106 protein-coding genes and 1 riboswitch are annotated in these 112085 nt (G+C 48.8%); of the genes, 16 read left to right on the top strand and 90 right to left on the bottom strand.

What is annotated here, in order from left to right; genetic code table 11:
* Positions 1-154: 154 nt before the first annotated feature.
* The 9 genes from ASG81_RS07020 to ASG81_RS06980 all read right to left on the bottom strand — a co-directional run bounded on the left by ASG81_RS07020 (position 155) and on the right by ASG81_RS06980 (position 15816).
* Entirely contained in the window at positions 155-2659 is a 2505-nt protein-coding gene (locus ASG81_RS07020) for an S-layer homology domain-containing protein (RefSeq protein WP_056631035.1), read from the bottom strand.
* A gap of 499 nt (positions 2660-3158) precedes the next feature.
* Positions 3159-7316 carry an S-layer homology domain-containing protein gene (locus ASG81_RS07015; RefSeq protein WP_056631032.1) on the bottom strand — a complete coding sequence of 1386 codons (4158 nt, stop codon included), beginning with the start codon at positions 7314-7316 and terminating at the stop codon, positions 3159-3161.
* A gap of 261 nt (positions 7317-7577) precedes the next feature.
* Positions 7578-8720, bottom strand: coding sequence for a glycosyltransferase family 4 protein (locus ASG81_RS07010; protein WP_056631029.1), 1143 nt, complete (start codon positions 8718-8720; stop codon positions 7578-7580).
* A 102-nt stretch (positions 8721-8822) separates the two neighbouring features.
* On the bottom strand, positions 8823-9527 hold the full coding sequence (locus ASG81_RS07005; RefSeq protein WP_155971292.1) for a WecB/TagA/CpsF family glycosyltransferase: 705 nt from the start codon (positions 9525-9527) through the stop codon (positions 8823-8825).
* 64 nt (positions 9528-9591) lie between these two features.
* Positions 9592-10770 (bottom strand): polysaccharide pyruvyl transferase CsaB, encoded by a 1179-nt coding sequence (csaB, locus tag ASG81_RS07000; RefSeq protein WP_056631027.1) that lies wholly within the window; start codon positions 10768-10770, stop codon positions 9592-9594.
* On the bottom strand, positions 10734-12878 hold the full coding sequence (locus ASG81_RS06995; RefSeq protein ID WP_056631024.1) for a DUF5693 family protein: 2145 nt from the start codon (positions 12876-12878) through the stop codon (positions 10734-10736). The genes csaB and ASG81_RS06995 overlap by 37 nt, the downstream gene beginning before the upstream one ends.
* A gap of 34 nt (positions 12879-12912) precedes the next feature.
* Positions 12913-14640: a phospho-sugar mutase gene (locus tag ASG81_RS06990; RefSeq protein WP_056631021.1), complete on the bottom strand. Its 1728-nt coding sequence runs from the start codon at positions 14638-14640 to the stop codon at positions 12913-12915.
* Between the two features lie 35 nt (positions 14641-14675).
* Positions 14676-15107 (bottom strand): 3-hydroxyacyl-ACP dehydratase FabZ, encoded by a 432-nt coding sequence (gene fabZ, locus ASG81_RS06985; protein ID WP_056631018.1) that lies wholly within the window; start codon positions 15105-15107, stop codon positions 14676-14678.
* A gap of 175 nt (positions 15108-15282) precedes the next feature.
* Positions 15283-15816 carry a CDP-alcohol phosphatidyltransferase family protein gene (locus ASG81_RS06980; RefSeq protein WP_056631015.1) on the bottom strand — a complete coding sequence of 178 codons (534 nt, stop codon included), beginning with the start codon at positions 15814-15816 and terminating at the stop codon, positions 15283-15285.
* A 209-nt stretch (positions 15817-16025) separates the two neighbouring features.
* Between ASG81_RS06980 and ASG81_RS30640 the strand changes: the two genes are divergently transcribed.
* On the top strand, positions 16026-16172 hold the full coding sequence (locus ASG81_RS30640) for a hypothetical protein (protein ID WP_155971283.1): 147 nt from the start codon (positions 16026-16028) through the stop codon (positions 16170-16172).
* 122 nt (positions 16173-16294) lie between these two features.
* Here the strand turns inward: ASG81_RS30640 and ASG81_RS06975 are convergent, their stop codons facing one another.
* From ASG81_RS06975 to spoIIR, 49 genes are all read right to left on the bottom strand, one after another.
* Complete coding sequence (locus ASG81_RS06975) at positions 16295-16609, bottom strand: DNA-directed RNA polymerase subunit beta (RefSeq protein WP_235548763.1); 315 nt, start codon at positions 16607-16609, stop codon at positions 16295-16297.
* A 16-nt stretch (positions 16610-16625) separates the two neighbouring features.
* Positions 16626-17468, bottom strand: coding sequence for a flagellar hook-basal body protein (locus ASG81_RS06970; protein WP_056631009.1), 843 nt, complete (start codon positions 17466-17468; stop codon positions 16626-16628).
* Positions 17469-17500: 32 nt separating this feature from the next.
* Positions 17501-18364 (bottom strand): flagellar hook-basal body protein, encoded by an 864-nt coding sequence (locus ASG81_RS06965; protein ID WP_056631007.1) that lies wholly within the window; start codon positions 18362-18364, stop codon positions 17501-17503.
* A gap of 173 nt (positions 18365-18537) precedes the next feature.
* On the bottom strand, positions 18538-19530 hold the full coding sequence (gene mreB, locus ASG81_RS06960; RefSeq protein ID WP_056631004.1) for a rod shape-determining protein MreB: 993 nt from the start codon (positions 19528-19530) through the stop codon (positions 18538-18540).
* A gap of 124 nt (positions 19531-19654) precedes the next feature.
* Positions 19655-19942, bottom strand: coding sequence for a sporulation transcriptional regulator SpoIIID (spoIIID, locus tag ASG81_RS06955; RefSeq protein ID WP_056631001.1), 288 nt, complete (start codon positions 19940-19942; stop codon positions 19655-19657).
* A 189-nt stretch (positions 19943-20131) separates the two neighbouring features.
* On the bottom strand, positions 20132-20872 hold the full coding sequence (locus tag ASG81_RS06950) for a M23 family metallopeptidase (protein ID WP_056630998.1): 741 nt from the start codon (positions 20870-20872) through the stop codon (positions 20132-20134).
* Between the two features lie 82 nt (positions 20873-20954).
* Positions 20955-22154 carry a stage II sporulation protein D gene (gene spoIID, locus ASG81_RS06945; RefSeq protein ID WP_056630995.1) on the bottom strand — a complete coding sequence of 400 codons (1200 nt, stop codon included), beginning with the start codon at positions 22152-22154 and terminating at the stop codon, positions 20955-20957.
* Between the two features lie 304 nt (positions 22155-22458).
* The gene (locus ASG81_RS06940) at positions 22459-23409 is read right to left on the bottom strand and encodes a carbohydrate kinase family protein (RefSeq protein ID WP_056630992.1); all 951 of its coding nucleotides are present in this window, start codon (positions 23407-23409) and stop codon (positions 22459-22461) included.
* 10 nt (positions 23410-23419) lie between these two features.
* Complete coding sequence (locus ASG81_RS06935; RefSeq protein ID WP_081417179.1) at positions 23420-24874, bottom strand: glycoside hydrolase family 32 protein; 1455 nt, start codon at positions 24872-24874, stop codon at positions 23420-23422.
* 24 nt (positions 24875-24898) lie between these two features.
* On the bottom strand, positions 24899-25726 hold the full coding sequence (locus ASG81_RS06930; RefSeq protein ID WP_056630990.1) for a carbohydrate ABC transporter permease: 828 nt from the start codon (positions 25724-25726) through the stop codon (positions 24899-24901).
* The gene (locus ASG81_RS06925) at positions 25726-26610 is read right to left on the bottom strand and encodes a carbohydrate ABC transporter permease (protein WP_056630986.1); all 885 of its coding nucleotides are present in this window, start codon (positions 26608-26610) and stop codon (positions 25726-25728) included. The genes ASG81_RS06930 and ASG81_RS06925 overlap by 1 nt, the downstream gene beginning before the upstream one ends.
* Positions 26611-26716: 106 nt before the next feature.
* Positions 26717-28033 carry an ABC transporter substrate-binding protein gene (locus tag ASG81_RS06920; RefSeq protein ID WP_056630982.1) on the bottom strand — a complete coding sequence of 439 codons (1317 nt, stop codon included), beginning with the start codon at positions 28031-28033 and terminating at the stop codon, positions 26717-26719.
* Positions 28034-28309: 276 nt separating this feature from the next.
* Positions 28310-29287 carry a LacI family DNA-binding transcriptional regulator gene (locus ASG81_RS06915; protein ID WP_056630979.1) on the bottom strand — a complete coding sequence of 326 codons (978 nt, stop codon included), beginning with the start codon at positions 29285-29287 and terminating at the stop codon, positions 28310-28312.
* A gap of 179 nt (positions 29288-29466) precedes the next feature.
* Positions 29467-30912 carry a UDP-N-acetylglucosamine 1-carboxyvinyltransferase gene (gene murA, locus ASG81_RS06910; RefSeq protein ID WP_056630976.1) on the bottom strand — a complete coding sequence of 482 codons (1446 nt, stop codon included), beginning with the start codon at positions 30910-30912 and terminating at the stop codon, positions 29467-29469.
* Between the two features lie 386 nt (positions 30913-31298).
* Complete coding sequence (locus tag ASG81_RS06905) at positions 31299-31565, bottom strand: DUF1146 family protein (RefSeq protein ID WP_056630974.1); 267 nt, start codon at positions 31563-31565, stop codon at positions 31299-31301.
* A 17-nt stretch (positions 31566-31582) separates the two neighbouring features.
* Positions 31583-34663, bottom strand: coding sequence for a S8 family serine peptidase (locus ASG81_RS06900; RefSeq protein ID WP_235548762.1), 3081 nt, complete (start codon positions 34661-34663; stop codon positions 31583-31585).
* Between the two features lie 915 nt (positions 34664-35578).
* Entirely contained in the window at positions 35579-37132 is a 1554-nt protein-coding gene (locus ASG81_RS06895; protein WP_056630971.1) for an NADH-quinone oxidoreductase subunit N, read from the bottom strand.
* 3 nt (positions 37133-37135) lie between these two features.
* Positions 37136-38761 (bottom strand): complex I subunit 4 family protein, encoded by a 1626-nt coding sequence (locus ASG81_RS06890; RefSeq protein WP_056631049.1) that lies wholly within the window; start codon positions 38759-38761, stop codon positions 37136-37138.
* 2 nt (positions 38762-38763) lie between these two features.
* A complete protein-coding gene (gene nuoL / locus ASG81_RS06885) occupies positions 38764-40635 on the bottom strand; it encodes an NADH-quinone oxidoreductase subunit L (protein WP_056630968.1) in 1872 nt (623 codons plus the stop codon).
* Between the two features lie 8 nt (positions 40636-40643).
* Positions 40644-40955 carry an NADH-quinone oxidoreductase subunit NuoK gene (gene nuoK, locus ASG81_RS06880; protein ID WP_056630966.1) on the bottom strand — a complete coding sequence of 104 codons (312 nt, stop codon included), beginning with the start codon at positions 40953-40955 and terminating at the stop codon, positions 40644-40646.
* A complete protein-coding gene (locus tag ASG81_RS06875; RefSeq protein ID WP_056630963.1) occupies positions 40948-41466 on the bottom strand; it encodes an NADH-quinone oxidoreductase subunit J in 519 nt (172 codons plus the stop codon). The genes nuoK and ASG81_RS06875 overlap by 8 nt, the downstream gene beginning before the upstream one ends.
* Positions 41467-41916 (bottom strand): NADH-quinone oxidoreductase subunit NuoI, encoded by a 450-nt coding sequence (nuoI, locus tag ASG81_RS06870; RefSeq protein ID WP_056630960.1) that lies wholly within the window; start codon positions 41914-41916, stop codon positions 41467-41469.
* A 16-nt stretch (positions 41917-41932) separates the two neighbouring features.
* Positions 41933-42949, bottom strand: a complete 1017-nt coding sequence (gene nuoH / locus ASG81_RS06865; RefSeq protein WP_056630958.1) for an NADH-quinone oxidoreductase subunit NuoH — start codon at positions 42947-42949, stop codon at positions 41933-41935.
* On the bottom strand, positions 42949-44049 hold the full coding sequence (locus ASG81_RS06860) for an NADH-quinone oxidoreductase subunit D (RefSeq protein WP_056630955.1): 1101 nt from the start codon (positions 44047-44049) through the stop codon (positions 42949-42951). The genes nuoH and ASG81_RS06860 overlap by 1 nt, the downstream gene beginning before the upstream one ends.
* A 7-nt stretch (positions 44050-44056) precedes the next feature.
* Positions 44057-44713 (bottom strand): NADH-quinone oxidoreductase subunit C, encoded by a 657-nt coding sequence (locus ASG81_RS06855; protein WP_056630952.1) that lies wholly within the window; start codon positions 44711-44713, stop codon positions 44057-44059.
* A complete protein-coding gene (locus ASG81_RS06850) occupies positions 44710-45228 on the bottom strand; it encodes a NuoB/complex I 20 kDa subunit family protein (RefSeq protein WP_056630949.1) in 519 nt (172 codons plus the stop codon). The genes ASG81_RS06855 and ASG81_RS06850 overlap by 4 nt, the downstream gene beginning before the upstream one ends.
* Entirely contained in the window at positions 45213-45584 is a 372-nt protein-coding gene (locus ASG81_RS06845) for an NADH-quinone oxidoreductase subunit A (RefSeq protein WP_053377574.1), read from the bottom strand. The genes ASG81_RS06850 and ASG81_RS06845 overlap by 16 nt, the downstream gene beginning before the upstream one ends.
* A 362-nt stretch (positions 45585-45946) precedes the next feature.
* Positions 45947-46348 carry a F0F1 ATP synthase subunit epsilon gene (locus tag ASG81_RS06840; RefSeq protein ID WP_056630946.1) on the bottom strand — a complete coding sequence of 134 codons (402 nt, stop codon included), beginning with the start codon at positions 46346-46348 and terminating at the stop codon, positions 45947-45949.
* 24 nt (positions 46349-46372) lie between these two features.
* Positions 46373-47776, bottom strand: coding sequence for a F0F1 ATP synthase subunit beta (atpD, locus tag ASG81_RS06835; protein ID WP_056630943.1), 1404 nt, complete (start codon positions 47774-47776; stop codon positions 46373-46375).
* A 77-nt stretch (positions 47777-47853) separates the two neighbouring features.
* Positions 47854-48714, bottom strand: coding sequence for an ATP synthase F1 subunit gamma (gene atpG / locus ASG81_RS06830; protein ID WP_056630941.1), 861 nt, complete (start codon positions 48712-48714; stop codon positions 47854-47856).
* 240 nt (positions 48715-48954) lie between these two features.
* Positions 48955-50469 (bottom strand): F0F1 ATP synthase subunit alpha, encoded by a 1515-nt coding sequence (atpA, locus tag ASG81_RS06825; RefSeq protein WP_056630938.1) that lies wholly within the window; start codon positions 50467-50469, stop codon positions 48955-48957.
* 25 nt (positions 50470-50494) lie between these two features.
* Positions 50495-51034: a F0F1 ATP synthase subunit delta gene (locus ASG81_RS06820; RefSeq protein WP_056630930.1), complete on the bottom strand. Its 540-nt coding sequence runs from the start codon at positions 51032-51034 to the stop codon at positions 50495-50497.
* On the bottom strand, positions 51031-51513 hold the full coding sequence (gene atpF, locus ASG81_RS06815) for a F0F1 ATP synthase subunit B (RefSeq protein ID WP_056630927.1): 483 nt from the start codon (positions 51511-51513) through the stop codon (positions 51031-51033). Before atpF ends, ASG81_RS06820 begins: the two co-directional genes overlap by 4 nt.
* 138 nt (positions 51514-51651) lie before the next feature.
* A complete protein-coding gene (gene atpE / locus ASG81_RS06810; RefSeq protein ID WP_056630924.1) occupies positions 51652-51876 on the bottom strand; it encodes a F0F1 ATP synthase subunit C in 225 nt (74 codons plus the stop codon).
* Positions 51877-51969: 93 nt separating this feature from the next.
* Positions 51970-52731: a F0F1 ATP synthase subunit A gene (gene atpB / locus ASG81_RS06805; RefSeq protein WP_056630920.1), complete on the bottom strand. Its 762-nt coding sequence runs from the start codon at positions 52729-52731 to the stop codon at positions 51970-51972.
* Entirely contained in the window at positions 52731-53141 is a 411-nt protein-coding gene (locus ASG81_RS06800) for an ATP synthase subunit I (protein WP_056630917.1), read from the bottom strand. Before ASG81_RS06800 ends, atpB begins: the two co-directional genes overlap by 1 nt.
* Positions 53141-53413 (bottom strand): AtpZ/AtpI family protein, encoded by a 273-nt coding sequence (locus ASG81_RS06795; RefSeq protein WP_056630912.1) that lies wholly within the window; start codon positions 53411-53413, stop codon positions 53141-53143. The genes ASG81_RS06800 and ASG81_RS06795 overlap by 1 nt, the downstream gene beginning before the upstream one ends.
* Before the next feature lie 187 nt (positions 53414-53600).
* Complete coding sequence (gene wecB / locus ASG81_RS06790) at positions 53601-54749, bottom strand: non-hydrolyzing UDP-N-acetylglucosamine 2-epimerase (RefSeq protein WP_056630907.1); 1149 nt, start codon at positions 54747-54749, stop codon at positions 53601-53603.
* A gap of 48 nt (positions 54750-54797) precedes the next feature.
* The gene (upp, locus tag ASG81_RS06785; RefSeq protein ID WP_056630905.1) at positions 54798-55427 is read right to left on the bottom strand and encodes a uracil phosphoribosyltransferase; all 630 of its coding nucleotides are present in this window, start codon (positions 55425-55427) and stop codon (positions 54798-54800) included.
* A 144-nt stretch (positions 55428-55571) separates the two neighbouring features.
* The gene (locus ASG81_RS06780) at positions 55572-56654 is read right to left on the bottom strand and encodes a hypothetical protein (RefSeq protein ID WP_056630902.1); all 1083 of its coding nucleotides are present in this window, start codon (positions 56652-56654) and stop codon (positions 55572-55574) included.
* Positions 56655-56727: 73 nt separating this feature from the next.
* Positions 56728-57402, bottom strand: coding sequence for a molybdate ABC transporter permease subunit (modB, locus tag ASG81_RS06775; protein ID WP_056630901.1), 675 nt, complete (start codon positions 57400-57402; stop codon positions 56728-56730).
* On the bottom strand, positions 57399-58244 hold the full coding sequence (gene modA, locus ASG81_RS06770; protein ID WP_056630900.1) for a molybdate ABC transporter substrate-binding protein: 846 nt from the start codon (positions 58242-58244) through the stop codon (positions 57399-57401). The genes modB and modA overlap by 4 nt, the downstream gene beginning before the upstream one ends.
* A 485-nt stretch (positions 58245-58729) precedes the next feature.
* Positions 58730-59977 carry a serine hydroxymethyltransferase gene (gene glyA, locus ASG81_RS06765; RefSeq protein ID WP_056630898.1) on the bottom strand — a complete coding sequence of 416 codons (1248 nt, stop codon included), beginning with the start codon at positions 59975-59977 and terminating at the stop codon, positions 58730-58732.
* A 75-nt stretch (positions 59978-60052) separates the two neighbouring features.
* On the bottom strand, positions 60053-60658 hold the full coding sequence (locus tag ASG81_RS06760; RefSeq protein ID WP_056630893.1) for a TIGR01440 family protein: 606 nt from the start codon (positions 60656-60658) through the stop codon (positions 60053-60055).
* Positions 60659-60673: 15 nt separating this feature from the next.
* Positions 60674-61132, bottom strand: a complete 459-nt coding sequence (gene rpiB / locus ASG81_RS06755; RefSeq protein WP_056630890.1) for a ribose 5-phosphate isomerase B — start codon at positions 61130-61132, stop codon at positions 60674-60676.
* A 99-nt stretch (positions 61133-61231) separates the two neighbouring features.
* A riboswitch (ZMP/ZTP riboswitch) is annotated at positions 61232-61313 on the bottom strand.
* A 71-nt stretch (positions 61314-61384) separates the two neighbouring features.
* Positions 61385-61963 carry a low molecular weight protein arginine phosphatase gene (locus ASG81_RS06750; RefSeq protein ID WP_056630887.1) on the bottom strand — a complete coding sequence of 193 codons (579 nt, stop codon included), beginning with the start codon at positions 61961-61963 and terminating at the stop codon, positions 61385-61387.
* 142 nt (positions 61964-62105) lie between these two features.
* Positions 62106-62666 carry a manganese efflux pump MntP gene (locus tag ASG81_RS06745; protein WP_235548761.1) on the bottom strand — a complete coding sequence of 187 codons (561 nt, stop codon included), beginning with the start codon at positions 62664-62666 and terminating at the stop codon, positions 62106-62108.
* Between the two features lie 95 nt (positions 62667-62761).
* Positions 62762-63823: an L-threonylcarbamoyladenylate synthase gene (locus ASG81_RS06740; protein WP_056630884.1), complete on the bottom strand. Its 1062-nt coding sequence runs from the start codon at positions 63821-63823 to the stop codon at positions 62762-62764.
* Between the two features lie 295 nt (positions 63824-64118).
* Complete coding sequence (gene spoIIR / locus ASG81_RS06735; protein WP_081417178.1) at positions 64119-64883, bottom strand: stage II sporulation protein R; 765 nt, start codon at positions 64881-64883, stop codon at positions 64119-64121.
* 244 nt (positions 64884-65127) lie between these two features.
* Here spoIIR and sigJ point away from each other — a divergent pair, with 244 nt between their 5' ends.
* Entirely contained in the window at positions 65128-66000 is an 873-nt protein-coding gene (gene sigJ, locus ASG81_RS06730; RefSeq protein ID WP_056630881.1) for an RNA polymerase sigma factor SigJ, read from the top strand.
* A 136-nt stretch (positions 66001-66136) separates the two neighbouring features.
* On the top strand, positions 66137-66574 hold the full coding sequence (locus tag ASG81_RS06725; RefSeq protein ID WP_056630878.1) for a carboxymuconolactone decarboxylase family protein: 438 nt from the start codon (positions 66137-66139) through the stop codon (positions 66572-66574).
* A gap of 135 nt (positions 66575-66709) precedes the next feature.
* Here the strand turns inward: ASG81_RS06725 and ASG81_RS30635 are convergent, their stop codons facing one another.
* The 4 genes from ASG81_RS30635 to ychF all read right to left on the bottom strand — a co-directional run bounded on the left by ASG81_RS30635 (position 66710) and on the right by ychF (position 70729).
* Positions 66710-66865 (bottom strand): hypothetical protein, encoded by a 156-nt coding sequence (locus ASG81_RS30635; protein WP_155971281.1) that lies wholly within the window; start codon positions 66863-66865, stop codon positions 66710-66712.
* 255 nt (positions 66866-67120) lie between these two features.
* Positions 67121-68092, bottom strand: coding sequence for a peptide chain release factor N(5)-glutamine methyltransferase (prmC, locus tag ASG81_RS06720; protein ID WP_056630874.1), 972 nt, complete (start codon positions 68090-68092; stop codon positions 67121-67123).
* A 215-nt stretch (positions 68093-68307) separates the two neighbouring features.
* Positions 68308-69378: a peptide chain release factor 1 gene (gene prfA / locus ASG81_RS06715; RefSeq protein WP_056630872.1), complete on the bottom strand. Its 1071-nt coding sequence runs from the start codon at positions 69376-69378 to the stop codon at positions 68308-68310.
* A gap of 250 nt (positions 69379-69628) precedes the next feature.
* Positions 69629-70729: a redox-regulated ATPase YchF gene (ychF, locus tag ASG81_RS06710; RefSeq protein ID WP_056630870.1), complete on the bottom strand. Its 1101-nt coding sequence runs from the start codon at positions 70727-70729 to the stop codon at positions 69629-69631.
* 240 nt (positions 70730-70969) lie between these two features.
* Between ychF and ASG81_RS31865 the strand changes: the two genes are divergently transcribed.
* On the top strand, positions 70970-71113 hold the full coding sequence (locus ASG81_RS31865) for a hypothetical protein (RefSeq protein ID WP_200961441.1): 144 nt from the start codon (positions 70970-70972) through the stop codon (positions 71111-71113).
* Positions 71114-71282: 169 nt separating this feature from the next.
* On the opposite strand, the gene ASG81_RS06705 is transcribed toward ASG81_RS31865, so the two are convergent.
* From ASG81_RS06705 to ASG81_RS06675, 7 genes are all read right to left on the bottom strand, one after another.
* Positions 71283-73652 carry an S-layer homology domain-containing protein gene (locus ASG81_RS06705; protein WP_056630867.1) on the bottom strand — a complete coding sequence of 790 codons (2370 nt, stop codon included), beginning with the start codon at positions 73650-73652 and terminating at the stop codon, positions 71283-71285.
* Between the two features lie 135 nt (positions 73653-73787).
* Positions 73788-75056 carry a phospholipid carrier-dependent glycosyltransferase gene (locus ASG81_RS06700; protein ID WP_056630864.1) on the bottom strand — a complete coding sequence of 423 codons (1269 nt, stop codon included), beginning with the start codon at positions 75054-75056 and terminating at the stop codon, positions 73788-73790.
* Between the two features lie 25 nt (positions 75057-75081).
* The gene (locus ASG81_RS06695) at positions 75082-75426 is read right to left on the bottom strand and encodes an EamA family transporter (protein ID WP_056630862.1); all 345 of its coding nucleotides are present in this window, start codon (positions 75424-75426) and stop codon (positions 75082-75084) included.
* Positions 75426-75770 carry a DUF2304 domain-containing protein gene (locus ASG81_RS06690; RefSeq protein ID WP_056630860.1) on the bottom strand — a complete coding sequence of 115 codons (345 nt, stop codon included), beginning with the start codon at positions 75768-75770 and terminating at the stop codon, positions 75426-75428. Before ASG81_RS06690 ends, ASG81_RS06695 begins: the two co-directional genes overlap by 1 nt.
* 38 nt (positions 75771-75808) lie before the next feature.
* A complete protein-coding gene (locus ASG81_RS06685) occupies positions 75809-76591 on the bottom strand; it encodes a glycosyltransferase family 2 protein (protein ID WP_235548760.1) in 783 nt (260 codons plus the stop codon).
* A 268-nt stretch (positions 76592-76859) separates the two neighbouring features.
* On the bottom strand, positions 76860-77171 hold the full coding sequence (gene trxA / locus ASG81_RS06680) for a thioredoxin (RefSeq protein WP_056630857.1): 312 nt from the start codon (positions 77169-77171) through the stop codon (positions 76860-76862).
* Between the two features lie 73 nt (positions 77172-77244).
* Positions 77245-77664, bottom strand: a complete 420-nt coding sequence (locus tag ASG81_RS06675) for an RrF2 family transcriptional regulator (protein ID WP_056630853.1) — start codon at positions 77662-77664, stop codon at positions 77245-77247.
* 327 nt (positions 77665-77991) lie between these two features.
* Between ASG81_RS06675 and ASG81_RS06670 the strand changes: the two genes are divergently transcribed.
* Positions 77992-78201 (top strand): hypothetical protein, encoded by a 210-nt coding sequence (locus ASG81_RS06670; protein WP_056630850.1) that lies wholly within the window; start codon positions 77992-77994, stop codon positions 78199-78201.
* Positions 78202-78282: 81 nt separating this feature from the next.
* Here ASG81_RS06670 and ASG81_RS06665 read toward each other — a convergent pair whose 3' ends face one another.
* The 9 genes from ASG81_RS06665 to ASG81_RS06625 all read right to left on the bottom strand — a co-directional run bounded on the left by ASG81_RS06665 (position 78283) and on the right by ASG81_RS06625 (position 85352).
* On the bottom strand, positions 78283-78960 hold the full coding sequence (locus ASG81_RS06665) for a serine/threonine protein kinase (protein ID WP_056630847.1): 678 nt from the start codon (positions 78958-78960) through the stop codon (positions 78283-78285).
* A gap of 131 nt (positions 78961-79091) precedes the next feature.
* A complete protein-coding gene (locus ASG81_RS06660) occupies positions 79092-79415 on the bottom strand; it encodes a DMT family transporter (protein ID WP_056630845.1) in 324 nt (107 codons plus the stop codon).
* Position 79416: 1 nt separating this feature from the next.
* The gene (locus ASG81_RS06655; RefSeq protein WP_081417177.1) at positions 79417-79824 is read right to left on the bottom strand and encodes a DMT family transporter; all 408 of its coding nucleotides are present in this window, start codon (positions 79822-79824) and stop codon (positions 79417-79419) included.
* 6 nt (positions 79825-79830) lie between these two features.
* Entirely contained in the window at positions 79831-80436 is a 606-nt protein-coding gene (locus ASG81_RS06650) for a TetR/AcrR family transcriptional regulator (protein ID WP_081417176.1), read from the bottom strand.
* 232 nt (positions 80437-80668) lie between these two features.
* Positions 80669-81730, bottom strand: coding sequence for a histidinol-phosphate transaminase (hisC, locus tag ASG81_RS06645; protein ID WP_056630836.1), 1062 nt, complete (start codon positions 81728-81730; stop codon positions 80669-80671).
* A 68-nt stretch (positions 81731-81798) separates the two neighbouring features.
* Positions 81799-82251, bottom strand: a complete 453-nt coding sequence (locus tag ASG81_RS06640) for a VanZ family protein (RefSeq protein WP_081417175.1) — start codon at positions 82249-82251, stop codon at positions 81799-81801.
* A gap of 75 nt (positions 82252-82326) precedes the next feature.
* Positions 82327-82833, bottom strand: coding sequence for a GNAT family N-acetyltransferase (locus tag ASG81_RS06635; RefSeq protein ID WP_056630831.1), 507 nt, complete (start codon positions 82831-82833; stop codon positions 82327-82329).
* A gap of 176 nt (positions 82834-83009) precedes the next feature.
* On the bottom strand, positions 83010-83603 hold the full coding sequence (gene mobA, locus ASG81_RS06630) for a molybdenum cofactor guanylyltransferase (protein ID WP_056630827.1): 594 nt from the start codon (positions 83601-83603) through the stop codon (positions 83010-83012).
* 75 nt (positions 83604-83678) lie between these two features.
* A complete protein-coding gene (locus ASG81_RS06625) occupies positions 83679-85352 on the bottom strand; it encodes a glutamine--tRNA ligase/YqeY domain fusion protein (RefSeq protein ID WP_056630825.1) in 1674 nt (557 codons plus the stop codon).
* A 178-nt stretch (positions 85353-85530) separates the two neighbouring features.
* Between ASG81_RS06625 and ASG81_RS06620 the strand changes: the two genes are divergently transcribed.
* From ASG81_RS06620 to ASG81_RS06590, 7 genes are all read left to right on the top strand, one after another.
* Complete coding sequence (locus tag ASG81_RS06620; RefSeq protein ID WP_056630822.1) at positions 85531-86481, top strand: polyprenyl synthetase family protein; 951 nt, start codon at positions 85531-85533, stop codon at positions 86479-86481.
* Between the two features lie 97 nt (positions 86482-86578).
* The gene (locus ASG81_RS06615; protein WP_056630819.1) at positions 86579-86761 is read left to right on the top strand and encodes a hypothetical protein; all 183 of its coding nucleotides are present in this window, start codon (positions 86579-86581) and stop codon (positions 86759-86761) included.
* Positions 86762-86827: 66 nt separating this feature from the next.
* A complete protein-coding gene (locus ASG81_RS06610; RefSeq protein WP_056630815.1) occupies positions 86828-88984 on the top strand; it encodes a histidine kinase in 2157 nt (718 codons plus the stop codon).
* Positions 88968-89621 (top strand): response regulator transcription factor, encoded by a 654-nt coding sequence (locus tag ASG81_RS06605; RefSeq protein WP_056630812.1) that lies wholly within the window; start codon positions 88968-88970, stop codon positions 89619-89621. The genes ASG81_RS06610 and ASG81_RS06605 overlap by 17 nt, the downstream gene beginning before the upstream one ends.
* Before the next feature lie 114 nt (positions 89622-89735).
* On the top strand, positions 89736-90950 hold the full coding sequence (locus tag ASG81_RS06600; protein ID WP_056630809.1) for a hypothetical protein: 1215 nt from the start codon (positions 89736-89738) through the stop codon (positions 90948-90950).
* Between the two features lie 20 nt (positions 90951-90970).
* Complete coding sequence (locus ASG81_RS06595) at positions 90971-91717, top strand: glycosyltransferase (protein WP_056630807.1); 747 nt, start codon at positions 90971-90973, stop codon at positions 91715-91717.
* Positions 91714-92019: a hypothetical protein gene (locus tag ASG81_RS06590; protein WP_056630805.1), complete on the top strand. Its 306-nt coding sequence runs from the start codon at positions 91714-91716 to the stop codon at positions 92017-92019. Before ASG81_RS06595 ends, ASG81_RS06590 begins: the two co-directional genes overlap by 4 nt.
* A gap of 1145 nt (positions 92020-93164) precedes the next feature.
* On the opposite strand, the gene ASG81_RS06585 is transcribed toward ASG81_RS06590, so the two are convergent.
* The 4 genes from ASG81_RS06585 to ASG81_RS06570 all read right to left on the bottom strand — a co-directional run bounded on the left by ASG81_RS06585 (position 93165) and on the right by ASG81_RS06570 (position 98239).
* Positions 93165-93725, bottom strand: a complete 561-nt coding sequence (locus ASG81_RS06585; protein ID WP_056630802.1) for a glutathione peroxidase — start codon at positions 93723-93725, stop codon at positions 93165-93167.
* Between the two features lie 244 nt (positions 93726-93969).
* Positions 93970-94566 (bottom strand): HD-GYP domain-containing protein, encoded by a 597-nt coding sequence (locus tag ASG81_RS06580; protein ID WP_056630800.1) that lies wholly within the window; start codon positions 94564-94566, stop codon positions 93970-93972.
* A gap of 252 nt (positions 94567-94818) precedes the next feature.
* On the bottom strand, positions 94819-96372 hold the full coding sequence (locus ASG81_RS06575) for a response regulator (RefSeq protein ID WP_056630796.1): 1554 nt from the start codon (positions 96370-96372) through the stop codon (positions 94819-94821).
* A gap of 34 nt (positions 96373-96406) precedes the next feature.
* A complete protein-coding gene (locus tag ASG81_RS06570; protein ID WP_056630793.1) occupies positions 96407-98239 on the bottom strand; it encodes a sensor histidine kinase in 1833 nt (610 codons plus the stop codon).
* Positions 98240-98418: 179 nt separating this feature from the next.
* On the opposite strand from ASG81_RS06570, the gene ASG81_RS06565 reads away from it, so the two are divergent.
* Positions 98419-99780: an ABC transporter substrate-binding protein gene (locus ASG81_RS06565; RefSeq protein WP_056630788.1), complete on the top strand. Its 1362-nt coding sequence runs from the start codon at positions 98419-98421 to the stop codon at positions 99778-99780.
* A gap of 168 nt (positions 99781-99948) precedes the next feature.
* On the opposite strand, the gene ASG81_RS06560 is transcribed toward ASG81_RS06565, so the two are convergent.
* The 7 genes from ASG81_RS06560 to cls all read right to left on the bottom strand — a co-directional run bounded on the left by ASG81_RS06560 (position 99949) and on the right by cls (position 106791).
* Positions 99949-101292, bottom strand: a complete 1344-nt coding sequence (locus ASG81_RS06560) for a DUF2252 domain-containing protein (RefSeq protein ID WP_056630785.1) — start codon at positions 101290-101292, stop codon at positions 99949-99951.
* Between the two features lie 19 nt (positions 101293-101311).
* Positions 101312-101794 carry a CcdC family protein gene (locus ASG81_RS06555; RefSeq protein ID WP_235548759.1) on the bottom strand — a complete coding sequence of 161 codons (483 nt, stop codon included), beginning with the start codon at positions 101792-101794 and terminating at the stop codon, positions 101312-101314.
* Between the two features lie 313 nt (positions 101795-102107).
* Positions 102108-102779 (bottom strand): hypothetical protein, encoded by a 672-nt coding sequence (locus ASG81_RS06550; protein ID WP_056630778.1) that lies wholly within the window; start codon positions 102777-102779, stop codon positions 102108-102110.
* Positions 102780-103569: 790 nt separating this feature from the next.
* The gene (locus ASG81_RS06545) at positions 103570-104403 is read right to left on the bottom strand and encodes a winged helix-turn-helix transcriptional regulator (RefSeq protein WP_056630775.1); all 834 of its coding nucleotides are present in this window, start codon (positions 104401-104403) and stop codon (positions 103570-103572) included.
* The gene (locus tag ASG81_RS06540) at positions 104382-104774 is read right to left on the bottom strand and encodes a Fur family transcriptional regulator (protein ID WP_056630771.1); all 393 of its coding nucleotides are present in this window, start codon (positions 104772-104774) and stop codon (positions 104382-104384) included. Before ASG81_RS06540 ends, ASG81_RS06545 begins: the two co-directional genes overlap by 22 nt.
* Before the next feature lie 202 nt (positions 104775-104976).
* Entirely contained in the window at positions 104977-105291 is a 315-nt protein-coding gene (locus ASG81_RS30630; RefSeq protein WP_155971272.1) for a hypothetical protein, read from the bottom strand.
* Positions 105292-105342: 51 nt separating this feature from the next.
* Complete coding sequence (gene cls, locus ASG81_RS06535) at positions 105343-106791, bottom strand: cardiolipin synthase (RefSeq protein WP_056630768.1); 1449 nt, start codon at positions 106789-106791, stop codon at positions 105343-105345.
* Between the two features lie 228 nt (positions 106792-107019).
* Between cls and ASG81_RS06530 the strand changes: the two genes are divergently transcribed.
* Entirely contained in the window at positions 107020-108336 is a 1317-nt protein-coding gene (locus ASG81_RS06530) for a deoxyguanosinetriphosphate triphosphohydrolase family protein (RefSeq protein ID WP_056630765.1), read from the top strand.
* Positions 108337-108496: 160 nt separating this feature from the next.
* Positions 108497-108652: a DUF1540 domain-containing protein gene (locus ASG81_RS29620; protein WP_081417172.1), complete on the top strand. Its 156-nt coding sequence runs from the start codon at positions 108497-108499 to the stop codon at positions 108650-108652.
* Positions 108653-108752: 100 nt separating this feature from the next.
* Here the strand turns inward: ASG81_RS29620 and ASG81_RS06525 are convergent, their stop codons facing one another.
* Entirely contained in the window at positions 108753-109649 is an 897-nt protein-coding gene (locus ASG81_RS06525) for a M15 family metallopeptidase (RefSeq protein WP_056630762.1), read from the bottom strand.
* Between the two features lie 336 nt (positions 109650-109985).
* Here ASG81_RS06525 and ASG81_RS06520 point away from each other — a divergent pair, with 336 nt between their 5' ends.
* On the top strand, positions 109986-111848 hold the full coding sequence (locus tag ASG81_RS06520) for an LTA synthase family protein (RefSeq protein WP_056630759.1): 1863 nt from the start codon (positions 109986-109988) through the stop codon (positions 111846-111848).
* Positions 111849-112085: the final 237 nt, after the last annotated feature.

Below are 112085 nucleotides of genomic sequence, written 5' to 3'. Positions count from 1 at the left end.
TCCACCTCGCGATGGACACCCTTGCCTTAAGCTATGGCTACTACTGCCTTCACCATTCGGGACTCGAACCCTAGAGATAGCGCCCATGCTGGGCGCACACAAAAAAAAGAGCCCCCGGTTTCCCGGAGGCTCTTTCTTTCTAGATCAACTTCTATTATTGAAGTTGAGTGATAACGATAGCGCCTACTTCATTGTATGTTCCGCCAACAACAGTTCCAGTTGTTGTGAAAGCTACTGTGTAGTGTGTACCAACAGTTCCAGTTCCAGCGAAAGATACTGCGTCGAAACCAGCTACGGATACAACGCCGTCTTTATCGATTACGTAGTATTTCGTGTTAGCAGTTGCTACGTGATCAACAGTTCCGATTTTGAAAGTTTTTGTAGTAGTGTTCACAGCGCTGATTTGCGAGTTAGCAGCAGCAGCAGTAGCAACAGCTGTAAGTGTTTCGTAACCAACAGTTGCAGGAGCGGAATCAGTCAACGATACGAGTTGTTTAGCAGCTACTGCAGTCATGTAAGCAGCGTTGCCAACTACGTATGTTTTCTCTTCGCCAGCAACATTCAATTTCACGCTGTAAGTCGAACCGGAAGCTGTAACAGCTTCAGTTTTCGAAACGAACAGACCGGAAACTTTAGCAAGCTCGGAGCTAGCTTCGTTGTCTTTAGTCAATACGATGAACGAAGCGTTGATGCTGTCGTTAACGATGACTACTTTATCGTTTTTAGTGATGTTGGAAAGAGCGCCAACCGAAACGTTGTTGTTAGCAAGGTCAAGACCGTTTACTACAACAGTGTTCGAAGTAACGTTGTACAGGGAAGCTGTTTTGATAGCAGAAGCCGAAATTTCAGTAACGTCTGCAGAACCAGCTACAGTCAATGCTTGTGGTACAGTGATACCTGTCACTTTACCAGCAGCGTCATAAGTGAATTTGGCGATGAAGTCAGCATCGCTATCAGCAGCTGCATAAGTTGCAGCCAGGTAAGCTACTTCTTTAGTGTTAGTTTTCAAGGAGAAGAATTCAACTTTATCCTTAGTCGACACTTGTACGCCGTCAAGAACAGCTACGTTGTCAACTACTTTAGTGATTACGCCGTAAGCATCAGCGCCTGCACCAGCAGTTACAACAGTTGCTTTAACGATTTTGTTATCTTTGTTAAGAATGTAGTTGTATTCAGTACCGATTACAAGGTTAAGAGCCGAAGCTTCTACGTAGCTAGTGCCGTTAACAACATAAGCTTTGTCAGTGCCAGTAGTAGAAGTCGAAGTCACTTTACCAGTTGCTGTTTTACGAGCAGCTTCGATTGTAACAGCTTTTGTACCGCTAGCTACAACATCGATTACATCGTCTTTTTTCAGGTCAGCTGCAGCAGCAACTTTACCGTCAAGTTTAATAACTGTGTTCTCATCTACAGATACAACGCCGCCATCGTGAGTGATTTGGGCTGCACGGTATGCTGTTTTTGCATCGTAGCTTACGAACAATTTGTTAGTTGCAGTGTACTCAGTAACAACTACTGCACTTACTTCGTTGCCAGCAGCGTTAAGGATCAAGGATACGTTAGCGCCTGCAGCGATGTCTTTGTTAGCAGCAACAGTAACAAGCGCACCGTTTTTGATGAACAAGAAAGCAGGAGCGATTTGGTATGGAGTAGTTACGCCATCCAAAGTAATTGTGCCAGCATCAGTAAGATCTGCTGCTGCGACATTGTTTTTGCCAGTTGCAACTTTAGCTGCATCTTGTTTGTCAGAAACTGCTACTACGTTACCGCCAACTTTGATTACAGAAACTGTACGGCCAGCAAGCTCAGAAAGCTTTTTGCCGCCAGTTACAACAAAGTCTTTAGCAACTGTGTGTAGTACACCACCAACACGGATTTGTGTGCTGTTGTTTTCAAGAGCTGTGTTTTCCAAAATGCCTGTTGTTACTGCACCGATTTGTTCAATCAGCGTTTTAGCCGGCACCACATTACCGAGGTTACCGTCTGCATCGTATTTAACCAATGCATCGTCAAGTGTGTTGGATACCAACTGAGCTACAACACCACGGTTAGCTGTTTGGCCTTTAGTGATGTCAACACCTTTGAACATGTTGATTTCTTGCGAGTTAGCTTGCAGCAATACGTTATTAGGCCATGTGCCGGAAAGGTTAGCGTCTTTGTAACCAAGAGCACGAACCAATACCGCTACTACTTCTTCAAACTTAACTTTGTCGCTAGGACGGAATTTTTTGTTATAGCCTTGAACCAATTTTTTAGCCTCTGCCACGTTTATGTAGCCAGTGTACCATTGGTTTGCTTTAACATCGCTGAAGTTAGGCTTTTGAGATTTCAAAAGATCAGCGTTGCTTGCGTTACCAGTTGCAATAACGATTACTTTAGCAAGTTCTGCGCGAGTAATGTCGTTGCCTGGTTTGAAAGTACCATCTTCGTAACCGTTGATAACACCAAGTGCAGTTAGTTCTTCAACCGCTGATTGTACTGGCTTGCCCACTACATCAGACGGTGTTGCTGCAAAAGCTGTAAGAGATGTTGGAAGTACTAGCGCTGTCGCCAATACCATAGATGCTATTTTTTTCTTCATAACCTTTATTTCTCCTCCTCTAAATACGTGCGGTTGTTGAGAGTTTTGTTTAAATAGTGAATTGCTCTTTTCCCTCATAGCCGATTCACCCCCTTTCCAGAGTTGAGCATAGATTTGATATAAATGATGTCTACGGTCATGATAAACCCATTTGTAAGATCATGTCGTAGAAACTTGTAAATAAAGAGAGAAAAATGCTAGAGTTGCTACGCACTACAACATTATACAATGGGCGACCCCTACCGTAAAGAGGAAGTTGAGAATTCATTCCAATTCGTTTCCAATTGGGATAGGTCCAGCGTATCAGTTTGTGCGTTTGTAGATGCGTCATGTATTTAAACGCACCGTTGCGGAAAAAGTTGCGATCTTTTTGAAAAAAGTTTTTAAATTTTTTCTTTCAATAGTATGTACTAACTTTGTAACCGCTTTGTTAGTATAACTTGTTTTCATAGAACCCGTCGACGCGTAACTTTTTCCATGGATAATGTTTCACACAGCGTAAAACCGCCGTGGTTTCAACAAAAAATCCGGCTGCAGAACACGTCTGCAGCCAGATTTTTCTAATGTCGAATATTTGTCAGCCGATGCTCGGAAGCTTCTTCAAATCCGCCAAAATACGAGCTACGATAATGGCTGCGTCAGAACGCAGCAGATTTGATCTTGGCTCGAATACCGAGCCGGCTTTCGGATTGCTTGGATCGACCAGAGAGCCGAGGATGTACTTTTTCTTTGCGATGGCAAGAACAGAGCTCTTCGAGTAGTAATTGACGCTTCCCGCATCCTTAAACGTCTTCTCCAGATCTTTGTCAATCTTCTTTGAATCGGTAGCCACCTTCAAGTCTAACGCTCTCGCGATAATAACGGAAGCCTCTTCTCTCGTTAAACTAGAGCTCGGCTGGAACGTCCGCGGACCGGTTCCGCGAATGATGCCTTCTCTCGCTGCGGTTTCCACATATCTATAATCCCATAATGCATCCGGGTTAATGATTGCCGGCACATCATCGAAATGCGGCTTGCTTAGCTCATAGTTGAGCGGGATATCAAGCGCCTTAACCATCATTCTCGCGAACTCGCCGCGCGTCACGAAAATATTGGAGCCGAAATCGTCAAAGCCCGCAGCGTTCATGATCCCTTTGGAGTAAATTGCTTCAAGGAAGTTTCTCGCATAAGGATGTGTTGTCACATCCGTGAACGTGTACACCATTTTGCCGACTACATAATAACCGAATTTATTGAATGGAACGGTAACCGTATTTTTCTTCACGTCAACCGTACCGCCAATGTTTTCCCAATACTTAGCTTTTACGTCGTAACGGTATACGGTGATGATTGTCCCTATGCTGTCCTTCATATTCGGATCGAAGGAAAGCGTCAATGTCCCCGTCTTTGAAGTAATCAATTCGCGATTGTCAGGACGCTCGTCGTAGGTCGGGATCTTTGTTCCGCCCTTACCAGTCGCATTCGGGAATTGATAAGGATCCACCCCTCTGGTCAGAGGATCGTACGCGTTCAAGGTTGCCGGATCATCCGCTAAACCTGCGTCAATCCAGTATACCGGACTTGCTTTGGTGAAGCGTGCAGGATAAGAAAGCCTGAATCTTGTCCCAAAGCTTTCTAAAATAATATCAAAGTTTGGCGGCAGCGGCTCAAGCTCGCGGCGGTCAACGACACCATCCTCGGCATTCGCGATAGCAAACAATAAATTGTGGCCCGTGAATATCTGGTTTTTTAGCTCTCCAGGTACGTTAAAATCGGTTCTGATAAGCGTTGTACCTTTCGCAAACTTCAAATTGAGCGCTCCATCGAAAATTTTATGGCTGTTCGCCATCATTTCCAAATACTGGGCTCCCGGAATGTTAGTCGGCGCATACGTGATATCCATACTGCCTTGGACCTTATCATTTGCGCTCGCGATGACAAAGTCGATTTTGTTCTTGCCAACCTTGAGCTTATTGACGAATACGCGATACGTATTCTTATACAATTGTTCTACCGTTGCAGGGTTATTGTCGGAATCGAAATCGATTTTTTCCGCCAGCTGTTTGTTAATTGTGATCGTTTCCGCTCCGGGAGCATCGATAATGACTTCCACATAGTTTTGGTTGACGATGCTCTTATTAGGCAAGATCGGACGAAGAATGGTATATGGCAGCGAGGTCGGATCAACCTCTAGACGAAACGCTCCTTTTGGTCCCGTCTCGCCGTTATTGAAGACGGTAAACGTATATACGCTTGAGCTGCCGTCCGAATTTAGTGCTTGCCCGGTTAAAATGAAAGAAAATGTTTTGCTTAAAATATCGTATCGGACAGAGAGCCTCGCCACATCGTTATTTGCTGTATTGTTAACCGTTCCGATAACGGCAGGTCCTCGCATAATAATCAGCTGTTTGCTCAAGTCCCAAACGATAGGATTCGTGAACGAGCTGCTTTCGATTTTCAAAATATACTTGCTCGGATCGGTAAGGCCATTGGCAGGAACATCCATTTGATCAAGTTTGCTTTGGATATTGCTGACGATGGCAGCATCAGTTGCGCCAGCAGCGATAAAATCAATAAAATCAAATGTCCCGAATACGTTCATGTTCGCTTCATTCGTCGTATAAATGCCGCCGCGATTCACAAAGCTCGGATCATTTGGAACCGGTTCGGTATACTGGGCCCCGTATGGATAAATCTTCGTTCCATCAACCGGTATGACCGGCAGGTTTGTTGGAATAAGAAAAAGCTTGATCGTTTTCTCATATGAGTTTTTGCTGCCCTGAAATACGAATTTGATCTCATTCTCTCCGCTGAATAAGGCATCAAATGCCTTTGTACGTTCTGCAGCACTATCTAGAATCATGAAGCTTGTAGCCGGTCCGTTAGTTGTTTGTTTCTGAAGCTTGATCGGCGTATTGTTTACATAGAAAAATACGGTTTGAGCCTGATTGTTAGCAAAGTCATAACGTACTTCGGAAGTATTATTGATATTATTGAGAACGCCTGTGAAATCGCTCAGCGTAGACGTGATGGCCTCTGCAATACGTTCGGTTTTCAATTTATTCGTATCGTCGTAAACGGTCATATTATCAAACACACTTGTGTAGCTGACGTATGGACCAAACAGCATCGTGAACTTCACCTGCTTCGTTACCCCGCCTACATCCAGAGTAACCGTTTGGGTGCCCTCAAAAGGCAGCTTTTTGAAAATAAGAATTTCACGTTTGTATATCTTTCCATTTACGTTCACGAATTTGTTGGCAAGCGTCGATGATACGTTTTCGATGTTGCTTACATCCGTGTAGGTATATCCTGTTGCCGATGCATTCGACACATTTTTGATATTCGTTACGGTTACTATTCCATCCGCGCTGTTCATGGCTGCGTTTCCGACAAGAACCTCCATCACAAAAGGTACGCTATAAAGATTAGCGCCTTCAAGCGGCGTTCCTGTCAATGCTTCTCCGTTACCTGTTCGATATCCGCTTAAATAGTTGATATCTTCGATAAACTGCTTGCTGGCATCCTGCAGGGAAAAGCCCATTAGACCCGTTCCTTCGTCAACAGGCGTCTGTCCAAGCGCAGCTTTTTTTGCATTTTGAGCCGTTAATTGAATGTTATAATCCTTTTCGAAGACTAGCGCATGGTTCGCCCCGATAGGTGTTGTAAATTCATAGATGAAAAACGCTTCCGTTCCGTTATAAGTGCCAACTGGAGTAGCTGCCGGAACCGACGCCGGAGGAGCTGCCGGCTGCGCAAAGCTGATGCCTCCGCTGCCAGTAATCGTGTATTTAATCGGTATGTTTTGCGCCGGATTCGGATGAGGCTCAAGCGTCCCGTCTGCCGGTACTGAATCATCCTTTAAATAGTTAGGAACGATGATTTTACCGGTTACGGCTGCCGAGCTCGTATTGGTCACAAGCAAATTCGGACTATACTCGAGCGGTTCAGATCCCGGTGTTACACCTGCTAATCCATTCAAGTTCACATCATAGAATGTAACCCCGCCATTATAAAAGGCAACCTCCCGAGTTGTTTCTACGGTTTGGTTGGCATTGTTCACTTTAATTGTAACTAAGTTTTTACCCTTCTGGAGCGTAATCGGAGATGCCGCGAACTGAAACTTGTTCGAGCTGTTCACGGAATAGGTTTTACTGCTGCCGTTAACGTCAACCGTGACCTGCTGTGCGTTAGGAGCAATGCCTGTAATGCTGATGTCTGCGGATTGACGGCCTGCAGACGCTGTTGAGTGAACAACCGTAGTGCCCGTTTCTTCGATATTGAATTTGTTCCCGTCTAATTGAGCGACCAAATCATAAAAAACAGGCCCGTTGTGATATTCGATATAGATCGAATTTGTCACTTCGCCGCCGCCCTGAATGCCTTTGAACGTAATCTGGTTCAGACCAGGAAACAATTCCACGTTATATACTTGAATGTTAAAGCCGTTGATATAAATGTTGCTTGTAATGTTTTCGCGCTTTGACCCAATCTGATCATCGGCCGGATCATCATTGCCTTTGTTATTGATGATTTGTGTAACGCTGTAAGATACCGATGATGGGTCTACCCCCGTAATTGAACCCGTTAAGGTGAGACTCGGATCCGTTGTTACTCTCGCTTGCGTTGATAGATCCTTCTCTGCCGGGAAGCTGAAGCTGCCTGCTGCGGCTGTGGCCACTTGCGACAAACCGAACGGCGGCAACAATGTAATCAACAATGCCAGCGTCAGCGCTAATGATAGAATTCTTCTCAAAACAATGTTCCTCCTTTATGTATATGACGAGCATAGGTATTTAATAGCAGATGAAGTGAAGACCGTGCAGCTTACTTATGAATAAACCTTCCTCCCTTTTCCTATTTAGTCAGCTTTCGTTCGATTTGCAGCAAGTAACTCTGACCGCAGAAAAGTTCTGTACAGTTGTTATCGGTATTTGGCTTCAATTTTTTTAGTTATATAACCCATTTTGAACAAAAAAAAGAGCCCTGTTTCCCTTGCGGGATCCAGAGCTCTTGTTTATTTCGAACGGGATTCGGCATCCAGTTTAAGACGAAGCCTCATTCGGCCTAGGAAATTAATAAGCGGCCTGCGCGTTTTATCGACAATACCGATTACCTCTGCCCCAATTTGCAGGAAGAACATCAGCATACAAATAACGGCAAAGGTGATCCAGTTCGCTGCGCTTGATTGCACGACAGCCGATTGCACGATTGCCAGTGCGCCGAATATCGCAGCTACACCCCAAATGATTAGGACGGTGCGGCGGTGACTGAAGCCAAGATCGCGCAGCCTGTGATGCAAATGACCTTTGTCCGGAGCGAAAATCGGACGCTTGTTCACCCAGCGGCGAACAATTGCAAAGAATGTATCCGAAAGCGGTACGCCAATGATGAGCAGCGGCGTTACGAATGATACGATCGTAACCTGCTTAAACCCAAGCATCGAAAGCGTTGCTAAGCTAAAGCCGAGAAACAGCGAGCCTGAGTCACCCATAAATATTTTTGCGGGATGAAAATTAAATACGAGAAATCCGGCGATTCCTCCGAGCAGCAATGTGCTGAGCAGGATGACCGGTTGAAAGCCCATCAGTGACGCCATCACAACAATCGTTGCGATCGCGATACCGGATACGCCGGCTGCCAGACCGTCCAATCCGTCGATCAAGTTGATCGCATTCGTTACGCCGACTATCCACACAATTGTGAGCGGAATACTGATCCAACCGGCAATCGGCTGCATCGTTTCGCCGAATGGAATGTTGAGCAGGTCGATCTTTACGTCAAAGCCGAATACGACAACGCATGCCGCCGCGATTTGGCCTAGAAGCTTTACTTTCGCTGACAGCTCAAAGCGGTCATCAAAAGCGCCTAAAATAATAATCATTGTGCCGCCCACAAGCAGGGCGTTGATCATATTTGAATCCTGTGGACGGAGCAAGCCGTCCGGTATGAATGGCGATAAGATAAAAAACGCGCCAACGAATGCAATATAAATAGCTAGACCGCCAAGACGCGGCATAATGCGCGTATGTACCTTGCGGTGGTTTGGTTTGTCTATTGCGCCTACTTTGAAAGCGAATTTCTTAACAAGCGGCGTCATCGCGATGGCGAGAACAAGAGCGATAATAAATCCAATTGAATACAGCAAGCCAACCGGCATGTGTGCAACTCCCCTTTTCATTCTACCGAAGAGAATTATACTCCGATTGAAAAAGAAATTCCAACCCCGTTTTCAACCATTTTCACGGTTTTAACGAGAATTTCACGGCGTAGACCGAGGTTTTGTTACGTTTTCTTTGTCGCGAACCACTTTCACTACGAATTTCGGCAAAACAAGCATTCTTTTATACCTTTTTGGCTCTTGAAGCAAGCGATAAAACCATTCAAGACGCAGTTTTTGGAAAATAATAGGCGCACGCTTCAGTTTGCCTGATACAACGTCAAAGCTGCCGCCAACGCCCATAATGAGAGGTACGCCCAGCTTTTGCTTAAATTTAACAATCCATGGCTCCTGCGTATCCGCTCCGCGCGCCACGAACAATAAGTCCGGCGCTGCCGCCCGAATCGCTTCCACTACTTCCTCATCCTGCTCCGGGCCAAAAAATCCGTTCCGGCAGCCGACGATCCGCACCTGAGGATATTGCAGCTGCAGCTTCTCGGCCGCCGCTTCAATCACCTCTTGCGAGGTGCCAAGCAGATAGGCCTTCCATTTGCGCGATTCGCCCTGCTGGAAGAGGCGATGCATCAGATCAAACCCTGTCACCCGTTCCGCAACCGGATTGCCAACGTACTTGGCAGCCCATACGACACCGGCGCCGTCGGGGACAATAAGATCCGCACGCCGGATCATCGCACTGTACTTCGAATCCTCGATTGCCGACATGATCATGATCGGGTTAGCCGTGATGACATGCATCACCCGTTTTTCTTCTATAGCAGCTGTTAAATAATTGACTGTCTCATCCATGCCCGCTTTAGAGAACGGGATGCCGTATATCGGCACAGTCGGTAGTCGTTTCAACAAGAGGAAATCACCTCGATATATGATGACGCAATAAATGAACGATTTGTTGCGCCGGTTTTTGCGATTGTTGTTTTAAAAGGTCGATTGCCGCCTTGTGCTCCGCTTGCCAGCCGGCCTTATCAGCCAGCAGCGAGCATGCCGCCTCTGCGAACACTTCCGCATCAAGCCAATCCGTTGTGCCGATCGCTTTCAGCCCAAGCCGATTAAGAAACTGATCGATCTTCGGGTCGTAAGAGAGGCCAAGCATAGGAACCATTTGCCCCGCGGCGTAAATAAGCGCATGGAGGCGCATGCCGAACAAAGCGTCGCACCGGCTGACCTCCAGCAGCATTTGCTGGGGGTCGTCGCCGGGTGCGGCCAGCTCGGCGGTTGAGCCTGAGCCGAGCCGGCCGCGCAGCCGTTCCATCACCTGCTCCGACGTTTCCGTGTCGGAGGGGGTGTGGAACGGCAGGAATCGCAGCCGTACAGGCAAACGCTTCGACAGCGCGGTTAGCGCTTCGGCGGCGCGAGCGAGGTCGGCGCCGTCGCTGCGCCAGCGGCGCAGCGATACGCCGATGAGCGGCGGCTCTTCCGCGCGCAGTGCCCCGGCGGCTTGTCCAGCCGGCGTGATGCGGCGAGCGGTTTTATGCGAGCCTGCCGGGAGCGGCAAGCCCATGACCGGATCGGGCACCACGTCGATCCGCTCCGCCGGTACGCCGATCCGTCCGAGCAAAGCGGCGGATTCGGCATCGCGCACAGACACATAGCTGCTACGCTTCATCACTCCGCGAATTAATGGGTCCATCCAGCGGCGGTTCACAGGTCCAATGCCCTGCGAATAAGCAAACGTCGGCTTACCGAGCAGCTGCGCCAGCTTCATAACGCCTGTATAATAAGGAATTGTCTTGGCGCTTGTAGCGTCCTGCAGGAGGCTACCGCCCCCGCTAATTAAACCGTCGCTGCTCCGCAGTGCTCTGAGCAAATCAGCCGGATGCATCCTCCGGACCGATTCAACGCCGTACATCTTGCTTGTCCAAGCCGGATCAGCCGACAAGACGATTGGCTGAATCTTAACGCCTTGCGCCCTGCCTTCTTCTTCTAATGCAAGCAGTATCGATCTGAGCACCGCTTCGTCACCGCTGTTGCTGAAGCCGTAGTAGCCCGAGATAACTATTCGACGTACTTGCGAATGATTGCCGGTGCCCATTTACGTAATGCCCCTTCCACTAGCTGCCATGCCACAATCAAAATACAGCCTATAATCATACCTATGCCCAAACCGAGCAGTACCCGAATCATCGAAATGTACAGCGGCGTATGAAGATGTGCGAACGTATCCACCATCGAAAGCTGTCCAATCGAGCCGATAATAATGAGAAGCCATGCCGCGCGGTAGCGCAATGACAAGAAAAGCCCGAGCAATAATAACGGATGCGCCAATAGAAACTCCTTGAAACGCGGTCGCACGCCGAACGTTGACTCCAAAAAGCGGCGGATAACGAGTTCAACGGCGGATACTTGTCCGGTATTGCCTGTACGCGAAAGGTAGTAGTAGCCAATTATTCCGACGACTGCCGCCAGAATGATCCAAGTCACTGTAATTGGCTTGGTGAGCAGCTCGCGAAGCTTACCGGCCGTCAGCTGACTGTTATAGAAAAATACATAAACAGCCACGAGAGCAATTGGAGCGAGATGCAGCAAGCTTACACCTCGGAACTGCTCTAATACTAGATTGTACGTAATGTTGTTCAACAATCCGAATACAATCGGAACAGCCGTAAGCGAGATTAGCGTCGCCACGATAAACCAATTTAGAGCTAACCCAAAGCGCTTTCCTGTAGACAAAGCAGGAAACAGCCATTTCATCCGGCTGCCGTTATCAGATACGGCACCCGGATGATGCGGCGTTTGTCCTTGCTGACTGCGGCCGACCGACCAATCTCCTCCGCCAATTACGCGTCGATCCCCAACAGTACGCGAGTAAATTCGATTCATGACCCATACGAGAGCTAACGTAGGAGCTGCAATAGCTGCGCCTAACGCAAGGCCCTGCTCCATGATTGAGCTGTTAAGCTTGTACAAGCCGGCGCTGCCGAATAGACCGATTACAAAAACCGGAATATAAACGCCAGGAATAAATGCACCTGCCAGCAGTGAAATGAGAGCGATTGCCCCTAATGCAACGATTGCCCGAACCGGCTTATTCCATGAAGGCGGATCATAAACGAACGGCTTCGGTGAACCCGGTGTAAAGCCTGCTTTTGTAAGCTTAGCGACAACGCCGTCTTTCCCGCTCATCGCTTCGCTAAGCTTGTCCAAGGAATGAACGATTTCAGCTTTATCGATACTTGACTCAACGTTCCCATTCATGAAAAACATGCGGATATTGCGATCCTTCGCCGCCAAAAGAAAACGGTCGGCTATAGCGCCTGGCTTCATTGTCATCCCGTCGTTATCCGACAAGGAATATAACCGAACTACATTATAGTTTGTAATATATGCTAATTTATTTATACCTTCTTGAGGTTCTTTCAAATTTTCTATCGCTGCGACGCCCATATCGTAATTATTAAGCAGTTCACCGAACTGATACAGGCTGTTATCCATCGCTTGATCAGAGGCGCCCTTCACTTTATCGCCGTCAAATAACACGCGGTTTACGCCGTATTCCTTCAATTTTGCAAGAAGCGCATCCGTTGCCGTCTGATCATAAGGCTGAACGCGGTCGGATAAACGCGGCAAAATGCCGAACCCTGCGTCATGTATCGTCTGCAAGGACATCGGATCAAAATCCATCGTTTTCATAATCGCTTCCGCAATCGGCATCTCGACAACAATACCGCTGCGGCCGCCGTATGACCAATCCCTGTATGCAGCCTCCGCACGATCAAAAGCCTCACGCACGATTGGACCGATCATCTCTGCCTCTTTGGTTCCGTTAAATAAAATATAAGTAAAGTTTTGACCTACCGGTTCGAACTTGCCTTGCAGCAGCGCTGCGTCTCTAGAGCTGTAATAAGACAATCTGCCCGAGAGAAACAGCTCCTTCAGCGAGCTCTCATAAACAGCCATGGTCGTAATGCCCGATTCCTTCAGCATGGCCAATTTCTCTGTCAGAAAAGCCTGCGGTCTGGCCTGCCGCTCCGCAATCTCAATAATATCCCGGTAGTCAAACACGTATTCTACTTGTTTCGATGACTTTTCCATGTCCATTCGGACGGCGCCGAGCGGCATTGCTGCCGCTACGCCGATTAATGCAATGACCCACAGAACAAATCTGGCCCGCCTATTCCATTGCTGCCAACGTAAAAACACGTAACTCCTCCGTTCTAAACAGGCTGATTATCTTTTATTCGTTACGGTCTACCCGTTCCATCACGGCAGATATCAACGTTTGCAGCGCTGCAGCAGCAGACTCCTTCGACTCGCCCTTAACCGCAAAATAAACCTTGATCTTCGGCTCAGTGCCAGAAGGGCGAAGGCAGAACCACGAGCCGTCCGCGAGCAAATATTTCAATACATTTTCCGGACGCAAGCCATCATGACCCTTGCCGTAATCGAGCACTTGCTCCACTTTAACGCCGCCGATTTCAAGTGGCGGGTTTTGACGCCAATCGTCCATAATAGCGCCGATTTTTTGCACCCCGTCAAAGCCCTTAAGCGTGCGTGACTCAAGACCTTCCAAATAGAAGCCGAACTTAGCGTAAAGCTCAAGCAGCACATCATACAACGTTTTCCCTTGGCTGCTATAGTATGCCGCAGCTTCCGAAATCAATAACGCCGCAACGATGGCATCTTTATCGCGCGCATAGGTTCCTGTCAAATAACCGTAGCTTTCCTCGTAGCCAAACAGGAAGGAATGTTCACCCGTTTGCTCATAGCGAGTCATTTTCTCCCCGATATATTTGAAGCCGGTTAACGTATTTTCAACCGCTGCGCCGTACGAACGGGCAATATCCGCTCCAAGCTCGCTTGTCACGATCGTTTTGACTACGACACCGTTTTCCGGAAGCTGACCGCGTTCCTTTAACTGGCTAAGCACATAATGAACCATCAAAGCACCCGATTGGTTACCGGAAAGCACCACATACTCGCCTTCATTGTTCTTCACAACCGCACCCATACGGTCGGCATCGGGATCCGTTCCGATAATAATATCGGCATTGACCTGCTGAGCGAGCTTAATCGCCAGCGTGAACGCTTCACGCTCTTCCGGATTAGGGGACTTTACCGTGCTGAAATAGCCATCCGGCTGCTCTTGCTCCGGAACGATATGTACGTTATTGAAGCCAACCTTCTTCAATACTTCGCGAACAGGCATATTGCCTGTCCCATGCAGCGGCGTGAAAACAACGCTGAATTTCTCGCCAATTCCGCCTTTGATCAAATCGGCATTTAAGCTTTGAGCCACTACCGTATCAATAAACTGCTGATCAGCCTCTTCGCCCAGCCAGCGCAGCAAGCCCTTAGCTTCTGCTTCCTCCCGGCTCAGCCTTTTCAACTCATCAAAGCTGGTGATTTGACTGATTGCTGCTATAACCTGTTCAGCTTCCTCCGGAATAAGCTGGCAGCCGTCGGCGCCGTATGCTTTATAGCCGTTATATTCAGGCGGGTTATGACTTGCTGTAATGACGATCCCGCTAGCTGCTTGGAGTGCACGTACCGCAAATGAAAGCTGTGGTGTTGGGCGCAGTGCGGTAAACAAATAAGTGGTAATGCCATTTCCGGCTAGCACGAGAGCTGCGTCAAGCGCGAACTCTGGCGAGTAGTTACGTGAATCATGAGCGATGACCACAGACGGGCTTGCTCCTTCGGAAGCTGCGCCGGCAAGCAGCCAGTTCGCAAGACCCTGCGTCGCTTTGCCGACTGTATAAGCATTTAAACGGTTCGTTCCTGCACCCATCACGCCGCGCAAGCCGCCCGTGCCGAATTCAAGGTCACGATAGAAACGGTCCGTAATTTCCTTTTCTTGTCCTGCGATGCCGCGCAGCTCTTCCTTCGTCGCATTATCGATAAGCGGATCATTAAGCCAAGCCTCGTATTTAGCAATTACCGTTTCATTAGTTGGATTCGTCATATTAGCAGCCTCTTTCTTTCATGAATTTTAAATTATTATGAAGGATTAGATAACGCAAACATAAGCTCGCCTTCGGCAACGATTTGATCGCCAACTCTTGCTGTCCCTTGCCCTTTACCGATGGAGCCCTTGAGCCTTGTAATTTGCACCTCAAGCGTCAAAGTATCACCAGGCTTTACTTGACCGCGGAAGCGGAAACCGTCAATGCCCGCAAAAAAGCCAAGCTTGCCGCGATTAGCTTCAATCATCAGCATAGCTACAGTGCCGACCTGTGCAAGGGCTTCTACAATAAGAACGCCAGGCATGACCGGATAACCAGGAAAGTGGCCGACAAAATAAGGCTCGTTCATCGTAACATTTTTGAGACCGACTGCGCGAACACCCGGCTCAACCTCCAAAATTCGATCGATCAGCAGGAATGGAGGGCGGTGCGGAATAATTTCTTGAATTTGATTGATGTCCAGCATGTCAGAAAATAACTCCTTTCTAAAGTTTAGTGGTATAAAAAGTTCCAAAATGTACGAAACTATACTTATCCCTCATAAAACTGCAGTTTATGAAGGTTAAGATAAGGGGCTTGGCTGATGGACCCGAAGTGTCCATCGTCAAGCCTCTTTGTTCCCTATGTAGCGTTTCTAAGGATCACGAATGACCGGTCGGCGTTCCCGATACGGGTTTATTGAGCGCCTTGAACATTACGATATACATTATAGAAGTAATGAACGAAAATCCGATGACCGCCCATAAATAGGTATGAGCATTTGGCGCTTCAAAGAAAATAAGCATAATCGCCGCATAGAACAGCACGGTTGTAAGCTTCCCCATCCAATTGGCGGGCACCGTCTTCTTTCCGCGAAAATGAAAATACAAGCCTCCCGCTATCATACCCAGATCACGAATGAACATCGCCGCCGCAGCAGCCCCAGAAATATGGCCGGAAATGAGCAGCGAAACAATAACCGTAATGAGCATCAGCTTGTCAGCGAGCGGATCCAGCATGATGCCGACCATCGTAACCTGACCGCTTCTACGCGCGATATAACCATCAAGCACATCGGTAATACCGGCAGCGACCATAATCAAAAAGGCGGGGATCATATGCCCCTTTGCGAAAACCACTATGTAGACAGGAATCAAAACAAACCGTAATGATGTTAAGAGATTCGGCAGATTCAAACTCTCACGCTCCTCTACCTATTGCTTACTGTCCACCATGGTTCCCAACTATTATACAACTACCTCCCAAAAAAATAAAACTATCTCGGTTCCTAAAATACCTCGTTCATTTGAATTCACCGGTCCAGGCCGGTATTTTGCGGAAACTTTGCTTACCTATTATCCCTTTGTTATTCATTTTCAACATTCCATCAAAGCAGGTTCTGATTATGTTTATGATTCATCAGCCCTATTGCAGAACGGAACAGCTGCGCCAGCAGTCACTGATATTGAAAGTTGCCGAGGCCAAAGGCTCTGCTTCTATTAAAGTAACCTATGCGGGCAAGAGCGTGACGATACGGGTAACCGTGAAATAATCAGAGCGCTGTAAAAAAGCAGCTCAAGGCTAAGCTTGACCTGCTTTTTGTTTGCAACAAAAAAAGGCCGTCCGACAAACAGCTTAAGCCGCTTAACAGACAACCCTTTCATCGTTTGATTATTAAGATTCGGCAAATACTAAGTCATAGAGATGCCGCCACGTGGCCCAGCTAAACACTTCGCCCTCCGGCTGCTTGCCTAAAACGGCATAACCAATGTATAAACCCGCCACAAGCATAATAACCATAATGATCGGCACGATGCCTTTGCGCAAAATCCACAGCAGCACCTGTACCCCCTTGGGCTGTCGCTTCTTATTGGAGCTCCCTTCAGCCTTTGCAGGGCTGCTGCGCTTCTTCTTTCTGGAGCCGCCCTCTTCCGCTTGACTTCTGAACCCTCTTGCTTCAAGGTCGATTCGTTCATCGGCCATACTCATCAACATCACCCTATCTTTATGCGCGCAGCCCGTTTGTAAGGCTCATCATCGTATCGCTTGACGACAACGCTCTAGCTGCCAGTTGATAAGCGCGCTGCACATTAATAAGCTCGGTCATTTCGTCCGATAGCTCGACATTCGACTGCTCCAAGTACCCTTGGCGCAGCGAAATGCGGTTCTCCGAATCCGGTACGATCTGCTGCAGCACATCGCCAGAGTTGATGCCGTCCGCTACAACAAACAGGTTATCAGCAACCGCAGACAATGCCGCCGGACGCGAAGCCTGCAGCAGCTTAATGCTGCCAAGCTCAATCGTCCGCTGGGAAGATACCCCCAGCACCGTTCCGTCCGGATTAACGCGAAGATTATACCCTTGAGGCACTACAATATTGCCCTCAACCCTATTTCCGGTCGCAGCATCTCTTACACTCGCAACGACAGGATATCCGTCTTCCGTTGCCAAAAGCGTATCACCGTTTGCGCCGACCGTCAACTGAAACGCCCCGTTGCGTGTATATGCACGATTGCCGGCATCGTCCACTTCGACCTCGAATAAGGCATTTCCCTCAATCGCGAGATCCGTTTCTTTATCCGTTCCCTGGAGAGGCCCTTGAGACAGATTTGGTTGAACCATCGTCATTCTCGAGCCCCAGCCCTGCGTGAAATCCATCGGCGTGAGACGGCCGGGCTGATTAAACGATTCAGGCTGGCTTCTTAAGTTCGTAAGAAGGTCCTCAAAGGTTGCTTCCTTGCGTTTGTAGCCGACTGTATTCACGTTCGCAATATTGTCCGCAAGCAGATCCAGCTTCTGCTGAAGCCCACTCATCGATACCATAGCGTTGATCATTGAACTGTTCATGCTTCGTGCTCCTCCGCTGCTTCAACCCGTTGTTACACGCGGCCTACGTCGTTAACTGCTTTGCTTAAGCTCTGATCATAAAACTGGATAACCTTCTGGTTCGCTTCATAAGCACGGAGAGCTGACATAAGATCAACAGCCGCTTGCGCAGCATCGACATTAGAACGCTCTACATAGCCTTGTCTCACTTCAACGCGATCATCCGGAGCAATAGCGACTGCTTCCCCATCTTCGGTTGCAAAGCGGAAGCTTCCGTTCCCTTCGCGCTCAAGCATATTCGGATTATCGATTCGGCTAATCAGCAGCTGAACACCTATATCCTGTCCATTCGCATCGATGAAGCGTTGATCATTCGTGAATATGAGGCTGCTCAGGCCTACACCCGCAGGCATCTGAATAGGCTGTCCATCTGTTCCAAGCACGTTTGAGCCATCGCTTGACATAAGGAAGCCTTCCTCGGTTAGCGTAAACTTCCCGCCCCGTGTATAACGAACCTCGCCGTTTTGGTCCTGTATAGTGAAAAACGCTTGCGGCTGGAAAATAACCTCGCCGCCCTGTCCAACCGATTTGCCGGATGCGTCAAACGATAGCCCGTCCATCTCAATGTTCGAAATCAAGGCAAAATCGGACGAGTTATTCGTTTGCATTAAATCGCCCTGCAAGTGGACGGACAAGCTCTCCTCCGCAAATACGCCGTTTGTCAGTTTCCCGACCTTGGTGAAATTTTCGGATCCCGCTCCTGTCAAGGACAGCATCATTTCCGGAAAAGAACGGGTTACCGCATTGGTCTGCTTAAACCCTAGCGTGTTTATATTTGATATATTATTCGTTACCGTATCATGTCTGCGCTGCTGAGAAATCATGCCCGACGCCGCGGTATATAATCCTCTTAACATCGTTGTTACCCCCTTGGCCGCTTCCATTCCATTTTACCTATATATGTTATCGGTTGAAAGCAAGGCTGCCTGAATAGCTTGTCCCTGCGACCTTTGACTCATTTACGCCTCGGCTTCGCCCCCCTAAGGCTCCCTACCCGCGCAGATGATTGTGATCAAGGCCGCCGCTGTCTTTACTTCTTCCCGAGCTTGTCCAAGTTTTCTAGAAGGATTCCTGTCCCTTTAACAACGCAGTGCATAGGGTCTTCCGCTATTAATACCGGTACTTTGAGTTCCTCTGCAAGCAGCGCATCAATTCCGCCAAGCAAAGCGCCCCCGCCCGTCAAAATAACGCCCCGGTCAATAATGTCCGCTGACAGCTCCGGCGGTGTGCGCTCAAGCACAGCCTTAGCTGCCGATACGATGGACATTACCGGATCCCAAAGCGCTTCGCGCACCTCTCCGGAACGGATCGTTAACGTAAGCGGAAGCCCCGAAACCATATCCCGGCCGCGAATATCGATCTCATCCTGGTGGCCGCCTTCAAGCACGGTACCGATCTTAATCTTAATATCCTCACTCGTTCTTTCACCGATCATAAGCTTATATTTATTTTTGATAAATTTCATGATCGCATCGTCGAACTTGTCCCCTGCGACTTTAATAGAGGAGGAGGTTACAACGTCGCCCATAGAAAGAACAGCCACATCCGTTGTACCCCCGCCAATGTCTACGACCATATTGCCGCTGGGCTGGAAGATATCCATTCCAGCCCCTATAGCGGCAGCTTTCGGTTCATCCTCAAGAAATACTGCCTTTGCACCGCTTCGTTCCGCAGCTTCGCGAATGGCTTTCTGTTCAACTGATGTTATATTCGTTGGAGCGCAGATAAGAATACGCGGACGGCTAAACCATTTCCGTCCCTCGACACGATCGATAAATGCTTTCAGCATTATTTCCGTAATTTCAAAATCCGCAATAACACCGTCACGCAGCGGACGAATCGCCACAATGTTCCCTGGCGTTCGACCGACCATTCTATGTGCTTCCTCGCCGACTGCCAGCACGCGTTTCGTATCGCTTTCAATCGCAACGACTGAAGGCTCATCGAGTACAACGCCTCTTCCTTTCACATAAATAGATACATTGGCTGTGCCAAGATCGATCCCGATATCCTTGCTCAACATAAGGCTTAAGTCCCCCAACGAATAATAATTACTAAACGTACATTTGGTTCCCTTGACACAGAAACCGCTGACGTTTATTATTCGCCAAAAAAGACAAATTTCCTCTATAATCCGAGAAAAAACTTCATATCTTCCCTGCCGCCAACACTTCACGTTTCTTCGAGCTCGTTTTCTTATATTTAATCTTGGTCGCTTCTCCTCCCCTCAGATGCCTAATCGATTTGTGGTATTCGAGAATGTGCTTAACTTGATCGGCCAAATCGGGGTTTATTTCAGGAAGCCGCTCAGTTAAGTCCTTATGCACCGTGCTTTTGGATACACCGAACTCTTTGGCGATCGTTCGCACCGTGTGCTTCGTTTCCACGATGCAGCGGCCTATTTTAATGGTTCGCTCTTTGATGTAATCGTGCACGTTCCCGCCTCCCTTACTCGAGATAGTTTGGTACATTATATGAGTAGGTCGGGTATATATTCGTTATGGTCAAGCCTAACATGCCTGAATGTTAATAAATTTTCATAAAAACGTAAAACAGGCAGGGAATCGATCCCTGCCTGTACGACTAAAGTCCTATTTTTTGGAACTGTTACTCTCCAGCCGTTATTACTCCGCGATCAACGAGCTTGGGTTTACCGGTTTGCCGTTGCTCCGTGTTTCATAATGAAGGTGAATGCCCAGATCGCGTTCAAGATCATTGCGGCCGGCTTTGGCGATCACGGTGCCTTGACGAACCTCATCGCCTACGGCAACCGCAACATCCGTTACGCTTTGGTATACGGTCACAAGTCCGCCAGCGTGTGTGATTTCAATGACGTTGCCGTTCGTTGGTTCCGTTTTTACATAAGTAACTTTACCCGACAGCGCAGCAAGTACATCAAAGGTTTTGCCGCTAGGGTCAACGAAGTCGATCCCCATGTGCGGAGAGAAAGTTTCTCCCACTTGCACCAATGCGGCTTCGCGCTCTGCATCGGTCGCTTTCTCATCATAGAACGGAAGCTCTACTTGAAGCGCTTCTTTGTTAGCGAGCGGCCACTGCATTAATTCGTCACCAGCCACAACTTCGGGCGCTTCGTTATCTTTCCCTTGCGTTGCTGTATCCTCTTGCGAAACATCAGTAGATTCGGGTTTACCTGTTGTAGGACTCGTTTGATCCGCTCCCTGATAGATCCACATTAAGGTTACGATAATTGCTGCCGCGGCCATGAAGATTGCTGGAGATACCCATCGCTTTGCAAAAAGGTTCTTCCATCCACTGCTAGATTTGGCGGCAGACGTTCCTCCCAGAACAGTTTTGGGAGTTTCTTCTGGTCTTTGCTTCGGTTTACTTTGATTTTGATCATTCATTTTCTATCACCTCACTAGCCATTGTTGCCAGATCTGCTAGGTTTATACGTGAGGTCAATACGAAATATTGAAAGAGTTCAGTTTATGAGCGGCTAACGGGCTGATCCGATAGCTTTGAAGCTTCCTCCACTTGAACGCTAGAATAATAATGAGCTAAAATTTCTTCGGCGCTTGCCCCCGACTGGGCCATACCATTCGCGCCCCATTGGCTCATTCCAACGCCATGCCCGTAGCCGTACGTCGTAATCGCAATAGAATTGCCTTTCACGCTCCATGTGAATTGAGAGGAAGCGAGTCCCAGCTTTTCTCTTACTTCCCGCCCCGTAAAGGTTGTGCCTCCTATGATAATCTTGCTGATACGGTTGCCTTCCGTCCTCTCTACTACACGGATCGAGGATTTGGCAGAGCCCTTCTTCGCCACTCCGAGCTTGCTGTAAAACCTGTTAAGCGAAAGCTCCACCGTTTCTTTATACCGAGGCGATATTTCCTTATCCCATGGACTTTGCACACTTCGCAAGTAAGGAATCTCTTGCTTCCAATAATCCTCTGAATTTTCGGTATATCCGTTGCTAGTCGAGAAAAAAGCAGCCTCAATCGGTTCGCCTTTATACGTAATAATTTTCCCTCTCGTCTGAGCGACCGCTTCGCTCAGCTTGCTCATATTTTTCTTCTGCTCATCCTTTGGCCACTTGGTTGCAAGCTCTGAAAGCGTAATGTAAACCTGATGCTCGATCGTATCGGTTACATCCGCTCCCTTTACCGGCACTCCGCTGACATTGCCTTGAACAATTCTCCGAACCATATACGTGCGTGCGGCTATGGCCTGTGCCTTAAGCGCCTCAAGCTCGAAGCCTATCGGCATTTCCCCAGCCACTACACCGCGGACATAGGTTTCCAGAGGAACCCTCTCAATCCGTTTTTCCTTTGTCATATAGATACGTACCACGAGATGATCGAATGCGTTCGACGTTTCCGTTTGCGATCCATTGCCGGTGGACGGCTTTGCCGCCTGCTGCGGATTGGCTTCACCTGCGGAAGGCTGCAGCCCTTCGGCTTCTTCCGTGATACCGGCCCTGGACTCTGTTTGAATGCCTCCTTCTGCAGCGCTATTATCCGTTCTGTGCCTGTCAGCATGCACATATCGGATCTCATTCAGTGAAAGCCTTACTAACATCACGGATGCTCCCAGCATTGCGCCGATTGCGAACAATGCCATCCATCTGCTTGTCCGCATGCGGGCGATCATCGAAACTATTGAAATCTTCCTTATCCTTCGACTCATGAGCTCTCCTTCCATCTTGACCGGAAAGTGAAAGCAGGAACCTTGCTTTCACCGGGCTCCTCTCTCTTAAACCGGTACTGATGGTTCATTCTATGAGCAAAAATGATAGGGTAGAACCGAGCATAGCGGCTAATCATGACATCCATGAGATCTGTATCTGTATCTGTATCCGTGACCGTTAAGTTAATAGAAGAAACACCGCTCGTTTGAAATATTTTTTAAGCTGTAAAAAAAGAGTACCGCTCCTTCTCCAGCCAAAACGGCGAGAAAGAGCGATACTCTTTTTAGCAATCATACGGATCGTTTACAAGGACGGAAGCTCCTGCAATAAGGGCAGTGAAGATATCGCTCCCGCTCTTGTCGTCGTTAGAGCGGCTGCGGCGTTCGCGAACGAAACAATCCGCTCCGCCTTCTCGGCGCCAATCCCTTTCACGACTCCTTCGTTCAATTGAAGCTGGTACAGCAATGCCCCGATAAAAGCATCGCCAGCGCCAGTCGTATCGATAACCGATACTTTCTGACCGGGCACGGATACCTCATAGGTAGGCGTATACCATACCGCGCCTTCCGAGCCCCGCGTGTAGACGACAGCTTGAACATCACCGACAAACAGCGATGCAATAGCCTCCTGCTCATCCTCGATTCCCGTAATAAAGGCAAGCTCGTCCGAGCTAATTTTGACAAGGTGGCTTAACGGAATGAATTGCAAAATCGTTTGTCTGCACTGCTCCGGATCCTCCCACAGCGGAAGCCGCACGTTCGGATCAAAGCTGATGAGGCCGCCCGCTTCCTTCATAGCCGCAATCGCCTTGAGGTGCGCGTACTTTACAGGGGCTTCAATAAGATCAACGGAGCAATAGTGCAAAATATCTCCTTTGGCGAACCACTCCCCGCTGATCTCGTCTTCCGAAAGCAGCATGTCGGCGCTTGGATTCCGGTAGAAGGAAAAATCCCTGTCGCCGTCGGCCTTTAAGCTGACAAAAGCGAGAGCCGTATTCGCCTCCATCGTCCGGAGCACTTGGCGCGTATCGACACCTGCCGCATCCATCGTTTCCACGAGAAAGTCACCGAAGGCATCCTCGCCAAGCTTACCGATGAATGCGCTGCTGCCGCCCAGCTTCGCTACCGCGCAGGCGACATTCGCAGGAGCGCCTCCCGCTTCCTTCCTAAAGCCGACGACATTTTTGAGCTCAATCCCCCGCGTATCCGGAATAAAATCAATTAACGCTTCTCCAATTGTGTAAAGTTTCGACAATTTAAGCCCCTCACTTCATATCCCATTTTTTAAAGGATACCACAGAACAGGAGCCTTGTGCATACACTTGAATACCTAGTGAATCGGCCCCCGGATAAATCCGCCCTGTCATGACCTTCTCGCCGCCCTGAATGAATACCTCGACGGATGATTTATCGACAAAGACGTTCAGTACGAGCAGGCCTTCCTTCAGCTCTACCTTCGTTCTGCGCTCGCCGCCTAAACCGATTCCCGACTTATCGCGGTTAAACCGGAACTGGCTTTCTGCCGGGCGGTAGGACAGCACCGTCTCTTCATCGCCGTGAACCCGCAGCTTCAAGCCAAACTCCTCAGCTTGCTCAGCCTGGAATACAACCTCAAGCTCGTAGCAGTCTCCGCTCACATTCATATCTTTGTCGCCATCAAGTCTCATATTCCATGTCTCGTAAACGTTACGGCGATAAGCCTTCGTTTCTTCTATCGGCTTAAACAACAAGGTTTCCCCTTGCATAACGACCTCGCGGGGCAGCGTCATCGCACCGGCCCAATAATGCCCGAGCTGCGTCGGGATTTCCGTCTCCCATGTCTCCATCCAGCCCATTACAATGCGTCTGCCTTTTCCGTCGATTGTCGTCTGCGGGGCATAGAAATCAAAGCCGCAGTCAACGGGCTCGTACCTGTCATAGTTGAAGCTTCCTTGCCCGGTATCCAAGCGGCCGATCATATAGGTAGCGGAGTGCAGATTATGATAGTCGTCCCCTTGCGCCGGCATGCGCTGCGGCGACATGATAAGCACATCGCGCCCGCCCAGCTCGAACAGATCCGGACATTCCCAATTGTCGCCAAGCTGCCCGTCGCTGCGCGCGATTTCGCCGGCGAAGCTCCAGTTGATAAGATCTGTCGAGCGGTATAATAAAATGAGTCCTTTGCCCTGCCCGTCATTCGAGCCTAAAACGACATAATAAAAGCCGTCACGCTCGAACACTTTCGGATCCCGAAAATCCTTCTCGCTTATGCCGGCCGGCATTTGTTCCGGTGCGATAACGGGGTTGTTTGCCAGCTTCTCAAAGCGGATTCCGTCCTCGGATACGGCGATGTTCTGATTTTGACGGTAATCGTTATCCTTATCCGGTCCTGTAATGATATGCCCGGTATACATTAAATACAGCTTGCCATCCTGCTCAAAAGCACTGCCGGAGAAGCAGCCGTCGCGATCGTAATCCTGATCCGGCGCAAGAGCTACAGGAAGATATTTCCACTCTATCAAGTCGCTGCTAACCGCATGCCCCCAGTGCATGGGACCCCATGCCGCCTGATACGGATAATGCTGATAGAACATATGGTATTCGCCGTTGTAATAAATAAAGCCGTTCGGATCGTTCATCCAGCCAAACTCGCCCATTAAATGATAAGAAAGCCGGTACTCTTCTTTCAGCAAATATTTTCGTTCGGCAATAAATTTGTCGGCATTTTCTCTTGAATACATAATAAGTCATCCAACCCTTACTAGTTATTTAATCGAGCCCTGCATAACCCCTTGAATAATATATTTCTGCGCAAATAAATAGACGATAAGCACCGGCAGTATGGTCAGCATAAGCCCGGCCATAAGCGGCCCGTAATCAACCGTGTACGTCCCAAAGAAATAAAAGGTCGATAGCGGCAGCGTCCGCTCTACCGGCGCAATCAATACGAGGGAAGGCAATAGGAAGTCATTCCAAATCCATAAAACATTCAAGATTGCGATTGTAACCGTAGTCGGGGTCAGCACCGGAAAAACGATGCGAAAGAACGTTTGCGTTCTCGTACAGCCATCGATAAGCGCCGCTTCCTCCAGCTCAGCCGGTATGCTTTTCACAAATCCATGATAAATAAACACAGCAAGCGGACTGCCAAAACCGATGTACATATAAATGAGGGCCCATTTGCTGTTTAAAAAGCCGATGGATCCGTATATTTTGACGAGAGGGATCATAATGGCCTGGAACGGAATAATCATAGCCGCTACCATTAGGAAGAAAGTGTATTGGTTCAGCTTCGTTTGATGTCTAACAAAATAATGAGCCGTCATGGCTGCCAAAAAAGAAATAAGCACTACGCTAAGCACCGTAATAATGACCGAATTCGTAAAAGCGGATACATATTCCATTTTGCCGAAAGCATTCGTGTAATTTTCTAAACTAAAGCTATGCGGTAAGGAAAGCGGACTTGATGTAATGGCCTTGTTTTCTTTAAATGAGTTGACGAGCAGCATCAAAAAAGGAAATACAAACAGCACTAGGCAAACGAGGAGGGCGATGAATTTTATCCAAGCGAGTGTTCCGTTCTTATTTTCCATCACGCCTCAACCTCCAGCTTCTTGCTAAAATAAACCTGGGCAATCGTAATCGTGGCCACGAGCAGGAACAAGACGAAAGCTTCTGCTTGACCGACGCCATAATCCCGCGACAGGAATGCTTTCTCGTACACATGCATGGACACCATTTCCGTGCTTTTGAACGGACCGCCCTTTGTTAATGAAAGGTTCAGGTCATAAACCATAAAGCATCTTTGGAGCGACAGGAAGATACAGACAATAAACGACGGCACCATAAGCGGCAGAATCATTTTACGCATGGTGGTCCATAAGTTCGCTCCATCGATACTGGCGGCTTCTAAAATATCCTTCGGAACATTCATAAGCCCGGCTACAAAAATAACCATCATATAACCGGCATACTGCCATACCGTGACGATGATCATCGTCCAAAATGCTTTACTCGGATCAGCCAGCCACGAAGCGCTGAACAGCGGGAGGCTCAATTCTTTGCCAACGTACACCAATACGTTGGAAAAAATAAATTGCCATACAAAGCCGAGTACAATACCGCCCACTAAGTTTGGAATAAAGAAGCCCGCTCTGAAAATACTTTGTCCCTTCAAGCCGCTCGTTAAGACATAAGCCAGCAGGAAAGCAACCGAGTTAATAAGCGCGACCGATATAAACACATATTTCAAAGTTAATAAAAATGATTTCCAGAACACGGCATCCTTAAATACCGATACGTAATTGTCAAACCCCACAAGGCTGCTTGTCGTCGATATGCCATCCCAGTTCGTAAAGGTCAAGTAGATGCCATACAGGAAAGGTATAATCATTACGGCAACAAAAGCGAACAAAGTTGGTCCGGTAAATAGCAGCCACAGTCGCAAGCGATTCCACAGCCCTTTTTCCGTTATCATCATGATCCCTCGCATTCATGTTTGTATTTCGGTTGAAGAACGTTATTAAGAGTAAACGGCTTACCCCGCTGCATTTGCGGGGTAAGCCATACTTAGCCATTCATCGTTACTTGACCGACTTCCAGTACTCCTCAATTTCTTTAGTTAGAGTCGCGCGGTCAGCCGCACCAGCCAAATATTTTTGCATCGAGGCGCCAATTTTTGCCCAGTGGTCAGCAGGCAGCGTGCTCATCGAATCCTCTGTTTTTACTTTTGCGATATATTCGGAAATCGACTTCGCAAGCGGGTCCTTTGCTTCAAGCGTGATGTTCTTGAACGCCGGAATAATGTTCGCTTTGTTGACAAGGAAGTCTTGCCCCTTCTCGCTGTATACGATCCACTCCAAAAACTTTTTGGCTGCCGCTTGCTGCTCAGCCGTATTTTTTTCCTTGTCCAGTACCAAACGCTTTGAAACGGCAGAAGAAATTTGTGTATTTCCAAAGTCATCCGCATTGTTGCTCACAGGTACAGGAAGGAAGCCGTATTGGCCGCTGGCTGTATCGAAGCTGCTAATTTGCGGCCATGCCCAGTTCCCTTGGAACCAGATGCCTACCTCGCCTTTGCCAAGCACTTCCGGCCCTCTCTCATAAGTGCCGGACAATGGTGAAGCTTTGTCGATATTGTATTTTGCCATCACGTCAAACGTATCGATCAAGCCGTTAAATACAGGATTGCTTCCCAGATCCACTGTTCCTGCTTTCAAATCGTCTACGAACTTCGCAACCGCCGCTGCATCAGCCGATTGGCCTGCGTAAGCAAGCGGCAGGTAGTGCGCCCCAAGCGACCAGTCCATCGGGGAAATGATGAGCGGCGCTTTGCCGGAAGCTTCGATTTTTTTGAAAAGGTCTTCCAGCGCGCTTGTTGTGTTAATCGTTGCCGGATCAAATGCTCCGCCTACTGCTTGATCAACGACCGCTTTGTTGTAGATGAAGCCATAGCCTTCAATCGCGAGCGGGAAAGCGTAGTTTTTGCCGTCGAACGTCGTTAGAGAGGTGCTGCGGTCAACCGCGTCAGCCATCCATTTCTCGCCGCTAAGGTCCAGGATACGATCCTTGAACTTCTCAACATCTCCTGTATCGAGCATCGTAATGGTAGCCGGGTTACCCGAGGCGTAAAGCGCGGAGGCCTTCTCAAAAGGAGATTGTCCAGCCGGTACCGGTATGATTTCAAGTGTGATGCCAGGGTTATCCTCTTTAAATGTTTTTGCCGCTTCTTCCAGCTGGGCTTGAATTTCTCCCTTAGAGTTAAGCAGCGTTATTTTGACTTCAGAGCCTTCTTTCGATGATTCGGAGTTGCCTGAATTACCGGATTTACCACATGCCGTAAAGACCATAACGACGATAAGCGACAAAGTAAGTAGCTGTACCCATTTCCAAGATTTCATTTTATTGCCCCCGATTCTTGAAATATTTATACGGCCTACCGTTTTCGTAAACCGCTTTCATAACGTATTATATATTCGCGATTGCTGTATGTCAATCGTTTGACATGTCATACCTTTATCATTATTTTTGGAAATAAAAAAACCCTTGCGCAGCAAGGGTTTCCCGTTCAAATATAAGAATTTATAAGTTTCACATTTATAAATAAGCTTATATTTCACCGCGAAACGAGCTGTTGCCACCACAGGACGGCGACAGCCGTTTACGCTTGATTCAAGCTATGTAGTCGCCCGTTCAATCATGGTCACAGGTAAAATATTTTCAGCTTCGAACGGCTCCTGGTTCATTTGCTTCATGATCAAGTCAACCGCCGTTTTTCCGATTTCTGCAATAGGCTGCTTAAGCGTTGTAATCTCCGGGGTCATCCATCTTGCCGCGTTAATATCATCGTACCCGATTATTTTCACGTCGGCTGGAATGCGTTTCCCGGCAGCTGCACACTCTTTAACGGCAAACGCAGCAATAATGTCGCTCGTTGCGAATATGCCATCGATATCAGGGTGCTCCTGAAACAGCTCGTGCAGGATTTGCTCATACTGCATTTGATCAAATACGTTCATATCCGTCTGAATGATCATATGGGGGATACCCTTTTCCTTCATTACCGCTTGAAAGCCATCGGTTCTTTGGTTTGCCAGCAATTGCAGCTCCAGATTTCCGCAAATATGCGCAATTTTCTTGCAGCCTCTACGAATCAGGAGCTCCGCCGCAAGTCTTCCCCCCGTAAAATTATCGGAAGAAATATAAGGGATATCGCCGCTGATTTGGCGATCAATCGTCACGATCGGCGAGCTTAGATTTATGTACTCCTCAACCTGCAGGGTGTGGCTTCCCATTATGATGCCGTCGACGCGGTTTCGCTTTAGCATCTCAATATAATCTTTCTCCTTCACCTTATCATGCTGAGAGTTGCAAAGCAGCATTTTGAATCCCAGCCCGTACGCATAGTTTTCCACATGATTCGCAAGCTCGCTAAAAAAAGGATGAGAGACATTCGGTATAATGAGTCCGATTACGTTCGATTGCTTTCTAAGGAGGGATCTGGCAATTTCGTTCGGCTGGTAATTGAGCTCCTCCATTGCCTTGTAAACCTTGGTTCTAGTCGTCTCGCTAATATAACCGCGATTATTTAGAACGCGGGAAACTGTCGTTACGGATACGTCCGCTATTTTTGCCACATCGTGTATCGTTGCCATAGCCGCCCCTTTGCATCTTGCTGTAGTCCATTCATTATAGCGAAATCAATCGCATATTCAAACTTGAATCACGATTCGCGAATCTTATTCATAATAGATTTAAATAAAAAAGAAGCTGTTTCAGATAGGCCTGCTGCGGCTGATCTGAAACAACTTCTTCGTTATATTCGCCTGTTCGGTTAAGCCCAGGTCGGCTGTATCTTGAGAACGGCAACCTCTTTCTCACGCTTGTAGGAAGCAGCCAGTTCACTTTCGGACGAGACTGCTGCCGAGACAGCAGCTACAGAAGCGATATCCCGTGCCGGCAATGGGACAACGCCCGCTGCCGATTGCCTGCTTGCTGCCGCTGCAGCAGCGTTCTCCTCTTCCGCCTCAATCCGGTAAATATGTGCACCAAGCGCAGCAAGCTTACCCGTAATGTTGACGTAGCCGCGATCCACATGATGCAATCCTGTTACTTCTGTCTCGCCATCTGCGCGCAAAGCCGCACAAATAAGCGCTGCTCCCGCTCTCAAATCGGTTGCACATACCTTTGCTCCCGTTAACGGCAATCCGCCGCTGACGATAGCCGTACGTCCATCCACTTTGATTTGGGCGTTCATCTTCTGGAATTCCTCAACGTGCATAAAACGATTCTCGAATACGGTTTCCGTAACGACGCTCGTTCCCTCGGACACGAGCAGAAGAGCCATCATTTGGGATTGCATATCTGTCGGGAAGCCCGGGTGCGGCAATGTTTTCACATCGACCGATTTCAAAACCGCGCCGGACTGCACACGAATACCGTTATCACTCTCTGTGATTTCTACGCCCATTTCCTGAAGCTTAGAAATGACCGGCGTCAGATGATCGGCAATTGCGCCTTCAACGAATACGTCTCCGCCTGTAATTGCGGCAGCAATCATGTACGTGCCTGCCTCCACGCGGTCAGGAATGACGTTATGCGCTGCGCCGTGCATGTGGTCTACGCCCTCGATCCGGATCACGCCTGTGCCCGCACCGCGAACCTTACCGCCCATTGCATTGATGTAGTTGGCTAAATCAACGATTTCCGGTTCCTTGGCCGCATTTTCGAGGATCGTTGTACCCTCTGCCAAAGCGGCTGCCATCATAATATTTTCCGTTGCGCCAACACTGGCTACGTCAAGGTAAATTTTCGCGCCCTTGAGGCGGGTCTTCGTGCTTGCTTCGATAAAGCCTTGCCCGAGCGTAATTTCTGCGCCCATCGCTTCAAAGCCCTTCAAGTGCTGATCAATCGGACGAGTGCCGATCGCGCAGCCGCCCGGCAGCGAAATTCTCACCTTGCCGATACGGCCCAGCAGTGGACCCATTACAAGAAAGGAAGCCCGCATTTTGCGAATAAGCTCATAAGGGGCCTCGCAAGACGTAATCGCCTGTGCTGTAATGCGCATCGTTTCATTGTTATAGGTTAATTGTGCGCCTAAAGAGGCAAGCACTTTCTGAATCGTCATAACGTCGTCGAGGAGGGGTACGTCATAGATGACGCTGTCTCCTTCTTTCGCCAATAATGAGGCCGCTAAAATGGGGAGTACTGCATTTTTTGCTCCGCTAACACGGACTGTACCCTTTAAACGCTGGCCTCCGCGGACGATAATTTTGGTCATCTTATGGTTCCCTCCGCGAACTGCAATTTCTATTTCCTAATCGTGAATATTTTGGAATTCCTCACTTCACCCAAACTTCATCTTATCACTCAATTGCACGAATCGACAAGCGTTAAATTATTCTTACTTATTGCATACGCTTTCCTCGGCATTTTATGACTTTTCTCACCAAAAACGATCTCTTTTTTGAGAAAAAATACGGCTTCAAGCAAGCGAAAACGGCTCGTGCCGGCCATGCGGCAGCTTCGTTTCGCGTTGAATGATATGCGCCAATTAGTGAAGTTCACTAGCAAGCATCCAAACAAGTCCTAATTAATACTTATTCGGAAGCCGGCTTTTTTTTGAGTCCGTCATGTATTACCCATTATTGACATATTTCGCTTTTGTTATTCGACAAAGCTTTTGAGAAGCACCGTATAGCCCCAATATTCTAAAATGAATTTAGCCAATAAATGACCTATAATAACCGCAGCAATCACTTGAAACAAGCGTGCTTTGGGGCTGCGCGGGAAACGAAAAAACGTTTCCCATTTTACCTCCTGCAGCACGAACCAGACAAAAATAATGCTAAGTAAAACAATGACAATCGAAAATAGTCCGGTCATCCCGGTATAGGTTTGCAAGTCATTGTAAAGCTCGTTATCGACGTTCATGATTCCCCCTGAAAAAATTAGTTCATGACTCGGTGCAGCAGCACGGTGAAGTCGGCTCGGCTTGCCTGCTGCTTCGGTTTGTACTGATTGGATTGTAAGCCTTCGATTTGCCCATTCATCCTCATCGCGAACAGCATCGGAGCTGACCAGTGAGATTTGGAGACGTCAGCGAACGGATCGACGAAAGGCAGCCGCGGCTTAACACCGTCGGCATAGCCGATAATAATCGCCATCTCCGCCCGTGTAATCGGCTGGTCTGGCTTAAACGTACCATCCGGGAACCCTTTTACCCACCCCTGTTTTCCCGCACTTTCAATGGCGTCATTAGCCCAGTGATTCACTGTAACATCCTTGAAGAGCTTCGCTTGCGCTGTAGTGGATGAAATCGGCGTGTAAGCCTTTACGACCATCGCTACGGCCTCCGCTCGCGTAATCGCGCGCTTCGGCTCAAACCGGTTGTTGCCTGTGCCGTTAATGATGCCTCTTTTGTTTAAGGCAACGATTTCGCTTTGCGCCCAGTGATCCTTAATATCCCGGAATCCGGCAACCAGCTCCTCCGATTTTATTTTTAAACGGTAGTACTGCTTGTCAAAGGGTTCGTCTGACGTCAGCTTCGCATAATATACGCCCGGCTGCAGCAGCTGGTCGCTGGATTGCAGCTTGCCGCTTGCTCCTGTTCGGGCAGTTGTCAGCTGTTTCATCCTTTTATCATATACTTGAAGATTCAAAGCAATGCCTTTCGGTACGCCGCTTATCAGCATGCTCACGAGATTTGGGCTCGAAATCCGGAATTGAAACCAATCCGCGTCGGAATAGCTGCCGATGACCCCGAGATACTCGGTGCCAGGGTTAATCATAAAGGCTTCGTACGATTTATCGTTTGGCTCATTCGGATCATCATACTTAGGAGTATAATTCATCGTGAGTGTGTAAATCCCCATCGTGGGACTCGCTTCGGAAGAGATCGCATTGTGAACACGAATATAATATTTACCGGGAGTCACAGTTATGACAGGTGACTGCTCCGTATGCCCTTCGCCTTCATCGTCGTACACCATCAATTGCTGGCCTGCTCTTTGAAGCGCTAGTCCGGGATCGATACGCGCCGTATTCGTGCTGAGCGAAAGGCTAAGCTTCCCGCTCTGGGTGAAGGTTACCGAAAACCAATCCCGGTCAGCGGTCTGATGAAAATTGCCCGTTATCGACTGGGAACGGGGCTGAAGCGTAAACGCCTCATAGGTTTTATCGTTTTTTTCGTAATCGTCTTGTTTTATTGTAAAGGTCGACGTTAACAGGTACGGCAGATCATCATCGCTGCTCTGATTGATGAGCTCCAGGTGTATAAGATGCTGGCCTTTTCGGACTTCCATGTCGATAGACCTGCTTGCCAGCTTCGTATCGTACACGCTCTGCTTCACCCCGTTCGTATATTGGGTGAGCCTGACAGGCGGCACGCTTTTTCCGCTGGCTGCAAGCGCTTCGTACTGGATCGTCAGCGTACCGTCATACGGCGTATCGACCCGATACCAATCATGATCATCCGTCCCTTGCAGCACGGCTGAAATATTCGTATGAAGCGGAAACCGGGCTGCAGCCGAATGGCTTTCGTTTGGCTCGAAGCTATCCGGCTTTAAGACGAAGCGTACGGCTTTGTCGATCTGCAGCACACCATAGCCGGATGAGCTGTCCGCGCCAGGCGCGCCGATATCTTTAGCCGTCTGACGCAGCAGCGCGCGAACTTGGTGGGGCAGCAGATTTTTGTAGCGCGCCCATACAAGCGCAGCTGCCGCTGCGGCTTGCGGAGCCGCCATGGATGTGCCTTCCTCTGCCTTGTATTTACCTCCTAGCGCTGTCGTGTATACATTCCAAGGTGCGACGAGATCGAGCTCCGTGCCCCGGTTCGAGCGCGTGTCTATCGTATTATTGGCCTTTACGCCCCCGACAGCGAGCACGGTCGGATAAGCCGCCGGATATTTCACAGCTGCTTTCTCTCCGAGAGATACCCCGTCATTGCCTGCCGCTGCTACCAGCAGCACGTTTTTGCTTTCCGCATAATGTACAATGTCGAGCATATAAGGGGAGTAACGATGTAAGCCGACCGACAGCACGACGATCTTAGCACCGCTGCGAACCGCATACAGTATCGCTTCGCCAAGCTCCTGCTCCGTACCGTCACCATGTTGATCGAGCGCCTTGATCGGCATGATTTTGGTTTTCCAGAGAATGCCTGATACGCCAATGCCGTTATTGCCCGCAGCCGCTATGACACCTGCTACGCTCGTCCCATGACCGTTATCATCCTCAGGCGGCTCGCCCGGACTGAACAGGTTAGCGCCTGGAACGAGATTATCCTTCAAATCCGGATGGTCTAAATCAACGCCCGTATCGACGATCGCAATCGTAAGCTCCTTATTCTCTCGAACGGTTTCCCACGCTTTTTGCGCGCCAATCTGACTGAGATAGCGCTGCTTGGACAGCTCAGGATCATTAGCCGGCAGCGCCGCTGCGGCCGCAGACGAGGGGCCAGCCGGGGTGGACGCTGGCGGCGCTTTGGAGCCTGCCGGCAGTGAGTTGGTGCCCACAGCCAGCGCGGCCATAGCCTCGCCGGCTGGCAGAGACAGGATGTGCACCCCGTAGTTCGGGTGCACATATTCCACGCCCGGCGTGCCTTGCAGCCGGTGCAGCCACTCCTGCACGTCCGCGCCTTCATCGGCCGGACGCACGAGCATAACCGCCGCCTCATTCTGGCGGCGCAGCACTTTTGTCCCGCGCAGCTCATGCGCCTGCGCGGGGTCTTGCCATTTGAGCAGCCAGCTTTGCGGCTGCTCTTGACCGGCGCCGGCGGCGCCATCGGCCGCGCCGGCTGCGGCGGCCAGCGCCGCAGGCGTCGCTGCGGGAGCGAGCCCTGCGGGGGCTATGCCCCCGAGGGCGACGCTCGCGAGCAGCAGCGCGAGCAGCGTGCGACGCAGGAGCATGCGCGCGGCGAGCGTGCGACGCAGGAGCATGCGCGCGGCGAGCGTGCCCTTAGGGCTTGCTCGCTTGCGCAATAGCGAGCTATTATTTTTGACCGCAGATGCCATCTTAGCCTTAGAGGCCAAAGCACTAACCTGCTGCGATTTCTTTGCTCGTTTTGGTACTAATCGACTAATCATCATATTTTACCTTTTCGTTTCGGATCAATTATAGTTTTCTTCCCACTTTCAAATGGTTTCTGCTATCCCTATCTTTTCTCTTTGGATCTATCATTTCCCTTGTTGCAGGCACACAAAAGGACAAAAGACCTACTAACCAACCCTTTCATAGGTTTGGATGACAATATCCTGCGTAAACCTATTATTTCCCGGTCAATAAGAACTAGAACAGATGACGGGGCTCCCGGAAGCTAGATGCTACTCGAATACTACTTCTATGAAGCTTTACTCCCCTGCTGATCCTTACCACTATCACTCTCCATTGAAACAATTAAAGCGGATTACAATCGAAGCCTACTAAAAAGTATGCTTGCTAAGCGCCGCTTATTGGTTCGTTTTGGGAGATGTTCGATTAATAGAAGTAGGTTTCGGGTTAAAGGGAAAAAGCGGACTTATTTCACTCCTATCCAGCATATCTCGTAGAATAAAGGATAAGAGTACCTTTATTTAATCATTCTTGTCTTGAGAGGGAAATTCATATGCAAATAAGGCCCATCTTTCCCCTTACTTCGTAGAATCTGCTTATAAAGCGATGAATAAGAGAAGTCTTTACCGCAATTCGTTCAACCCGCGCAGCGGGCATAAGCTTCACCTTTCAATCGGCAGTATAAAAGCCCCGCTGCACTTCGTGCAACAGAACTATAAAGCCCTAAATTAAGTTGGAGAGTCTTAAGCGTTTCAGCAGCGGATTAAAACAAGTATGTACCGGCATAAAAAATAAAAAAAGCAAGGCCCGCTCACACGAAAACCTTACGTCTTCGAGTGAGCTTCGCCATGCTTTTTTCGAATAATAACCAGCCGCTCCAAACAACCGCTGTCTGCTTAACCAATGATCATTAAGTCGGCCTTGATCGAGAATACGGCATCTATCCATTCCATTAATGGTCCCGGGAAAACGCCCAGCGCGATCGTCGCCGCTGCGCACAGCCAGATAACCAATCCCGTCACGCCTGAAATTCGAAGCTCACCGGCGTCATTTCCGCTCCGCATGAACATTTGACGCACGATGCCAAAGTAAAAGTAATAAGAAATGACGCTGCTCACGACCATAATGGCGGCCAGCCAGTAAGCCTTGGAGCTCGCTGCCCCCAGCAGAATAAACAGCTTCCCAAAAAATCCGCCGGATACCGGCAAGCCGGCCAGCGACAAGACGAATATGACCATCGCTGCAGCCGTCCATGGGGCCCGATAATACATCCCGGCGAAGCCCTTCAGCTCCTCATGCCCGGATGCCCGGCTCACGACCGTTAGCACGGCGAACGCCCCTATCGTCATAAATAAGTACGCGACCAAATAATAAACAAATTCAGAGAAGTTGCTGCTGTGCACCACCGTTATCGAAATCCCGATCGGGACGAGCATATACCCAGCGTTAGCCACGCCTGACAAGGCGAGCAGGCGCTTCACATTCTTTTGCCTTAGCGCCGCCGTAGTTCCGACAAGCATCGCTGCCGCACCCAGAACCAGCAGGGCAAAAAAGATATCGTTCGACACATACGCGTCTTCCTCGCTCACGGCGAATAACGCGGTGCTGAACATCACTCTGAAGATAGCCGCAAGCGCCGCTCCCTTGGCGATAACCGCCAGAAAGGCCGACACCGGAGTCGGTGCACCCTGATACACGTCGGGCGCCCATGCATGAAACGGCGCAGCTGCAATCTTAATGCCGAAGCCGGCGATCATGAAGAAGAAGCCCACATACGCAAGCGCTTTGAAATCAATCAGAGCGCGAGGCAAAGCCTCCCCAATGACGCCAAGATCGACCGAGCCCGTTATACCGTATATGTAAGACATCCCGAACAGCACCATAGCGGAGGATATGCCGCCCGTTACGACATATTTAAACGCAGCCTCGGCGGATAACGACGATTTGCGCCTCATCCCGACCAGCACGTAGCTCGTTAGGCTGAGCAGCTCCAGCCCGATGTACAGCGTCACCAAATTGCCCGATGATGTCATCATCATAGCGCCCATAAGCGCAGGCAGCAGCAGATAAAAGTATTCCGCTTTGTCCGTTATCGCTTCCTCATCCCGTACCGATCCGAGCGCCAGCAGCACGATAAGCGCTGTCCCCGTCAAAAATACGATTTTTAGCAGGCTGGAAAAATCATCGATCCGGTAGCTGTTGCTAAGCAGCCTGATTGACTCGGACGATGCCCCGCCCTGATTCATGTCCAGCAACCGGAGCACGACGAGCAGAAGCGAGACGAGTAAGCCAACAAGCGTTAACCAGCCGATGGCCAGCCTGCTCACACGCTCAGGCAAGAGCAGATCCAGCACGACCAGGAACAGAAACATAGCAGCAAGCGCAAACTCCGGGGCAAGGTAGAGCATATCCGTCCATGTCAGTGGTATAAAAGAAACGCCTTCGTACATGGTCTATCCCCCCGCCCTAGTTGCAAGTAATGGTTCGAACAGTCCGTCGATGCCATGCTGTACCGTATCAGTGAGCACGGATGGGTAACAGCCGAGCAGCACAATAAATGCAAGCAGCACGATCATCGGAACCGCTTCGATGAGCCTCGCGTCCTTCAATGCGCCAAACTTCTCCGGCTGTGATCCAAATGTGATTTTAAGGACGGCACGCAGCATATAGACAGCGGTCAAAATAACGCCGAGCACAGCCGCCGCGCTCAGCCAGCGCATCGATTCGAACAGGCCGAGAAGCGATAGAAACTCTCCTATAAAGCCGGATAATCCCGGCAGGCCCAGCGAAGCGAGACCCGCTGTCAGCAGTACGCCGCTTATGAATGGCATAGAGCGCGCCAAGCCGCCTAGCCCGGACAGTTCGGTCGTACCTGTACGCTCATAGATGCTGCCAACGATCAAGAACAGCAGCGCGGATATGAGGCCATGCGATACGAGCTGAAACACCGCCCCCTGCAGCCCTATTTCGTTAAAAGCGGCAAGGCCGAGCAGGACGATGCCCATGTGGCTAATCGACGAGTATGCAAGCACAAGCTTGAACTCTCTTTGCCTGAAGGCAAGCAGCGCCCCATACAAAATGTTAATAACGCCAAGCGCAGCCAGCGGTACCGCAAAATCTCTGGCCTGCTCAGGGAAGAGCAGCAGCCCGAATCGCAGCAAGCCGTATGCGCCCATTTTCAGCAATATGCCGGAATGGATCATAACGACTGAGGGCGGAGCTTCCGTATGCACCTTCAGCATCCAGGTATGGAACGGAAAAACCGGAAGCTTAATGCCGAACGCAACAAGCAGCATAACAAACAAAACCCACTGCATCGTATCCGTCATTTGGAATGGATTGATCATGCCCAGCTGCTCCGGTGCCATGTTCACCCATGCGGCCGGATCAGCCATATTGCTGAATATATCCGCATAGCTCCCGCTATATATGAAATTCACCTGCCCGCCCGCCTGATCGATGCGAAAGCCCGCCGTGTTCACAAGAAGAACGAAAGCAATCAGCATGATAGCCGACCCAATCCCGTTATAGATCAGAAATTGATTGGCCGCACGCTCCCGATTGAAGTAGCCCCATATCCCGATTAAAAAGTACATCGCAATAAGCGTAAGCTCGAAGAAGACAAAAAACAAAAACAGATCGCGGGCAAGAAATACGCCAAGCATGCCGGTCTCGAGCAGCAGAAACCAGATAGAGAACGACTTCCACCGTTTTTTCACGTGAACGGCCGCAAGCGCGGCCATCGCCGTCACGAGCGTCGTCAGCAGCAGCAGCGGAAGCGACAGCCCATCAACCCCAAGCGCATATTGAAACGTAAATGTAAATGCAGAAATGCCTGCTTGCGACTCCTTATTGAGCGGCACCTCGATCCAGCTTAGCTGCTCATCGAATGCCGCTCCGCCCTGCTGCTTGTCGTAATCGGCATAAAGCCAGAAAGAGAGGACAAGCGGGACTAGCGTCGTGATGACAACCGCCGTCTTCATCCAGCTGCTCCGATGCTTCGGAAGCCATAATAGGATGAGCACGCCAAGAAGGGGCGATAACAAAATAAGCGACAATACGGGAAGGTTATTCAACATGCTCATGGCAGGAACCTCCTTCCTACTATAGCAGCCACAAGGATTACGAAGCCGATTACGGCCGCCAATCCATAGGCTTGCACCTGGCCGTTCTGCAGCCGGGCTGCCGCTCTCCCCGCGTAGCTTGCAGCTGCTCCTGTCAGCCGGACGATTCCGCCAATGACATACGCATCAATGATCATCAGCGAGGAGCCAAGCAGCTTTAACGGCTTAACGATAATCGCAGCGTAAAGCTCATCTACGTAATAACTGCGTTCAAGCAGCTTAACGAGCCCAGGCGTTCGTTCCTGAAATGCCATTCTGCTGACGCTTCTTTTTCCGTATACGAGCCATCCGATATAAATACCGAGAAAGGATGCGGCAATCGATCCGACAATTGCTACACCGCTGTTATGCGCCTCTTCACTGCCATCGTGGATCCATGTACCGAACGAGCCGTTCCACGGCGTCTCTACGAAGCCGGAAGCAACGGCCAGCACGGCCAGCACGACCATCGGCAGCGTCATTGAAGCAGGAGATTCATGCGCACTGGAGGAGGCCGCGCCCGGTTTTCCCATAAACACGAGGAAGAACATTCGCGTCATGTAGAGCGCCGTGCAGAAAGCGGCAGCTAAGCCGGCGATGAACAGCAGCGGGTTAGTCTCCCAGGCGATCGTCAAAATCAAATCCTTCGACCAGAAGCCGGATAACGGCGGAATGCCCGAGAGAGCTAATGACCCAATCGCGAAGGTCCATGCCGTCACCCGCATTTTCGGGCCGAGTCCGCCCATTTCATTGATGTTTTGCGTATGTACCGCATGAATGATACTGCCCGCTCCCAGAAACAGCAGCGCTTTAAAGAAAGCATGCGTAAACAAATGGAAGATCCCGCCCGTTAAGGAGCCGAGACCAAGCGCCATCATCATATAGCCAAGCTGGCTGACTGTAGAGTAGGCTAAAATTCGTTTAATATCATTTTGCGCCAGCGCGATCGTCGCCGCGAACAGGGCCGTAAAGCCGCCCACATACGCGACCGTTTCCATGGCTGCCGCTGAATCCTGAAAAATATCGTACGTCCGCGCAATAAGAAACACGCCTGCCGCGACCATCGTAGCCGCATGAATCAGCGCGCTGATCGGCGTTGGCCCTTCCATGGCATCAGGCAGCCAGACATGAAGCGGAAATTGACCCGATTTGCCGGCAGCGCCAAGGAAAATTAGCAAAGCGATAAGCGTCGTGATGCCGTTCGTAATCGCACCGGATTGCCCGTCGAACACGCTTTGAATCGTTGTAAAATCGAGCGCATGATCCGGCATATACCAGAACAGCAGCAGAATCGCCAACAGCAAACCGGCATCGCCGATGCGCGTTACGATAAACGCTTTTTTGGCCGCTGCTCGCGCTTTGGGCAGCGTAAACCAAAATCCGATCAGCAGAAACGAGCAGACACCAACCAATTCCCAAAAAATATAAAGCGACAATAAATTGTCGGACAGAACGAGTCCGAGCATGGAGAATGTGAACAGCGCGACATAGCCGTAGAACACGGTAATCCGCTCATCATTTTTCATGTAGCCGGCCGAGTATACGTTAATGAGAAAGCTGACGAGCGTGACGACCGCCAGCATAAGCGCCGTCAGATTCGTCACCTCGAACCCGATGCGAAGCGTATACTCTCCGATTACGATCCAATCGAAGGAATAGTTATAATCAACTTCGTTAGCGCCAAGCCGATCAATCACGATTAGCAAGGATAGGATGAAGGCTGCTAACGAGCCAATCGAGCCGATCATTACGCCCGCCCGCCGATAGCTTCGGCCGAGCGCCGTCAAAACGAGGAATGCCGCCAGCGGAAACAGCGGGATTAACCATGCCGCCTGTGTGTACCTGTCCATACGCCGCGCTACCTCCTCATTTTGTCAAATTCATCGACATTAACCGTTCCGCGCAAGCGGAACAGCGCTATCAAGATGGCTACCCCGATCGCCGCTTCAGCCGCGGCAACCGTAATCGTGAATAACGAGAATATTTGCCCGGTCAGCGACGGAACTGCGCCGTACTTCGCGAAGGCAATCAAATTCAAATTAACCGCATTCAGCATAAGCTCGAGCGACAGCAAAACGACGACCGCGTTTCTTTTCACTAAAGCGCCATAAAGCCCGATACAAAACAGGATGGCCGCCATCGTTAAATAGGATGGAAGCATGTTATTCATCCGCCTCCTTTTTGGCAAGCACGATCGCCCCGATAAACGCGACCGTCAAAAGTACCGAGAGCAGCTCGAACGGGATCACATATCCCGTATATAAGAGCTCACCGATAGCCATCGTATTATCTTCGGCCGGTTGGAAGGGCTGCGGCTCCGGGAACGTCGTCGTACGAATGGCGAAAAACAAAACGCCGAACAAGCAAAGCGCCCCGATTGCCGCAAGCGTCTCGTGCAGCGGCTTCGCAGGCTCCCGCTCCACAGCCTGATGCTTCGTCATCATAATGCCGAAAATCATCAGTATCGAAACGGCTCCGGCATAGATCAGCACCTGTACGAAAGCGACGAACTCCGCCTCGAGCAGCACGAACATCCCTGCTAAGCCAAGAAACACAGCCGCCATGGAAATGACCATATGGACGACCTTGTCTAAGCTAATCATTAGAACGGCCCCGCCAATCATAATCGCCGAAAAGACGAAAAACGCGGCGAACTCACCCGTAAAAGCAATATTGGACAACTATTTCGCGCCCCCTTTGGCCGGTGCTCCGATATTATTATTATCCTGCCGGGTGAGCGTATTATTGTCGGTGAGCCACTGCGCGTCTTTAAACAAGTCGTCACGGCTGAACGTTGCCAGCTCAAAATGGTTCGACATCACGATCGCTTCGGTCGGACATACCTCGGTGCATAGGTCGCATAAGATGCATATTTCAAAATTAATATCAAACGTATCGATAACCTTGCCTTTTTTTTCAGGATCAGGGTTCGGCTTGCCTGTCAGCGTTATGCAATCCGTCGGGCAAATGCGCGCGCATTGATTGCAGACGATGCACAATTCCGGAATAAAGTGCTGAATGCCACGGAACCGATCCGGCATGACAATGGGCACGTCAGGATAGGAGGTGGTTACTTTTGGAGCCGTCATCGATTTGAGCGTAACGCCCAGTCCTTGCAGCATTCCTTTCATTTCCTTCTCCCCTTTGCTAGTTCTTAATAAACAGCTCCAAATACGCAGCCGTCAGAAACACGTTGAGCAGCGAAACCGGCAGCAGCACCTTCCAGCCCAGCCCCATGAGCTGATCCACGCGAATGCGCGGCAGAGTGGCGCGGATCCAAAACAGAAAAAACACGATAAACGCAAATTTGAGCAAAAACCAGACGATGCCCGGCACAAAATCGAGAAACGGAGCCGGCGCATGCCAGCCGCCAAGGAACAGCACGGTCGTAAGTGCGGCAATCGCATAAACGTACACATATTCTGAAAGCATAAAAAACGCGAAGCGGAAGCCGCTGTATTCGACATGATACCCCGCGACAAGCTCCGACTCCGCCTCCGGCAGATCGAATGGCGTACGATTGAGCTCCGAGACAGCTGCAATCATAAATATGGCGAAGCCAATGATCTGCGGCAGGAAATTCCAGTCCCAGAACCAGCCGCCGTCTTGTTCCGCCACGATATCACGTAAATTCAGGCTGCCGCTAAGCAATATAACGCCTACGACCGAAATGACGAGCGGCACCTCATAGCTTATCATCTGCGCTGCAGAGCGCATACCCCCAAGGAGCGCATACTTGTTGTTTGAAGCCCAGCCGCCAAGCACGATGGCAAGTGTCGAAATACCCGACAAAGCTACATAATAGAGCAGTCCGACATTCAAATCTGCGAAATAAAGATTTTGCGTATAAGGGAGCACGGCCAGCACCGAGAAGGCCGGTACGTAAGCCAGCGCAGGCGCGATTATAAACAGCACCCGGTCAGCCTTGCGCGGTATCGTATCTTCCTTAATGAGCAGTTTGAAAATATCAGCCACCGTCTGCAGCAAGCCGAAAGGGCCGACCCGATTGGGTCCGATGCGCAGCTGCATCCAGCCGATTACCTTGCGCTCGCAATAAATCGCATACGTAACGAAGCCAAGCACGATGAACAGAAATACAACCGCCCATAAAAACAGCACAAGCGCGTTTCCCCAAGTGAGCGATTGGTTTAGCCAAGGCTGCATCAGCAATCGACCTCCCCGACGACAATATCAATGCCGCCCAGTATCGTTATGAGATTCGTCATCGTTTCGCCTACGAGCAGCTTCGGCAGTATTTGCAAATTAACGAAGGACGGCCGCCGGAACTTGAGCCTGTACGGCTCTGCTTTGCCTTTGGATACGATATGGCAGCCGATTTCCCCGCGCGGCGATTCAATTCGCACGTAAACCTCCCCTGCCGGCGGACGAATCGCGCGGGGCACCTTCCCCATCGTTTCCCCACCGTCCGGAAAGCGCTCCAGCGCTTGCTTCAAAATACGCAGGCTTTGACGAATCTCCTCCATCCGAATGCGGTAACGGTCATAGCAATCGCCGTTTTTGCCCAGCGGTACGTCGAATTCGAACTGGCTGTACAAGCTGTATGGCTCTGCCTTGCGAATATCGAAGTCTACGCCGGTGCAGCGCAAATTGGCCCCCGTCAGACCGTAATCAATCGCCGTCGCTGCATCATATTGTCCGATTCCTCTAATGCGGGCAAGAAAAATTTCGTTGCCGCTGACCAGCCTGTCGTACTCCTCCAGCTTCTTCTCCATATACGGAATAAATTCGTGCACCTTATCCAGCCAGCCTGGAGGCGCATCCCACTTCACTCCTCCGACTCTCATATAGTTGTAGGTCAACCTTGCGCCGCACAGCTCATTAAACAAATCGATAATGATTTCCCTGTCGCGGAACGCATATAGAAAAGGGCTCATTGCCCCGATATCAAGCAGGTAGGTTCCCCACCAGACAAGATGGCTCGCTACACGCTGCATCTCCATGACGATAAGCCGGAGATACTCCGCCCGCTGCGGGACTTCAAGTCCCATCATCGTCTCGACCGCATGCACGAGCACATAATTATTCGTCATCGCGGAGACGTAATCCATACGGTCCGTATAAGGAATGATTTGTGTGAAATTTAAATTTTCAGCGATCTTCTCGGTGCCGCGATGCAGGTAGCCCATGACGGGCGTCGCCTCGGTAATGACTTCCCCATCGAGCTTCACGATGATTCGGAACACGCCATGCGTGCTTGGATGCTGGGGACCAACGTTTAACAGCAGTTCTTCTGTACGAATCAAGGGCTGCCTACACCTCCGAGTCTAACGGTTCATAATCTTTGCGCAGCGGATGGCCGACCCAGTCGTCGGGCATCATAATCCGCCGCATATCGGGGTGCCCGGGAAAATCGATGCCCAGCAGATCGTAGATTTCGCGTTCATTCCAATTAGCCGTCGCCCAGACCGGCGTTGCGGAATAGACGGACGCCGCTTCCCGGTCCGCCTTGATCTTAATCGCGGCTTCCCGTTTGCTGCCGAGTGAAACCATATGATACACCACTTCCATATGCGTCTCATAATCGACACCGGATACATTGCGCAAGTAGTTAAAGCGAAGCTGTTCATGCTCCTTTAGCAGCCGTGCAGCTTCGCGCCAATGCGAATTGCTTACGATAATCATCGGCATATCGCCATTTAATTCATTCACGTAAGCATCCTCGACCGCTGCCTCTTCAATCTCCTGCTTCAGCAGCGCTACGATAGCATCCAGCTCCGGCTGCCTCGGTGATGGCGGCTTTGGCGCTTCCGGCGGGGCTTCTCCCGCTTCCGCCTCAGCCTTTTCCTTCGCTGCGGCTCTTGCGGCGCGCGCTTCGGCCGCCGCCTTCAGCTTCGCCTCGCGCTCCGCGTCTACGGGCGGCGACTCCGTAAGGGGTGCCTCTCCACTATTCTTCTGCTCCTCGCTCATCGGCCGGTCACCCGCTTTCCGGTTTTCGCCTCGTAACGGATCTTCTCCTGCAGCTTATTAATGCCATAGATAAGCGCTGCCGGGTTAGGCGGGCAGCCGGGAATGTATACATCGACAGGCACGATTTGATCGACGCCTTTTATGACCGCGTAAGACTTAATGTACGGCCCGCCAGCCGTTGCGCATGAGCCCATTGCGATAACCCACTTCGGCTCCGGCATTTGATCATACAGCCTCCTTAGGAGCGGTCCCATCTTTTTCGTGACCGTTCCCGCAACGATCATAACGTCCGACTGACGCGGCGAGGTACGGAACATGACGCCGAAGCGGTCCAAATCATAATGGGACGCTCCCGTCCCCATCATTTCAATTGCGCAGCAGGCGAGCCCGAACGTCAGCGGCCATAACGAGTTGCTCCTTGCCCAAGCCTTTAATTGCTCCAAGGTTCCCATAAATACGTTGCGCTCCAGCTCTTTGCGCTCCTCGATCGAAATTGACTCTAGACTGAATTCCATTTCAGCACCTTCTTCTTCCAGGCATATAGAAGACCAATAAACAGCATTCCCGCAAAAATCAGCATTTCGACTAGCACAAATAAGCCGAGCTTATTGTATGCGACGGCCCACGGATATAAGAAAACGGTTTCCACATCAAAGATGACAAACATTAATGCAAACAAGTAATAGCGAATGTTAAAACGGACCTGTCCTTCACCAACCGGCTCATTGCCGCTTTCATAAGTGGTTTGCTTGAGCTCAGTCGGCTTGTTTGGTCTAAGCAGCCTCCCTACAGTCAATGCAACGACTGGAAGCAAAATGCCTAACACGATAAAAATAGCCACGACGACATAGTTATTGGCGTAGTTTTCCACACGATCGCCTCCGTCAATTGAATAGGTACGGACCGTTGCCGCTTGGTCAATTTTTTCCTCACAATTATAACAAATGCTTCCACACTCGTCTATGATGGAGTTAGGCCGGTGACGGATCCTTGTCTAATAAATCTTAGGATAACTCTTCCAAGTCATAATTATGTACAAAAAAGAGCCGCAGGCCCCTTTAACAAGGTTTCCTGCGGCTTATAGCGTAAACGGCTGTCGCCGTCCTTTGGCGGCAACAGCTCGTTTCGCGGTGAAATATAAGCTTATTTATAAATGTGAAACTTATAAATTCTTATATTTTAACAAAAACACCGCCTATGCCACTTGAGGCATGAGCGGTGCTCAGTTGATGCTTATTTTTGTTTGACGTTCAGACGATTCATCGCACGCTGCAATGCAAGCTCCGCACGACGGAAATCGATCTGATCCTGCTTATTAGCAGCAAGACGCTGTTCAGCACGCTGTTTGGCGGCTTCTGCACGCTCGATGTTAATATCAGTCGCAAGCTCAGCGCTCTCGGCAAGAATAACGATCTTATCCTTGCGTACCTCGATAAAGCCTCCATTAACCGCTACAACATCAGCCTTATTATCGCGTTTGATGACGACAGGAGCGATACGAAGCGGCGTTACGAGCGGAATGTGATTTGGCAAAATACCAAGCTCACCATCAATACCTTTTACGCTAACCATGTTTGCTGTCTCTGTGTACACCTTACGCTCCGGTGTTACGATCTCTACCAAAAACGAACTCATGTGGATTCCTCCCGCCTTTCGCTATTAAAGCGTTTTGGCTTTCTCCACGGCTTCTTCAATCACACCAACATATCGGAAAGCTTCTTCCGGAAGGTCGTCATGTTTGCCCTCGAGAATTTCTTTAAAGCTGCGAACGGATTCTTTAACAGGTACATATTTGCCTTTGATACCTGTGAACGGTTCAGCAACGTGGAACGGTTGAGACAGGAAGAGTTGAATTTTACGTGCGCGAGACACGGTCAATTTATCTTCTTCGCTTAGCTCGTCCATACCAAGGATTGCGATAATATCTTGAAGCTCTTTGTAGCGCTGAAGAATTTTCTTAACGCCTTGAGCTACATTGTAGTGCTCTTCGCCCAAAACTGCAGGACTTAGGATACGGGAAGACGACGCGAGCGGATCAACCGCTGGGAAGATACCCATCTCGGAGATTTTACGCTCAAGGTTCGTCGTAGCATCCAAGTGGGCAAACGTCGTTGCAGGAGCCGGATCCGTGTAGTCATCGGCAGGCACGTAGATCGCTTGGATCGAAGTAACCGAGCCTTTTTTCGTTGACGTGATACGCTCTTGCAGCTGACCCATTTCAGTTGCCAGCGTTGGCTGGTAACCTACTGCGGAAGGCATACGGCCTAGAAGGGCCGAAACCTCGGAGCCTGCTTGCGTGAAACGGAAGATGTTGTCGACGAACAATAGTACGTCTTTACCTTCCTCATCACGGAAATATTCAGCCATTGTCAGACCCGTCAAAGCAACACGTTGACGTGCGCCTGGCGGCTCATTCATTTGTCCGAATACCATCGCAGTTTTGCTAAGAACTCCGGAGTCTTTCATCTCGTGGTAAAGGTCATTACCTTCACGAGTACGCTCACCAACACCCGCGAATACGGAAATACCGCCGTGTTCTTGTGCGATGTTGTTGATAAGCTCTTGAATCGTAACCGTTTTACCTACGCCCGCGCCGCCGAAGAGGCCGATTTTACCGCCTTTTGCGTATGGAGCGAGAAGGTCGATTACTTTGATGCCTGTTTCAAGAATTTCCGCTTGCGTGGATAATTGGTCGAAAGCTGGTGCTGGACGGTGAATTGGAAGATTAATTGTCGAAGTGGCATCGCCAGCTTCGTCGATCGGCTCTCCAAGTACGTTGAATACACGGCCGAGCGTTGAAGCTCCAACCGGAATAGTAATGGGTGCGCCTGTATCTACAGCGATCATACCGCGTACAAGACCGTCTGTCGTACTCATAGCTACGGCACGTACCTTATTGTCACCGAGGTGAACGGCTACTTCAAGCGTCAAGTTAATATCAATGCCGCCTGCTTCGCCCTTTTGCTCGATTTTGACAGCGTTCAAAATTTCCGGCAAATTGCCGCGTTCGAACTCTAAGTCTACGACCGGACCCATGACGGATACAACATGTCCTTTTTTCATGGTTTTCCCTCCTGGTTCCTTCTTGTTACTGCAAGCCGGTCAGCTTATGACAAGCGCCCGGCTCTTGCAGCTATAGGTTACGATTGGGCGTTTGCCCCCGCAACGATTTCGGATATTTCTTGCGTAATCGCCGCTTGACGCGCTCTATTGTATGTGAGCGTTAATTGGTTGATGATCTTCGTCGCATTTTTCGTTGCGCTTCCCATGGCAGTCATACGTGCCCCGAACTCACTTGCTTTGCCGTCTAGAACCGCGCTGTAAATGAGCGTTTCCGCATATTTAGGCAGCAGCACTTCAAGCACGCCCTCCGGTGATGGCTCGTATTCGTACGATGTGACAGATGCGTTTCCGCCCACTTCTTCAAGCGGCAATAAACGTAATGCTGTCGGAACTTGAGTAATCGCATTAACGAATTCGTTGTAGTACAAGTAAAGCTCATCATAAGCGCCTTCAGAGAACTTCTTAACCGCAGAATAAGCAACCGATTTAATGTCGGCGAATGTCGGCGAATCCGGCAAGCCAGTCACTTCCTCAACGATTGGCATGTTACGGCGGCGGAAGTAATCCCGGCCCTTACGTCCGATAACGAACAGCACGTAATCATCATTTGACTGATGCTTTTCACGAATCGTTTGCGTTACTTTACGAAGAATGTTCGCGTTGTAGCCGCCTGCAAGACCGCGGTCGGAAGTAATAACGAGATAACCCGTCTTCTTTACCGGACGCGATTCTAGCATCGGATGCTTCACACCCTTTGTGCCGGCTGCGATGCTTGCTACAACTTCCTTCAGCTTCTCAGCGTATGGACGCGATGCTTGAGCAGCTTCCTGCGCTTTTCTCAAGCGGGAAGCGGCAACCATCTCCATCGCTTTTGTGATCTGCTTTGTATTTTGTTTACTCTTGATCTCGCGTTTAATATCGCGCATACCTTTTGCCATTTGGTTTCACCCGCCTTTGTTGCGTTGGAGCTTGCTTATAACTGCTTATTGAAGGCATGGACTGCGAGCAGGACTATTGCCTGCGGCCGCTGTTGAAGTTGCACGTAAACTCTCCGGCAACAGTCCCGCTCTCCGTCCACACTTCAATGCAAGTTATGCACAGAGCTCTTCACGCCTGGTGTTGGTAGGAGTAAGGAGCTCAAGCCCGGATTGGAATACTCGGGCTTTGGCTTTTTATTTTTAAGCCGTTACAGCGAAGCTTTTCTTAAATTTATTGATTGCTTCTACGAGAGCTTTCTCGTTATCTGCAGTGATGTCCTTCGTATCACGGATCGATTGGCCGATTTCAGGGCTGTTCGAATCCAGGTATGCATGGAACTCTTTCTCAAAACGAAGGATATTCGATACCGGAATTTCATCCAAGTGACCTTTAACCGCTGAGTAGATCGAGATAACTTGCTTCTCAACCGGCATCGGCTGGTTAACGTCTTGCTTAAGAATTTCCATCGTGCGCGCACCGCGGTTAAGGCGGGCAAGCGTCGATTTGTCGAGGTCAGAGCCGAATTGCGAGAACGCTTGAAGCTCACGGTAAGCCGCAAGATCCAGACGGAGCGTACCAGCTACCTTCTTCATCGCTTTAATTTGAGCGGAACCGCCTACACGGGATACGGAGATACCAACGTTAACCGCTGGACGTTGACCGGCGTAGAACAGATCTGCTTCCAGGAAGATTTGACCGTCTGTGATCGAGATAACATTCGTTGGAATGTATGCCGATACATCGGATGCTTGTGTCTCAATGAATGGCAATGCCGTCATTGAACCTCCGCCTCTAGCATCGCTTAGCTTAGCTGCACGCTCAAGCAAACGGGAGTGCAAGTAGAATACGTCACCCGGATATGCTTCACGACCCGGTGGACGGCGAAGCAAGAGTGATAGCTCACGGTAAGCTGCCGCTTGTTTCGACAAGTCATCATAGATAACGAGAACGTGCTCGCCTTTGTACATGAAGTACTCGCCCATTGTGCAGCCTGCATATGGAGCCAGGAAGAGCAATGGTGCCGGTTCAGATGCGCCAGCTGTTACAACGATAGTGTAATCAAGTGCGCCATGGCGGCGAAGCGTTTCTACTACGTTCGCAACAGTGGATTGTTTTTGGCCGACAGCAACGTAAATACATTTCACGCCGTTGCCTTTTTGGTTGATGATTGCATCGATTGCAATCGCTGTTTTACCTGTTTGACGGTCGCCGATGATAAGCTCACGTTGTCCGCGGCCAACCGGTACCATCGCGTCGATTGCTTTAATTCCCGTTTGCATAGGCTCATGAACCGATTTACGGTCAATTACGCCCGGCGCTTGAGATTCAATCGCACGGAATTGAGTTGTGTTGATAGGTCCTTTGCCGTCAAGCGGCTGACCAAGCGGGTTTACTACGCGGCCAAGAAGCTCTTCGCCGACTGGTACTTCCATAATACGGCCTGTACGTTTTACTTGATCGCCTTCACGAATATCCGTGTATGGTCCAAGGATAACGACACCGACATTGCTTTCTTCCAAGTTCAAAGCCATACCGACAACACCGTTAGAGAATTCGAGCAGTTCGCCCTGCATCGCATTTTCCAAACCGTGTACGCGGGCGATACCGTCACCGACATTGATTACGGTGCCGACGTCTACGACTTGAATTTCGGATTTATATTGTTCGATCTGTTGTTTAATCAGCGTGCTGATTTCATCAGGTCTGATACTCAATTCGTTCACCCCTATCTACAATGCATTAGATTTTAAACGATTTTTGTAAACGCTCCAGCTTGCCGGACAAGCTGCCGTCATAAAGGCGGTCGCCGATGCGTACTTGCACGCCGCCGAGTAAAGATGAATCAACAATTTGCTCAGCAACGATCTTCTTGCCGCTCAACTTGCCGAAGATGATTTCCACTTCAGACAACTCTGCACCCGTTAATGACTTGGCTGTATATACCGTTGCTTGAGCTTGACCGAGCGATTCTCCGGCAACTTTGGTATACGCCTTGTATACATCGGCAATGAGATCTTGGCGTCCGCGGATAATAAGAAGTTCAAGCGTGTGAAGCAGCAGCGCGGATATCTGATCGCCGAACGATCCTTTGAACACGGCAATCTTTTTCGCCGGATCGATACTTGGAAGATCCAGAAATTTAGAAGCTTCCGGTTCTTTCCCCAAAGTATCAACGACAAGCTTCAGCTGCTCACCCACTTGTGAAACGATGCTTTGCTCCTGCGCAAGCTCAAACAGTGCTTTAGCGTAGCGCTTCGCTACCACGGTATCCCGGCTCATTTGCTTCCTACCTCTTTCAGGTATTGGTCAACCAGCTTCTCCTGGGACTTCTCATCAACTTGCTGCTCGATAATTTTCGAAGCAATTTTAACAGAGATGCCGCCAACCTCTTCGCGAAGAGCAGCAACCGCTTTGTTTTTCTCGCTCTCGATATCTTTAACCGCTTCGTCCTTCAGACGACTCGACTCGGATTTTGCAACCTGAATAATATCTTCTGCTTGTTTCGAGCTGGTAGCCTTCGCTTGCTCGATGATGTCATAAGCTTCTTTACGAGCTTCCTGAAGTGCTTGTTTCTGTTGCTCCAACTGCTGCTCAGCTTGCTGACGGCTTGCTTCCGCATTATTGATCTGGTCCGCAACGAATTGCTTGCGTTGTTCCATAATGCTCAGCAAAGGTCCGAACGCGTAGCGCTTAAGCAAGAACAGAAGAATCAGAAACGCAACCAGCTGGATGATAAACGTCGACCATACGATTTCCAAAAAACGTCACTCCTTTCCATAGCTTAACACGATTTAAACCAAACTCATGGTGCGTATAACTTGCCAGCCCGGAGGACTGAACAAAAAGGAAGGCGCGGAGGTAAACCCACTCTCCCCGCCATGTGTGATTGCTTAATATTAAGCGCGGCCCAAGAAAATGAACGCCAATACGAGCGTGATAACCGGAAGTGCTTCTACAAGCGCTACCCCGATGAACATAGTCGTTTGAAGCGTACCGCGAAGCTCAGGTTGACGGGAAATACCTTCAACCGTACGGCCTACGATCAAACCGTTACCAATACCAGCGCCCAATGCGCCCAAACCAAAAACAATTGCTGCTGCAACTAATGCCAATGCTCCCATTAGAAAAATCCTCCTCAACTTTTTGAAAAAATTTTGTTTTATATTGACCGTCGGTCCGGACTTTTAGTCGTTATCCTCTGGTTTGAAGCCCTATTAATGCTCTCCATGCTCTTCATGCACAATCGATTGCGACATGTATACCATCGTCAGCATACAGAATACGAATGCCTGGATAGCCCCAATAAACATACTGAAGCCTTGCCATACAACGAGCGCAGGAAGTCCAAAGACGCCCATGCCCAAGATGACGGAAATCATCACTTCGCCCGCGAAAATGTTACCGTAAAGACGCAGTGCAAGCGACAACGGTTTCGACACTTCCTTAATTAGAGCGAGCGGCAAAAATCCCCAGTGCGGTTCGATGTAATGCTTTAAGTAGTGTTTCCTATTAAGTCGAAGACCCTCAATATGTGTCAGCAGGATAACGATTACCGTCAGTGCACCCGTGACCGCTACATCCGCAGTCGGCGACTTCCACCATGCCACGTGGCCTTCCTCTGCACCTTTCAAATCAAGCTCCATGCCGAAAACGGTTGCGCCATGATGTACTTCCGTAATGATACCGAACGGCAAGCCGAGCATATCGCCTACAAAAATGTACATAATCAAGGTGATTCCCAAAATCAGGTATGGACGGCCTTTTTTAAGATCCATCGAGGTGCCGATAATGCCGATAACGAATTCGATGACCCACTCCATGAAGTTTTGCATCTTCGTAGGGTTGGTGACGGATAAGTTTCTTACGGCTAACCGCGCCAATACGAATACGATAACGCTAGTGATGATGATCATATAGATGGCAGCCAAATCAAACTTAATGCCAGCTAAATGAACCGTTGGAAAAATATGATCCATTAGTTGTTTTCACCCCTTTCGTCGGTAGAATTGGTCGCCATCAACTTCCGCTTGGACAAAAAACCCAGTATGAGTGTTGCCAATTGCGCAACAAATAATCCAGCCACAGTCGCAGGAAGTTGAAACGTGTAAGTTTTTATCGCAATGACTACTGCAAGAAGCGCAATACATGCCCGTGTAAAAAATCCGAGATTCGCTCTTCGGTTTGTTTGAGCAGCGGCATTCGCCCCAATCCGCGTAACCTTCCATGCTAAATGACGGGCATTCAGCAGACTGGCAGCACCGCCAATCATGAGCCCGCCCCACCAGCTTTCATAAGCAGGAAGAAAAACCCAGGCCAAACAGCACACGGACAAAAAAAAGAAGGTTAATCTTGTTACGGCTTTTACGTGGGCCGACAAATCGTCCATTATTTCGTTTTGCCCCCCACAAATGTCCGAATCAGGAAATAAATCGTAATAACGCCGACCGCAAGTCCCGCCACTAATCCGATGATGGAGTAGTATTCGGTACCGCTTACTTTATCAGCTTTATTGCCAAGCCAGTAGCCTGCTCCCAGACATACGGCTAGATCGACTCCAACGGCGCCGACCAATCCCATAGCTCGCCAAGGATCATCTCCAAAGCTACTTTCACTTGGTTTCCGATTTTCCTCGGATGGTTGTTTATTGGATCGATCCATAGGGAATCACTCCAAAACTCTCATTTATTTTATCGAAGCGCTTCAAGTTTTGTCAATTGATTTAAATTCAAACATTTAGTGAACGAAAGCTCGAAAAACCCTGTAAATAAAGGATTCTTAGCGTCCAAAACCGTACAGTACTACTGTATGCTGTATATTGGGCGGCTAGCATTTCATCATTTTAAAACTATGAACTTTGTGTGAACGAATCGGGACGCTGCTTCAACCTGCCAAAATGATGCAAAATCGCGTCTACAATACGCTCGGAAGCGTGTCCGTCGCCATACGGATTTGCAGCTAGACTCATACGGCCGTACAGCTGGGAATCCGTTAGCAACGCATGCGCCCGGCTGTACACCAGCTCCTCATCCGTGCCCACAAGCTCAAGCGTTCCTGCCTCGATGCCCTCCGGACGCTCGGTCGTATCGCGAAGCACCAGCGTCGGCACGCCGAATGACGGAGCCTCCTCCTGCAAGCCGCCGGAATCCGTCATAATCATATAAGCGTGCGGGTAGAAATTGTGGAACTCGAATACGTCGAGCGGATCGATCAAGCGAATACGCGGATGATCGCCCAAAATTTCATTCGCCGGCTCTCTCACGGCTGGATTCGGATGCACCGCGTACACGATGACAACATCCTCATGCTCGTCGGCGATCCGCTTTACGGCACGGAAAATGTTCCGGTGCGGCTCGCCAAGCGCTTCCCTGCGGTGTGCTGTCATGAGAATCATCCGTTTACCCTTCGCCCAATCTATGACGGGATGCGAGAACGATTCGTCCACCGTATATTGAAATACGTCAGTGGCGGTGTTTCCGGTCACATAAATAGCAGCATCCGATTTATTCTCTTTGCGCAAATTGTTAGCCGACCATTCCGTCGGTGCAAAGTGCACGTCAGAGAGCACGCCGGCAAGCTGCCGATTCATTTCCTCCGGATACGGAGAAAGCTTGTTCCAAGTACGAAGCCCCGCCTCCACGTGACCGACCTGTATTTGCTTCAGGAACGCCGCATAGCTCGCGAGAAACGTCGTTTGCGTGTCGCCGTGAACGAGTACGATATCGGGCTTCGCTTGCGTTAGAACAGGATCAAGCCCTTCCAGAACGCGTACAGTCGTCTCGGTTAACGTCTGACGATCCTTCATGACATTCAAATCATAGTTCGGGTGGATCTCAAAAAAATCAAGAACCTGGTCCAGCATTTGGCGATGCTGCGCCGTTACGCATACAATCGATTCGATCTCGTCTTCGCGTTTCTGCAGCTCAAGCACGAGAGGTGCCATCTTGACTGCCTCAGGACGCGTTCCGAAAATGGTCATTACCTTCAGTTTAGACAAAAGCTCTCACTCCTATTTACTCCAATTATAATTTCATGCTTGCTCAGGTTAGTTCGTACCGAACATGCGGTCTCCAGCGTCTCCTAAACCCGGGACGATGTAGCCCTTCTCGTTCAGACGCTCATCCAAGGCCGCGATATAAATATCGACATCGGGATGCGCTTCCTGTACCGCCTTCACGCCCTCCGGAGCAGCTATAAGACACATTAATTTAATTTGGTCGCAGTTGTGGTTCTTCAGTGAAGTGATGGCTGCGATAGCCGAGCCGCCCGTTGCAAGCATGGGATCAATGACGATGAGCAGACGATTTGGGGCATCCGTCGGCAAATTGATATAATATTCCTTCGGCTGAAGCGTCTCGTGATCGCGCGCAAGGCCGATATGGCCCACTTTTGCGGATGGAATCAGCTTCAATATGCCGTCTACCATGCCAAGTCCGGCACGCAGAATAGGCACAAGGCCGAGCATTCTTCCGGATACAACCTTGGCATCCGTCTCAGCGACAGGCGTTTGAACCTTGATCGTATCAAGCGGTATTTCTCTCGTAAGTTCGTATGACATTAATGTAGCGACTTCGTCAACCAATTCCCGAAAATCTTTCGTATTCGTCTCTTTATTCCGAATAAAAGTCAGCTTATGCTGAATTAACGGATGGTCGCAAATGATTAATTTGCTCATGGAGCGGTATTCCTCCCGTTTGTTGTTATAGGCCCAGACACAATCCCGTATATTATAGCATTGTAAACTATCGGTTGCATCTTGAGTTTTGAAGGCAGCCTCAACAAATACCGGGACTTGCATGAAAGTAGCTGGCCTATATACTCAACTGCTGCCGCAGCCGCCTCCGCCGCAAGAAGACCCGCCGCCGTCCCCGCCTCCGCTTCCGCAGGACGAATCGCCGCCAGAGCCGCCGTCTGAATGGTCTCTCCCGTCATCAGAGGACCCGCTGCAGGCATAAGTAGAATCACCGCTGCCGTTCGCTTTGCGTTCATCCTCGTTTTGTTCCTGGTCCATTTGCTTTGCAAAATCGTTAGGATGCGATACGGAGTGGTAAATGAGCAGTCCCGAAAGCAGGCCGGTTGCTCCAAGCGCAGGATCGTAGCCATACCCGCTTGCAGAGCCGGGTTCTCTTCCGTAAGGCGATTCGCCGCTCCGGGCTGCCGTAAGCTGCGATTTGGCCCGATCGATCAAATAGCTGGCCGATGCATGCAAATCGGCATGTCGCGCCGATGCTTTGACGTTAAACCATTGATCGCGCAGCTTATCCGCGCTCCACTCTGCAAGCTCCTCCAGCTTTTGCTCCGGCATTCGGGTCCGATAGAACGCCCCCCATATTCTGCCGCTTGCCGGCGCCTGTCCGAACAGCTCGCCATACACCCAATCGAACAGGGCCCGCTCTCCCGGATGAGGCGAAGCGCCGGGCGCATGAGGCGCATGGTGAATCATTTCGCCGCAGAAGCGCGAGCAGAACTGCTCATACTCCCTCGTGAACATAAGCATCTCATGCCAGACCGCATCCGCCTGTCTGCTGTACATGGGAACGCCGCGCATGATGCCGCACATCAGAAAGTAACGCTTCAGCTCAAACCAAGTCCAATCCCATTCTTTATCCTTTATCCTCGGATACTCCTTTAATACCCGGTCCTTTACGCGGCTTTCAAAGTCTAAGCCAAGCGCAGACTCGAGGCGCTCTGCTGCTGGTCTAGCGGGGTGACCGTGTGGTACGCCGAGCGCCGGCGGCAGCTCCGCATCCGGCCAAGGCGCAAATACATTCGTCCGGCCAATAGGGCCTCTGCCCGTTCCTCCTGAATAGCCGTTACGACCATTACCCTTCGATTTCATGATTGCGCTCACTGCAATAAATAGAATTGCAGCAATGAACAAAACTGTTAAGACCAGAGCCATCTCATCCTCCCAAGCCATTCCGTCGTAACTCTATATTAACACAATTTTTGGAAATGCGGCTTTCGTTGTAGACTCATCGTTTTAACCTGCCCGTTAACAGCAGCATAAAAAAGGAGATAACGATTGTACAAACCGTCCATGCCCATGCCATCGTCAAATGACCTGCATCAACCGCCACGTAGATAGCAGTAGGAATCGTTTGCGTTCTTCCTGGAATATTCCCGGCAATCATAAGCGTTGCTCCAAATTCACCCAATCCACGGGCGAACCCGAGAATATAACCCGACAGCACCGATCGCGATGCAAGAGGGAAGGTGATGAACCGGAAAACCTGCCACTCGCTTGCTCCAATCGACCTTGCTGCTTCTTCCAGGTCCCGGTCTACAGAGTCGAAGCCGACTTTCATCGCTTGGTAAACAAGCGGAAAAGCCACAACGATCGCAGCAATAACCGCAGCCCACCACGAAAATATAATGGGTGCTGCAAACAACCACTCAAAAAATCGGCCAACCACACTCCTCCTGCCCAATATGACCAGCAGCAAGAAACCGACAACCGTAGGCGGAAGCACCATAGGCAGCATAAATATCGTTTCAAGGACGATCTTTCCACTGAATTTTTTTCGAGACATCCACCAGGCTGCAGCAATCCCAATGGTTCCCGTCAGCACGCTCGCCAAAAAGGTGACTTGAAGCGACAAACCTATAGGAGGCCATAACTCAAACCAATCTATACTTAATAAAATCATTTTGGGATTTTAAAGCCGTATTTTACAAATACGTCTAAAGCTTCGTTTGTTTGAAGAAAATCATATAGCTCTTCCGCTTCTTCAGCATGCTTGGATGCTTTCACAATACCTACCGGATAGTTAATCGGAGAATAGCTGTTTGGATCAACGGCGAACGCAACTTTTACATTATCAGAGGCAAGGGCATCCGTCTTGTAAACAAAACCCGCGTCCACATTGCCTGTTTCCGTGTATTGCAGCACTTGCCGAACATCCTTGGCTTGCACGATTTTGGTTTGCAAAGCATCCGATAAATTAGCATTGGTTAGCGCTTCTTGGGCATACTTACCGGCAGGCACGCTCTCCGGAATACCGATAGCGATTTTTTTCACTTCTTCTTTTTTCAAGTCCTGTTCGTTGCCAATGTTCAGCTTGCTATCTGACGGCACAACGACAACCAGCTCGTTTGACAATAAATGATGCTGCTGTTCGGAATCGATCAATTGATTATCAACCAAAGCTTTCATGTTTTTGGCTGCTGCCGATAAAAACAAATCCGCAGGAGCGCCTTGCTCGATTTGCTGCTGCAGCGCCCCCGATGCGCCAAAGTTAAAGACCAGCTTAATACCGCTATGTTTCGTTTCATAAATAGACTGGATCTCATTCAAAACGTCTGTTAAACTCGCAGCCGCAGAGATGGTCAGCTCCACTGTTTCAGCCGGAGACTCGCTGGCTTGATTCGCGGCTGGGGATTGCGCAGAGGTTGCCGTTTGCGATCCGGAACCCGCTCCGCACGCACTCAATAAAAGCGACAAGATTAAGAGAACAGACAACATCATACTGCTTTTAACGAATCTTAACATTTATTATCCTCCACATCTCTATGTTGTCTTGTTTTAATATATCAAGTGTTAATTATACTTACATTTCATAGAAAATGTATACTGGAATCCGGCCCGCGCTAGCTCTTCAAGCCATTACCGGTTATGCTTCCCGCACAGGCGAAATTTTGTACGAAACCTAAACGGTCAAATCCGTTCGGTTTAAGACTTAAAGATTGAATCGACGCCTCGTGATATTAATCATAAAAAAGCCAAACAGAATATCTCCAGTGTACAGCATCCTCTAACAGGGTACAATTCCACGATTTCTATGTTAGATATAACCAAGTATTGCTTTATCCACAATCATCCACAGTTTATCCACAGCTTTATCCACTTTTTAAATGAATCTTCATTCATCTTACAGACGCATAGTAACAAGCGGCAAAATGCCCTTTCCTCGCCTCAAGCAAAAAGACCTATCCGGCACTAAAGCGCCGAATAGGTCTTTATAAGGAAAAAACCGATTAGTAAGTCATGCCCGGGTAAAGCGGGTATTGCGCAGTAAGATCGCGAACCATACCTCGAGCTTTCGCAAGCACTTCTTGATCTTGCGGGCTGTTAAGCACCAGCGCGATAACCTCAGCAATAACCTTCATCGCTTTTTCGTCCATGCCGCGAGCCGTCGCTGCCGGCGTACCAATACGAATGCCGGATGTTACGAACGGGCTTGTCGGATCGAATGGAATCGCGTTTTTGTTAACCGTGATACCCACTTCATCAAGCACATGCTCTGCCACTTTTCCTGTAATGTTCAGACTGCGCGTGTCGAGCAGCATCAAGTGGTTGTCTGTACCGCCTGAAACGATGTTGAAGCCTTTTGCAATAAGCTCTTCGGAAAGAACTTTCGCGTTTTGGACGACTTTTGTCGCGTATTGCTTGAATTCCGGTTTAAGCGCTTCGCCGAAAGCTACTGCTTTTGCGGCAATAATATGCATCAAAGGTCCGCCTTGCGAGCCTGGGAATACCGCTTTATCGATTGCCGCCGCCCAAGGCTGACGACAAAGGATCATACCGCCGCGAGGACCGCGAAGCGTTTTGTGCGTTGTTGTCGTTACGAAATGCGCATGCGGTACCGGGCTCGGGTGCAGGCCCGCAGCTACCAAACCTGCGATGTGAGCCATATCAACCATAAACAAAGCGCCTATGTCATTGGCAATTTTACCAAGCTTTTCGAAATCGATCGTGCGCGGGTATGCACTTGCGCCAGCCACGATCAAACGAGGACGGTGTTTGAAGGCAAGCTTGCGAACTTCTTCATAGTCGATTGTGAAGGAATCCTCTTGCACGCCGTATGCAACGAAATTGTAAAGCAAGCCTGATGCGTTAACCGGGCTGCCGTGCGTCAAGTGACCGCCATGCGCCAGGTTCATACCGAGAACCGTGTCGCCAGGCTGCAAAGCTGCAAGGTAAACGGCCATGTTCGCTTGCGCGCCGGAGTGAGGCTGCACGTTCGCATGCTCAGCGCCGAATAGCTCTTTTGCACGGTTGCGGGCGATATCCTCAACGATATCCACATGCTCGCAGCCGCCGTAGAAACGTTTGCTTGGGTAGCCTTCTGCATATTTATTCGTAAGTACGCTTCCCATAGCTTCTAATACTGCTTCGCTAACGATGTTCTCCGATGCGATAAGCTCGATGTTGTCGCGTTGACGACCAAGCTCAAGACCTAGCGCTTTTAATACTTCCGGATCTTGTTTGCGTAAATTTTCCATCTCAAAATTCCTCCTTAAGTTTAGAAAGCCTTTATTTAAAATGGGCTAATCAAATGATTACAGCTCATGGCTTAACTACTCGCATGCTCCGGCAGACTGCTCTGCCTTTATATTCGTTTCCAGATTATACACCGCACGGGAACCGCCTATGAGCTTTGGTCTCGTAACGGCCATCGTAACGTGAGCTTCGCCAATACTGCGGATTGACGGACGCACCGGAACAGCTACCTGCTTCAAATGCATGCCGATAAACGTATCGCCGATATCGATGCCGGCGTGCGCTTGCACAGCTTCTGCCAAACATGGCTTCTTCAGCTGACGATAGGCAAAAGCCGCCATCGACCCGCCCGCTTTCGGAACGGGAACCGCACTCACGATGTCCAGCCCGTAACGCTCGGCAGCAGCCCGTTCGATAACGAGCGCGCGATTCAAATGCTCGCAGCATTGATACACCGGAATGAAGCCGGCTTCGCTTCGGACAGCCTCAACGCCTTCGTAAATCTGCGCAGCTGTCCCAGTCGTTCCCGCCGTACCGATGCGATGCCCGAGCACCTCACTAGTACTTACACCAATGACAAGCAGTTGACCCCTGACAAGCCCGCCTGCTGAGACCAGCTCTCGAACAATCGTCTCTACCTGACCAGCAATGACTCCCGGCTTTACGTTATCGTTTTCGCTCATTGCGATGCCCCCTAATTAGGACTGGCTTATATATGGTTCTTCAATTTGCATCACTTTATTTACCCGGCCGACATGACGCTCTCCATTTGAGAAAGGCGTTTCAAGCCAAATGCGAATAATTTCCAGAGCCATTCCAGGGCCGATAACACGTTCCCCAAGCGCCAATACGTTCGTATCGTTATGCTCGCGGGTTGCTTTGGCCGAGAACATATCACTCACTAAAGCACAGCGGATGCCCCGCACCTTATTAGCCGCAATCGACATCCCAATACCCGTTCCGCAAATCAAAATACCGCGCTCTGCTTTGCCACTCGTAACAAGGTCGCACACGGGTAATGCATAGTCCGGATAATCAACCGATTGGTCGCAGCTGCAACCGACATCTTCAATTTCATGACCCAGCGATTGAAGAAACGGTACAACCTCATCCTTCAAACGGTAACCTGCATGATCGGCACCAATTGCAATTTTCAACGTAAAAGACCTCCTTCGAAATGAAACTTCACAGTGCTAGTATACCTGTTTTTGCGAAAAAAGACGAAAAAAAGAGCAAGACATGCTTATTAGCATGCTGCTCTTTGCCCAGGCGACCGGCCGTATATTCCGATGCTCCACCGTGGTTAACCCACTTCCGTCGCCAGTTACATCGGAAACCGTATTATGTATTTTCATAATAGCCGAAGCGGCATGAAAAATCAATCTAATTTGATGCGGGCAAACGCGCCATTATCTTTTTGCAAGCTTGTCCAGCAGCTTCACGAGCGCATCCTCGATTTCATTCGCGCTGCTGTTGTAAATGGAGAGCGAGCCTCCGAACGGATCAACGATGTCGAAGCTTGGAATACGGCGCTCCAGCTCAAGCAGCCGGCTTCTTTCTCCCGCAGTCAGCTGTTGTCCAAGAGCCTGCTTCATATGAAGCTCCGAATAAAGCCGCTCCAGCTCTTCGATATCAGCGAGTATTCGGGCATCCTGATTCGCGTATTCCTTCAGCGTATAGGTTTTGTCTACCGCCTCAGGATGCCATTGCAGCAGTCCCCGCTTGTGGTTTGCCGTCATCGTCAATATAATATCAGCCCAGCCGACTGCCTCGCCCGTCAGCGCCAGCGAAGTGCTGTTATGCGCAATGTCCCGTTGTCTAAGCGTCTCTACGGCATGTGCCGAGACCGGCAAACCATCGATGGTGGATATGCCCGCTGAGCGCACGGCAACCGTAATGCCTCTCAGAGCAGCCATCCGGCGCAGCATAGCCTCCGCCATCGGCGAGCGGCACGTATTGCCTGTACAAACAAATAAAATACGTTTCACACTGCCAACTCCTTTTTTCCCCTAATCAAAGCTGTCTGTCGATTAAGCGTAAACGGCTGTCGCGTCCTTTGACGGCAATAGCTCGTTTCGCGGTGAAATATAAGCTTAATTATAAAATGTGAAACTAATAAATTCTTATATTTCAAAAAATAAACAAAATGCCGAAGATGAACAAAATCCCTCCGCCAATGGCTTCGCCATATTCTCCGAAATTACCGCTTACTTTACGCCCGAGCATCAAGCCAAGCACCGACATTAGTCCGCCAAAAAAACCAATCAGCAAAATCGTCGTCCACATATTGACCGCAAACATCCCGAGCGTTATGCCTACCGAGAAAGAATCAATGCTAACGCTAATCGAAAGCACCAGCAGACCCCATAAAGACCGGTGGTCAAAGGATTGTACCGCTTCTCCGCGCAGCGAGCTGTAAATCATATGTCCTCCGAGCAGCACCAGCAGCAAGCCGGCTGCGGTCGTTGCCACATCTCCGAGCAAGCCGCTTACATACTGCCCGGTATATATGCCTGCCAGCGGCATTATAACATGAAACAACGCGATAACGATGCCGAGCTTCAAAATATCTACCAGACGAACACCTTTCAGCCCAATCCCGATTCCAAGCGAAAAAGCATCCAGACCGAGCGCCATCGCTATGATGAACAGCGTTAAAAATTGCCCGGCATGTACCTGTGCGTCAACCACAGCCAATCTCCCCCATGTCCGCAAGTATTCTCTACCAAACATATGCGGACATGAGGACAAACATACTATTGCTGTTTCAAGCCTGTTGGCTACTCCTATACGCGAATGATTCGGTTGCCTGCCGCCTTCGCCAGCCGGTTCATCAGAGCGGCGCCAATGCCCTGCCCGCTGCTAGCCTCCGCCCAAATGCGCTGTGCGCCAGCCCCGTCAAATTCACGCAGAGCCGCATACAGAAGATGTGCGGCTGCACCGAGATCCGCCTCGCTGCCCAGCGACAATACACAGTCTGCCTCGTAGCGGGCAAGCCGCTCTTCGAAGGCGAGCACACCAGTAACCTCGCCGCGCATTCGCGCAGCTTCCACTTGCCCTTGAATATAAGCCGCGACGGCTTCAGGATCACCCTGTACGAGCTCCAGCTCCCCTTGCGGCGCATAATGCGTATATTTCATACCTGGAGAACGCGGCGCCGCTTCCGGTTCCTCTAACGAAGCGCTGTCGATTGCTGCGCCTGGCGCCGCTTGCTGCAGCGCCTCAAGCGTAATCCCACCGGGACGCAGTATACGAATCCCGTAATCGCCATCCAGCTCGATCACGGTCGATTCCAAGCCGACGCCTGTCGGTCCGTCATCGACAACGCCATCGATTCGCCCATCCAAATCCTCCAGCACATGCTCCGCCAGCGTGGGGCTTGGCCTGCCCGAGCGATTCGCGCTCGGAGCGGCAACCGGGCAGCCCGCTTGCACGAGCAGCGCAAGCGCCGTTCTATGGTCCGGCATCCGAATGCCCACAGTAGACAGTCCTGCCGTTACGAGCGGCGAAAGCGCCCCAGCACGAACAGGCAGCACGATCGTGAGCGGTCCCGGCCAAAAGCGGTCCATAAGCGCCGCTGCAAGCTGCGGATACGGCAGCACCAGTTCATCCAGCTGCTTGCGGTGCGCAATATGCACAATTAGCGGATTGTCCGAAGGACGTCCCTTTGCTGCAAATATCCGCCCGACAGCCGCTGTGCTCCGGGCATCCGCCCCAAGCCCGTAAACCGTCTCCGTCGGGAAAGCAATAAGACCGCCCTCCCTTAGCTGCCTTGCAGCCTCCGAAAGCTTCGAGCCAAGCTGTTCACCGCCCGCCTGCTTCACGCGCCATACGTTTGTTATCGTCATCTCTATCCTTCAATCCTTGCCCTAAAATTAAATTGTCCATTCTTCTGCTATTATAGCATACGCACCCGGAAACGAGCAGAAACTGGACATCTCAGCAGCCAAATGGCTGCAGGGGCTCTTTTCACTATAGCGGCCTTTTCATTTGATTTTGCTTAATTATACAGTTTATTGGGAGAGCAGCTTCTGAAAAAGACCGATTACTTTTACAAAATAGAGTTAATACGCTTGCACAAATCTAAAAACAAAAAATGGCTGTCTCTCAGGTTTTTAGACCTCTTGAGACAGCCGCCGTTCCTTATGCAAACAACGATTTAATCCAATCAATAAGGGATTTAATCATTTCCCAGAGGAAAAATTTCGCTTCAGGCGCTACACCCTCGGAAGGCGCATCCGCCGGAGCAGCTTGCAGAGCGGCTGCCTTCTCCGGTTTAGCATCAGCCTTCGCCATTGCCGTCTGCGCTGTTTCAGTGGAGGATGCTGCCGACGCTTCGCCGCTTGCAGCGTCAATGAAGCAAAGCGGCGGGAACAGCACGCACCACCAATTTTGTCCCCCGCCTTCGCCAAGCGTGATGCGGAGAGCTTCATAGTCGCCGGCAGGATAAACTTCATTGCCGTACATTTTCGTCGGGAATGGCACCATGCTAAGCTCTGCGGAGGAACCGTATTTAAAGCCGCGGCTCTCGAGCACCTGCGCTGTAACCCGTTCAATCTCGGGCATATGGGCGATAATCGTCTGGCGCGCTTCCTCAATCGTCTGAGGAGCCATAGCCCAGCCGTTCATCGCTTTAACGATCTCATCCCGCACCAGACGCTTCACGACTTGGTCGGCGGGATTATCGGAGTTTGCTAAAATACGGAGACGAATCGCTTCCTGCGGAATTTGGCCGCCTGCGACCGCCGCGTCCATCTGCTGGGATTCCCAGCTCATAATTAAGATGATAAGTGCAAATACAATAAAGCCGTATGATTTACGGTAAACAAACCGATTAGAACTAACCGAATTAGAATGAGCGGATTTCGAAATATTGGAATAAGAATGAATGGAATAATGGCTGGACATACACACAAGCTCCTCTCGTCGCACCCGTCAGTGCGTCTGCTTGCGTTCCGGAACGTATCTATCCGTCATTATGTCCGTCTAAGGGAATATATAAACCTAGCAATCTATCTATTTTCAAGCGTAAAAATGTAAACCCGTTTAGACTGTTCAGCTCAGCCGCCTGGCAGGTTATAATAACGTCAGTAACAATAAAAGCTAAATAAGAATCATCTCTATTTTGCACATGATAAGGACGGATGCATAAATGGATTTTGATGAAGCCTATACGGCATATCGGCCGCTGCTCCATTCGATCGCTTACCGGATGCTGGGCTCCTACAGCGAGGCCGAGGACCTGGTTCAGGATGTATTTGCGGATTTTAGCCGGCTCGACCCCCATAACATCAACAATGAAAAAGCGTATTTAATACGGATGATAACCAATCGTTCACTCAATCTCAGCCAATCGGCGCGCAAGCGGAGAGAGGTATATATTGGAGAATGGCTCCCCGAGCCTGACGTAAGCTCTATCCGGCAGGACCCGGCGGAGCTTTATGCAGAGCATGAGTCGATCTCCTATGCCCTGCTTGTCATGCTGGAGAAGCTGTCGGCGGTCGAGAGGGCTGTATTCATTCTCAGGGAATCGCTGCAGTATGAATACGGGGAAATAGCGGCGTGCTTGCAAAAAACAGAAGCCAACTGCCGTAAAATTTTTAGCCGGGCCAAGGACAAGCTGCAGCAGGATAGAAGCCCGCTTCCGGTAAACTCGGTCACAGCCGAACCGTTCGTGGCCGCCTTTATGGAGGCTGCTGCCTCAGGAAATTTCAACAAGCTGATTACGCTTTTAACCGAAGAAGCCGTTCTTATTTCCGATGGCGGCGGCAAGATGCGCGCGGCTGTTTTCGCTATCATCAGCAGAGCTCGCGTCATGGCTTTTTTGCAGGGCGTTATTCCGAAAAACTTCCTTGGCGATGACCAACAAATAGCCGTTGTCAACGGACAAGCCGGCATCGTCATCATTAAGGATGGCATGCCGAGAAGTGTCATCAGCTTCCAGCTTGACGAGTCACGGCAGAGGGCCCAGCGGATTTTCATCATGTTGAACCCCGACAAGCTGAAGCATGTCGAGCTCGATTAAACACATCGGCGAAAATATTTTTCTTAAACATGGAACTCCTGTCACAACCGGATACGGTACTTTGTCTTAGATAATGAAGTCACTCGTATGGGCCCTCTGAGGCCAACAAATCGGATCGTAGAGGAGAATGAAAACCATGACACAAAGAACCGCTGTAATCAAAGAAATACCCGCCGCTTATCAAGCGATGATCGGACTTGAAAAATTTTTGGACACCACCAGCATCAGCAAACAGCTGAAGGAATTGATTAAAATTCGCGCGTCGCAAATAAATGGCTGTGCCTACTGCATTGACATGCACACCAAAGACGCAAGAGCGTTAGGCGAAACCGAGCAGCGGATATATGCTTTGAGCGCTTGGCGCGATACGCCTTTCTTCACGCCGGCGGAGAGAGCGGTGCTTGCCCTGACGGAGTCTGTCACAGTCATTACGAAGGAGCATGTGCCCGACGCGGTGTACGATGAAGCTGCCCGCCATTTCGACAGCAAGCAGGTAGGCGAGATCATTATGGCGATCATCACAATCAATGCCTGGAACCGTATTGCGATTAGCACGAACATGATGCCAGAGTAAGGGGAAGCGGCGTGTTAAGGGCATTTGATTCGCTTTTGAGTGGAATAGAAAAATAAAGTTTCTCTATTCTTGCTGTTTGGGTTAGTTGGGGAAAATAGAGAAAAACATTTTCTCTATTTAATCAGAATCGGCGCGTTAATAGGCATTTGGTTCGCTTTTGACTGGAATAGAGAAATAAACTTTCTCTATTTCTGCTGTTTGGGTTGGTTTTGGGAAAATAGAGAAAAATATTTTCTCTATTTCATCAGAAGCAGCTTGCCAACAGCCAGTTGGCAATAGCAACTCAAGCACGATGGCTTCATGCAAGCACGCAGAGTGAGGTTAGCTTCATATTTGGGGCAGAGACGATTTGCTGCATATCCGTCTCCATGAACTCAAATATACGTCAATCGGCCTTTATGTAACTAGCGGTACAAGACCACTTAAGTTTTCTAAGGATAGAATGCATTGGCGCTCGCGGCACAGCAAGTCTAATCATAAATGTAAACGAAAAGGATGCTGCCGAAATGAAACTTTCGGCAGCATCCTTTTTTTGCGAAAAATATCTCACCGCGGCTGCGGCTGCGTTGCGATGACGTGACGTTCGATTCCGGCGTAGTCGTTAATGATGCGGATGTCATCCCAGTGGCCCATACAACGCAGCAGGTCTGCAACGATGCGGGGCTGGCCCATGCCGAGCTCGAAGGCGACGATGCGGGGCATCTGCGCGAGCATCGGAAGCTGCTCCAGCATGCGGCGGTACGGATCTAAGCCGTCCGCCCCGCCTTCCAGCGCTAGATGCGGCTCATAGTCGCGCACCTCGCGCTGCAGGCCCGGCATATCCGCCGACGGAATGTACGGCGGGTTGGATACAAGCACGTCTATGCGCAGCATTTCGTGCGGCAGGTTGTTTGGCTCATGCCCGGATATGAAGGGCATGAGCAGGTCGCCCTGCACGAATGCCATCCGGTCCGCCGCCTCATGGCGGACCGCGTTCGAGCGGGCGACTGCCAGCGATTCCGGCGATAGATCGGACGCGCTAACGCGCCACGAGGGACGCTGCGCAGCTAGCGTCACGGCGATGGCGCCACTGCCTGTGCCGATGTCAACGACCGTCGGCGCCTGCTTCTCCTCTGCGCCCGCCCGCCCGCTCGCCGCAGCAGGCCAGATCAGATCGGCTGCCTCAAGCACGGCTTCAACGAGCAGCTCCGTCTCGGGACGAGGAATGAGCACCGCCGGCGAGACGGCAAACGGCCGGCCATAGAACCATTGCTCGCCAATCATGTATTGGACCGGCTCTCCAAGCGCCTTACGGCACACGAGCGATTCCCATTCAGCAAGCTTATCCGCTGGAAACGGATCTCCTCCGTCGCGCAGCAGCGCAGCCCGGTCAATGCCTAGCAGATGCATAAGCAGCAGCTCAGCGTTATTGCGGGGCTCCTCTACCGCTTCCGCCTTCAACAGGGAAGCGGCGCGCACGCTCGCCTCACGTATCGTTAACGGCAGCGCAAACCATTGCATGCTCTTTATTTCGTCCATTCCTTCAATGCTCCTTCAGAAAAACCGCATGCGTACACTTGCGTTCATTGTCCAAATCACAAGCGTAAACAGCTGTCACCGGGAGGCAACAGCTCGTTTCGCGGTGAAATATAAGCTTATTTATAAATGTGAAACTTATAAATTCTTATATTTTAACAAAACGCCGGACGGCTGTTTGCTTATCGTAAGCATCCAGCGGCCCAGCGTAACTTTTGTTAAGCCATTTCACGTTCCATAAGATCAGCTTGCTCCGCAATCGTAAGCGACGAGATAACCTCCGATAGATCGCCGTTCATAACCGAATCCAGCTTATGCAGCGTCAATCCGATACGGTGATCCGTTACACGGCTTTGCGGGAAATTGTACGTACGAATCCGTTCGCTGCGGTCTCCCGTTCCGACCTTGCTCTTCCGCTCGCCAGCATATTTCGCTTCTTCCTCTTGGCGGCGAACATCGGAAATACGGGCACGAAGCACTGCGAGCGCCTTCGCCTTATTCTCATTCTGTGATTTGCCATCCTGACAAGTTGCCATGATGCCCGTCGGAACGTGTAAGACGCGTACCGCGGATTTCGTGGTATTAACGGATTGGCCGCCCGCTCCGCTGGAGCAGAATGTATCAACACGAATATCCTTGTCGAGAATTTCAACCTCTACATCTTCAACCTCCGGCATAACGGCAACCGTCGAAGTCGAGGTATGAATACGTCCGCCGGATTCCGTTACTGGAATACGCTGAACGCGATGCGCGCCGCTTTCGAACTTCAGCTTGCTGTAAGCGCCTTTGCCCGTAACCATGAAAATAACCTCTTTAAAACCGCCAAGATCATTCTCGCTGAAATCCATCAGCTCAACGCGCCAGCCTTGCGCATCTGCAAACTTCGTATACATGCGGTACAGCTCATAAGCGAACAAAGCTGCTTCATCGCCGCCTGCAGCGCCGCGAATTTCGACGATAACGTTCTTATCGTCGTTCGGATCCTTCGGCAGCAATACGATGCGAATCTTCTCGTCAAGCTCCGCTTGGCGCTTGCTTAACTCGTCTATTTCCATCTTTACCATTTCGCGCATTTCGTCATCGAGCTTCTCTGCCTGCATCAGCTTAGCATCTTCTAGCTGCTCGGTAACTTGTTTATATTCCATAAAGGCATCATACGCCTCTTGTAAATCTGACTGCTCCTTGGATAGCTCTCTAAGCCGCTTGGGATCACTGGATACATTTGGATCACACAATAGCTCACTTAGCTTCTCGTACCGGTCTGCGAGTGCCTGTAAACGGTCAAACACGATCATTCACCTCTGTTTATTCCATTAGGATAATGTTCATTATACCATATCAACGGGTTTCTATCGACTGCTGGTTTGGATTAACAATACGGTAAACACGCCCAAACTTTGAACTTCTTCCGCTCAAAGCCATAATCATTCACCTTTCTGCCTTACATATGCCCGTCGATTGCCTTTTGTTACTTCCCGTAAGCCAAAAACCCCATAAGCGCAATGCAGCACTTACAGGGCCATATTATTCCCAATCTATTTACACGTTAAAACGGAAATGGATAACGTCTCCGTCACGAACAACGTATTCCTTGCCCTCAAGACGAACCTGACCTTTCTCACGTGCCGCTACCATCGAGCCGGCAGCTGCCAGATCGGTAAAGGAAACAACCTCGGCACGGATGAATCCGCGTTCGAAGTCCGTATGAATGACGCCTGCTGCTTGCGGCGCTTTCGTTCCGCTGCGAATGGTCCATGCGCGAACCTCTTGCACGCCTGCCGTAAAGTAGGTATACAGTCCAAGCAATTTATACGCTGCGCTAATCAGACGGTTTAAGCCGGATTCCGACATGCCCAGCTCTTCAAGGAACATCTCCTTGTCCTCGCCCTCAAGCTCAGCAATTTCAGCTTCAACCTTCGCGCTGATCGGCACCACTTCCGCGCCTTCTTCGGCCGCGAATTCGCGAACCCGTTGAACATACTCATTGCCGTCTGAATTTGAAACCTCGTCCTCGCTCACGTTCGCGGCGTACAATACGGTCTTCATCGTCAGCAAGTGCAGATCGCGAACGAGCAGCTTCTCGTCCTCGCTTAGCTCCAGGCTGCGGGCAGGCTTATCATTGTAAAGAGCTTCCTTGATACGCTCAAGCACTTCGATTTCTTGGGCAACCTTCTTGTCGCCGCCCTTTAAGTTTTTACGCGAGCGTTCGATCTTCTTCTCAACAGAATCAATATCTGCCAAAATAAGCTCCAAATTAATCGTTTGGATATCGCTGATCGGATCAACCTTACCGGATACATGCGTAATATTGTCGTCCTGGAAGCAGCGGACAACATGGACAATCGCATCAACCTCACGGATATGCGCCAAAAACTTGTTGCCGAGTCCTTCCCCTTTGCTCGCGCCTGCTACGAGGCCGGCAATATCAACAAACTCAAACGCTGTTGGAACAATGCTCTTAGGCACGACAAGCTCAACCAGCTTGTTCAAGCGCTCGTCCGGCACCTCAACAACGCCAACGTTCGGATCTATCGTACAAAATGGATAATTGGCAGATTCTGCTCCAGCTTGCGTAATCGCGTTAAACAATGTCGATTTGCCGACGTTGGGCAAACCCACTATTCCTGCTTTCAATGCCATGCTATAAGACACCCCTATTTTCCCGAAAGTAAACAACTTCAGCTATTATACCCCAGCGTCACCTACATTGAAAGTGCCAACGGCTAACAGCAGCCACTTTAAACAGGCTTTATAGGGAATGTACTCTTTAGGATTCGGGCAATTAGCCGCAGACTGAGAAACCCGCCTTGCTATATTTGAGAATGATTTACCCGGCTGCGGAAATACTACTGTAGCGCAAGCTTGCGAGGAGGTGACCTTATGGAAAATCAGTCGCACAAAGGAAATTACAAAGGGACAACTCATATGAAACCGAAGAATCAGGATATGGCATTCGTCAATGATACGATCGAGGATGCGAAGTCCGTAACGAACTTTAGCTCCAAAAAGAAGAAAACGGATTAGCTGCCGACCAACGAACAACCGTTTAAGTGGATTTGATCCAACTAATCCGAGTTATTCCAGAAAAACAGGGCATTTAAGTTGATTTTACAGACTTAAATGCCCTGTTTTAAATCGTTCATCTGAAAACCTGAATTAATTCTAAAAAGCATACCTCTATCCGCTGCACTCGCTACATCCGAAGGGGAGCTTCCTGCAGCTCGGCGCGCGATTGCAAATAGCGGAAGAAGGCAGCCGACGCTTCGCCTCGCGTCACCTGCTTCTTAGGCAGAAACTTGCCGTCAGCCAGAGTCATGATTTTTAGACCGACGACAATCGCCGCCTGCCCTTTGTTCTCGATTTGCGCCGAATCCTTAAATGATGCTTTAAAAATATGATCGTAATTCGCCAGCGCATTATAGCCAAGCGCGCGCACGACCAGCTCGGCCATTTCGTCGCGCGATACTTTGCCGCTTGGATTAAAGGAGCCGTCGCCAACATCGATCAGATTTTGCTCCAGTGCGGCTTCTACGTAGACGAAATAACTGGAATCCGCTGCAACATCATTAAAGGAAGCTTTCATCTCAGCTTGATTACCCCCGTAATACATACTCGGCGAACGTCCGCTGTTTCTGGCGAGCACCAGCATTTTGATCAATTCGCCGCGCGTGACCAGTTCGTTTGGACGCACCTTGCCATTTTTTACATCAAGCGCTTTATAAGCAACCATCAACTCCAGCTGACGCTGTGCCCAGTGTCCTTCGATATCCTGAGCCTTCGGCTTCTCAAGCTGCGTCGCTTCGCCCGTTTCCCGGTTGCGCCAGCTGCCGGTCTCTGCGTCAAGAAACACCGACTCATCGATCAGCCTCGGCACCAGCCGGTAGACAAGCTCGGCTTCCGAAGTCGATTTAACCTCGTCGCCCTTTATTTCGCCTGCTGCAAGCATGACTTTATATTTCTCGATCGGAATCGGCTGTCCGTTCCATGAAATCTGCTGAACCAGGCGATACGTAAGCTGCGTGCGGTAATACGTCAACCAGCTGTCGACTGCTTTCTCCTTCTCGATTAAAGCCGGCGCCTTAGCCGGATAATCAAAGCCCGCTAAGTAAGCATCATAATTGACAATCTCCCCTGTACGCGTATCGATGGCTACGTTGATGCTGTCATACTCGACCGTTGCGCCATGAATTTTGTGCACAAAGCTGAAATAATATTGGCGGTTCTCGCCTACGCTAAGCCCCTCAAACTGCTTCGGATCCGGCTTAACGAAATACAGTTCATGAGTCAGCCATGGCAAATGCTTTTTCACAGCTTCCACCGCGAGCGCCGATGCTTGCTCTAGCGTCACATTCGGGCTTCCTGACTGATCCTGCACGTTATACGCATAGGCATAAAAACTACGGACAACTCCTGTGCGCCCGTCCACTGTGCCCGAAGCGGATCCAATCTCCTTGCCGTCCTCCTTGATCGTCCAGTTCAAAGACCAATACGCTTCAGTCGCTCCTATACTCTCGTTCATATTTTCGCTGTAATTCGAGTTGTTCAGCTCCGCTCCGGCAGGCAGCTTAAAAGCCGCCTTCACCGCATCCACCGCTTGCTTCTCCGTCACTGTACCTGCCTTAGGCGCCTCGCCTAACGGCTTCTCGGTCACAGGCGTATCCGAGACCGTGCCTACTCTGTAATACGAAAAATTCGATTGCTCCTTCAACTCGCCCGTAACCGCATCAATGGCCAAGGGCTGCAGCTCATAGCTTAGAAGCGGCTTTCTTTTCCCCTGCATATTGTAAGGCAAGATATACGTAAGCTGCGGCGCCGCCGCTGCACGAAGCTTGGCATTTGCCTGTTCTGCCGTTAGCTTCGCATCTACCTTCGGGAAGCGGATCGTATCATCCCACTGCAGGGAAAACCGCCGGATATGACCCTCGCTATCAACATCAATTTCTATATAGTTATCCACATATGGAATATCCTGTACGAGACGGTCATAACGCAGCGAGTGCAGCACTTCGCCTGTCAGCGGCGGCAGCAGCTGTACCCCGTAATCCGGATTGTACTGGATTTGCTCTTTGTAATCGGCAGCTATCTTCTGGATGAATTGGAGTGCGATTTGCTGCGCGGCATCACGTTCAACCTTAAGCGGGTATGTCGGTTTGGCAGATGGATTATCGGTATAAGAGTTAAATTCGAGCAGCTGTCCATTATCCGCATGAATACGAACGTAAATGGTGCCCAAATACTTGCCGTTTACTTTCTTCACGAACTCGAGTCCCCAGGCGTTGCGTTTTCCGCCAGCCAGCATTTCCATAGAAAGATTGGCTCCTTGCAGCACATACTCCTTCGGTATGCTCACCAGCTTCCTGGCCAGCGCCTCCGCCTTCTCCTTCGTTATGGCTACATCAACGGGAGCTTCCAGCGCTTCATCCATCTGTTCTCCCCCAGGCACGGCCGCCGCATTCGTCCCGGCAGGCTTGTTAACGCTTTCGGCAAATGCCGATGCCGGCATTACGCTCATCAGCATCGCTGCCGACAGCATGAACGCAAGCCTCTTTCGATTATTTCTCATCACTAATTCACCCTCCAATGCTTTTCCAATTTATTCATAAACTAGACGTGCCGTACAATGGGGAAGTTGCAGCGAAAAATCAAAAAAAGACCACTCCGGGATTATAGCCTCGGGGCAGTCTCTCGTCACTGTAACTTAAACTGTTTTTCTACGTGATATAGAAGACCCTATTTTCTGCAAAATATACACGCCAAGCCACGACGACAAAATGATAAACAACGGCATCACCGTAAAGTTATACCGGTACTCCGGTACGAACACTAGCCTAATCATCGACATAATAATAATGACAACCGCCAGCATGACGGCCGAATGTCTCCATCTCCATATTAGCCCGAGCAGCGGAATGATCGTGCTGTATACGATCAGCAGGTGCAAACCAGCTACTTTCGGATAGGCATGATAAATCGGAGAATGCCCGGAACCGAAGAACATATGCGAATACGTATATTTGAGCTTTCCTACCGTATACCATTTTACGTATTTCCATGTCTGCTGAGTGAAGCCTGCTTTAATGCGCGCCCATGCATATTCGTTCTGCGACATGCCGTTTTGGACAATGATTTTGTCGGTATAATCTTTGTTCGGATATGTACCTGCTTTAAACGGATTAGACTGGGAAGCCGTCAATACAAATTCATTCAATGACACAACGTTACGTATCCACCAAGGGAGCATCGCAGCCGATAGGCAAAGACCTGTAATAACGCCCAGCAATGCGATTTTTTTGAAAACAGCCAGCTTGGAGGCTGTCGCCGCCATCTGAACCGATTTGGGTTTAAACCACTGCTGAAGCAAAAACACCCCATACAGCGGAACAAATAACGGTAAAAACTCCGCTCTGACGAGTACCGTAAGCCCTAATAAAACACCTGCAAGCGCGGCATCGCGCTTCCTTTGCGTACGAAAGGCAGAAAGCTGCATAGATAAGTAGGCCATTAGAAAAAATAACGCAAGCGATTCAGTAAGAATGGCCCCGTTCGCCCAAATAAAAGGATGATAAACCGCTCCGATAAACAGCGAAACAATCGCAACCCATTTATTTCTTGTTGCCTGCATTGCAATCATGTAAATCAAAATTAATGACGCTAGGCTGATGAGCACCTGAAACCATCGGATAAGCGGAAACGGCTCTACGCTGAGCTGATCGGCCACGATATACATGCCGGTCATAAATAACGGGTATCCCGGCGTTACCCTCGCATTAGAAACGTCTTCCTTATAGGCATAGATGCCTTTATCGAGCAGCCGATGCACCATCTCATCGTAATACTTCGTATCATGCGATACGGTATGCTTAACCGAAATAATAAAATCAGCCCTTAGCCAGAAGGCCAGCAAAAAAATAAGGACGATCGCTATCGTCCATGCTTTATTATGTCTAACCCATTCCACCACTTTCATGAATCCTCCTCAATCCTAACAATACCTATTTCCAAGCGAGTACGACGACACCGGCCAAAATAATAGCAGCACCAATCCAGCGCTGCAGCGGCACCGATTCGTGAAATATCAATACAGCTGCAACCAATGCAATAACATAAGCCGTGCTTTGCAGCGGATAGGCTAAACTAAGCGGCAGCTTCTTAAGGACGTAGAGCCACAGAACTGTCGCGATGCCGTACAATACAAGCCCCGACCAAATATGCGGAGACCATAGCAAAGATACCCAACTGTCGCCCTTTGCCGTATCAAGCTTATTCATACCTATTTTCCACAATAATTGACCTGAGACGAGCAGCAAAATATTAAAAAACAATACGATATAGGCCATTATGACTCCGACCTTTTGCGTTCATGCAGCTCATGATGCAAAATACCAAGCTCTTGTGTAAGACGGATGACCTTTTCCGATAATTTAGATACGATGACCGTAAGATGCAGAATAAGCATGATACAGAACAAAATACCGACTAAAAACAGCAATGCCGGCGCATAATCGATGCCTGCCGCATCTGCCAAAGCATCGATAATTTGTACCCTGACCGATAAAATAAGCATAACTACACCAAACAACAGCCACAGCATCGAGTACTGCTCACGCAGCAATCTGCGGTTAATCAACATAATCAGCACGAACAAAAAAACTACACTTGTGATAATCCACAAGGCTTGCATGTTGTATCCTCCTTATTTAAAGCAAAACTCACTTCTTATTACGATTGAACCTCGGCCGGCTTCGATGCCTTCAGACTGCGAATAAACAACGACAGCGTAACCTTAACCATATAATATACCGAACGCATCGCATTTATAGATGAAGTTCCGCCCGTACGAGCATCCATGACAACGGCAACCTCGCTCGTCCTAAGTCCGCTGCGATGAATAAGCACGATGGAATCCACTTCCGGATAGTCTGTCGCATAATCGCTTTGAAATACGGAAATCGCACGCTTGTTGGCGGCGCGAAATCCTGATGTTACATCTAGGACGCGCTTGTGCGTCATCGCGCTAACAATCGTAGACAAAATTTTGATACCGACTCTCCGTGTCGCGGACGACAGGAAACCCGTTTGTTCGATAAAACGCGAGCCAATTGTCAGATCTGCTTTCCCGCTCAGCACCGGCTCTAAAATAAGGTGAAGCTGCTCCGCTTTATGCTGTCCGTCTCCATCCACCTGAACGGCAACATCATAGCCGTAGCGATAAGCATAACGATACCCGGTCTGCATCGCGCCGCCGATACCCAGATTAGTCGGAAGTGTGACAACAGCCGCACCATTTGCTTCCGCTACCTCGCGAGTCCGGTCCTTCGATCCGTCATTGATGACCAGGATATGGGCAGACGGACAATGCATCTTCACATCCTGGATCACATGGCTTATGCTGTATTCTTCGTTATAAGCCGGAATAATGATCAATATTTTTGAAACCGTCTTCCCTTGCCGCAGGGACTCACCTGTAACCGTGCTGTCCTTTTTCATAATGACTGCGTTCACTTCTCACCACTCCATAAATCATAGTTTTTCACACCGATGTGCACAATTATACCAATTCTACTAGATTACTCTATTAGAAAGCAATAAAACGGTTGTGAAAATGTGTAAAAACTGTGTAAACTCCAAGGAAAGTATGCCCAGAAGATTCTTTAATTTGTAATTAATGTTTGATAGATAAGAGAATAATTTATAAAAAAAAACCGCCTGGTATTCAGCCATTGACTGATACCAGACGATATTTAGACGGTTGTTTGATTCAATATGTTGCTTACATTTGTCCGGAAATTTTTGATTTCAAAGCATCTTTGCTTTGAACGCCGACCATTTTGTCAACAGGTTGGCCATCTTTGAACAAAATTAATGTCGGGATACTCATAACGCCGAATTGCGATGCAAGCTCAGGTTGCTCGTCAACGTTAATTTTAGCGATCACCGCTTGGCCTTCCAGCTCAGTGGAAAGCTCCTCAACGATCGGAAGCTGCATTTTGCAAGGTCCGCACCAAGGTGCCCAGAAATCCACAAGGGAAACGCCGCTTTGAATGGTCTCGTTAAAATTTTCTTTCGTCAATGCTACTGCCATTTCAATCATCCTCTCCAAACAAATTGTATGATAAAGGGAATACCCGTCTCACCGCTAATTGAAACATCATTTGCTAACCGCATGCATGAATTTGCTTCAACACATCCTCAATCGTTATCGCGCTAAAATGGCTTTCCAGCTGCTTCTCCGCCGTGCAAAATATACCGAACATCACCTGATTCATATTCGATCCAACGACACAATCCATCTCTGGATTGCCCGAGCACCAGCTCGGAATAAGCGAGCCCTGTGCCATAACACGATAAATATCGGCCAGTGTCACCACGCTCGGATCAATCGTCAGCCGATAGCCGCCGCCAGAGCCTTCGCGCGTATCCACATATCCATTGCGGCGCAAACCACTCATCACCTTCCGGACACGCGCAGAGTGTGTGCCTACATTCTCGGCAATCATATCGCTGCTCGCCATCCTGTCCGGCAAATAAGCCAAATAAACGAGACTGTGTACGGCAATCGTAAATTCGCTGTTCACTGTAAGGGCCTCCCTGCTTTGTACTGTAATTTTATCAGTTACAGTTACCCTTGTCAATAGTCAGGTCGCCAAATTCCTTTCTTAGCATACGGCACGGCTTACACAGTTATTCGCCATCAAATTTTGGGTAATGGAGCTTTAAATAAGCTTTAAATAATTTTTTTGCTCATTGTCATGTTTGAACGCTTTCACTGAATAAATATGAAATATGAAATATGAATTGTGCTTCCTTATTCGGTTTGGCCATCGGTTTGGCTATCCATAGCCGGAAGGCACAAGCTTCCTAATCTAGTTTTACTATGTAAAACTTAAAGGAGGTGACGCATAATGGCATTATTTTGGAATCGTTGGATACCCGTTCGTACGGAAGGGGGTTCTAGATCGGAGCTAATCGACCGGTTGCAAGCCCATTTCAAATCAAATGGATTGAAATCCAAAATTACCATTGAAGGCAATTCCTTTAGACGGATTCATGTGCTTAAAAAGGACGCCGATCAGGCCAAGGTGCTGCTTGACGCTTTTGACCAGGAGCATTAACGCGAAGGAGCAAAGCTTCAAACAGCAAAGCTTTGCCAAACAGCGGCTGCCCGTGCGGGAGCCGCTGCTCTTGCTTCGCTATCAGGACGAGCGTCCCGTCACGGAAGAATTCCTCATCCACCGATAGCCTTTGCGAACGCCGTTCAGCACCCATTCAGGAACCGGTCTTGGCTTTTTGGATAAGAAGGGCATATAGATCCGATTGTAAGCTCTTTTCAAATCTTCCCACATCGTGCAGGGCTCCTCTTTCAAAAAGTCGGAAATATCGAGGACGATGCCGCGCCCATCCTTTACCATCACATTTTTCCCGTGCACGTCATGCGGATGCAGGCCGCGGGAGCGGGCATATTCGAGCGCTTGATCTATATCTTCAATGACCTTTTTCGGTATGGCCACCCCGTCGATGATGCATTGGTACAAGGTCTTTCCCTTTAACCGCTTTAAGATCAAATAATAATGACCTTTATGCTCCCCTGCGTGGTAACACATCGAATATGCGGGATGATTGCCGATTAACCGGTATACCTCGCATTCGCTTTCCCAGCCTTCGCGTCCAGGCGCATATACTTTCACAGCGATATCCGAATAATGGGGATGTGTAAATACGCCCGCGTAATTGCCGGCTCCGAGGAGATCCCAGCCCTGCGGCGTCTCTTCAACGCGAATCGGATTCATTGGGTCGATGCTGTTCAGCTCTAAATCTGAGAGCAGTGACTGCTCCGTGAGCGCAATGAGCTTCTCCAGACGTTTCTCCTCCATTATTAGCAGCTCTCCTTTCATCCTATCCATGAACGTTATTTCCTTTCATTGTAAGACCACCCGCCGCAAAAATAAAGACCGGGATAAAAAGCTTTCCAGCTCTTCATCACGGTCTCTTCATATAAATATCGTTAATGGCCTCCGCTTACGACCCTTAAACCGATAACACCTGCAATAATCATGGATAAAAATAGCATTTTACGCCAATCCCTCGATTCGCCAAAAATGATCATGCCGAGCAAGACACTGCCAATCGAACCTATTCCCGTCCATATCCCGTAAGCCGTACTAATCGGAATCGTCTGCAGCGCTTTAGATAAGAAGAAAAAGCTCACGAAGCCTGCAGCAAGCGCCCCTACTGTCCCCTTCCAGCGCTTAAAGCCGTCGGACAGCTTCATAAAAGTGACGCCGCTAACCTCTCCTAAGCCCGATATGATTAAAAAGACCCATGCCATATTAAGAGCCCACCTTTTCACATTCATTGCTGCTCGTTATGACCGGTGCCGTCGCAGGCGCTGAAACCTGCACCGGCTCCGGCTCCGGCTTATCCTTCGACACAAGCTTTAGCCCGACGATGCCTGCGATTAACAAAGTGATAAAAAACAAGCGCCAAAAATCAGCCGGTTCATGCAAAACAAGTATGCCCGCTATGACAGTGCCCGCTGTACCCATCCCAGTAAACATCGCATATGCAACGCCGATCTCAATCGTTCGCATCGCGCGGGCAAACAGCATAAAGCTTGCCGCAAGCAGTACTACAGTTATGATGCTGGGCACAAGCTGCGTAAAGCCCTCCGAATATTTAAGACCAAACGTCCAGCCAACCTCCAGAAAGCCGGCTAGCAGCAAAAAAATCCACTGCATCGTTATTCACCCTCTCGCTGATATCGTCCAAAGCTGCCATAATGACTGCCACACCATTTGCTTTCTTTTTTCGAACAGCTCTTCCTCATATAATTGGTTTTCGACGAGCAGACCATCGACGCATACGTAAAAGGCGGCAATGAGCCGCTCATCCTCTTGTTTGTCAAACAGTCCCCCGGAGGCTCCCTTATGCAGCACGGCAACAATACCTTCGGTTAGCTCATTCTCATACCGCATAAAATCATGTCTAAGCTGGTTCCGCAAATGACGCGGCGGTACCAGAATCGTCCGCTTTAAGAAGGCCTGCCCGGTCGTTATATGTTTAAGATCGGTGAAAAACTCAAATAATCGATATACCTGATCCTTAATCGGCTCCTGCGCAATAGCCTGAAGGAGCTCCATATATTGCTTCCGCTCTTCGACGATCACTTCCTTAACAAGCTGCAGGAACAGCTGCTCCTTCGACTTATAATGCGCATAAATGGACGGCGTCTTGATGCCGACCGCTTTGGCAATTTCAGATAAGGATGCGCCTTCGTAGCCGGATTCCGTAAACATCGTTAAAGCCGCCTGCTTGATTCGTTCAGCCGTAGTAAGCCCGGTACTCATCATTATTCCTCCGTTTTACATGTCCGCCCTTTTGCCTAACGAACGTTAGTTAGGTAAATTTTAAGACGGAACAGCCAAAAAGTCAAGATACGGGCTTATACAAGCGTAAACGGCTGTCGCCGTCCTTTTGCGGCAACAGTTCGTTTCGCGGTGAAATATAAAAAACGCCATGCAAGCTCCTCTTTCATAGGGGATCATGCATGGCTTATGAATTAACGCTGAACGGAATCCAGAACTACTTGCCCACGATTTCTTGAACCGCTTGAATAAAGGCGTCCATCTCTTCATCCGTCCCGATGCTCACCCGCAAATATTCATGAATGCGAGGCTGATCAAAGTAACGGACAAGCACGCCCTTGTCGCGCAGCTGCTGGAAAATGTCTTTGGCCGCTATCGCCTTGTGCGAGATAAAAACGAAATTCGCCTTAGAATCGGTTACCTTAAAGCCGATCGCAAGCAGCTGTTCCGTCACCCGCTCACGCGTAGCGACAACCTTTGCAGTCGTTTCCCGGAAATAAGCTTCATCCTCAAACGAAGCAACGGCGCCAGCTAAGGCGAGGCGGTCAAGCGTATAGGAGTTAAATGAATTTTTGATCCGGTTCAGCCCCTCGATCAGCTCCTCACTGCCAAAAGCAAATCCGACACGCAAGCCCGCTAATGAACGTGATTTTGAGAGCGTCTGCACAACGAGCAAATTCGGGTAATCCTTAATCAGCTCCACCGCCGACTGTCCTCCGAAATCAATATACGCTTCGTCTATGATGACGGCCTGATTCGGATTGCTTTCAAGCAGCATGCGAATGTCCTCGAGCGGGAGCAATTGAGCCGTCGGCGCATTCGGATTCGGTATGATGATGCCGCCATTATCCGAATGGTATGCTTCGACCTGTACATTAAACTGCTCGTCCAGCGGAATAAGCTCCGTTTGTAAACCGTACAGCTTCGCATAAACTTTATAAAAGCTGTAGGTAATATCCGGGAACATCAGCTTCTTGGCCGGATCGAAAAAAGCCGCGAAAACAAACGCTAATATTTCATCCGAGCCGTTGCCTACAAACACCTGCTCAGCTCGCAGCCCGTAATAATTGGCTGCAGCCTGTACAAGCACGTCGCAGGCAGGATCGGGATATAGACGCAAATCGGCGTTTGCCGCCCCCGTAATCGCTTCGGTTACCTTCGGGGATGGCGGGTATGGATTCTCATTCGTGTTCAGCTTAATATACGTTTTATCCTTCGGCTGTTCACCCGGTACGTACGGTACCAGCGATGCGGTCAGCGGACTCCAAAATTTACTCAATGGTTAATCTTCCTTTCGTTATCGGCTTTCAATAGCTGCTTTTATTTTAACATTAATGCGTATCCCAATTACAGAGCCTGGCGAACGACAGCATTGGTCATCAGCAAGCCAAGCAGCGCTCCAAATGTATTAAGAATAATGTCGTCGATGTCGAAGCTCCCCACCCGTGCCAGCATCTGAATAAGCTCGACGGCCGTAATCAGCAATATAGCGACGGCGACTAGGATAAACACTCTTCTATACTTCGTATTTAAAAGAGGCAAGAAAAGTCCGATCGGTATGAATAAGACGATGTTTCCGAACAAATTTTTGAACCAGATTTCAAAGTTAAAATGATCATGATGAACGATATATTTTTTTATCGTGTAGAACGGTACAACATTATAGTTGTAACCTTCAAGAAAATATCGATTGCGGTAAAATAACAGCCAGCCCATCATAAGCGCGTAGCTTAAGGCGAGTGCGGTTAGAAATAAATTTAGCAGTAAGCTTTTGAAATGAGCATTCGGGTACATCCGCATCCTTTTCACCTCACTTATAGCGACAGGCTTACAGTCTCCAAGGCTAGCAGCCGTGGATATCACTAATGGTTCGCTTCATACGCGTCTGCCTGAGATAACCAGATCTCTTTCTACGCCGTCGAGTACCGCTACCTTAGGCAAATGCCCCCATACCTCGAATCCAAACTTGCGAAGCAGCGCCAAGCTCGGCTCATTATGCCCGAACACGAAGCCAAGCAGCGTGCTCAGCCCTAAGCGCGGACACTCTTCGATCGCCTTCTGGATGAGCACCGAGCCAATGCCAAGGCCGCGGTATTGCTCTGCTATGTATATGCTGATTTCAGCCGTTGTATTATAAGCCGGCCGGCCGTAAAACGATTGAAAGCTAAACCACGCCGCAATTTCCCCCTCGATACGCAGTATCCATAAAGGCCGAAAATCGGCTGAATGCTCATCAAACCAGGCTTTCTTGCTATCCACTGTCGCCGGCTCCAAGTCCGCCGTCACCATTCTGCTTGCTATCGTTGAATTATATATGTCGACAATGCGCTCCAGATCGTTTAGCTGCGCGTCAACAATCTCATATTGCAGCTGTCTGGACATGCCCGCCACCTCTTATCCTTCTATGTCTAGAGCCGATGATTGCTTTAATCGATTTCGTTTCGCTAACTTACCGCCTAAATTATACTTCCGATTCTATTCATCTCAATTTATCAACCTTCCAACTTTGACAAATTATATCACATCAATGGACGGCTGGGCTTAGTAAAAATAAACGGCTATTCAGCTGTATATTTGTTGTAATCTTCCGGCGTGTTCAGGTTGGTAAAGGCAGTTGATTGACTTCCTTCTTTCATAGCAATTTCGATTGTCTGAAGCCTATTAAGCAGGCCCATCAGCCGGTAATCCTGAGCTTCGAGCGCTGCTTGTATTTGCGCGGCTGTTCGGGTGTGGTAAATAGCATGAAACGGTTGACCTGCAGCATGAATAACATCAGCTCCGCTGTCTATCCTGCTTAGCAGCTGCTGCAGCAATGGCGCAGACAGCTGCGGCATATCGCAGGCGATGATGAAGACATACCCGTCCGCGATTGCGGATAAGCCGGCATGCAAGCCGGAAAGCGGTCCGCAGCCGGGAAACTGATCGGTGACGAAGCTAACTTGCGCTGCCAGATCACTGAGCGCTTCACGATAAAGTGACTCGCGCTGCGGCGCTCCAATAGCAATCGTCACTGTCTGCGTAAAGGCTGCTACTTGACTTGCGAGCCGGTATAACAAAGGTCTTCCGTTAATGGGCAGCAGCGCTTTGTCTGTCCCCATTCTTGTACTTTGTCCTCCAGCCAATATTAAACCGTGAATAGCTTGCTGCTTCACTTCTTCGCCTCCTTATGGATAGAAAGAAAAACAGCCTGCCGAGGATTTAAGCTCGGCAGGCTGTTTACGTTCGGCTTATGCTTTGGACGGATCAAACGAGCTCTTCAGCGAGACGATACGGTTGAACGCCAGCTTCTCTGCCGTTGTATCCTTTGGATCAACATTGAAGTAGCCATGCCGGAAAAACTGGAACTTGTCGCTGCCCGCCGCATCCTTCATGTTTGGCTCGACGAAGCCTTGCAGCAATTCAAGCGAATTCGGGTTGATGCATTCCAGGAAAGGCTTGCCTTCCTCTTCTGCCTCGCTCGTAATAAGCGGCTCGAACAACCGGAAATCCGCAGCGACCGCCTGGGATGCTTCCACCCAGTGGATCGTACCCTTAACCTTGCGCTCGTTAAAGCCGGATCCGCTCTTCGTCTTCGGATCGTAGGTGCAATGCAGCTCGGTAACATTGCCGTCCGCATCCTTGATCACCTCTTGGCACGTTATGAAATACGCACTCTTAAGGCGTACTTCATTGCCGGGGAAGAGACGGAAATATTTGTTCGGAGGATTTTCCATAAAATCATCCTGTTCAATGTAGATCTCGCGGGAAAACGGTATTTGACGCGTTCCCATCGCTTCGTTTTCGGCATTATTCTCAGCTTCCAGCAGCTCGGTTTGGCCTTCCGGATAGTTCGTAATGACAACCTTAAGGGGACGCAATACAGCCATCGTACGAAGGGCCTTCAGCTTCAAATCTTCTCTAATAAAATGCTCAAGGTTGCGCTCGTCAACGAGGCTGTTGCTCTTCGACACGCCGATCTCGCGGCAAAATGCGCGCATCGCTTCCGGCGTGTAGCCCTTGCGGCGCAAGCCGCTGATCGTCGGCATACGCGGATCGTCCCAGCCGTCCACGACCGCTTCATCTACCAATTGCTTCAGCTTGCGCTTGCTCATAACCGTATTGGTTACGTTCAGACGGGCAAACTCATATTGGCGCGGTGTAGCAGCCATCTCGCATTCTGCAACCGTCCAGTCATATAGCGGACGGTGGTCTTCAAATTCCAGCGTACAGATGGAATGCGTAATGCCTTCAATCGCATCGCTTAGCGGGTGAGCATAATCATACATCGGATAGATGCACCATGCATCGCCTGTACGGTGATGGTGCGTGTGAGCAATGCGGTACAGAACGGGATCGCGTAAAGTGATGTTTGGCGAAGCCATGTCGATCTTGGCGCGCAGCACCCTTTCACCGTCCTTGAATTCACCCGCGCGCATGCGCGCGAACAAATCGAGGTTTTCCTCCACGGTACGGCTGCGATACGGGCTTTCCTTGCCCGGCTCGGTCAGCGTGCCGCGATATTCACGCATTTGCTCAGCCGTCAGATCGCATACGAACGCTTTGCCCTTCTGGATAAGCAGTACGGCACGGTTGTACAGCTCTTCAAAATAATCCGACGCAAAACGAAGATCGTCCCACTCGAAGCCGAGCCAGCGGACATCCTCTTGAATGGACTCCACATACTCCGTATCTTCTTTAAGCGGATTCGTATCGTCGAAGCGTAAATTTGTCTTGCCCTTAAATTCATCGGCGAGCTCAAAGTTCAGACAAATCGACTTGGCATGCCCAATATGCAAATAGCCGTTCGGCTCCGGCGGAAAACGCGTAACAACTTCCTGCACATGGCCGCTCTTCAAATCTTCGACTACAATATTTTTTATAAAATTCGAGGATGAGGACTTGTTCTCTACTGCATTCTCCATCTGCGACCAACCTTTCCCACGGAAAATATTTATCCTACTATAATACACAAATTTCCGTGAAATTATAATACTCCTTGTATATCGGCGGCTGAAAGCAGAATAACTCTTTATTCAATCATTTAAGATGCTACAATAGTTATGATAATTAAAAACCATATAATGAATGGATGAAGCACAAATGAATGAAAATGCTTTAGCCTCCCCGGACAGCCTGAACTTGATGCTCGACAACGTTTCAACCGAACTGTTCAGAATCATCGACAGCCACTTCCATGAAGACAGCTTAAATCGTATGGTTAGAAGTTTTGTTCACTACAAACAAACGGAGTCCACGATATGGTCTGAGCTGACGCTGTATTCCTATTACATGCTGGGAGGCAGCTCTCCGGATATTTATCATGCAGCCGCACAAACGGAGTTGATTATACTCAGTCTGGATATATTTGACGATCTGCAGGATCAGGACAATTTCGAGCCGCCCTGGATGCAGTGCGGGCCTGCTGCCGCCATGAACTGTGCTTCGGGTCTGCTGGTTGCCGCAATCGCAGGCAGCCTTGGCAAGCCCTTGGACTCCACCGTGCTTAAGCTGCTGGCAGCTGCCCATAATGGCCAGCATAAAGATATTCAGAACGCCATATCCACAGAAGAAGAATACCTGCAATTAGTTGCCGAGAAGTCCGCTTCACTCATCAGCCTTGCTGTACATATGGGTTATCAGCTCATTGAAAACGCAAATGAAACGACTGCCCGCAAGCTTGCTGAATGCTCTCAGCACATCGGGATTGCCGCTCAACTGCAAAATGATGTAAAAAACCTTACGCTGATTCAAGAGAGAAATGATATCGTTCAGCGTAAAAAGACGCTGGCTACCCTGTATTTGTATGACTTAAGTAAGGAAGCATTTCCAATGCTCTCAAACTACTACGACGGTGTATGCGGTATGGAGGAGCTAGTCTCCCAAGAGAAGCAGCTTGTCAATTTTATCGCTGCATCGGGCGTTTCGGAATATATATCGGCTGTTCAAAGCCTTTACCTGCAGCAGGCGGATCATATTTTGAGAACGATACCTGCGCTTCAGCCATGGGCGCTTCGATTCAGATCCATTACAATCGACCATTTCCACAAATAAAATTACGGTAAACCCCAAAAAATATTAAGGCAAACTTTTGGACTAATTTGGTATAATTAAATTTGTCGAAAAAACCATTTTCAGGGGGAATTTACTCATGTGGTCACCACAGCTTAAAGAAACCGCTCTTCAAATTGCAGCAAACAGAAATTCAAAGGAAAAACTCTCCGCTATTTTGACAGAAGCAACGATCTCTAAAGAACAGAAAACTGCTCTTAAACTTTCTTTCGCTACTCCTGCTGCCGCATCAGGAAACTCGTCAGCCGATTATTGGGCTTAATTGAATAATGAAGAGCCTGACGAATAAGTCAGGCTCTTTTATTATGCGTTATGAAAGGATATTGCCATGCATAGCTCACCATATTTCAAGCGGATTATCTTCATCGTTGTAGGCGCAGCATTGATGCTCATTCATTCATGGGTCAGTTACATCACTTTTCATTATCCCTACTTGGGCATTGGAGTGAAAGCCGGCGGCCCCGGCGCATGGGTGATCTCTGAAATTTATAAAGGCAGCACTGCCGAAAAAATAGGTTTAGCCGTAAATGATACCGTTGTGACCATTGACGGAAAACCAGCGGGCACGCACATCTCCCTTGTGAAATTCAGAGATATTGAACAGGCCCGATCTATTGATGTGATCCGGGGCGGCATTCATTATAGCTATGATATAAGAAATAGCACGAACGATTTCTCAGCCAGATACGTGTTGGGTTTAATAGGCGAGCTTGTCCTATTCGCTATATCTGTCTTCGTCTATTTTAAAGTGAAGCATTCGTATTCCGTCTATTTTCTATTGACGATGTTCCTATTTATGGGACTCGCCTTCATGTGCGCTGAAGCCTCTTCACGCGCAGACGGCATAGCCAAATTCATTACGCTGAACGCGATGTCGTTTATTCCATTTTTGCTCGCCCAGTTTATTTACCATTTTCTTACGGAAAAAGGCTATAAGCTATTTTCTTACGGCTGGCTCAGAAATATCTTTATCCTGCTGACCGCGCTGGCCGTGCTGCGTATTTCGTACTTTTTCGCTGTGCCCATGTATACCTATTTCATTATGGATCGCTATATAACCTTGCTTTGCTTTGCACTCGGTTCCCTGCTTTCGATCATTCTCTTAATTTTTGTCTACCTTAAAAAGCGTCATGAATACTCCTTTTCCGCAGTGGTCATTAAAATTATATTTACCGCCTTTGCCCTATCGTTTTTACCGTTTCTGCTGTTATCGGTCATACCTGACCTATTTGGAAAACCAGTCGTTAGTTACTCTTATGCCGCCCTGTTCATTACCTTATTTCCGGCTACCTTTATTTATTACACCGCAAGGAACAAGCTTTTTCAAAATAGAAGCATTGCCCTTTTCTTGCTGCCTGTTAGAAATAACCGGCTAAGCGCATTTTATCGCATCCTGACGGATCACGGGCAAATTAAGAAGCTGGAGGATACGCAGTACAGCCTGCTGCCGCAAATTTGTACGGCGCTTAGGCTGGAAGCGGCCGCCATACGTTTCAATGACAATACAAGAGTGAGGCTGGCTGTATATGGTCCATTGAATACAACGGAGATGGAGCATGCTGTACAAACCGGCGACTTACACAACTCCAAATACGTCATCTATGCGATCAACCCGGAGTTAGACTTTTCAAGTCATATGATTATGATAAGAAAGCCGCCAAATCTGCCCTTCAACGCCGAACAGCAGCAGTGGATTGCGATGTTAAATGCCCAGCTTTCAATTATAATTGAGAACATATACTTATCCGAGAAGCTGTCGATGAAAGTAAGCGAGCTCATCTCAGAACCAGCAGCTGCTCCAGACAAGCCCGCTGATTCTTACTTGTGGTTCAGAAAATCTCTATATCAAATGCAAGAAAAAGAGCGAAGACGTGTTGCGACTGACCTTCATGACACGGTCATGCAGGATATTTATTTTGCAAAACAGAGAGTTACAACGCTTCGGGACGGGTCGCTCGATCCCGCAGCCTTAAAAAATGAATTAAAAGAGCTTGCCGAATACTTAGACATCATTAATTTAAATGTGCGGGAAACAGGCTTTCACTTATACCCTCATCTTCTGAAGGAAGTCGGATTTGCCGTAACCGCCTCCAATCTGATTGAGACGGAGCGAATGAATGTTCCGTTCAAGCTCCATTTGCGAATTGAACAAAAGGCCGAGTGGGATCAGCTCGAATCCGATGTGCACCATCATTTGTTCCGCATCATGCAGGAGCTGCTTTCTAATGCCAAGAAGCACTCCAAAGCGAACGAGGTCGATTTTCATTTATACAAAGCAAGTCAAGCCTTCGTTCTCGAATATCGCGATGACGGCATCGGATTTGACGATAACATACATAATGACGGCATCGGCTGGCATGGCATCCATCATCGGATCAACAGTTTAGAAGGACAAATGCAGCATTTCACCTCCATTAAAGAAGGATTAAAGCTTATTATTACGCTGCCTGCGGAAGGGAGAGACGTTTTTGAATCCAGAAATTAAAGTACTCATTATTGACGATCATCCGGCAATGGCGTTCGGTATTCAATACTTGTTGGAGCAGAATACACACATTGAGGTGCTTGGCATTGCCGCAAGCGGCAAAGACGGAATTGAGATGGTCCAAAAGCTGCTCCCTTCCGTTGTCATACTCGATTTAAACCTTCCTGACGACACCGGCGTTCATATTGCCGCAGCAATCAAGGAGAAGCATCCCTCCATTCACATCATCATTCATACGGGCTATGATTATGTCCCCTACTTTAATCGTCTCATTGAAAGCGGCGTGAGCGGCATTCTGAATAAAAGCGCATCGCTCCAGGACATTGTCGATATGATCCATGCCGTCATCCGCGGGCATACGATTGTGCCTTTGCCTATATTCAGACAGATTCAGCTGCAGCGCCCCGATCACGTTAAACACTATTGGGAAGCGGATCTGACAACGACCGAACAGAAAATTTTATCTATGTTAGCCGACAAATGCACCAACAGCAAGATTGCCAGCACGATTCACGTTAGCGAGAGCTCTGTCGAAAATTATTTAAAAAAAATATATGGCAAATTGGGCGTTAAATCAAAGGCTGAGGCTCTGACCAAAATTACGAATGACGACCGTTTTCAACGGGTCGTCGATTAAAGCAGCAACTCCCCTCCCATTATGGCAAATATTATTTGCATTCGTACATGCCGGCCCTGCATAGGCTTCATAAAAGCGAATACATGATTTGACAGGATGGAAGGTGAATCGCCGGTGACTGCTTCGTCCTTTGTTATTTTTCCGGATGGCGGCTGGAACAATCTCCCTGCACCATTTCAAAAGCTGTTCGAAAAGCTTAGCGGGCAGCATCACATCTATTTCATTTCAAATGGCCCCGTTTCAACCCTGGCACCCGCAGCTGTAAAGGCTCTTTCATTGAAGCAATTAGAGCATTTCGACTGGAAGGAAGCAGCAGCCGTCGTTATGCATCCTTACTGGATTCAGGCGGCGATGGCTGCCGGCCCGAAGCAGCTTATTGCGATGCCGGATTCCCCCCGGCAGGGTGAGCCGGCGCTTTGGACGAAATGCCGCAAATGGCTGTGCGCGCATGCCGATTTGATCATTGCCGATGCGGAGCTCTATTACTTGGATCAGGCTTTTTGCGCGGAGCATGTCTTCCTGCTGGACGGCCGCGACGAGGTGTGCGACCTGTTGGCAAGGCAGGCCTTTAGCTGGACCCTTAGCGGCTTCTCCCCGAAGCCGCTCATTCGTTTGCAGCAGCGCTGTATGGCGGAACGATACAGCAAGCTGCTTCTCGCGGGGACAGAGAAGCAAGGGGCGAATCGGCTTCAGTCTTTATTTTTCCATGCGGTCTTCCGGTACCTCATTTACGATCTGGAACGGGCGAAAGAGTCACTGCTTGCATCGTTTGAGCTGGCTGTCTTAGAAGAAAAAGGAGACGCGCTGAGCATGTATTACCGCTTTTTGTCCGCGATCGAGCTAAAGCAGGGGCTGACAAGACAGGCTGTCCAAACGTACAGCTTCACCGCGGTCACCGAGGAAGAGAGGCGAACGGTCGACTTTCTCGATGACTGGCTCCATGCCGGGAAGGATGAGCTGGCGGGAGCGCTGCTTTACCGGCTAAACGATGATTTCAAGCAAGCTCTTGAGATGTTGGAGCATATGGAGTTAGAGTCTATGGCGCTCCGGCTGTTCGTCGAGTCCAGTATACAGACCGGCCGCTTGAAGAAGGTGCTCGACCGAATTTCTCCGGAGCAGCTACGGACTGAAGATGAACGGCAGCAATATTTGCTGCTTCGCGGAACCTCATCGATGCTGGAGGGGAAGCGCTACGAGGCGATTCATGCTTTTTTGGAGGCGGCGGAAAGCCGGGTTGAGGCGCTTGGAAATATTGCCGAGCTTGCGGCGCTTGACGCAGCGGTGCAGGAGCTCGCCAAGGAGACGGACCGGTCAACCGGGTTTAATTAAGCGAAGAAGGAGGCGTATCCATGAACGACGGACGCATTTGGCGGCGCAAAATGGCCGGCAACAAGCTGACTGCCATTATGCAGGTACGAAATGAGCAGGGCCGGTACTTAGAGGCGGTTTTGTCCGAGCTGTCCGGCTTTGTCGACGAGATCGTCATTGTCGATGACGCCAGCACGGACGGAACCTACGAGCTATGCCGCTCCTTCGATAAGGTCGTGAAGCTGGTGCGTCTCGATACGTCCCTCTTTCGCTCGGAGTGGCAGCTGCGGGAGAAGCTCTGGCAGGAGGCGGCTGCAACGGAGCCCGATTGGATTCTGTCCGTTGATGCGGATGAAATCTACGAGCAGCGGGCAGTAAAAGCCATTCGGGAGCTTATTAATCAGGACCAATATGATTGGGTTACATTTCGCATGTACGATTTTTGGGGCTCGCTTAGTCATTATCGCGAGGATGAATGGTGGAATTTGCATAAGCGGCATACGATGACGCTCATCCGTTATTTGCCCGGCTATCATTATTATTATCCGCAATGGGAGCATCATGTGCCGAGATTGCCCATTACCGCAGCCGCATTGCCGGGAGTTTGCACCGAGTTTCGGGTGAAGCATCTGGGCTGGGCCGGAAGCGAAGCAGACCGGCGGGCGAAGTATGAGCGCTACAAGCAGATTGATCCATTTGGCAAATGGGGAAATCTCGCGCATTACGAGTCGATTCTCGATCCGCAGCCGCATCTGGTCCGTTGGCGCGAGGAGGGGAATGAGGATTGAGCGAGGCCGCACCTTCTACGGTTACGATATTGACGCATAGTTATTTGGATGGGTATACGCAAAGTATATCACGCCCATTTGGCGGAGGCTTGGAGCGGTACGTACATGCTCTATGTCAAGTAATCTCGCAGATGGGGCTGTGCCCTGTCGTTTATCAGCTCTCTTATTTTGGCGCGTTCGATACGGTCTATGAGGGCGTACGCGTGCGAGGCTGGACGTATGACACAGAAAAAATTGCTGCCGCTTTCGAGGAAATGGCCGGAGCCGCTGAAGGGCTTATCATTTACGGCAGCTGTATCTAACCGAGCGGGCGAACATACAGCGGTACGTTTTCGACAGCAGCATTTCTTTTTACACTTAGCCCTTTTCCGTTTACACTTGGTTTTTTTCAGCTTTGATGAGGCGGGTTTACGACATTTTTTTTTCCTAATAACCCCGTCACAGCGATTCGCCGATTTTGGCATCTCCTCTTCTTCCCCTCGTGTCCATGCTCCGATAATCTATGCCAAATTTAGGGAATTTGAAACGGCGATTGTTACGCAGTTTATGTAAGCGGCCGATCCTTGTACAATTCAAGAATATCCGGGGTATTTCCGCAGTGGCTACCCTCATTTTGTATTTCGGCGGGACAGATAGGATCATTATCCGTACTGGGCCTAATTGGAACAGAAGTAAATATTGCCTGGTGGGAGGCGTAAACCGAGGACGATATTTATATCAGATTTCACACGGTTCATATGAGGTTAATCTTTCCGGCCGACAATAGATTCCCAAATAATAAATTTGAGTCCCCAAATATATTTATGCATAAATAAACCCAATTATTATCGAAGCGGATTATTACACAAAGTCCGTAGTAACCCGGATAAAATCTATAATTAGCTAATAACCTTTTATTATTAATTGCATATTTACAACTATTACTTACATTAGCAAAGTGTCATATACCTGCTCCATAGGTTTCCGAAGGCATGAAAAATGGACAGAACGGAATTTCCGTTTCTGTCCATTTTCAACCTGTCCTTATTAATGAAGGCATGCCTGTTGAATGACCCCATTTAAGCACTTTCTGATCCGCTATATCGACGTTTTATCTCATGTACCGATAGTGATGGAGATGCACACAAGATGAAGCAGCATTGTCTTTTTCACTCCATACTCCACCTGGAATACTGTTCTAACCCGTAAATAGCGGGTGTGAGGGCGTTCGATTGGCGAGCAGCCCCCCATTTCAACTTATCTAGCACATCAGAAAATGTATTTGCCTCATCATTGCAGCGCAGCCCCTCATTCGGTGTGTCAGGCCAGCATTCTATGGCTCATTTTTATATCTCCATATTAGAAATAGAGAACGAACTCGCCACCAGACGCCAATCTCCTCCGCAAAACGACTAGAATAGCCATTAAATGGGCTTTTTTTCGCCCGGAAGCCGCATATATTTCATTTTTAGGTGAGGGAGAACTGCAGCAGCTGCTCGATATTGGCCTTCATTTCGAAGGGCTCGTCGGTCGACTCGAACCGTTTTATGACATTCCCTTCGCGATCGATCAGAAACTTCGTAAAGTTCCATTTGATTGAGTTGCCCTCCAGGTAATGCGGCAGCTCCTCCTGCAGGAAGGAATTAAGCATCTTTCCGCTTGGGTTGCTTGTTTCAAAACCATCAAAAGGCGCTTCTTCCGTCAAATGCTTGAATAGAGGGTGAGCCGCTTCGCCGCGTACATCGGTCTTTGTGAAGAGGGGGAACGTAACCCCATAGTTCATCTGGCAAAAGCTTTGCACATCGGAATTTGCACCCGGCTCCTGCTCGCCAAATTGGTTGCTTGGAAAACCAAGTATTTCGAGCCCCTGCTCTTTATACTCGGCATATAGCTTTTGCAAATCCGCATATTGCGGCGTAAAGCCACATTTGCTAGCCGTGTTGACGACAATCAGTACCTTGCCTTTATATTGCTCCATGCTTATGAGTTCACCTTTAATAGTCTCCAGCTCATACGAATAAACGCTCATTGCCTTTTGCCTCCTTTAGGTCTACATAGATTTTAGCAAATTAAATTGTATACAATTTATTTATTAGAAAAGAATACCATGAACATCAAGGACTTGTCAAACCAGTTTATCGGGCGCCTATGGATTTTTTTTGCTTAAAAAATCAATAAAAAACGACGTTCCGCAAGAGAACGACGTTATCTCATCATGTTTTATCAAGTTTAGAAGAGAGGTTGATTTTATTGCCTTATATATTCGAAAATAGCTAACAGATGTTCGGGTGCAGCTGGTTAATCAACTGCTGATCAATCAGATCAAACAGACTTATAAAAATATGAACATAATACGGATCAAACAGCGTACCGGCATCCATAAGCAGTTGTTCTTTAGCCACACGCGACGATAATTTCTTATGATAGGGGAGGATTTTGACCATGTTGTCGAATGAATCGACAATGGCGCATATCCTGGCGAATACCGGGATGTCTTGTCCACGTAAACCATAGGGAAAGCCTTGTCCATCCCAGCGTTCATGATGAAGCTCCACGATATCGATAATATGGCCGTCGATTTTATTGAGTGCTCTCAAACTTTCAGCTCCTAAGGTTGGATAGCGCTTCAATATTTCCCTTTCAATTGGCGAAAACGAGCCGGTTTTCTTCATGAATTGTATAGGAATCAATAACTTCCCGATATCATGCAGCCAACATCCATTAACCAACTGATAGGTTTGTTTCCCGTCCAAATGCAAATGCGAGGCTATCATTTCGGCGATTTCAGCAACGCGTAAACTGTGATTGTAAATCTCTCTGTCTTTCTTTTTCAATTTGTTCATTGCTTCTAGCATCAATAAACTCGTCATTGGATTTTTCTCCAATCCTGATGTAACTTGCTATCATTATAATTATTATTTCATTAGAACAAAATGGACATTTTCAAACAGTCCTGATGGATTTTTTAAACTTCTGATTAAACTGCCCAGATGGATTTTTTTAGATATTATAATCTGTTCATAAAATTGCACAACAAAAACGCCGTTCCTCAGACGAACGACGTTACTTCATTATTGATTATTTAAGCTCAGAAACCAGCTTGTTTTTTTCGCCTCATCTATTCATCGTACTTTCACACCGTTCTTCTCACGAAATTCGGATGGATAAAGTCCCGTTTCGCGTTTGAATATACGGCTGAAATAGTTAGGGTCCGAATAGCCGACTACGAAAGCAACATCTTTGGCGAGCATATCCTGATGCTCCACTAGTAATTCCTTGGCCGTATCAACTCGGAGCTGTACGATATATTTGGCAGGTGAGAGTCCCTTGGACTTGGAAAAAATCTTACTCAAATAAGAAGGTACAAGTCCAAACTGATTAGACAGTTTTTGATGATCAATCGGCTCGGCAAAATGCTCGTTCAAATACTCCTCGATTTTTTGAACGATATCAACGTTCGTTTCCTCATCGTCCAAATCAGCAATGCGCATCGAGAAAAACGTATCAATGGTACTACATACATTCTGAGAGAGACTTTCATAGTCAGAAGCATGGGCGATTATATATTGAACGTAATCCGGAACCGCTGACATACACAGATGATCGATGTGCAGCGTTTGAAGCAAGCCCTCCAGGATGCGTGTTAAGCTATGCTTCACATAGATTTGTCTTGGCGGCGCTTGCCTCCAACTGTCAACTATTTTCATAACTTCCGTCTTGAAGAGTTCGACATACTGCGGCCCGACAGTGAGGGAGAGCTTCCGCTCCAAAAACGGATTGGAATTAAGGGGAAATTCGGAACGGACGGCGTCGTCTTGGATCGAAATCCGGGTCGAGACTCCAAATATCATATTCCTATACAAGGTTGATCGCATGGATTGTGAAAAAATTGCTGTTTGCCGTATGTCTGAGTAATACGGGCTATATGCGATCGAAATAGGCAAATCCCCTCCGAGCCAATCCGCGACCGTTTTCGCCCATTCATCCGGAGAGCGAAGTTCTGCTTGATTCTTGTATAAAGAAAGGCAGATCCATCTCTCTGAAACAGAATTCCCATTTAAGACAGTCAGATCGCCAAATCCCCCTGCCGCTTCGCCCTCAGCTGTTTTTTGCAAATCGTATCGCTCCCAGAACGCTTTTCCAGGAATGTCGTCATTGTATGTAAAAATGGGCATCGATCCCGCACAGCAAAGCATCAGCATATGCGCTGCATATAAACCTTCTTCTTCGAATGGATCATCAGCCCGCCGCTCCCCTTTGATCAGAGAAGCAGCTGCTTGTTTGTACCTATTTCTTTTCCTTTGCACCATCTCGGTGTATAAGTCGTCAAGCATTGTTTTAAGTTGCATTTTTGACAGCGGTTTAAGCAGATAATGCATGATGCCAAGCTGCATGGCTTCTCTCGCATAATCAAATTCCTGATATCCGCTAAGCAGAATGATTTGAATATCCGGAAAGCGCTTTCGAACTTCGCGTGCCAATTCGATCCCATCCATAATCGGCATGCGAATGTCCGTTATAATCATATCAGGCTGTATCTTCTTAAGAAGATCCAACGCCTCTTGACCGTTGTAAGCCATGGCAACGACTTCAAAGCTGTCGTGGGTGGACTCGATCATTGATTTGAGGCCGCGCCCAATAGGCGGTTCATCCTCAATAATCATCACTTGAATCATTTGCGCTTCCTCCAAATTCGAATTCTACTGTGGTTTAAAGTTCGGATTTGTGTTTCACTCCGATGCGAACAATTGTACCGGTAGGATGGTTCGTTGAAATTTCATAAAAAGCTTGCTCGTCGTAAGTAAGTCTCAGACGCATTAATGTATTGAAAAGACCGACACCGTCTTGATTATCGGAAGATTCTTTAATTTCACTGCTATAATCGGCGTTATAATGATCTTCGGAATCCATTCTCCGTTGTAGTTTTTCAAGAACTGCCGGATCAAAACCATCCCCCCAATCCTTGGCTTCAAACAACCAGCTATGATCGAAAGTTTGCTTAATTGACAGGTGGATTACCCACGGGGGACTGCTTTTTTGAAAGGCATGACGAAAACAATTTTCGATAAGGGGCTGGAGTATCAGACGCGGTGCCTTTGAAGAGAGCGTTGCTTCATCGATCTCCAACCGATATTGGAAGTAATCCTCGAATCGTTCTTTCATAAGTTCCAGATAAAGCTGCGCATACATGATTTCATCCCGAATGGTAACTTCTTTATCCTGATGCTGTGAAGTATACCTGAACATACGGGCAAGCTTCTCACACAATTCCATCACTTTATCTACTCCGGCTTGCTCGCCTGCTGAGCCAATGACCGCCAGCATATTATACAAAAAGTGCGGATTCATTTGCGCTTCCAACGCATTAATACGAGCCCTCAATTCCCGCGAACGTGCTTGTACATCTTGCTCCATCGAATCCTTCAGCCGCGCGAACATGCTATCGAAGGCTCTGCTGATGAGAATGAATTCATTATTGGAATCATCCGTTTTAATGGAAGGGTTGTCCAAACTGGCATCCCGAATCAAGTTGCTAATTTTGCGGATACGCTTGGTCAATTGTTTGGTAATAACAAAAATCATGATAAAGCTGAGAATAATGAAAATTATACTTACGACGACTGTTATTCTGCCTACTACTTTAATAGAGGAAAGCAACACAGACTTAGGCGCTGCAAGGACAATATTCCACTGGCTTAAAGGAGACTTTTGATAGGTCAAGATATAATTGGATTGATTCAGATTTCTGGTCATGGAGGCAACAGAATAGCTCGTTGATTGGTCTCCAAGCAATTGCTTCAATGTAATATCTTCTTGCGTCTCAGTTCCTTGCCTTATATACGCCAATTGCCCGTCCTTGTCAAAAACGTACACTTGCATTTCGGCGATATTAGGCGCATCCAGGGTCTCTGCGAATTTCGAATCGCTTAGCTGAATTTCGATCATGCCGAACGTCTCCATAAAATTGCGAAATACCCGATAAAACGAGACTACCTTTTGAGTTTCATCATTAGAAAAGAGATCGGCATGCGGACCGATAAAGTTAATATTATCATTTTCAATATTTCGCTTATATTCAGCATGAAAAGAATCGCTTTTCAGCTCGGCACGAATCGCGTCGTTGTCTGCCGGAGCCACTCCCAAGCTTACATAATCGCCGCGGTCATTATATAGACTGATACGTGATATATTAAAATCGGGGCTTTTAATGGTAGCCAAATAATTCTTTACCTTACGTTCCGCTTCGGAATGATTTCTAAAGTAGTTTTCAATATATACGGACTCGGCTGCCTGTCTCATAATATCTATGATCTCGGAATTATGGATAATTTGAAATGTGATATGATTTAGCTCGCTATGGAACGAGTCGGTTTCTTTTGACATCCTCGCTGTTAATTGCTCCATATTTTCGATGGCTTCCTTCTCCAAACGACCAGACATGTAATAATAGAAAAACGAGAAGGAAGATATAATCAGCAGTAGAGTCAACAATGAGAAAATCAGGAACATATTTCCCTGCACACCAATCCTTGCTTTGATCAAATCCCCCTCCTTATATGCTTTAGCAGCATATCTTGATTATTACATCACACAATACATCCAAATATCAATAACGCTTTTTACCAAAAAAACTGCCTTTACATAAAAAGAATAACCATATACGCTACTTACATAGACGGTATTTATTAGGTCCATACATATAACAAATGGAGAGGTATCACATGAAAAGTTATTATTCAAAAGGCTTCATTCTTGTTACCGGGTTGGTTTTAGCACTTGTTGCATCTGCTTGCAGTTTAAATACCATCAAGTCGGGACCATCAACAGCACCAGCAGGAGAAACTGACGTAAAAGTTTCATCATCAGACACCGCTAAGCCGCAGACCACAATCAAAGTCTATATAAGCTCAGACGCTATTAATAATGAAATGGAAAAAATAATCAATGATACATTTACGGCCAAGACTGGAATTAAAGTAGAATTGGTAGTTGTTCCCGGTGATGATGTGTATAAAAAAATAGATATGGATCTGGCTTCCTCCGTCTCTACAATCGACGTGATCCCATTAGCCAATCCTTTACCGCTTGATCAATATGTTAAAAAGGGTTTCCTGCTGCCATTAAACGAGTTGTTGGAAGCAGAGCTTTACGATGCAGATAAAATTCATGGTAAATATTTAACAAAGTACAATGGAAATATCATCTATTCTTTGCCTGAAAGCGTATCGATGTGGGCCGTATTTTATAATAAAAAAATATTTGATGATGCCCATGTTCCTTACCCGCCTGCAGAATGGACATGGTCGCAATATATCGATACAGCAAAAAAACTAACCGACCCTGCAAAAGGAATCTATGGATCGTATATGCTGGATTTTGACATCTATATGTTTATGCTCGCAAGAGAACATAATGTTTCGGCCTACAAGGAAGACGGTACATCAAATTATGACGATCCGATCTTTAAAGAAAGCTTGGAATTTTTTGGGGATTTAGGGAATGTTCATAAGATTCAGCCCAATTGGCTAGATTACAAAGCAAAACAGCTGCAATGGGATGGGTTTATGTCCGGGAAATACGGAATGCACTTTATTGGTAACTGGTATACGGGTCTGCTCACCAACGAAAAGGATTTCCCGAAGGAATGGAAATGGGGCGTTACGCAAATTCCAACGGATGGAATGGGAACGAATAATTTCGGTGTAACCTATACCCATGCTGTGAATAAATATTCGGCCCATCCGAAGGAGGCTTTGGCATATGTGAAATTCAAGGCAGAGTACGGTGCAATCATACGCGGAAACATACCTGCTTTAGCAGACCCGATGGCTCAAGAAGATTCCATTAAGCACATCGCCGAGCTTTCCAACGGCAGCGTAACCGTAGATGAACTTTCGAAAGCGTTCTTTAACAACAAATTGGGGTATGTTCAAGAAAAAAATATAGGGCCTGCTGCAGCGGAGTACAGCAGAATTATTTTGCAGGAAAGCGATCTTTATCTTAGTGGTATAAATTCGTTAGACGATACAATCAAAGCCATAAAAGATAAAGCAGATGCAGCCATACTTAAAGAAAAACAATAACAAATTTCACGCTTGTAAAAACTACACTGTCGATTAATGTAAAAAAAGCCGCGGCATGCTGCGGCTTTTTTTACATTAAAGACTGATATAATCGGGTTCATGGCATCTTTTTTCTACTATGAATCATCTCGCAGCCTGAGAGCAGTCCTCTTCGTGTCATCACATTTATTAGTGCGATTGCTTCTTTCTTCCGCCCAGCCATTCCGTGAACAATGCGTAATCCTGCTCGACCCGGTCCGCATACGAGACAGCCCAGCCCGCAATCGACGCGCAAAATGCATCCTCGTCATTGCCCATTGCCTTTACAATTTCCACTTCGCTATGGTAAGCGAGAATACCCTGCGCCACATCGGCATCCGCACGCGCATGCAGCTTAGCCGTCAGTTTTCCCATGCTGGTCGTGACGGATAGCAAATCGCCCGCCGTCTCAAACGAATCAAGCTTGAGACGCTTCTTGTACGGCGATCGCTCCCGCACGTAAAATTGGCGCTCTCCAATGGACAGCCAGCCGAGATAGGGATCCGCTTCGTGATGCATCGCCTTCTGCGTCATCGTCACCCGCTTGCCCTGATGCTCGAACACCGACCAGAAAGTCTCGTCATACGGCATGAAGTACGCCGGAACCGGTACTCGTACCTCTTTCACCTCAAGCACAATATCATCCCCTCCTTGCTCTTCCTCGCCCGCTTCAATTAATACGTAGAATCGGTCGAGACCGATGGAGGCTGTTCCCGAGCCATGCTTCACCGCAATGTCCTTCACCTGAAAATGGCGAAGCTCCTCCGCGTCATCCGCTGCGACGGTAGTCAAATAAACCGGCCATGCTTCAAGCAGAACAGCTCGTTCCTCATCGGTTGGCGGAACGATTTCATCGGTCGCCGCAAACTGTCGATGCTCCTGTACGAGTGCGGTCACCTTTTCCAGGAAATGCTGATCCTTACGTTTTTGCAGTTTTTTGAGCAGCTTCTTCACGGGTCCTTCCGCCTGATCGACGTCGATTGCATACGTGGCGGGATCATCCTTTCCCTTCACGAATCGGCGCATTTGCTTGGAATACGCCTGCAAGTATGCTTCAATGGAGCTGATTTGGCTATCATGCATAAGCCCCTTTAATCTTCCAACGAGTGCGATGCTAACCGACATCCGCAGCAGGTCATACAAATACGAGCCCAAATAGCCTTCATCGAAATCATTCACGTCATAGACAAGCGTACCCTGCTCATTGCGGAAGGCGCCGAAGTTTTCGAAATGCAAATCGCCCTGAATCCAGGTCGGGCGGTTGACTGGCGTATGATACGGAAACCATTCCCGTGACACATCGAAATAAAACAAATAAGCGCTGCCGCGAAAAAAGGAAAATGGCGTTTCCGACATTTTAAGATATTTTTCCTCGCGCTTGCTACGCTCAAGCTTCATCATTTTGTAATCAAATTCTTGAAATATCGCGGATAATGTCCGCCTTCTAAGCTTATTCTGGGTTAGCTTTACTCGTTCTGTCAGCTTCGGATCCATAGGCTCTTCCTCCGTTAAACTACGATTCTAGTTTTTTCAGCCTCATATAATCACTAATCATAGCAAGACGCCACGGAATAATCATGCCAAACGCAAGCAAATAGAAAATCGCCCCGGTTTGCGGAATCGACATATACTTCTCGACGACACCGTGCAGTAATAGCCGAATGATAAAGAGCGTCAGCATAATAAATACAAAGGCCTTCGAGCGTCTAACGTATATTTCGGATTCAACGCGTTCCAAACGGGTCGTGACGATTAACGGAAACGCAAAGATCAGCATACCGGTCAAAAAAGCAGAAAATCCCCAGAACCACGGAATATGAGTCACCGAGAAGGCAAACATAATGAAGCCCGTTGCCATGCCCAGCGGCGGTATTACAATTTTTCGCAAGGAGGTAGGCTTTTTTCCGGCTCGTATACGAAGTATGATAAGTGTGAGGCCAGCTAGAGCCGATACGATGACCGAGCCGGCTTGGATCAAGTGTGTAGACAACAACACCGCGTCCTCCCTGTCGTATGGTATTGATGCCCTATTATTTCTTTCATCGTACTGCAAAAAAAGATTCACTGCAAACACAGAATGGATTGAGCTACCCCTGTCAATATCAATCTCAATTGGTGCTTAGGAGGGAATTCTATGGCAACGAGTGTCGCATTAGTAAAACCAACTATATCATTAAAGGATGCTTATTTATCATTCTATCACGAGTGGCTGGAAAGTGGAGAGAACATGGTGCCATGGGTGATCAGCAGGGGCCCGGCCTCTGCTCTAGATATATGCAAATTGGCGGAACTAACAAGAGCTTTTCCAATTAGTCCAAGTACTCAAGGAAATCGCGAGCCAGCTCATATCGGACGACCCGTGCCCGATTGCCGCTGTAAGAGGGCAGCAGCCAACCTTTTGCGCACAGCTTTTGCAGCAGTATAACCGCCGTTTTGTGATCGATTTCAAGATGCCGTTCCACATCCTTCGGCCGAATCGGATGCGCTTGCTGAATCGCGAGCCGTACAATTTCTTTTTCTGCAAGCAGTGTACGGGATATCGGCGACTGTCCGGACTGAAATCTGCTCATCAACATACGAAGCAACGTTATGCAAAGCGCAGGTTGCTTCTCTACGTCATCGTAAGCGAAAGAAATAACACGGTAACCCATTGCGAACAAAAAGGTTTCGCGGTTCAGTTCATTGCAGTATTTTTGCCGATCCATATCGCGTACATGCGAAGCAAAACCTTTAATTTCAAAAATCAGCTTGACCATCCCCGGCAGCCAGGCAAAATCAGCAAAGTATGATCTTCCTCGCCAATCGATAACTTCATACTCAGGATGGAGATGCTGGAAGTCACCCCGGAGCGGCCACCATACATTGCGTAAAAAGAGCGCTTCGGCATGGCCATGCCCTCTCTCCAGCCTGCCGCGGCGTTCGCCCTTCCTATTATCGATGTGATATTGAATAAATGAGCGATGCGTTTCATCATATGCCATTTCGATCATCCTCTCTGGAAAAATAGAAAACGTCCCGGTATCACTCACACAGGAGTGTTAACGGGACGTTCTTCGTCTCTTGACTATGATTATAGGACAACCAACCGGATAAGGCTAGTCCCTGTATTCAATTCGCTCAGCAAGCTCAGACTTGTGCTTACTGTGTGTTTTGGAATGCTTTCATATTATACTGCTCGGCATCCTATTCCTGAAATCAGCAGATTTTCATATTGGCCGCGTAATCTGGGCTCGAGAGCGCGAAAAGCAGGAGATTTCCCGTTAATCTACTCCATAGGAAACTCTAACGCTCTGATTGGACCTCTTCAGCAGCTCCAAATGACCGATAACGCATATCCTGACATATTTAGCAGGATTATCTCCTGTTAAATCGTCGAATTTCTTTGGTAAATCAACTTAACAGGAATTTCTCCAGCTAATATCGGGGATAGCTCAAGAACTAGCCCGTTTCGAGCGAATTAACAGGAGTAATTCCTTTTATTTGCACGAAAAATAGCTCGAACGCGCGATTAGCAGGAATTTTTCCCGTTAGTTAGTAATTAGTTAGTTAGTCAATCAGCTAATCGGTTATTTAGTCAGTTCGTCGGTTATTCAGTCAGTTAGTCGGCTATTTAGTCAGTTCGTCGGTTATTCAGTCAGTTAATCGGCAAGTTAGTTAGTTAGTTAGTTAGTTAGTTAGTTGACTGTCATGAAAGCTCAATGAACGAAGGATGAATATTTTATCAAGAGAAATACTCCTCTTAGTTCTAATCAATCCGGGAAGCCCGGCCGCTTACCGGTCGCGATTATCCGCAAGCCGGTAGCCTGCGCCGCGCACCGTAACGATATATTTTGGCGCTACGGCGCTGTCCTTTAATTTTTTGCGCAAGCTCTTAATATGGGCATCGACCAAGTTGCTGCCGCCATAGAACTGCAAGCCCCACACCGTATCGAGCAGCGACTCCCGCGTAAGCACGGAACCGTCCGATGATATGAAATGCAGCAGCAAGTCATATTCCGTCTTCGTAAGATCGATGCGCTGTCCGCCCCGGTCAACGGTCATTTTTTTGAGATCAATCGTAATATCCTTAAATGAACGAATCTCTTCGACCGCAGCTTGAGCTCTGAAAACCGGTCGATTCAGCAGCATACGATTGATTTGCTTTATCGCTTGCTCCGGCTTAGCCGGCCATACAAGCAGCTCCGCCGCTCCAAGAGCGAAAGTGCCGCGCGAGTCATACGACTTCTGATCCAGCAGAATAAGAACAGGAACCGCGTGTAGATCGGCAGATTCCAGCAATTCCGCTCCTGCCTGCAGCGTATTGCCCGTGGCAGCATGTACGACTGGTATTGCATCATAGACGAGCAGCTCCGGCTGCAGGCTTTGAAGCATGCTTTTGTTAAAATCATGCAGCGAAAACACATCGAAGCATTCAGCCGACAAAGCGACAAGCAAGCTCTTAACCCGTTCAGGCAGCGGACTAATAATCATGACCCGCTGGGTTATCGAGCAAAGCATCCCGTTTTGAAGCAGCTCTTCCTCCGAATACCCGGCTGACTCGCTCTGTTCTAAAGAATCTCCCGCATTCACGAAAGCCTCGTCTCTTATGGTTGTTTCGTCATGCATGGTTCACAAACCCCCTCTAATACGACCTGTACATGCTCAATCTTATACTTCGTCTCCAAAGCGGCCTTCTGCAGCCACCCGCCCGGCAATTCGGTAAGCACTTCATCCACGCGGCCGCATACGGTGCACACGATATGCTGATGCTCGTCCGTACGGGCATCATAACGGCTTACCGCTTCGCCTAGCTTCAGCTCCCGAATGAGTCCCACATCCGTCAAATAGCGGAGCGAGTTGTACACCGTGCCGTAGGCGAAGTTGAAGCCTTTGCCGCGCAGCCGGTCTATGACATCCGCCGCCGTTGGATGGTCATCCGCATGCTGCACCACTTCAAATATCGTTTTACGCTGTATCGTTAAGTTAATTTTGTTCATAAGAACATCATTCCTTTTATATACTGACTTTAGACTAAGTATAAAATTATAAGCCGAAACGGTCAACCTTGACGTCCGCTGTAAGAGACCTTATAACTCTATTAATAGATTCCCCCATCTATGAAAACGCTTTAATTTTTTTGTCGAAATTAATAATCTGAATATTTACAAAATTCTAATAAAGGTGTATACTGAACCTATCTTAAACGAGAGGGGATAGCCCATTGACGTAGGTTAGCGATGCATGTCCCATTAACTCGGGAAGGAGAGTACCGAAGGAACGACTGGACATGCGGGGACTCAGCGAAAGTGTAGTTGACGGCCACTTGGATGACAGGTACTTATGGAAGGAAAGGATTTGAAACAAATCGAAAGGAAGTTGATCGAGGTCAATTAAGTTAGGATCGAAGTCGATAAGGTTTGTAACAAATTCGAAAGGAAGAAGAAGAAGAAGAAGAAACAAGGCAAGCAGCGGATTGGAGCGTTTGAATAAATTGAATAGTAGTCTACCAAGCATGTGAAGGGCTTCTGGTTATCTCGGATAAGCAGAAGCCTTTCTTATTTGCGTTTATAAGATTGGACTGAGCAGTCTGGAGACCGATTCTTTTAAACGATTTATAAACGGACGCTTAGCGTAAATGTCAGCTGTCAACTGAATACAATTTTGTGCATCTTCCTCAAAAATGCGTTGCAGCTTAGCCGATGTCTGCGTATCATAAATAAACGCATTCATCTCGAAATTCAGCTTGAAGCTGCGAATATCGAGATTGGCTGTTCCAACGGAAGCGACCTTGCCGTCAATGATAAGCGTTTTTGCATGAAGGAACCCTTTCTCATACAAATAGCATTTGACCCCGTCTGCGAGAAGCTCCCCCAAATAGGAATGCGTCGCCCAATAAACGAAGAAATGATCCGGCTTGCTCGGCAGCATGATGCGTACATCCACCCCCGACAAGGAAGCAATCTTCAGTGCTGTCATCAAGCTTTCATCCGGCACAAAATAAGGCGTTTGCAAGCAAATCGTCTTTTTGGCCGCATAAATCATTTTGATATAGGCATCTTTAATTTGCTGGTATTCCGTATCCGGACCGCTCGCCACCAGCTGCATGCCGATCGTGCCCGTATTATTGCTCATAATCGGAAAATACAGTTCATTCAACTCGATTCTGCCCGAAGCCGCCAGGTTCCAGTCCATAAGAAACTGCGCCTGCATTTGCAGAACGGCGTTGCCGAGCACCCTTAGATGCGTATCGCGCCATTCACCGAAATGCTTACTCAATCCCAAGTATTCGTCACCGATATTAAAGCCTCCGATATAGCCGATTTGCCCATCGATTATAACGAGCTTTCGATGGTTGCGATAATTGATTTTCAAATTCAAATAAGGAATTCGCGACGGAAAAAATGCCGCTTCCTTGCCGCCGGCGGCGATCAGCTCTTGAAAATAACGCTTCGGCAAGCTGGAGCTTCCTATATGATCATACAAAAATTTAACCTCGACGCCTTCTGCCGCCTTCGCAGCGAGCACCTTCACGAGCCTTCTTCCAAGCTCATCATCGCGGACGATATAATACACGAGATGGATATGGTGCTTAGCCGCTTCGATATCCTTGAGCAGCGCATCAAACTTCTGCTTGCCATCAGTGAAGATCTGGGCCGCATTGTTGCTCGTATATACCGCGTAACTCGTCCTCAGGTTCATGTAGATCATGTCCTGGTAGCTGTGCATGGCAGGATCATTAAACGAAATTTCGTTATCGCGCAGCTGACGCATTTGTCTCTCGACCGTATGCTCGATTATGCGCTGACTGTCGCCGAGCAGCTTGTACAGCTTTCTTCTGCGAATCTTCTGGCCCAATATTAAATACAATACAAACCCGATGACGGGAATGAAGAAAAGAACCATCAGCCATGCCCAAGTCGTGCTCGCGTTACGCCGTTCAAGAAAGATGACAGTAACCGCCAAAAAAATGTTTAGAAGCATAATAAGTGCGTATGCGTTTTGCATAATAGCCATCCGTATATAAGCACCTCAATTTTATGTAAAAGCTAATGCGATCATACTCTAAGCACGATGTATGTTCAAGCCTGATAATATGCTACAATTCAAGCAGAAACGCCTTGCGCCTGTTGATAACAGCTCAAGATCCGCCCAGCATAATAGATAAGTCCGGCATCAAGGTTGAAAATGGTATTCTCATTTAATCCCAATAAGACCCGCAGAAGTGGCACTGGAGGAACAACGATGGACATACGAAAACTTAGGCTCGACGAGAAAGCGCTCGGAACCTTTAGTGAAGAGCGTGACGAATATGAACGGGATTATGCAAGGCTCATTCAATCCCCCGCCTTCCGCCGCCTGCAGGGCAAATCACAGGTGTTTGGCGCAGGTACGGGCGATTACTATAGGACAAGATTAACCCATTCGCTGGAAGTGTCGCAAATTGCGCGCGAGGTTGCGCGCAGACTCGGCAAGCAGTATGAGTTCCTCGCGCGCAAGGAGCATCCCGGACTCATATTAGACCCTGCGGTAGTGGAAATTGCGGCGATCGCCCATGATCTCGGCCACCCGCCCTTCGGCCATAAAGGCGAGGAAGTGCTCAACCGTGTGCTCATGGAGGAGCACGGCATGCCTTATGAGGGAAATGCGCAAAACTTTCGTATCTTAATGTTTCTGGAGAAACGCGCAGGAAGCGGAAGCGGCTTGGATTTAACCGCGGCTGTACTGCTCGCCATTAACAAATACCCATTCAGCCTCGATGAACCCGGCCGTCTAAAGGGCTTGTACAGCACCGAGTGGGGAGAAATCGAGCAGCTTCGCCGGGCATGGAAAATTCCAATCGGCTGCTCAACGCTAGAAGCGCAGCTGATGGACCTGTGCGATGACATCGCTTATTCCACGCATGACATCGAAGACGGCATTCGTGCCGGCAAAATTCATATGAACCGCACCTTCTTCGAGGACAACAGGCTCATCGACCATGTCGTTCAAGAAATTGTCGAGGACAAGGGCAATACCGGAATCGGCTGGGGAGAGGTCGATATTCCCTCGATGGTGAAGCGCGTGCTCGTCTCTTATTTCGAGCAGTGGGAAGCTCTGTATGTAAGCTGCGAACGCGAGTCCTCCCGCACAAGGCGGGAGATGAAGGCGCGCTGGGTCAGCTTATTCGCAGGCAAGGTCGGCATCATTGACGATAAATTGCGCGGCTGGAAAACAGTCACGTTCGTCAACGGGGGACAGCAGGATATCGAATTGCTGCGGACGATGGAAATATTGAAGAAGCTCGCTTGGGTGACGCTCATCAAGGATTTTCGCGTTCAGCGCCTGCAAATGCGCAGCGAGATTATGATTCGCAGACTGTGGGACAGCTTTAAGGTGCCCGAATACGGCCGTCTCATCATCCCGCCGGACTGGATCGAAAATTTTGAGCTCCACAAGAGCAAGTGGAGCTGGCCGCGATTTGTCGCCGATTATATTTCAGGCATGACCGACGCATACGCCGAGAAGGTATACGCTGAGCTTTATGCCAGCAAGTCAGGCTCTATTTACGAGATGGATTAAAGAATCGAAAGCGCAGCTGCGAATGAGATAAGCTCATTTACCGGCTGCGCTTTTTTTGACATAAATAATATTGCTAAAGCTTCCCCCATATTTATCCAACCTTCCCGGGTATAAAACGATATATCGTTTGTCAATCCTATAACGGAGGAGGTGATTGATAATGGCTAAGGATGTATTATGTGAAGTGAATTCATGCAAGTACTGGGCTGCAGGGAATAATTGCGCCGCCTCTTCTATTTATGTTGTCAGCAACCGCGGCAAGCAAGCCAGCAATTCCGAAGAAACAGATTGCAAAACTTTCGAACCAAAGATTTAACGTTTGGCTTTACTAATAGAAGCAGCGCAGGCGCCCTGAACCGATTGTCCGTAAATGCTCGGTCTCGTACAGATGCGGCTTGCGCCGCTGCTATTGCTCTTTATTTTGCGACAGGAACCGCGTCAAAATATTCTTCAAGCGTCTCGCCGCTTTCAGCGAGCTCGGCAGCCAAATCCTTACCTACATAACGCAGATGCCATGGCTCGTACTGATAACCGGTGATCTCTTCCTTCCCCTTCAAATAGCGGATAATAAATCCGTACTCATGCGCATGCTCCTCAAGCCACAGCGCTTCCTTCGTATCCGCAAAGCAATCGGCTGCCGCGCATTTGCCCTCGCTGCCGGAAACGTCGATCGCAAGTCCCGTTTCATGCTCGCTTGTTCCTGGGACAGCGCTGTACGTTTTCGCCTTTACCAAGCCGTCTCTCTTCGTGTAACGGTCAAACAGCGCCTTTTGCGTGCTATGCGAGCGGTAAGCGGATACGCCTGCGAGCAGGATGCCGTCATCCTCCGCCGCTTTAAACATTTGCTCCACCGCCGCTGCAGCTTCCTGCCGCATTTTGCGCTTTTCAACCTTTTCGGAAAATATAAATCGGACGTCCGGATACACTAAATCTGTAGGGTTATAATCCTCCGGCAGCTTATTTTGCTTGTTCAAGAGCACGGCAATATCCGCAGGCTGAGCGATAACCGCAATACCGTCCTCGGTCTGCGCCGCTTGTCCGGCTCCAGTCTCCTCATCCGGCTTCGCCGTCTGCGAGTTGTCCTTGCCCGCATTTTTCGCCGGATTCTCCGCCGCTTCGCCGCCAGGCTCGTCCTTCGTGCCTGAATCGCTATCGCCCGTCACTTCCCCGCCGCTTTCCGCCGCACCATTATCAGCAGCAGCCTGCTTAGCGGGAATTGTTGCCGACTCTCCTGTTTTCATAAAGGAGTAACTAATTACCATCGCGGCGCATACCATAACGAACAGCAGCAGCCTACTTCCTCTTTTTTTCATGCTAACCTCCAGTTATTATATTTACATATTTTTCATGTTGGTATACTTGTATCCATGCCTTGTCCAATGCCGGCTCATTAATAGACTACTAAAACGGCCGCAATGTTGCAATCTCACAGCCTGGAAATGATGTCAGCGGATGTATAAGTGAAAACGTTTGTTTTTTCGTCATTTTCAGATATTTTTATTGGGCTTGAAGGAGCCTTTTGCCTTTTGACATTCGACTATAATTAGGAGCATAATGGATAAGAATTTACAAAACGCATATATATTATATTAGCAGGCTGGCTGCCTCTGTGAGACGGCCTGTTTTTGCTTTGAAAGGTAGGCGGTTATATGACATTTCTAACTTCAAAACGCTTGTTAAGCACAAGGCCAATCCTTTTTTTCTCGTTTATTATGCTTCTCAAAAGCTATCTGGCATGGATGGTTATTTTCGAGGACGGATTCTCCTGGACGACGATTTTAAAAGAAATTCCGTTTGTTCTGATCGTGTACTGTCTCATAGAGTATTTCGCATCCAAACGCAAGCTCATCTACTATTTAATAGCGAATCTGGTGATGACGCTCATCTTGTTCGCCGTCATTATGTATTACAAGTATTACGGCGTTATCGTTACCTATCTTGCACTCGAGCAGGTGAATCAGGTTACAGCGGTGAGTAACAGCGTATTCTCGCTGATGGACCCTTACTTCCTGCTGATCTTCACCGATATTATCATTATGGCTACCTTGTTGTTTCGCCGCAAGAAGGCGCTTAATTGGAAAAAAGAAAGCTCCCGTAAGGAAAACAAACGGCTTGTCGTTGCGTTGTTCAGCATTTCGATCGCGCTTTGCTTGTTTAATATTTTACCAAACCGCGCCAGCATGAATGAAATTGTCAAAGCGGAGCAAATGGGCATTCTCAATTATGAGGCTTATACGATTTTCTCAAAAAAAGATATTGATTTCGTTGATTCAACCCATATAACGCAAGCAAAAATCGATACCGTCAAAAAGATCGAGCAGCCAGCTGCGCCGCAGCTTTGGAAGTCGGCAGCCGGTAAGAACGTCATTATCATTCAAATGGAGTCGTTCCAAAACTTCCTCGTCAACCTGAAAATCGACGGGAAAGAGATTACGCCAAACATCAACAAGCTTGTGAAAGAAAACTATTATTTCAAGCATTTCTATCAGCAGGTCGGCCAAGGCAACACATCCGACGCTGAGTTCGTCGTCAATACGTCCTTCTATATTCCGCCGCGCGGCGCGGCAACGATGATATACGCGGACAAGGAGCTTCCAAGCTTGCCGAAAATGCTGAAAGCGATCGGCTACGATACAACAACGTTCCATACAAATGTCGTCGAGTTCTGGAACCGCGGCGAGATGTATAAGGCGCTTGGCTTTGACCGTTATTATGATCAAAAGTTTTTCGGAACGGAAGATACCGTATTTTTCGGTTCCTCGGACGAACAACTGTACAAGAAAACAGCAGCCGAGATGGAACGCATGAGCCAAAACGGCAAACCGTTCTACTCGCACGTCATTTCGATGACATCGCATCATCCGTTTACGATTCCTGCAAGTAAATACAAAATGACGCTTCCGGAGCGTTATGAGAACACATTCGTCGGCGATTATATCCGTGCGCAAAACTATGCGGACTTCGCGCTTGGCCAGTTCATTGCCGATTTGAAGGAACGCGGCATTTGGGATAACAGCTTGATTCTGCTTTACGGCGATCATCTCGGCCTCCCGATTTACTCGCTGGACCGTGAAGACAAAGAGCTTATGGCTGAAATTTACGGCCATGAATATGGTTATACCGATATGATGAACATTCCGCTCGTTGTGGCTTCGGCAGGCATGACAGAGGGGAAAGTATTCGATCAGCTTGGCGGTCAGGTGGACATTTTGCCAACGATCGCGAATCTGCTCGGCATCTCCTTGGACGATCATATCCACTTTGGCCAAGACTTGTTCAATCAATCGTATAACATGCTGCCGCAGCGTTATTATCTTCCGACCGGCTCTTTTTTAAGCAGCAAGGAGCTGTTCATGTCAGGAAGCGGCTACGAGGACGGCAAGCATTACCCGCTGGCAGGCGACGGCATTAAGGAGCAGATAACCACGGAGGATGAGTACCAGCGCGCGTTGGAGCTGCTCAACCTGTCTGACAGCTACGTAAGCCAATTGCCAAGTTGGAAGAAAGAATAAGCCAAGCGTAAACGGCTGTCGCCGTCCTTTGGCGGCAACAGCTTGTTTCGCGGTGAAATATAAGCTTATTTATAAATGTGAAACTTATAAATTCTTATATTTAAATAGAAAAGGCTCACTTTGAAGCGCAATATGCTGGGGACTGACCCCCTAACGTGAGACAAATTAAAACACCTTCAAGAAAATGCATCCATGTCGTAAGATGTGGGGATAACCTTGGAGGTGTTTTTGCATTGA

Source organism: Paenibacillus sp. Soil522, assembly GCF_001428245.1.
Taxonomy (GTDB): domain Bacteria; phylum Bacillota; class Bacilli; order Paenibacillales; family Paenibacillaceae; genus Pristimantibacillus.
The sequence above is the reverse complement of the archived record's forward strand: the minus strand, read 5'-3'. Positions and strand labels throughout refer to the sequence as shown.

Excerpts from the sequence above, each read along its gene's own strand:
- ASG81_RS06915 (WP_056630979.1), bottom strand. The coding sequence starts at position 29,287 with ATGGCAACGATACACGATGTGGCAAAAATAGCGGACGTATCCGTAACG.
- ASG81_RS06640 (WP_081417175.1), bottom strand. The coding sequence starts at position 82,251 with ATGCGGATGTACCCGAATGCTCATTTCAAAAGCTTACTGCTAAATTTA.
- spoIIR (WP_081417178.1), bottom strand. The coding sequence starts at position 64,883 with ATGTCCAGCCATTATTCCATTCATTCTTATTCCAATATTTCGAAATCC.
- nuoH (WP_056630958.1), bottom strand. The coding sequence starts at position 42,949 with ATGCAGCCTTGGCTAAACCAATCGCTCACTTGGGGAAACGCGCTTGTG.
- modA (WP_056630900.1), bottom strand. The coding sequence starts at position 58,244 with ATGTTAAGATTCGTTAAAAGCAGTATGATGTTGTCTGTTCTCTTAATC.
- ASG81_RS06650 (WP_081417176.1), bottom strand. The coding sequence starts at position 80,436 with ATGATGAGTACCGGGCTTACTACGGCTGAACGAATCAAGCAGGCGGCT.
- ASG81_RS06665 (WP_056630847.1), bottom strand. The coding sequence starts at position 78,960 with ATGGAGGAGAAACGTCTGGAGAAGCTCATTGCGCTCACGGAGCAGTCA.
- ASG81_RS06635 (WP_056630831.1), bottom strand. The coding sequence starts at position 82,833 with ATGTCCAGACAGCTGCAATATGAGATTGTTGACGCGCAGCTAAACGAT.
- ASG81_RS06615 (WP_056630819.1), top strand. The coding sequence starts at position 86,579 with ATGTGGTCACCACAGCTTAAAGAAACCGCTCTTCAAATTGCAGCAAAC.
- ASG81_RS06970 (WP_056631009.1), bottom strand. The coding sequence starts at position 17,468 with ATGAACAGTTCAATGATCAACGCTATGGTATCGATGAGTGGGCTTCAG.
- ASG81_RS07005 (WP_155971292.1), bottom strand. The coding sequence starts at position 9,527 with ATGGATGAGACAGTCAATTATTTAACAGCTGCTATAGAAGAAAAACGG.
- nuoL (WP_056630968.1), bottom strand. The coding sequence starts at position 40,635 with ATGGACAGGTACACACAGGCGGCATGGTTAATCCCGCTGTTTCCGCTG.
- ASG81_RS06740 (WP_056630884.1), bottom strand. The coding sequence starts at position 63,823 with ATGACGATAACAAACGTATGGCGCGTGAAGCAGGCGGGCGGTGAACAG.
- ASG81_RS06890 (WP_056631049.1), bottom strand. The coding sequence starts at position 38,761 with ATGTTGAATAACCTTCCCGTATTGTCGCTTATTTTGTTATCGCCCCTT.
- ASG81_RS06580 (WP_056630800.1), bottom strand. The coding sequence starts at position 94,566 with ATGACGAGTTTATTGATGCTAGAAGCAATGAACAAATTGAAAAAGAAA.
- ASG81_RS06820 (WP_056630930.1), bottom strand. The coding sequence starts at position 51,034 with ATGAGCCGGGATACCGTGGTAGCGAAGCGCTACGCTAAAGCACTGTTT.
- ASG81_RS06925 (WP_056630986.1), bottom strand. The coding sequence starts at position 26,610 with ATGATAACGGAAAAAGGGCTGTGGAATCGCTTGCGACTGTGGCTGCTA.
- ASG81_RS06670 (WP_056630850.1), top strand. The coding sequence starts at position 77,992 with ATGGCATTATTTTGGAATCGTTGGATACCCGTTCGTACGGAAGGGGGT.
- ASG81_RS06850 (WP_056630949.1), bottom strand. The coding sequence starts at position 45,228 with ATGGAATTCAGTCTAGAGTCAATTTCGATCGAGGAGCGCAAAGAGCTG.
- ASG81_RS06975 (WP_235548763.1), bottom strand. The coding sequence starts at position 16,609 with ATGAGTATGGCCGATGAACGAATCGACCTTGAAGCAAGAGGGTTCAGA.
- upp (WP_056630905.1), bottom strand. The coding sequence starts at position 55,427 with ATGAGCAAATTAATCATTTGCGACCATCCGTTAATTCAGCATAAGCTG.
- ASG81_RS06695 (WP_056630862.1), bottom strand. The coding sequence starts at position 75,426 with ATGGCCTATATCGTATTGTTTTTTAATATTTTGCTGCTCGTCTCAGGT.
- ASG81_RS06560 (WP_056630785.1), bottom strand. The coding sequence starts at position 101,292 with ATGGATCCGAAGCTGACAGAACGAGTAAAGCTAACCCAGAATAAGCTT.
- ASG81_RS06700 (WP_056630864.1), bottom strand. The coding sequence starts at position 75,056 with ATGAAAGTGGTGGAATGGGTTAGACATAATAAAGCATGGACGATAGCG.
- ASG81_RS06595 (WP_056630807.1), top strand. The coding sequence starts at position 90,971 with ATGAACGACGGACGCATTTGGCGGCGCAAAATGGCCGGCAACAAGCTG.
- ASG81_RS06920 (WP_056630982.1), bottom strand. The coding sequence starts at position 28,033 with ATGAAATCTTGGAAATGGGTACAGCTACTTACTTTGTCGCTTATCGTC.
- ASG81_RS06795 (WP_056630912.1), bottom strand. The coding sequence starts at position 53,413 with ATGGATCGATCCAATAAACAACCATCCGAGGAAAATCGGAAACCAAGT.
- ASG81_RS06760 (WP_056630893.1), bottom strand. The coding sequence starts at position 60,658 with ATGAGCGAAAACGATAACGTAAAGCCGGGAGTCATTGCTGGTCAGGTA.
- modB (WP_056630901.1), bottom strand. The coding sequence starts at position 57,402 with ATGATTTTATTAAGTATAGATTGGTTTGAGTTATGGCCTCCTATAGGT.
- mreB (WP_056631004.1), bottom strand. The coding sequence starts at position 19,530 with ATGTTGAGCAAGGATATCGGGATCGATCTTGGCACAGCCAATGTATCT.
- ASG81_RS06855 (WP_056630952.1), bottom strand. The coding sequence starts at position 44,713 with ATGAGCGAGGAGCAGAAGAATAGTGGAGAGGCACCCCTTACGGAGTCG.
- ASG81_RS07020 (WP_056631035.1), bottom strand. The coding sequence starts at position 2,659 with ATGAGGGAAAAGAGCAATTCACTATTTAAACAAAACTCTCAACAACCG.
- ASG81_RS30630 (WP_155971272.1), bottom strand. The coding sequence starts at position 105,291 with ATGCTTGGTAGACTACTATTCAATTTATTCAAACGCTCCAATCCGCTG.
- ASG81_RS06990 (WP_056631021.1), bottom strand. The coding sequence starts at position 14,640 with ATGACGAATCCAACTAATGAAACGGTAATTGCTAAATACGAGGCTTGG.
- ASG81_RS06935 (WP_081417179.1), bottom strand. The coding sequence starts at position 24,874 with ATGTATTCAAGAGAAAATGCCGACAAATTTATTGCCGAACGAAAATAT.
- ASG81_RS06540 (WP_056630771.1), bottom strand. The coding sequence starts at position 104,774 with ATGAACAAAATTAACTTAACGATACAGCGTAAAACGATATTTGAAGTG.
- fabZ (WP_056631018.1), bottom strand. The coding sequence starts at position 15,107 with ATGCTGGACATCAATCAAATTCAAGAAATTATTCCGCACCGCCCTCCA.
- ASG81_RS06905 (WP_056630974.1), bottom strand. The coding sequence starts at position 31,565 with ATGAACGTCGATAACGAGCTTTACAATGACTTGCAAACCTATACCGGG.
- atpE (WP_056630924.1), bottom strand. The coding sequence starts at position 51,876 with ATGGGAGCATTGGCATTAGTTGCAGCAGCAATTGTTTTTGGTTTGGGC.
- ASG81_RS06585 (WP_056630802.1), bottom strand. The coding sequence starts at position 93,725 with ATGAGCGTTTATTCGTATGAGCTGGAGACTATTAAAGGTGAACTCATA.
- ASG81_RS06525 (WP_056630762.1), bottom strand. The coding sequence starts at position 109,649 with ATGAAAAAAAGAGGAAGTAGGCTGCTGCTGTTCGTTATGGTATGCGCC.
- trxA (WP_056630857.1), bottom strand. The coding sequence starts at position 77,171 with ATGGCAGTAGCATTGACGAAAGAAAATTTTAACGAGACCATTCAAAGC.
- csaB (WP_056631027.1), bottom strand. The coding sequence starts at position 10,770 with ATGGGCACCGGCAATCATTCGCAAGTACGTCGAATAGTTATCTCGGGC.
- ASG81_RS06620 (WP_056630822.1), top strand. The coding sequence starts at position 85,531 with ATGAATGAAAATGCTTTAGCCTCCCCGGACAGCCTGAACTTGATGCTC.
- ASG81_RS06550 (WP_056630778.1), bottom strand. The coding sequence starts at position 102,779 with ATGGCATATGATGAAACGCATCGCTCATTTATTCAATATCACATCGAT.
- glyA (WP_056630898.1), bottom strand. The coding sequence starts at position 59,977 with ATGGAAAATTTACGCAAACAAGATCCGGAAGTATTAAAAGCGCTAGGT.
- ASG81_RS06655 (WP_081417177.1), bottom strand. The coding sequence starts at position 79,824 with ATGCAGTGGATTTTTTTGCTGCTAGCCGGCTTTCTGGAGGTTGGCTGG.
- ASG81_RS07010 (WP_056631029.1), bottom strand. The coding sequence starts at position 8,720 with ATGCCGGTTGGCTTGCTGTATTCAATTGGATTTATTATCGCTCTTGTT.
- ASG81_RS06895 (WP_056630971.1), bottom strand. The coding sequence starts at position 37,132 with ATGTACGAAGGCGTTTCTTTTATACCACTGACATGGACGGATATGCTC.
- nuoI (WP_056630960.1), bottom strand. The coding sequence starts at position 41,916 with ATGAAAGGAATGCTGCAAGGACTGGGCGTTACGCTCAAATCGATGACG.
- ASG81_RS06930 (WP_056630990.1), bottom strand. The coding sequence starts at position 25,726 with ATGGAAAATAAGAACGGAACACTCGCTTGGATAAAATTCATCGCCCTC.
- ASG81_RS06610 (WP_056630815.1), top strand. The coding sequence starts at position 86,828 with ATGCATAGCTCACCATATTTCAAGCGGATTATCTTCATCGTTGTAGGC.
- sigJ (WP_056630881.1), top strand. The coding sequence starts at position 65,128 with ATGGATTTTGATGAAGCCTATACGGCATATCGGCCGCTGCTCCATTCG.
- atpB (WP_056630920.1), bottom strand. The coding sequence starts at position 52,731 with ATGGATCATATTTTTCCAACGGTTCATTTAGCTGGCATTAAGTTTGAT.
- ASG81_RS29620 (WP_081417172.1), top strand. The coding sequence starts at position 108,497 with ATGGCTAAGGATGTATTATGTGAAGTGAATTCATGCAAGTACTGGGCT.
- murA (WP_056630976.1), bottom strand. The coding sequence starts at position 30,912 with ATGACCAAAATTATCGTCCGCGGAGGCCAGCGTTTAAAGGGTACAGTC.
- atpG (WP_056630941.1), bottom strand. The coding sequence starts at position 48,714 with ATGGCAAAAGGTATGCGCGATATTAAACGCGAGATCAAGAGTAAACAA.
- ASG81_RS06840 (WP_056630946.1), bottom strand. The coding sequence starts at position 46,348 with ATGAGTTCGTTTTTGGTAGAGATCGTAACACCGGAGCGTAAGGTGTAC.
- ASG81_RS06625 (WP_056630825.1), bottom strand. The coding sequence starts at position 85,352 with ATGGAGAATGCAGTAGAGAACAAGTCCTCATCCTCGAATTTTATAAAA.
- ASG81_RS06545 (WP_056630775.1), bottom strand. The coding sequence starts at position 104,403 with ATGCATGACGAAACAACCATAAGAGACGAGGCTTTCGTGAATGCGGGA.
- ASG81_RS30640 (WP_155971283.1), top strand. The coding sequence starts at position 16,026 with ATGTTTATGATTCATCAGCCCTATTGCAGAACGGAACAGCTGCGCCAG.
- ASG81_RS31865 (WP_200961441.1), top strand. The coding sequence starts at position 70,970 with ATGGAAAATCAGTCGCACAAAGGAAATTACAAAGGGACAACTCATATG.
- prmC (WP_056630874.1), bottom strand. The coding sequence starts at position 68,092 with ATGGACGAAATAAAGAGCATGCAATGGTTTGCGCTGCCGTTAACGATA.
- cls (WP_056630768.1), bottom strand. The coding sequence starts at position 106,791 with ATGGCTATTATGCAAAACGCATACGCACTTATTATGCTTCTAAACATT.
- ASG81_RS06725 (WP_056630878.1), top strand. The coding sequence starts at position 66,137 with ATGACACAAAGAACCGCTGTAATCAAAGAAATACCCGCCGCTTATCAA.
- atpD (WP_056630943.1), bottom strand. The coding sequence starts at position 47,776 with ATGAAAAAAGGACATGTTGTATCCGTCATGGGTCCGGTCGTAGACTTA.
- ASG81_RS06965 (WP_056631007.1), bottom strand. The coding sequence starts at position 18,364 with ATGTTAAGAGGATTATATACCGCGGCGTCGGGCATGATTTCTCAGCAG.
- ASG81_RS06800 (WP_056630917.1), bottom strand. The coding sequence starts at position 53,141 with ATGGACGATTTGTCGGCCCACGTAAAAGCCGTAACAAGATTAACCTTC.
- ASG81_RS06705 (WP_056630867.1), bottom strand. The coding sequence starts at position 73,652 with ATGAGAAATAATCGAAAGAGGCTTGCGTTCATGCTGTCGGCAGCGATG.
- ASG81_RS06565 (WP_056630788.1), top strand. The coding sequence starts at position 98,419 with ATGAAAAGTTATTATTCAAAAGGCTTCATTCTTGTTACCGGGTTGGTT.
- ASG81_RS06530 (WP_056630765.1), top strand. The coding sequence starts at position 107,020 with ATGGACATACGAAAACTTAGGCTCGACGAGAAAGCGCTCGGAACCTTT.
- ASG81_RS06520 (WP_056630759.1), top strand. The coding sequence starts at position 109,986 with ATGACATTTCTAACTTCAAAACGCTTGTTAAGCACAAGGCCAATCCTT.
- ASG81_RS06575 (WP_056630796.1), bottom strand. The coding sequence starts at position 96,372 with ATGATTCAAGTGATGATTATTGAGGATGAACCGCCTATTGGGCGCGGC.
- ASG81_RS06660 (WP_056630845.1), bottom strand. The coding sequence starts at position 79,415 with ATGGCATGGGTCTTTTTAATCATATCGGGCTTAGGAGAGGTTAGCGGC.
- ychF (WP_056630870.1), bottom strand. The coding sequence starts at position 70,729 with ATGGCATTGAAAGCAGGAATAGTGGGTTTGCCCAACGTCGGCAAATCG.
- spoIID (WP_056630995.1), bottom strand. The coding sequence starts at position 22,154 with ATGAGTCGAAGGATAAGGAAGATTTCAATAGTTTCGATGATCGCCCGC.
- nuoK (WP_056630966.1), bottom strand. The coding sequence starts at position 40,955 with ATGAATAACATGCTTCCATCCTATTTAACGATGGCGGCCATCCTGTTT.
- ASG81_RS06950 (WP_056630998.1), bottom strand. The coding sequence starts at position 20,872 with ATGAATGATCAAAATCAAAGTAAACCGAAGCAAAGACCAGAAGAAACT.
- ASG81_RS06780 (WP_056630902.1), bottom strand. The coding sequence starts at position 56,654 with ATGGCTCTGGTCTTAACAGTTTTGTTCATTGCTGCAATTCTATTTATT.
- ASG81_RS06690 (WP_056630860.1), bottom strand. The coding sequence starts at position 75,770 with ATGCAAGCCTTGTGGATTATCACAAGTGTAGTTTTTTTGTTCGTGCTG.